The following is an 87,692-nucleotide window of genomic DNA, read 5'->3' as shown; positions in this document are numbered from 1 at the left end:
TAATTTATAAAAAATAATTGAAATTAAAAAAAAAATATGTTATTATTTTTTTAAAAATTTCTTAATCGAAAATAAAAACCTTCTAATTATTGAATTTAATAAATATGACAAATAATATACTTGCAAAATTTAAAACTTATTTTCAAAAAAATATATATATAACATTATTATTGATTTTATTATCATTATCTGGTTGTGTCATTTTAATTGCCCGAAATTATACGACTAGTAATGTTACTGTTACAGAATTTAATAGAATTATTGATAATTTTGCATATAGAGCAAAAAATACTATTAAAAATAAAATTGGTTTTTTAAATAAAAAAAATAATATTTATACTACATTAATACAAATGAACTTATCTAAACATTTTTTTTTAAAAAAAGAATATAAAAAATCTATTTTAATGTTAAGAAAATTAATATCTTTAAAATTAGAAGAAAATTTAATGTTTTTAATAAAATTAAATTTGGTAAAACTATATATACAACAAAGACAATTTTATAATGCTATAGAAATAGTAAATAATGTTAGAAATCATACATGGCGTAAAATATTTTCAAAATATAGACTAAATATTCTTTTAAAACGAGAAATATTTTAGAATGGTACCCATAATTACTTTAATAGGTCAGTCTAATGTTGGAAAGTCCAGTTTATTTAACTTATTAATAAAATCAAATAATTCATTAATTAGTAAATTTCATCAAACTACTCGTGATATGAATTCTGGATATTTTTCAATAAAAAATCATCAATTTTGTATTATTGATACTGCAGGTATTGATTTTTTTAAAAAAAAAGAAACCAATAATATTATTAAATTAGAATCATATAAACAAACAAAAATCGCAATAAAAAGATCAAATTTAATAATTTTTGTTGTTGATGCATATATTGGAATAACTAAATTAGATGATTTTATCTTAAAGAAAATAAGAAAATTCAATAAACCAATTATTTTATTAATAAATAAAATTGATAAAATTAATTTAAATGATAAAATAATTGATTTTTATGATTTTGGGATTAAAAATATATGTAAAATATCTGTACTTCATCGTATTGGAATTGTTAATTTTTTAAAAAAAATATATGTTCTGTATAAAGAACTAAATCTTAATAAATTATTTGATAATAATCAAAAAAATGTTAGTATTAGTACTAAAATAAAAGTTTGTTTTGTTGGAAAACCAAATTCTGGTAAATCTACCATAGTAAATAAATTACTTAATTATAATCGAATAATTACTAGCTCTATACCTGGAACTACTAGGGATATTATTACAGAATCTTTAATTGTAAATAATATTGAATATATATTAACAGATACAGCTGGTATTAATAAAAAAAATAAAAAACGTACTTTTTTAGAATATATATCTGAAAAAAAATCTTTTGATATAATGAAATTCAATCAAATTATTATCATTGTAATTGATGTATATGCTGGTATTTGTGCTCAAGATTTATCTATTATTAATAGAATAATAAATTCTGGTTTTTCTTTTTTTATACTGTTAAATAAATGGGATTTAATTACATCAGATAAAAAAAAAATAATTACCAGTATTGTTTTAAATCGTTTAAAATTCATTAAAAATATTGCCATTATTAAAATATCTGCTTTATATAAAATAGGTTTAAAAAAAATTTTTAAACAAATTAACATTATTTATAAAGAATCTTTACTAACTTTTAGTTCTTCTTATTTAACTAATATAGTGCAGCAGGCTGTCATACAACATCCTTTATCAACGGGTGCAACAGGAAAAATAATACGTTTAAAATATGCACATTTTGTTAAACAAAATCCAATATTAATTATTATTCATGGAACACAAACACAATATATATCACAAACATATAAAAAATATTTAGTGCATTTTTTACAAAAAGAATTACATATCCCGAATACACCCATTAAAATTTTTTTTAAAAATAATATTAATCCATATATTCATAAAATATAATAAACATAAAAATATAAAAATAATATTATTTTTATATTTTATTGTTCATTTACGTGATTTACATGATATAGAGGAATTTCTACTTCAATATCTTCATTTCCTAAACGAGCCTGACATCCTAACCGACTATATTTTTCTAAACCCCACGCTTTATCTAATAAATCTTCTTCTTTTTCTTGGCAAGGAGATAAAGAAAAAAACCCTTTCCTAATAATACAATGACATGTACAACAAGCACATGATTTTTCACATGCATGTTCCATATTTATTTTATTTGATAATGCAATATCAAGAATAGTTTTTCCTGATTTTCCTTGTACGGTTAAACCATGAGGCAATATAAATTTTTGTGGATAAAAAATTATATTTGGCATAATATGTTTCCAAAAAATGTTTTTATTAAACAATAATCATCTTTACGTTAGAATTAATAAATTTTATTTATGTAAATAAAATTTATTTTTAATGAAATATTTTTATTTTGTAATCAATATAATTACATTAATTATAATTATTACTGGTATAGTGGATCTATTTTTATAGAATAATTAATTTTAGATAATTTTTCTTGAATTATTATAGATAATTGTCCATCTACATTTATACGAAATATAGTAATAATTTTTATTTGACCAGCTAGTTTTGATGGTAATCCTTGAATTTTAAATTTTTTTAATAATTTACAATTTCGTACATATTTATCTTCTCCCTGAAAAATATTGATACAAAATCCTGTTTGATAATCTTTAAAGGTAGTAAATATTTTCATAACTTCAGTGGGGATTTTTGTATTTTTTTCAATCATTTTTTCCATTAAACCTCCTAATAATTCAATTCCAATAGAAATTGGTATTACATCCAATAATAGCATTGATTGGTTTTTTTCTTGTTTTTTATAAAATAAAAAGCTTGCATGTAATCCAGCACCTTGAGCTACTGCTTCGATTGGATTAATTGAAATTAAAGGTTCTTGTTTAAATAATGAAAAAATCTGTTGACGAATTAATGGAATATATGTAGAACCTCCTACTAAAATTATGTCATCAATATCAGATATTTTTATATCAGCATATTGTAAAGCTGAATTTAAAATTTTCAATGTTTTTTGAATGTATGGATGAATTAATGTATTAAATTCTAATACCGAACAATTTATTTTTTCATTTGATAATTTAATTTTAATTTGTGATTTTTGACTTAATTGGATTTTAACTTTTTCCGCAATAATAAGCAACTTTTTAAATAAATTATGGTTTAATTTTGGTTGATTTTTTAATTTAGAATATAAAAAATAAGCCAATAAATAATCAAAGTCATCGCCGCCTAATTTATTATCTCCCTCTGTAGAGAGTACTTCGAAAATTCCTTTATAAACTTTTAAAATAGATACATCAAATGTTCCGCCTCCTAGATCATAGATACACATCAATCCTTTTCTTTTTTTTTCTAATCCATATGCAATAGCGGCTGCTGTTGGCTCATTTAGTAAACGTAATACTTTTAATTGACTTGCTTGTGCAGATTTTCTTATGATATTTTTTTGTATATTATTAAAATATGCCGGAATTGTTATTACTGTTCCATAAATATTTTTTTTTAATTTTTTTTCTATTTTTTTTTTAATATATTTAAAAATTTTTTGAATAATTAAAGAAACTGGAATTTTTCCTATATTAGTTTTAAAAATTAATTCTTTTTTGGAACTTTTTGAAATAATATTTAAAATATTTAATTTTTTTTTCTTTAATTCAGAATAAGATATTCCGATAAATCTTTTTATTGATGTAACGGTATTTTTTGTATCTGTTTTTAAAAATTTTTGAGCTTTCCATCCTATACTAGTTTTCTTTTTTCCAAAATGTATAATTGTTGGAAAAAAATTTTTTTTATTAAATGCTTCAATAGTTTGTATTTTTTTATTTTTTTTGGTAGATACTAAACAATATGTTGTTCCAAAATCAATACCTATAACAATTTTTTTTTTTTCATTTTTATTATTCATTAGTTAAAGTGTTTTTTAAATTTTGAGCTTTTTTTAAAATTTTATATATAAAACATATATGACCATATACCTGATCTGCAGAATTAATTTTTTTTTCTTTAATTTTTTTATTAAATTCTAAAAAATATAAATTTAATTTAATTTTTATATTTTTTATAAAAATATTAATTTTAGTAAATGAATTTGATTGATTTTTTATTTTTTGTATTTCTTCGTATAATTGAAATTTTTCAATTAATGTTTTTTTTTTATTAAAAATATATTTTTCTTTTATTTTATATTTTTTTTTATTTATTTCCAATAAATGATTTGCTCTAGTAAATTTATTTTTTAATATGTTAAATCCTTTGTTAATTTGAATAGATATTAATATTTTTTTATTTTCGTTTAAATGATTTTTATCACAATTATCTGGATGATATTTTTTTTGTAATTCATAAAAATTGTTAATTAATTTATTTTTATCAATATTAAATTTTTGGGGTATTTGAAATAAATTAAAATAATTCATTATAAGCCTATAATAATTTTTTTTTATTTTTAATAAATAGATAGTTATTTAAGGTGTATATGTTGTTTTTTATATATATTAATTTTAATAGCGCTGAATAAATTATATTTAAATTCAGCACTACTATATTTAGTGAATAAATATTATTTTTTTTTTTTATATTTTTTTTGATAATTGGCAATTGCTCCTTTAATTGCATCTTCTGCTAAAATTGAGCAGTGAATTTTTACAGGAGGTAAATCTAATTCTTTTGCTATATCTGTATTTTTTATTTTATTTGCTTCTTTCAATGTTTTTCCTTTTACCCATTCTGTCATTAATGAACTAGAAGCAATGGCAGAACCGCATCCGTATGTTTTGAAACAAGCATCTTCTATAATATTTTTTTTATTTACTTTTATTTGTAATTTCATTACATCACCACAAGCAGGAGCGCCTACTAAACTGGTACCTACATTTTTTTCTTGTTCTGAAAATGAACCAACATTTCTTGGGTTTTCGTAATGATCTAATACTTTTTTACTGTAAGCCATAATTTAAAATTTTCCTATATAAAAGTATTAACTCCAAATAATTTTATCCATTTTAATACCAGATTGAAACATTTCCCAAAGAGGAGAAAGTTTTCTTAATTTTTCAATTGCATTTTTAATTGCTATTATAGCATATTTAATATCTTTTGATGTTGTAAACCGTCCAATAGAAAATCTAATAGAACTATGAGCTAATTCATCTTTTACACCTATAGCTCGCAAAACATATGATGGTTCTAGACTTGCTGATGTACATGCAGATCCAGAAGATACAGCTAAATTTTTCAAAGCCATTAATAGTGATTCTCCTTCAATATAATTAAAGCTAATATTAAGTATATTGTTAACTACATAATCAAAGTGACTATTTAAATAAATTTCTTGAATATCGCGCAAACCATTCCATAGTATATTGCGTAAATATCTAGTATGTAAAATATCATCTTTCATTTTCTTTCTTAATATTTTACATGCTTCTCCAAAACCAACAATTTGATGAACCGGTAATGTTCCAGAACGAAATCCTCTTTCATGTCCACCACCATGTATTTGCGGTGACAATCGAATTCTCGGTTTAAGACATACATATAATGCTCCAATTCCTTTTGGTCCGTATATTTTATGAGCAGAAAATGACAGTAAATCTATTGGTGTTTTTTTTATATCTATCTTTATTTTTCCAATACTTTGTGTGGCATCTACATGAAAAAAAATTTTTTTTTCTCTACAAAAATGACTTATTTTTTTAATATTTTGAATAGATCCAATTTCATTATTTACATGCATGATTGAAATCAATAATGTATGTTCATTAATAGCTTCTTTTATTTTTGATATATCAATAATACCGTATTTATTTGGTTTTATATATGTTACGTGACACCCTTTATATTCTAGGTATCGACAACAATCTAGTACTGATTTATGTTCTATTTGGCTTGTAATGATATGATTTTTTTTATTTTTATGAAATTCATATATTCCTTTAATTGCTAAATTATTTGATTCAGTAGCACCAGAAGTAAAAATAATTTCTCTGGAATCAGAATTAATTAATTTGGCTATTTCATTTCTTGCTATATCTACTGATTCTTCTGCTTCCCATCCAAATTTATGAGATCTAGATGCTGCATTTCCGAAAATATCATTTATGGAATAATATTTATTCATTATTTTTTTTACTTTAGGATCTGTAGGAGTAGTAGCAGCATAATCTAAATAAATAGGAAATTTCATTTTTATAAAATCCTTATAATAAATATCAACATATTATTTAAAATAATTTTTTTAATTATCTTTTAAATCTTATTATATATTTTATTTACTTTTTTGTATAAAAAAACAATAAATAATTTATATATATAAATTATTTATTGATACATAAATTAGTTTTTTGTGAAATTTATGAAAATTTTGTATAGTTGTATTTTTTTTATCTCTCATGTATAATATATTTAAAATATATACTTATATGTGTATTATGAAAATATTTTTAGGGGTGTAGTTCAATATGGTAGAGCATCGGTCTCCAAAACCGAAAGTTAGGGGTTCGATTCCCTTCACCCCTGTAATAAATATCACATATATATTATTTTAAATAATATAAAAAAATCAATATTGATTATATTAATCCTTTTGTATATCTTACCAATAAATATCTATTATAAGTATAAAAATTATTAAAAATTTTTATAAACTGACAATCATTAATATTTCTATATAAATATATTATTTAAAGAATATATTGAGTATTAAAATATTATTTATTTTTAAATTTTATATAAACGAGTTTATTTCAATGCCAATTTATCGTTCATCAACAACTATTAACGGCAAAAATATGGCTGGAGCTAGAGCTTTATGGCGTGCTACTGGTGTTCAAGATAAAGATTTTGGTAAACCAATTATTGCAGTAGTTAATTCATTTACTGAATTTGTACCCGGACATATACATTTACGTGAATTAGGTAGATTAGTATCTCAACAAATTGTTAACTTTGGAGGTATTGCTAAAGAATTTAATACAATTGCTATTGACGATGGAATTGCGATGGGACATGCTGGAATGCTTTATTCTCTTCCTTCTCGAGAATTAATAGCAGATTCTATTGAATATATGATTAATGCGCATTGTGTAGATTCTATGGTGTGTATTTCTAATTGCGATAAAATTACACCCGGCATGTTATTGGCGGCATTACGATTAAATATTCCGGCGGTCTTTGTGTCTGGTGGTCCTATGGAATCAGGAAAAATTATATCTAATAAAAAAATTATTAAAATTGATTTAGTAGATGCTATAGCTCATGGAGCTAATCCAAATACTTCATCGGAAACATTATCGGATATTGAACATTCAGCTTGTCCGACCTGTGGTTCTTGTTCAGGCATGTTTACAGCTAATTCTATGAATTGTTTAACGGAAGCTATTGGTTTATCATTACCTGGAAATGGAACAGTGTTAGCCACTCATACTGACAGAAAAAAATTATTTTTAAAAGCAGGCAAAGTTATTGTAAAAAATACTAAAGATTATTATATAGATAATAATCTTGCATTATTACCTAGAAGTATTGTTACAAAAACTACTTTGAAAAATGCTATGATTTTAGATATCGCTATGGGAGGATCTACAAATACAGTATTACATTTATTAGCTATGGCTCATGAGTCTAAGGTTAATTTTACTATGTCAGATATTGATTATTTATCTAGAATAGTACCTCATTTATGCAAACTTTCTCCTAGTACTTCTAAATATCATATGGAAGATTTACATCGTGCTGGAGGGGTGATTGGTATTTTATCTGAATTAAATAAAATTAATTTATTAGATACATCAGTATTTGGTATATTAGGGTTTACATTAAAAGAAATAATTAATAAATACGATATACTTGATGTTCAAAATAAACATGCATTTCATTTTTATTCATCAGGTCCTAAAGGTAAAAAAACTATTATTCCTTTTTCTCAATCATTTCGATGGTCTACTTTAGACCTAGATCGTAAAACAGGTTGTATTCGTTCGCAAAAATATGCATATAATCAAGATGGCGGCTTAGCAATATTAACAGGTAATTTAGCAAAATACGGCAGTATAATAAAAACCGCTGCTATTGATAAAAAAAATATGGTATTTATGGGTCCAGCTAAAGTATATGAAAGCCAAGAAGATGCTGTATATGCTATTTTACACAAAAAAATTAATTTTGGTGATGTAATAGTCATTCGATATGAAGGACCATGTGGTGGTCCGGGTATGCAAGAGATGTTATATCCTACTGCATATTTAAAATCTATGAAATTAGACAAAAAATGCGCTTTAATTACTGACGGGCGATTTTCTGGCGGAACTTCCGGTATTTCAATCGGACATATTTCTCCTGAAGCTGCGAGTCGCGGATTAATTGCGTTGATATATAATGGAGATATTATTAGTATTGATATTTTAAAACGTAGTATTATTTTAAATGTTCCAAAAAAAGAATTATTAAATCGTCAATTAAAAGAAGAAAGTAGAGGTAAGAAGGCATATACACCAAAAAATCGTTTACGTAATATTTCTGATTCTTTGAAAATATATAGTATGTTTGCCACTAGTGCAGACACAGGTGCGGTACGCAAAATATAGAAATATATATTTCTATAAAATATTTTTATATTATATCAACTAATTAATAATTTAATTTTTTATAAAATTTATTGGTTATTTATAATAACTATATTTTTTATTTTAAATCAAACGGAGTTTTTATGAAAAATTTCTTTAATTCTCTTTCCTTTAGAGAAAAATTAATAAATTTAAGTACTGGATTTTTAATGAATCAATCAGAATTTTTGAATTCTAAAGAAATATTAAAGAATAAAAATATTGTTATTGTTGGATGTGGTGCGCAAGGATTAAATCAAGGATTAAATTTAAGAGATTCTGGTTTCAAGGTTTCATTTGCACTTAGAAAAAATTCTATAATTAATAAGTCTACTTCATGGAATAATGCTATTCGAAATAATTTTTGTGTAGATACATATAAAAAATTAGTTCCTGATGCTGATTTAGTTATTAATTTAACTCCAGACAAACAACACTCTAAGGTAGTAAGAAAACTGCAAACGTTAATGAAAAAAAATTCTACTTTAGGGTATTCTCATGGATTTAATATTGTTGAAGAAGGAGAAAAAATTCGTTCAGATATTACGGTTATCATGGTAGCACCTAAATGCCCTGGTACTGAAGTACGACAAGAATTTTTAAATGGATTTGGTGTACCCGCATTAATTGCTGTACATCAAGAAAATGATTTACAGTTAAATGGTTTAAATATTGCAAAATCATGGGCTATTGGTTTAGGATCACATAAGGCTGGAGTATTACGATCTTCTTTTATTGCAGAAGTTAAATCTGATTTAATGGGAGAACAAACTATTTTATGTGGTATGTTACAAGCTTGTTCATTAGTTTGTTATCAACATTTAATTAGTAAAGGGTATAGTTCTGATTATTCTGCTACATTATTGCAATTTGGTTGGGAAAAATTAGCAGAATGTATGAAAGTAGGAGGAATTAAATTATTATTTGATCGTTTATCCGGTCCTACAAAAGTTCGTGCTTATAATTTATCAATAAAGTTAAAAACTATATTAAAACCACTATTTTGTTTACATATGGATAATATTATTTCCGGAAATTTTTCAAAAAAGATGATGTCTGATTGGAAACAAGGAGATTTAAAATTAATCCAATGGAGAAAAAAATTACATAAATCTTCTTTTGAAAATGCTAATTTATATTCCGGTAGAGAAATATTAGATCATGAATATTTTGAAAAATGTACTTTAATGATTGCTATGTTAAAAGCAGGTGTTGAATTATCGTTTGAAACTATGATAGAAACAGGTATTACGCCTGCCTCTGCATATTATGAATCGTTACATGAATTACCATTGATTACTAATACTATTGCTAGAAAAAGATTATACGAAATGAATTTGATTATTTCTGATACCGCAGAATATGGTAGTCATTTATTTTCTGAAAAAGCTATTCCTATTTTAAATAATTTTATAAAAACTATTCGTAGTAGTGATTTAGGTGAATGTATTAAAAATGATTTTATTAGCAATCAAGAATTAATGTCTATTAATAATTTTATTAAAAATCACGCTATTGAAAAAATTGGAGAACAATTACGTTCGTACATGACAGCTATGAAGTCATCAACATGTTTAAATAATTAAAACCATTAATGTTATTATTGTTAAATACATGTACGCTATATAAGTTGTATTTATTTTTAAATAAATTAGATTAATTTAAAAATTTTATGTTTATGATAATATATTTATGATGTTAAATAAAGTTCAAGAAAAAGCTATTCATATTATTGATAATCCGTGTTTAATTTTAGCTGGGGCAGGATCAGGAAAAACTAGTGTTATAATTCATAAAGTGATAACATTAATTACTATTTATCAATATGATCCTAAAAAAATTTTTGCAGTAACGTTTACTAATAAAGCAGCTAAAGAAATTGAATTACGTTTATTGAAAAAGTTAACCCTTCAGCAAATACATGATATAACAATTTCTACATTTCATGCTTTAGGTTTAAAAATTATTAGAAACGAATATCGTTTATTGGGTTTAAAAAAAAATTTTACTTTATTTGATCAAAATGAACAATTACGTTTATTAAAAAATTTGATAAATATTAATAAAAATAGTAATATTTTTTTTTTAAAACAGTTACTTTATCAAATTTCTGTTTGGAAAAATCGATTATTAAATCCTAAACTTGCATATAAATGTATAAATTCTGCTTTAGAAGAGAAATGTGTTTTTTTTTATGAAAAATATGATTGTTTTCTTAAGCAACATAATATATTAGATTTTAATGATTTAATTTTTTTACCTACTGTTTTGTTAAAAAATAATCTTCAGATACGATTGAATTGGCAAAAAAAAATTCAATATTTATTAGTAGATGAGTATCAAGATATTAATATTAGTCAGTATGAGTTAATTAAATTATTATGCGGTTGTAATGCTAATTTTACAGTAGTTGGTGATAATGATCAGTCTATTTATTCATGGAGAGGAGCTCAACAAAAAATTTTTTATTTATTAAAATATGATTTTCCTACTTTAAATGTTATTAAAATGGAACAAAATTATCGTTCTTCTGGTTGTATATTACATGCAGCCAATATTTTAATTTCTAATAATGAGAATTTTTTTAATAAAAAATTATTTTCTACTTTAGATTATGGAAATAAAATTTATGTATTTATGTCAATAAATGAAGCACAAGAAGCTCGACAAATAATTAATTATATTCAATATCATAAGAATCTTCATAATATGCAGTATAAAGATTATGCTATTTTATATCGGAATAATTATCAAGTACAAGCTGTAGAAGCAGAATTAGTATGTCAAGATATTCCGTATTATATTTATTCCGGACAATCTTTTTTTGATTTATTAGAAATTAAAGATTTATTAGCATATTTACGGTTAATTGTTAATCATAAAGATGATTTAGCGTTTCTACGTATTATTAATGTTCCAAATCGAAGAATAGGATTAGTTACTTTAAATAAACTAAAGAAATTTGCTGCATATCATAAAATTAGTTTATTTGCAGCCAGTATGGATTTTCGTATAATTAAAAAATTAAATAAAAATGTTTTTTTAAAATTAAATAATTTTGTTTTATGGATTGTACAATTGTCATCTAATCTATTAAATAAACCGGAAAAAATTTTAAATAATGTTATTAAAGATGTAAATTATTTTTCATGGATTACAAATTATCATAATGATCATAATATTTCAGAAAAACGTATAAAAGATATAATTTGTTTTTCTAATTGGTTAAAAAATATATTAGTAGGTCGAAATGGTAATTTACCAATAAAATTAGAAGATGTATTAATACGGTTTGTATGTGGTGATTTTGAAAATATTATGCAATATGATACTAATAAAAATATTGACAAATTACATTTAATGACCATACACGCATCAAAAGGATTGGAGTTTTCGGTAGTATGTATCATTGGAGTGGAAGAAGGTACATTACCGCATCAGAAAAGTATTATGGACGATAACATTACAGAAGAACGTCGTTTGATGTATGTAGGAATTACTCGTGCAAAAAAACAACTTTTTTTGAGTTTTTGTAGAAATAAAAAAAAATTTGGTATGTTAATTCATGTACAGCCAAGTCGATTTTTATTTGAATTACCGCAACGAGCAATTCATTGGATTAAATACTAAAGTTAAATAAAAATATCAATAACATCTTAATTGTATTGTATAAGTGTACACTAGTCTTAGGTAAATAAAGATTGTTTTATACAATACAGTATTTATAAATAATATAAAAATATTAATTACAATATAAAATACATATAAAGGTTTTTATGAAAATAACTAAAATCATTGAATTAACAGATCAAAATTTTAAAGAACAAGTATTTACTTCAAATAAATATGTATTGGTAGATTTTTGGGCGGATTGGTGTGGTCCGTGTAAAATTTTATCACCAATTTTAGAAGATATTGCTCATGAATATTATAAAAAAATTGTTGTGGGAAAAATTAATATTGATATGAATAAAAAAATACCGATTAAATATTCCATTCGAGGAATTCCGACATTATTATTGTTTAATAAAAATAAAATTATAGGAACAAAAATAGGAGTTATATCAAAAATAGAATTAAAAAATTTTTTAGACAATAAAATATTACTTTAAAGTTTTTAAATTTTATTTTTTTTATTTTTTATATTTATAAAATTAAATTTAACAATATAACAATTTTTTATATATTAAGTATATATGTGTTTTTTTTTACTTAAAATAATTACCTTACATCTACAATAATGTATATATATGTATATATAATGTATTGTTTATATATAAATATATTTTATATTTTTCTCTAAAATGGATTGATATATTCACTATTATGAATCTTACCAAATTAAAAAATACATCAGTATCAAAACTTATTATTTTAGGTAAACAAATAGGTCTTGAAAATTTAGCTCGAATGCGTAAACAAGATATTATTTTTTCTATATTAAAACAACATTCAAAAAGTGGAGAAGATATATTTGGAGATGGGGTTTTAGAGATTTTACAAGATGGATTTGGTTTTTTGCGATCATCAGATAGTTCTTATTTAGCGGGTCCTGATGATATTTATGTATCGCCGAGTCAGATTCGTCGTTTTAATTTAAGGACTGGAGATACTATTTCAGGTAAAATTAGACCGCCTAAAGAAGGAGAGCGTTATTTTGCTTTATTAAAAGTAAATACCGTTAATTATGATAAACCAGAAAATGCGCGTAGTAAAATTTTATTTGAAAATTTAACACCTTTACATGCTAATTCTAGGTTAAAGATGGAACGTGGTAACGGTTCTAAAGAAGATTTAACTGCTAGAGTATTAGACTTATCTTCTCCCATAGGACGCGGGCAAAGAGGGTTAATTGTTGCGCCGCCAAAAGCAGGAAAGACTATATTATTACAAAATATAGCTCAAAGTATTGCATATAATCATCCAGATTGTGTATTAATGGTTTTATTGATTGATGAACGACCAGAAGAAGTTACTGAAATGCAAAGATTAGTTAAAGGAGAAGTAGTAGCATCAACTTTTGATGAGCCAGCTTCTAGACACGTACAAGTAGCAGAAATGGTAATTGAAAGAGCAAAGCGATTAGTTGAACATAAAAAAGATGTTATTATTTTATTGGATTCAATTACTAGATTAGCTCGTGCATATAATACTGTAGTACCCGCATCTGGTAAGGTATTAACGGGTGGTGTTGATGCAAATGCATTACATAGACCTAAGAGATTTTTTGGAGCAGCGCGTAACGTTAAGGAAGGTGGTAGTTTAACAATTATTGCGACTGCATTAATTGATACCGGATCTAAGATGGATGAAGTTATTTATGAAGAATTTAAAGGAACTGGAAATATGGAATTGCCTTTATCTAGAAAAATAGCAGAAAAACGTGTTTTTCCAGCTATTGATTACAATAGATCGGGCACACGTAGAGAAGAACTGTTAACTATGCCTGAAGAATTACAAAAAATGTGGATTTTACGTAAAATTATTCATCCTATGGGTGAAATAGATGCTATGGAATTTTTAATTAATAAATTATCTATGACTAAAACTAATGATGAATTTTTTGATATGATGAAAAGATCAAAATAATATTCTTTTGCTAATAAAAGAATTTTTAATCATAATTTATAAAAAATTAAATAAATAATTTTTTTATTGTTTTATTGTTTAATAATAACAATTATATATATATTTATATATTATATAAATATTTATTTTATTTAATATTAAATATTTATTTAATAAATAAAATAAAATAGTAGATTTTTTTAATCAGTGTATATATAATATTTATCAGATAGTAAAAATTATTTTTAATAATATAATATTTATATTGGCTATAATTAATGATATTAAAATTTTTGCGTCCGTAGCTCAATATGGATAGAGCATTACTTTCCGAAAGTAAAGGTCTCAGGTTCAAATCCTGTCGGACGCAATTTTATATTATATTATATATATATCTATTTTTGGTGGTCATAGCTTAGTCGGTAGAGCTCTGGATTGTGATTCCAGCGGTCATGGGTTCAAATCCCATTGACCACCCATATATATTTTTATTTTATTAAATGATTTTTTTATTAATAAAATAATAATAAATTTTTATTAAATTATATCGGCGAATAGCGCAGCTTGGTAGCGCAACTGGTTTGGGACCAGTGGGTCAGAGGTTCAAATCCTCTTTCGCCGATAATATATAAAAAATTTATTTTATTTTTTTTAATAAAATAAAATCAATATTACAATTAGTTTGTATAAAAAATTCTTTTTTTAATATATTATCAATATTTTTTTTTGTACGTATACATATCCAAGTAAAATTATTGTATATTAAATGATATCCTTGAGTAGAAGTAGCTATCCATAATTGATGTAAATATACTTGAGAAGTAATAATTATTTTTTTTTCATTATTAAATGTAATATTCATCATATTATCAAATAAAAAATAATCTACATTTATTTTTTTATCATTTTTATTGATAATAGTATCTATTATTGATAGTGTTTTATGGAATCTTCTATAAAATAACAAATCGCGCATATTTAACCTAACATAAAAATATTTTTAAATAATCTATTTTATAGTGTTAATTATAGCATTTATTTTTTATATGAGGAATCATTAATATGTTTTTTAAAAAAAATACTGTATTCTTTTCTAAGATGCATGGTTTAGGAAATGATTTTGTTTTGATTGATTCAATTAAAAATAATTTTTTTTTTCTTCGCAATTAATACAGAAATGGTCACATAGATATTTAGGAATTGGATTTGATCAGTTACTAATACTTCAAAAATCGATTTGTCAGCAAGCTGATTTTCATTATAGAATTTTTAATTCTAATGGTTTAGAAGTTGAGCAATGCGGAAATGGCGCTAGATGTATTGCATATTATTTGTTTATTAAAAAAAAAATTAATAAAAAAAAAGTTTGTGTTAGCACCAAAAATAGATATTTATTTTTAGAACATGTCAATAATAACATTTTTAAAGTAGATATGGGTGAACCAATTTTTACGCCTAAATATATTCCATTTACATACACTACTGCGCAATTATATTATTCTGTTACAATTGATCAAAAAAAATATATATTTAGTGTAGTGTCTATGGGAAATCCTCATTGTGTTATTCAAGTTGATGATATTACAACTGTCAAAGTTAATAAAATAGGTTTACAGTTATCACAACATATTTTATTTCCTGAAGGCGTTAATGTAGGTTTTATGCAAATATTATCAAAAAAAAAAATTTTATTACGTGTATATGAACGTCATGTTGGAGAAACTCAAGCTTGTGGTAGCGGAGCTTGCGCAGCTGTTGCAGCAGGAATACGGAATAAAAATTTAACTAATCATGTGACTGTAATTTTACAGCAAGGTTGTTTAAAAATTGATTGGACTGGATTTTTGGGACATAAGTTATATATGTCAGGAGAAGCACAACATGTATATGATGGAATTATTCATTATTAATTTTAATATTTAGTCTAAATAAATATTTGATTTGTACTTTTGTGTATAATTTTTTGTATTAATAATAATAATTTATTTTTTTATTTTATTTTTTTTGTATAAAAGTACATTTATTATTTGACTTTTTTTAAATTGTGCAGTATATAAGAAATATAAGATTAAATTTCAAGATTAATATTTATATTTTAATTTTTAAAGTAATAAATATATACTTATTTTTATTAAAATAATTTATATAATAAAATTTTTAAATTATTTTTATTATTAATAAGTACATGCATAAAAAAAAATATTTTTAATAATTTATTTGTTAAAAATAAATTTAAATATATACAAATATATTATTGTTTTTATAACAAAAATTTAATGTATGTTAATTTATTTTTTTGTGATTTTTTGATTTTAAAAAACATTTTATAAATTAATTTTATTGATATGTTGTGTTTAATAAATATAAAAGGACAGAAATATTATGTCATCAGTTTCTTCAATAAGATCTAATATACATCTTAACTCAAAAATTATAAAAAAAGTTGATAATGGCAGTGTATTAAACAATAAAAATTTAAAAAATGTTAATGTTGCAATTATTAACGATGCTAATCAAGAATATATAGCGCATATTATTCCAAAAAATAAATATGATAAGGAAAGTTTTATATATTCTGATGAAAATTCTTCTTGTGAATCAAAATGTGATGAGAAATCTTTTAATATTATTGATTCTGTATCTGCAGAAGAATATTGTAATAATTCAATGAGTGAATCTGATTCTAATAATATACTGCAATGTAGCCCAATACATGATCGTGTTAAAGATTTATTTTTAAAAATTTTCAATAATTCTCGTGTAGATTGGCATGTATTGCATTCTGTTAATTTTTCAAATAAAACTGCTCTGTTTTCAAAAAAATTACAACAATCATTTAAAAAATTAACTAAAACTGGTCAACTAGAACAAAAATTTTTAGATAATATCGATAATAAAACTGTTTTTTTAAATGGACAAAAAATTCCTTCTAATCAAGCTCCAGATATAATGAATATATTTCAGACTTCTATTACCGATTATGAATCGCAACAATTAATTTCTACTTATTTACATCCCGAAATACTTGATGCTGCATGGAATAATTTATCTTATCGTTATCCAGAAGTTGAATATCGAACATCTAATAATATACGTTTTGCATATGAAATTGATGAAATTAGCCCCGGTATATATAAAGTAGCGGTTACTAAAACAGCAGATTTACAATCCTCTTATTCTGATAATATTGATGAAATTAATCAATATGGTGTTCGTGCTGCTATGATTATAGCTAAAGATTCTAATCCAGAAGTAAAATATTCATTTTTTGTGCAATAATAGCATTATTGTTTTATTTTTTATTAAGGAAGATTGATTTATATATTTATTGCATGTATTTGGAATTGATTCCTGTATTTACGGGAATCAATTCCGGAGAAAAATTATTTTTATATATTATATTTTTAAATAATATTGAAAATTTTACCAATAATTTTCACTAGTAATATGTCCTGGTTTTCTTCGAAAATGTTTTTTCATGTTTTTTAATGAAAATAATATTTTTTGTGTATCTTGAATCATATTAGGATTTCCACATAACATTACATGTGATGTATCGATGTGTAGCGGTTCATTAATAGATTTTTCTAGCTTTCCTGAACGAATCAAGTCTGGTATTCGTCCATATAAATATTTTTTATTTTTTTCTTGACTTAATATTATTTTTATAATGATTTTATCTTTATATTTGTTTTTTATTTTTTTAAATATATTTAAATAATTTAAATCTATATTGTATTTTACCGCATATACTAAAATGATTTTATTAAATTTATTTAAAATATTTTCATGTTGTAAAATAGAACAGTACGGTCCTAACGCAGTTCCAGTAGCAATCATCCAGATATTTTCTTTACTTGGTAATTCTGTTATAGTAAAAAAACCAAATGAATTTTTTGCAATATAAATTTTATGATGATAAATATCATATAATCGCGGTGTTAATTGACCTGTTTTAATTAATAGAATATAAAATTCTAAATTTTTATCATGTGGTGGATTTATAAATGAATAGGCTCGTTGTATTCTTTTTTTATCCGAATTTACATATGACAATTTTGTAAATTGACCAGCAACAAATGAATTAATAGGAGCTTGTATTACTAGTGTAAATAAATTATTTTTCCACTTTTTTAATTTTATTACGTTTGCTTTTAACCATTGACTCATATAATAATATTCCAAATAATAGTGTTGTAAAAAATTATTTTAATATTTAGTAAGATTAAATTTATAAAATATAAAAAATATTTATTGATTTTCTTAATTTATTTTATTAAAATAATAATATTTTTATTTTACTGATTATTTATATTTTTTGGAACAATTTTTAAAATTTATTAAATATATTAATATTAATATTTTTAATATTTGACATATATATATTTAAAATATAAATATATTAATATAGTAATCATTAATGACGATATATTTTTAGTTTATAAGTATTTTATAGCAATGTAAATTTTTACAAATTATTACACATTGTATTAATAATTTTTTTATATTTTAATGGTATTGTTATGGTTTTAGAAGTATTCTCTAATTTAGAAATACAAGTGCAAAAATCTGTAGATTATATTTCATTATTAAAATTAGAAATAAATAATTTGAAATTGAAAAATAATAGTTTAAAAGAAAAATTAAAAAATATTTATTCTTTAAAAGAACGTATAGAAGAAAAAAATATTTTAATACAAGAAGAAAGAATGAAATGGAAGCGTAAAATAAAATCTTTATTAGAACAAATTAATAATTTAGAATAATGATTCTACGTACTATATTCATTTTATGAAAAATTAATTTTTTATTGAATTATTTTAATATAATATAAATTATTATCAAATAATTGCCTATCATAAAGCATTTATTTTAAAGATAGGCAATTAATTTAATTAAAATATTTTTTTTTAAAAAATAGTAAATAGTATTTTTATAAAATGAATCGACTTAAATCCTGATTTTCCATTAATTTATCTAAATGTAAACTTACATAATTTTCGTTAATATAAATTTTCTGTCCATATTTTTCATTAGAATCAAATGAAATATCTTCCATTAATTTTTCTAGTACTGTATATAATCTTCGAGCTCCAATATTTTCCATAGATTCATTGATTTTCCAAGCTGCTTCAGCTATTTTACGAATTCCTTTTTTTGTAAAGATAATATCTACTCCTTCAGTTTTTATTAAAGATGTATACTGAGTAGTAATAGATGTATTTGGTTCAATTAAAATTCTTTCAAAATCATCTATTGTCAAGGCATTTAGTTCTACTCGTATAGGTAATCTTCCTTGTAATTCAGGGATTAAATCAGAAGGCGTAGATGTTTGAAATGCACCGGATGCTATAAATAAGATATGATCTGTTTTAACGGTCCCGTGTTTTGTAGAGACAGTACAGCCCTCAATTAATGGCAATAAATCTCTTTGTACGCCTTCTCGAGATACGTCAGAATTTGATGTAGATGAATTATGTTTACAAATTTTATCGATTTCGTCAATAAATACAATACTATTTTGTTCTACTGAATATATTGCTTGTTTTTTTAATTCTTCTAAATTTATTAATTTAGCTGCTTCTTCTTCAATTATTAGTTTCATTGCATCTTTAATCTTAAGTTTACGTAAATTTTTTTTTCTTCCTCCTAAATTTTGAAATAAAGATTGTAATTGGCTTGTCAACTCTTCCATGCCTGGCGGAGACATGATTTCTATTCCAAGAGGCGCAGCAGTGATTTGTATTTCAATTTCTTTATTATCGAGTTTTCCTTCGCGTAATTTTTGTTTAAAAATTTGAATTGTATTATCTGGTTTTTTTACTGAACTATCCGTTTCCCATTTATTATCACTAGGTGTGGGGATTAGTATTTTTAAAATTTTTTTTTCGGCACGTTTTTTTGCATATTTTTTATTTTTTTTTATATTTTCTGTACGAATCATTTTAATTGCTAATTCTGTTAAATCACGGATTATAGAATCTACTTCTTTTCCTACATAACCTACTTCAGTAAATTTTGTTGCTTCTACTTTAATAAAAGGAGCATTTGCTAATTTAGCTAATCGACGTGCAATTTCTGTTTTTCCAACTCCGGTTGGTCCGATCATTAGAATATTTTTAGGAGTTATTTCGTTACGTAATTCTGAACTTAATTGCATTCTTCTCCAGCGGTTTCTCAATGCAATAGCAACAGCACGTTTAGCGTTTTCTTGTCCAATTATATGTTTGTTAAGTTCTTGTACAATCTTTCTAGGAGTCATATCTGACATATATGTTTCCTTTTTATTTGTCTGAAGATATTTCGTGTATTGTAAATGATTGGTTTGTATATATACAGATATTTGCTGCAATTTTTAATGCTTTTTGTACTATTTTATATGCTGTTAAATTGGTATTTTTAATTAAAGCATAAGCTGCAGATTGTGCAAACGGACCACCTGATCCAATTGCAATAACATCATTTTCTGGTTGTATTACATCTCCTGTGCCAGTAATAATAAGAGAATTTTTTCTGTCAGCTACCGCTAGTAAAGCTTCTAGTTTTCTCAATAATCGATCGGTTCTCCAATCTTTAGCTAATTCAATTGCAGATCTTTGTAATTGTCCTTGATATTTTTCTAGTTTTTTTTCAAATAATTCAAATAATGTAAATGCATCAGCTGTTCCTCCAGCAAATCCCGCAATTACTTGGTCTTTGTAAATAGAACGAACTTTTTTTACATTATTTTTCATGATAGTATGTCCAAAAGTAGCTTGTCCGTCTCCTCCGATTACTACCTTTCCTTGTACACGAACACTTAATATTGTAGTCATAAATAACATGATCTCTTATAGTATATAATGATATATATATTATATTTAAAATTTTTTGATAAAATTTTTTTATATATATTTAATGTAATTAAATATTGATTTTAAAAAATAATACATATAATATATGTATTATTAATAATAATTAATATTTAAAAAAATTTAATTGTATTAATAATACAAATTGAGATTTATTTAAATAAAATATGTATCAGTGCAGATACTACACTTTACTTTGAGAATATGTGATGAAAAAAAACATTCATCCAGCATATAAACAAATTTTTGCGATTTGTTCTTGCGGATATAAAATTCCAGTTTTTTCTACTATAAATCATGATATGATGCTTGACTTATGTTCACAATGCCATCCTTTTTATACAGGTAAGCAAAGAAATATGAACACTAAAGGACGAATACAAAGATTTCAGAAACGTTTTAATTTATCTGAAATTTAAAAAAAAGAATTGTATTTTTTTAAAATATGTAATTTTTTAAAAAAATTTGGATATTTGTTAAAAAATTAATATTTATTAAAAATAAATATTAATTTTTTACATTTTAATTATGTATAAAATATATTCATCTTTGTGAATAATGAATTTTTTAATTTTCATTATTTTTATTTATAATCTTTAGCGGGAAACGAGATTTGAACTCGCGACCGCAACCTTGGCAAGGTTGTGCTCTACCAACTGAGCTATTCCCGCAATATATGATTATCTTTTAATTATATAAAGATTATTTTTTTTTGCAAGAATTATTTAACTAATATAGTTATGATGTAATTATTAATGAACTTTTAATGAAAATATTTTTAAATACAAAATATTTTTTTTTTATATATTATTAATTCTTGTATTGATTCAATTAAGTCTGTTTGCGCACGATGTTCATTTTTTTTTTTTATTTTATTTAAGATGTTTGGAGTCCATCTTTTTACTAATTCATTGATTGAACTAACATCTAAGTTTCTATAATGAAAATATGATTCTAGTTTTGGCATATAATGTAATAAAAAACTTCTGTCAGTAGATATTGTATTTCCACACATAGGGGATATTTTTTCATTAATTTGTTTTTTTAAAAATAATAAAGTTTTTTCTTCGGCACTATGTTCATTTTCTTGGCTAATTTTTACATTTTTTATTAATCCATTTTTTTTATGTATATTATATATTTTGTGATTCATTATTTTTAATGTTTTTTGGTTTTGAAAAATAACAATATTTGGTCCTATTTTAATAATATTTAAATATTTGTCTGTAATTATAGTAGAAATTTCTATAATTTTATGAATTTTAGGATTTAATCCAGTCATTTCTAAATCAATCCAAATTAATCTTTCGTTTTTTTTTTTCATTTTTATATAAATTTTTTAATTTTATAGATTATTAATTAATAAATATATTAATTGATGAATTATAGTAATAGGTTTACAACGATTATTCTTAATAATGATATAATAATATTATTATTATAATATTATTAACATTTATTTTCAAAAATAACTTAAATATAATAAGAGATTATATGAAAAATATAAATCCAACTAAAACATTTGCGTGGCAGCAATTAAAAAATCATTTTATTGATATTAAAAATATTCAAATGAAAGATTTTTTTAATATAGATAAAGAGAGATTTTCTAATTATTCTCTTTTTTTTGAAGATGAAATTTTTTTAGATTTTTCGAAAAATCGTATAAATTATGAAACTTTACGATTATTATTTATGCTGGCTCGAGAATGTTATTTAAGTAATGCAATACAAAGTATGTTTTTAGGTGATAAAATAAATAAAACAGAAAATAGATCGGTTTTACATACAGCATTACGTAATCAATTAAATAATAATATTGTTGTAGATAATATTAATATTATGGCTATGATTAAGGAAGAATTAAAAAAAATAAAAAAATTTTCTAATTCTATTATTAATGGTGATTGGAAGGGGTATACTGGAAAAAGTATATCTGATGTTGTTAATATAGGAATCGGTGGTTCGCATTTAGGTCCATATATGGTTACTGAATCTTTAAAATATTATAAAAATCATTTAAATATTCATTATGTTTCTAATATTGATGGAACTGAAGTTGTGGAAGTGTTAAAAAGAATTAACTTAGAAACTACAATCTTTCTTATTAACTCTAAATCTTTTTCTACAATAGAAACTATTAGTAATGCTGATTACTTAAAAAATTGGTGTTTTTTGCGCACAAAATGTAAGGAATATTTTACCAGACATTTTTTTGCATTGTGTGAAAATATTACTGCAGCTTTAAATTTTGGTATTCATGATAAAAATATTTTTAAATTTTGGAAATGGGTAGGAGGCCGTTATTCTTTATGGTCTGCTTCTGGTTTATCTATTGTTTTATCAATTGGTTTTAAAAATTTTGAATCATTATTATATGGATCGTATATGATGGATCAACATTTTTTGCATCAAGAATTATCGCATAATATTCCTGTTGTTTTAGCTTTAATTAGTATTTGGTATACAAATTTTTTTAATATAGAAACTGAAGCTATCTTTCCTTATGATACGTATATGCATGCATTTCCTGAATATTTACAGCAAAGTTATATGGAATCTAACGGAAAATCAATAGATCGTAATGGCAAATTAGTTACTTGGAAAACTAGTCCGATTATATGGGGTCATTCCGGTACCAATAGTCAACATTCTTTTTTTCAATTGTTGCATCAAGGAACAATGTTTGTTCCGTGTGATTTTATCATTCCAGCTATTAGCCATAATTCTGTTAATGATCATCATGAAAAGTTATTATCAAATTTTTTAGCACAAACTCAATCCTTAGCGTTTGGTAATAATATCGATATTAATTCAAAAACAATTTTCAATAGTATTATAAGTAATAATAAAATTTCATATAAATACTGTCCAGGTAATAAACCGACTAACTCTATTATGTTGAAAAAAATTACCCCTTATTCTTTAGGAGCTTTAGTAGCTTTATATGAGCATAAAATATTTGTACAAGGAATTATATTAAATATTTTTAGTTTTGATCAATGGGGTGTTGAGTTAGGTAAATTAGTAGCGAATAGTATATTTAATGATTTTTTTAAGAAAAATATTAACAATTCGTATGACAGTTCTACTGAAGGACTAGTGCGTATATATAAAAAATGGAGTAATATTTAATTTTTCATTAACGTAAAAACTATTATTATAAATAGCTGATTCATCTATTATATATATGATTAGTTTATTAAATATTTAAATATAAATATATTTATATTATAGATTAAGATAAAATTAAAAATGAATAATCAATCAATTGTATTATTTTTGATGGGCCCTACCGCAATTGGTAAAAGTAAATTATCGTTACAGATAAAAAAAAAATTTTCTCAAATTGAATTATTAAGTGTAGATTCTAAATTAATATATAAAGGATTAGATATCGGAACAGATAAACCGCTTGAAAAAGATTTACGGGAAAACTTTTACCGATTAGTTAATATTATAAAACCACAGGATATTTATTCTGCTATAGATTTTTATAAAGATGCTACTCAGGAAATAAAAAATATTTTAAAATTTGGTAAAATTCCTTTATTAGTAGGTGGAACTATGTTGTATTTTAAAATATTATTAAATGGATTTGCGTATTTACCTCCATCTAATGCTTTAATAAGAAATTATATATATAAAAATATTTGTCTAGAAAAAAAAGCAAGATTATTTGATATTTTAAAAAAAATAGACCCAGTTTCTAGTAAAAAAATTCATATAAATGATGTACAAAGAGTTTTGCGTGCTATTGAAATATTTTTTGTTTCGGGAGGTCAACCGAGAAGTCAATTAATTCAGTCAGTTCATCAAAAATTACCATATCGAATATTTCAATTTGGTTTGATTCCTCATAATAAAAATATTTTATATACTAAAATAGTACGACGATTCTATAACATGTTGGATTGTGGTTTTGAAAAAGAAGTTTTTAATTTATATAAAAAAAAAGACTTAAATCTTTCTTTTCCTTCTATAAATAGTATAGGTTATAAGCAAATGTGGTTGTATATACAAAATAAATGTTCATATCAAGAAATGATAGATAATACAATTAAATCTACTTTTCATTTAGTTAAACATCAATTGACTTGGTTAAATAGATGGAAAAATATTACATTAATATATGATAATCAGAAAGATCTATTAATAGAAAAAATTCAAAAAATATTACAAAATAAAAATTAGATTAATTTTGTTTAATTCAATAATTTTAAATAAATAAAATATTTTAATTTTATTTTTTATAAAATTATTGTATATAATAATTTTTATATAAAGAGTAAATCGTATATATTTTTATATATAGCTAGAGTCGCTAATATAACAACTATTATTAATAGTAAATTATTGATTGGTATACTGATACAGTTTTATGTTGCGTAGAATATGTATAGATTAAAAATAATTATTTTTATTTTGTAAAAACTATTATTTTTCATGAATATAATTATGTTAAAATATACTATATTTATATTAAATTTTAAAAATATAAGTTTTATATATGAAATTTATTTTTAAATTTTTTCTATTAATATATGTTTTGCGATATTAAATACTGTGAAAATAACTATTTTCAACAATTCATTTTATATATTTTAAAGGAGTTTTATTTGTGCGTCATTATGAAATAATATTAATGGTTCATCCTGATAAAAGTGAAAAAATTTCACATATTATTGAATTTTATTCAAATATAATACGAACTAAAAAAGGCATAATACACCGTTTAGAAGATTGGGGACAACGTCCTTTATCATATATGATTAATAAATTAAAAAAAGCTCATTACGTTCTTATGAATATTGAAGTTTCTATTAATTGTATGCAATATTTAGAAAATAATTTTAAATTTAATTTAAATATTATTCGTCACTTTATTCTTTTGTGCTGTGAAGCTTTTAAAAAAAAATCACCTATGCTACAAACACAGGAACATATTAAAAAAGAATTAACATCTGTTAAAAATACTCAAAATAAAGTTATTATTAAATAATTTCAAATTTAAAAATATTTATATTTTTAAATATTAATATCTCATTAATACATTCATGAAATATAATTAAGAGGTGTAATTTATGGTGCGTTATTTTCGACGTAGAAAATTCTGTCGTTTTACAGCAGAAGGAGTTAAATATATAGATTATAAAGATATAGTAATGTTAAAGAATTATGTTACTGAAAATGGAAAAATTGTTCCTAGTCGTATTACAGGAACGAAAGCAAAATATCAAAGACAATTAGCTCGTGCAATTAAAAGAGCTCGTTTTATTGCTTTAATGCCATACACTGATCAACATCAGTAGAGATAATATTAACTATTTTTTCTATAACATTTTAGATAATTTTTAAGGTATTTATATTGTATGAAAGTGATTTTAATAAATTCTACAGAGAAATTAGGTAAAAAAGGTCAATTAATTTCTGTTAAAAATGGATATGCTAGAAATTATTTAATACCTATGAAAAAAGCATTATTAGCAACTTCTAAAAATATTAAAATTTTTAAACAAACGAGAATAATTGCTGAAAAACAAAAATCTGAAAAAATAAATCAAGCAAAGAATAGAATTAATTCTATTAAATTAATTGGTGCTATGATTTTTTTTGTAAAATCTAGTAAAAAAAATAAAATTTTTGGTTCTATTGGTATTAGAGATATTGTAAAAAATTTATTGTTAATGGGTATTATAGTAGAAAAACATGAAATTAAATTACCTCAAGGATTATTACGATATTTAGGTACTCATACAGTTTTTTTTACTCCATATAAGAATATGGATACTGAAATTCAAGTTTCAATTTTGTCAAAATAATATATAATTATATTAATAGGAATTAATGTTATGTATATGGATTTATTAGAAATTAAAATTGAGATTATTGATCCGCGTCTTAAAACAGATTTTTTTTTTCCTGAATATCTATCTAATGGATTTTTTGGTTTTTTTTTAATAGCGTGTCTTAAAAAACCCATATATATTTTATCTGAAAAAACATTATTAATTTCTACAGGAATTTTGATAAATTTGTTGGATAGTACTACTCGTATAGTTATTGAGCCGCTTGTTTCTATAAAAAAAAAATATAATATTATAATTGGTAACCCGTTTGGCATTATTGATATCTGTAAAGATGAACTAAAAATATCTTTATGGAATCGTAGTAATAAAAGTTTTTATATTAATCCTGGTGATAAAGTTGCGCAATTATTATTTATTTCAAATAAAAGAATTAAACTGATATATATATAGATTTTTAAAAATATTTATATCAATAAAATAAATTATATATGCAATAATATGGCCCTTGCTGGATTTGAACCAGCGACCAAACGATTATGAGTCGTGTGCTCTAACCACTGAGCTAAAGGGCCTAACAAAATTATTATATTTTAAATAATATTAATTTTAATAACATTATTATAAATCAATTTTAAATACTAATCTATATTTTTTTATCAAATTTTATGTTTAAATGATAAATTAATTTTAATACAAACAAAATATATTTTTAATTATTAATTGACATAGAAATTTTCATATGATATATACTTAATATATTCCTCTGTAGTTCAGTTGGTAGAACGGCGGACTGTTAATCCGTATGTCACTGGTTCGAGTCCAGTCAGGGGAGATAATGTTTTATATATTATAAAAATTTTTATAACTAATATTATACAAGAATCATATTTCATACTAAAATAGTTTAGTAATTTAATTTTATGTTTATTAAAAATAACAATACTAATATCGATACTAAAAAATCTTTTATTTTTTATGATTATGAAACTTTCGGATTAAATATATCTTTGGATAAAGTTGCTCAATTTTGTAGTATAGAAACAGATCATGAATTCAAAGTTATTCGCAAAAAAACAGTTTTATTTTGCTATCCTCCTATAGATTATTTGCCAGATCCTAATGCTGTTTTAATCACTAAAATATTACCTCAATATACGCAAAAGTATGGTCTAAATGAATATTTTTTTGCTAAAAGAATTTATGATATTTTTTCTCAAAAAAATTCCTGTATTGTAGGATTTAATAATATTAATTTTGATAACTTAATAACACGTAATATTTTTTATAGAAATTTATTAGATCCGTATGAATGGAGTTGGAAAAATGGTAATTTTAGTTGGGATATTTTAAATATTTTACGTGCTTTTTATATTTTTTATCCAAATACTATGATTTGGTATCGTAAGGTTAACGGTTCTGTTAGCTTTAAATTATCTGATATAACATTTATTAATAATATTGTACATATCGATGCTCATGACGCATATTCTGATGTTATAGCTACTTTTACAGTAGCGCGGTATTTATATAAAAAAAATAAAAAATTTTTTTTATATTTGTATAAAATATCTCATAAAAAACATATAATATATTTTATTTCTCAAAATTATAATAGACCTTTTTTCTATTTATCTAGTTTTTTTGGATCACAAAATAATAATTTGGGTTGTATATTAATTATAGGTACACATCCAAAATATACTAATAACTTAATTGTTATTAATTTATCAATCAATATTAAAAAAATATTTCATTTATATTCACTTTCTAACAATATAATGTTGACCGTTCGTCAATTATTTGATTGCGGAATACACATTATATATATCAATAAATCTCCATTATTTTTTTCATATAATTCATTATCTCTGCAGGATTGTCAAAGATTAAATATAAATTATAAAAGATGTCAAAAAAATTTTTTTTTATTAAAAAATAATATTTTGTTAAAAAATTGGATCTTATCAATTTTTTTACTAAATAAAAAAAATGAAGTGTGTAATGATGTAGATTTATTGTTATATAAAAACTTTTTTAATTCTTTAGATAAATTATCATTTTCTTTTATTCATACTCATATACCGGTACAATGGATACACTGGTGTCCAAAATTTATTGATACTAGAATTGAAGAAATTTTTTTTCGTTTAAAAGCAAGAAATTTTATAAGTTTATTAAATTTTGATGAAATGAAACGATGGCAGTTACATTGCCAAAATAAAATTAATAATACTTATATTAAAGAATATGTCAGACAAATAAAATGCTTACAAAATAAATATTATTTAAATAAAAAAAAATTTTTTTTATTAGAAAAACTAATAATTTATATGAATCAGATAATCTATAATATTAATAATTTAATTTAAAATTTTTATTTTTTATTTAAAAAATTAAATTTTTTTATTTACTCTGTTTATTTTTTAGTAAATAAAAATTTTTTCATTTTAATTTTTATGTATGTTCTATCTTTTTCTATAAACATATTTAATTTTTTTTCATTAATAATTTTTGTTTGTTTTTGTAACCAATAACACCATGCCTCTTTAGAAATTTCTTGATAAATTTTTTTTCCTGTTTTACCTGTGAAAAACGGATAATCTAATCCTTCTGCTTTTTTTTTTAAAAAAGAACAAAAAATTATACGTATATTGGTTTTTTTCATATTTTTTTTAATTAATTGTTTATGTATTAAATTTAATATTTTATGTACTGGAGTAGGAATACCGATCTTTTTACCTATAAAAATATCATACCATATTTTTTTTTGATTTATATCTTTTAGTATATTTTTTTTTTGAGTTGTTATGGTGTGTGAATAAATATATAGTTTTATGTTACTGACGTAATGGATAAATGGATTAATTACTATATTAAAATTATTCATTTTTTTTTTAAAACTTTCATGTTTTTTTTTAGATATTGAAAAAAAAGTTATGGGAAAATAAAATAGACTTTTCCAAATAGAAATTTGTTTTTGTTGTTTTAAAAAATACATGTTTTTGTAATTGATAATAGAAAATAGAAGACCTATTGTATTTTTTTTTTTATATTTAATTTTATTAATAATTGTTTTATTAATGCAGAAATTACATGTATTATTTAAAGGACATATAATACAACGAGGATTATGATTAGTGCAAATCAATGAACCAATATCCATCATAGCTTGATTAAATTTATTAGAGTGATGAATCGGAAGATATTGGTTAATTAATTTCCATAATATTTTATCTAATTGATTTTTTGTTTGGTTATTTGTACAGACTGCATGAAATCGTATTAATATGCGTTTTACATTACTATCTAAAATAGCATATACAAAATTATAGGCAAACGATAAAATCGCTCCTGCCGTTGATTGGCCTATTCCGGGTAATTTTTTTATTTCATTGATATTTTTTGGAAAAATTCCATTATATATGTTTTGAATAATGATAGCGGTTTTATGTATGTTATGAGCTCGTTGGTAATATCCCAAACCACTCCATAAATACAAAATTTCATTTATATTGGCTTGTGCTAATGATTTAAGAGTAGGAAAACGTTTTTTAAATTTTTTAAAATACGGGATTACTGTTTGCACTTGTGTTCTTTGTAACATAATTTCAGATATCCAAATAAAGTATATATTTTTTTTTTGCCAAGGCAAATTTTTTCTTCCGTGAATATGATACCAATTTAGTATTTTTTGTGAGAATAACATATTAATCCTAAATTTGTTATTAAAAATAATTAGTATTTTGCATATCAATTTTATACGTTTGTATTATTTAAAAAAAAATATTTTTAAATAATATATTTTGAGTTACATATATTATAAATAGATTTTATGGGTAATATAAAATGATTATTTCAACAAATGATTTATTTTGTAAAAAAAATATAACTTGTGCAACATCAATTAAAAGTTATGTAACTCGACAAAGAAATGTCAAGATACAAAAAATAGAACATATTACAATATGCTGGAAAATATATGGAATTAATTTTAATAGTGTCCAGTTAAATTTTCTTGATTTATTTCCTATAAAACAACCAATTATTATAGAAATTGGGTTTGGTGATGGAAAATTATTTATAGAAAAGGCTATAAATAATCCTCATGTAAATTTTATTGGTATAGAGGTATATTTAAAGGGTGTATTAACAGCTATTCAGTATGCTTATATAAATAATATTACTAATATTAAATTAATATGTTATGATGCTGTAGAAATACTTAAATACATGATTCCTAATAGGGCGGTTAATATTTTTCAAATTTTTTTTCCAGATCCTTGGTTTAAAACTAAACATCGTAAAAGAAGATTAATAAATGATTGTTTTATAGATTTGATATTAAATAAAATTATTAATAAAGGTTTTTTACATATTATTACAGATTGTCCATTATATTCAAAACAAATATATAATACAATTTCATTGTATTCTAGTTTTAAACGTATTTTTTCTGGAACAGTTATGTTTCCACTAGTAAAAATACAAAAGGATACTAAATTTAAAAAGAAAGCTTTATTTTTAAAAAAAAATATTTTTGATTATAAATATCAATTTAATTTAAAATAATTTTTTTTATAAAAATATTGATAGCAATGAATTTAATTTTTCTCTTCCATTATCAGTAACGAACCACGAATCCGTTGTTTTTCTTAAATAACCTTTTTTTATAGCTATAGTCATTTTTTTATAAATTTTATTTTTTTTGATATAAGTTTGATTTTCGAAATCTTGATAGTAAATTGGTTGAAATAACCTGAATTTATTTAAGAAAAATTCGAATGGAATATCTTTGTTTAAAACAATGTATTTTTTTTCTATATATTTTTTACTTATATATGTTGTATCATGTTTAGCTTTTATAGTTCGAATAATTGTTTTATTGGGTTGTGTTATTTTACCGTGAGCTCCACATCCAACACCTATATAGTCACCAAAATTCCAATAATTTAAATTATGCCTACATTGATACTTCTCTTTTAGGGAGTAAGAAGAGATTTCATATTGTATATATCCATATTTTTTTAATAATTTATTTCCTTTTAAGCGCATATTTTTTGTAATTTGAAGAGAAGGTAGATTAATATTCTGTGTATAAAATTTAGTATTTGGCTCAATATTTAATTGATACCATGATATATGTTCTGGTTTTAATGTAATAGCTTGATATAAATCTTCTAAAACATTTTGAATAGTTTGTTCAGGAAGTCCGTACATTAAATCTATGTTTAAGTTTTTATGTGGTATGTGGTTTATAGAATTAATTAATTGTATAGTTTTTTTTGCATTATATTTTCGTTCAATTTTTTTTAGTATAATTTCGTTAAATGTTTGCACCCCGATTGAAAATCTATTAATACCTGCTTCATAATATTCTATTAATTTGTTTTTTTTATTGATATCGGGGTTAATCTCTATAGATATTTCTGTTTTTTTTGAGATAGATATAATTTTTTTTATTTTTTTTAGTAAATATAAGAAAGTTTTACTTTTTAGTAAACTTGGTGTACCACCTCCAATGAAAATTGATTCAATAGATCTATTAGATATCATTTTTTTATCATTTTTTAAATCTTTTATGATATGTTTTATATATTTTTTTTCTGATATTTTTTGTGAATATTTATATGAATGAAAGTCACAATATGGACATTTTTTAATACACCACGGTATATGAATATATAAACTAATTGGCGGTAATATATGTAATTTTTTATTAGGCATAAGGTTTAATGAGAATTAAATTGATATCATCGTTATGATAATTATTTTTGATTTGTATATAAAAATATATTTTTTGAATAAATAAAATTTATATATTAATGATATTTGGATTTTAACCAACTATCAAGTATTATTTTTGCAGCAATAGAGTGTATACAATATGAATTGTTTTTTTTTTTTTTATAATCATTTAAAAAAAATTTCGCTTCTTTAGTGGAATAATTTTCATTGTATAAGAAAATATTTTTATTGTATTTTTCTTTTAATATATAGCTAAACTTTTTAATTTTTTTATTTATTTTTTTTTTTATTTTATAGGGATAACCAATAATTATATATTTTGGATTCCAATAATTTATTGTTTCTTTGATTTTTTTAAAAAAAATATTTTTTTTATCGTAAATAATGGATTTTATTGGAACTGAGTAATTTAGTTCTGTTTCAGCTACAGCTAGACCAATATTTTTGGTACCATAATCGAAAGATAAAATAATCATATAATTTTTATTATAATGAATTTAAATATTTTTATTTTCTCTATATTTTAATACTTTTAAATCATAACTACGTATGTTATATATATCATATTTATAATATATTTTCTAGTAATTATAAATAATATATTTTATACTATAAAATAGTCATAATTTTTATTTAATAAATCTTGTTATAGATATACATTATATATAATGAAAATATTAATTATAACATTGTATAAAATATATAACATTTATAATAAATAATAAATCAAGATATTAATAAATATATTTTCACAACAATATATTAATAATATTTGTATACATGAATATTTGTTACATTAAATAATTGTTATTGATTTTTATGTAAAATTTAAAATATAAAATTTTTTTTATTGATGATAAATACTAATTTATTATTATTTTTAAAATTTAAAAATGATATTTTTGATTAGTGTAATTATCAAATCTAGACCACTGTCCATTAAATGTTAATCGTATAGTTCCTGTAGGTCCATTTCTCTGTTTTCCAATTATAATTTCCGCAATACCTTTAAATTCACTATTTTCATGATATAATTCATCTCTATAAATAAATAGGATTAAATCCGCATCTTGTTCTAATGAACCCGATTCTCTGAGATCTGAATTTACAGGTCTTTTATCAGATCTTTGTTCTAGAGATCGGTTTAATTGTGATAAAGCAATAATAGGGATGTTTAATTCTTTAGCTAATGATTTTAATGTTCTAGAAATTTCAGCTATTTCCAAAGTTCTATTTCCTGATAATGCCGGTATTTTTATTAATTGAAGATAATCAATCATAATTAAGCTTAATCCATTATTTTCTCTATATATTTTGCGTGAACGAGAACGGACTTCGTTCGGAGTTAATCCGGATGAATCATCTATATAGATATTTTTTTTTTTCAATAAAATATTTATTGTACTAGATATTCTGCTCCATTCTTCATCATTCAATTGTCCGGTACGAATTTTAGACTGGTTAACTCTTGATAGTGAAGCTAACATACGAATCATAATTTGCTCTCCCGGCATCTCTAAACTAAAAATTAAAATTGGTTTTTCATATAACATAGCTGTATTTTCACATAAATTCATCGCAAATGTAGTTTTACCCATGGATGGTCGAGCCGCAATAATTATTAATTCTGATTTTTGTAACCCAAATGTTTTTTTATTTAAATCATGATATCCTGTATTTAGCCCTGTTATTCCAGTATGAGGTTTTTTTAATAGTTTTTCAATAGATTGAATAGTTGTATCTAAGATTTTTTCTATATTTTTTGGACCGCTATTATCAGCTGTACGTGTTTCTGAAATTTTAAATACGCTGGATTCAGCGTAATCCAGTAATTCTATACTTGTTCGTCCTTTTGGATGATATCCTGCATATGCAATATTATGAGCTGTTAAAATAATTTCGCGTATAATTGCTCGTTCACGTATAATTTCTGCATAAGAGATTATATTATTAATACTTGGTGTATTTTTAGAAATTTCTGCTAGATAAGAAAATCTTCCTACATTATTTAATTCTCCTTTTTGTTCCAATGATTCCGATAAAGTGATTAAGTCTATAGGAGACCCTTTTTCAATTAAATATTTCATTTCATAAAAAATTAATTGATGTTGCCGACTATAAAAATCTTTTGCAACAATATATTCAGAAATTATATCCCACTGTTGATTATCTAACATCAATCCTCCTAATACAGATTGTTCTGCTTCTAGTGAATGTGGAGGTATTTTGAACATTGGTTTGTTTTTTTTTAAATCTATCATAAATAATTAATTCTCTTGCATAAATTTTTAAATATATGTATGAATATTTTATATAAATAAAATTTATATAAAATATTAATATTTAAAATAAAATTTTTATTAATATTTATTAAATAATTATATTTAAGGTTATTTAATTTCATTAGGATTTAAAATAAAATTATGTATACAATATATTTTTAAATATATCGATTATTTTATTTTTAATTCTTGGTTAAATATTTTGTATATACTGTGAAATAAATGATGTATATTTTTTTTATGATGTATGTATTGTATTATGTGTAATTTCCATTTTTTTGAATATGGTTGATTATAAAAAATATTTAACATATGTTTTATAATATGAATTATTTTTGTTCCTTTTTTTTGTTCTTTAGTGATATATGCCGACATTTTTTTAAAAAATTGCTTTATTTTAATATTTTTTTGTTTAAAAAAAATTTTTTCATCTATTTGCCGTAATAAAAATGGATTTTTATATATTTCTCTACCTATCATAATACCATCTACATGTTTTAAATGTTGCTGAATTTCTTGGATAGATTTAATACCTCCGTTTAGAATGATAATTAGATTTGGAAAATCTTTTTTAATCTGATAAACATATTGATAATTTAATTCAGGTATATTGCGATTTTTTTTAGGACTAGTAATTCTTAAATCTGCAATTCTGGCATGTATAATAAATTTATTACAATATTTATTTTTAGATACCTGTTGAATAAATTTTTTTAGAAATTTATACTGAGAATCTTTATGTGTTCCTATTCTAATTTTTACGCTAATAGGAATTGATACAGTAAAATATATAGATTTTATTAATTGGTATACTAGTTTAGGTTTATACATTAAAAATATACCGAAATTACCATTTTGAGCGTGTTGAGAAGGGCATCCAATGTTTAAGTTTATTTCACTAAATCCTAATAAATGTGCTATTTTTGCACATTCTTGAAAATGGATTGGATTATTTCCCGCTAATTGAATGGCCAATGGGTTAATATTTTTAATTTGTTTTTTTTTAAATATTTTTTTATTGAAAAGCATTTCATGGGTAGTGATCATTTCAGTATATAACAAAGTATGTTTTGTAAGTTGTCTATAAAAAAATAGACAGTGTCTATCAGTATATTTTAACATCGGTGCAACAGAAAATTTATTTGAATATTTTTTTTGCATGTTTATGTTGTAAACTTATATAATAAGAGTTATGAGGTTATTAAAAAATATGATTTTAAAATATTTTATAATAATTTTATTAATTATTATAAAATATATTATTTTGTTTTTATTAATTTTTTATTTAATTAAAATATATATTATATCGATTTTATTTCATAAAAGTATTTAGTATGATTAAATTATTTTTTATTTTGTGGTATAATTTAAAAATTATTATATATCTATATCAATTATATTTAGGTTAAAGTGTATGGCAAGTAGAGGCGTAAACAAAGTAATTTTAATTGGTTACTTAGGACAAAATCCAGATGTACGATACATGCCCAATGGAGGCGCGGTAGTAAACATTAATATAGCAACTTCTGATGTGTGGAAAGATAAAAATACTGGTGAAACAAAAGAAAAAACCGAATGGCATCGTGTTGTTTTATTTGGAAAAATTGCTGAAATTTCTGGTCAATATTTAAAAAAAGGATCACAAGTTTATATTGAAGGATCTTTACATACTCGTAAATGGAAAGACCAAAACGGGCTTGATCGTTATACTACGGAAATAGTAGTGAGTGTAACTGGTTCTATGCAAATGTTGGGATCGCGTAATACGAATAGTACATCATCATTGTCTGATTCGGAGATGCAACAAGATATATCTCATGAAAATTCTTTATCTAAATTAATACCTTCAGAACAAGTATCTCACAATATTTCTGATGAATTTCAGAATAAATCTCATTTAATAGATACTACTTCTAAGATTGATTTTGATGATGAAGATATTCCTTTTTAATGTTTAACTTTAAGAATTATTAAATATCTAGTTATACATATGATTGCCTATCATGTATATTTTATTTTTAATCATATTAAATATAAATCTTTTATAAATTTTTGTAATATATTACAAAAAATATTAGGGTGTGATAAAAATGGTGCATGTTTAGCGCCATCTATAACAATAGAATTATAATTTTTCCGTAAAGATTGTATTATTTGGCATGTTTGTATAGGTACTAGATTATCTAATTCTCCATATATTTGTAATATTGGAATATTTTTAGATAATTGTATTGTTCTATAATCGATTTTTTTTAACCATTGATATCCTATTTCAATTGCTTGTTTTCTTGGATTAGGATATTTTTGAAAAAAATTTTTTTTTATTGTAAAATTATATTTACTATTTTGTGTTACGTTAATAACGTGTATTAAATTAAATTGCATTAAAAATTCTGTATAATTTATTAAAATTTTTTTTTTTATAGATTTTAATAAATTAATTGGTATACCCGGCCATATTTTAGTTTGTATAAAAAACGGCGATGATGTTATATAAATTACTGCAAGTATATTATGCGGATAATTTAATCCTAAATAGTGTACAATTAATCCGCTCATTGACCACCCTATCCAAATAGCTTTGTTTTTTACTGTATTTATTAAATAAATAGATATTTGATCTAAGTTCATAATTGGGCAATTAATATTTTTACCGAATCCAGGTAGATCAATAATATGTAAAGTAAAATACGGTTTTAATATAGGGATTATTTTATTCCAAACCATGGAATATAGACCCCATCCATGTAAAAATACTAGATGTATTTTTCCTTTTCCAAATATAGATTGATGTATTATTTTTTTCATTTTATTGATATAATTATATATATGATTATAAATGAATTGATGGTATTTATAAAGACTACTATTTTAGTAGTAATTTTATTTATTAATGATATTTAAATATTTATTTTTAATATTATACAATAATATATTATGTAGAACAATTCTATGATTACAATTTCTGATTTGGCTGAACAATATATAGCTAGTTTACTATCTAAACAAAGCAAAGGAACAAATATTAGAATTTTTATAAACTCTCCTGGTACTATGTATGCTGAATGTGGAATGTCGTATTGTGATTACCAAGATATTGACACCACTAAAGATAAAAAAATTTCTTATGTTAAGTTTAAGATTTATTTTCGTAAATATTTAAAACCATTTTTAAAAAATTCTAAAATAGATCTTATTAAAAATAATTTAAATTCGCAAATTACTTTAAATGCTCCAAATGCAAAGTTATTAAAAAAATCAAAAAAATTTTCTCAATTAGAGTGTAAGATAAAAAATTTTTTGTATACTCACATTAACCCGAAATTATCATTACATGGCGGTTCTGTTACTTTAATTAAAGTAAATAAATTAGGAGTAGTATTTTTAAAATTTTTAGGAGGTTGTAATGGATGTTCTATGATAAATACTACTGTACAAGTTGGTATAGAGAAAGAATTAATTAAATATTTTCCTGAAATTTCTAGAATAGAAGATGTAACTAATCATATTTCGGGTCAACATTCGTATTATTAATGATAATATTTTTATTAAAATAAATAATAGACTAAAAGATATAATTTAGTAGATTTTGTATGGTGAGAAAGGGATTCGAACCCTTGATACGTTTTACCATATACATGCTTTCCAAGCATGCTCCTTAAACCTCTCGGACACCTCACCTTTTAGGATATCATAGTAATAATTTTATTATTTTACTTATGATATAAAAAAGTATTTCGTAAATCAAGTTTTTTTGTTAATTTAAGAATATGTCATGACATATATTATATATTTTATACTTCTATATTATCATTGATTTTATTTTTATATATAAGTTTATAATATTATAAATAATTTGTTTGATAATTAAATCCTATTTTAGGAGTTTGTATGGATGAATATAAGAAAAAAAATATTTTTTTAGTTGGTCCTATGGGAGCAGGTAAAAGTACTATTGGTCGTCATTTATCTCGTGTTTTGAATATGAAATTTTATGATTCTGATGTTGAAATTGAAAGAAGAACAGGAGTAGACATAGCTTGGGTTTTTGATGTAGAAGGTGAATCCGAATTTCGTATACGAGAAGAAAAAATTATTAATGAATTAACTAATAAAACAGGTATAATATTGTCTACAGGCGGTGGATCAATAATTTCTATAAAATCAAGAAATTGTTTAATTTCTAGAGGAATTGTTATATATCTTCGAACAACAGTGGAAGAGCAATTAATTAGAACACGTTTAGATAAAAAAAGACCATTGTTATCGCATGTTCATAGTAAAAATGAAAAAATATTGAGATTATTATCAAAAATACGAGATCCAATATATCAGAATATTTCTGATTTTATAGTTGACACACAAAATCAAAGTATATCGTTAATTACATCTAGCATTATACGATATTTTTATCATATTAGTAATAATGTTAATTAATATTTTAGTTAAATTGTATTTTAATAACATGCGAGTTAAACAATTATGGTATACAAAATTAGTGTTAGTTTAGATCATAGTAGCTATGATATACATATTTATAATAAATTTTCATCAAATTTATCTATACCTACTATTATTTTAAATAATAAGAATAGCGTTATCATTACAAATGATACAGTTAGAAGTATTATTGCAAAAAAAAAATATACTTATATTAACAAAATTATAAAAAATATACCGTTTTTTACTATTAAGGATGGAGAATCTTATAAAAATTTACAAGTAGTAGAAAGTATAATACATTTTTTATTAGAAAAATCATATGGTCGTGATGTTACATTAATTGCATTAGGAGGAGGTGTTATTGGAGATATAACCGGTTTTGTTGCTTCAATATATCAGCGAGGCGTTAATTTTTTTCAGATTCCAACTACTTTATTGGCACAAGTAGACGCGTCTATAGGTGGAAAAACAGGTGTAAATCACAAATTAGGAAAAAACATGATAGGTTCTTTTTGGCAACCTAATGGTGTTTTTATTGATATAAATTTTTTATTCACATTACCGCGAGAACATATTATTTCTGGAATGGCTGAAATTATTAAATATGCTATTATTTTTGATAAAAAATTTTTTATTTGGTTAGAAGAAAATTTACTAAAAATATTAAGTTTACAGGAAAAGGAATTACTATTTTGTATAAAAAAATGTTGTGAACTTAAGGCTCGTGTCATTCAAAATGATGAAAAAGAAAATAATATACGAATTTTTTTAAATTTAGGACATAGCTTTGCTCATGCTATTGAAACGTACACCGGATATGGAAAGTGGTTACATGGTTATGCGGTATCTGTTGGCATTATTATGGCTTCTTATTTGTCTGTTCAATTAAATTTATTGCATGAGTGTAATTTTTTTAGAATAGTAAAAATTTTATATAATATCGGATTACCAATTAAAGGGCCTAAAAAAATGTTGCCAGATGATTATATTTTATTAATGTTACGTGATAAAAAAGTTTTAAATAAAATAATGAGATTAGTTGTCCCGGTAGATATTGGAAAAGTGAAATTGGTTTCATCTGTAAAGGAGTCTGTTTTGTTAAATTCTATTCGTAATTGTCAGGAACAAATATATAAATTTTAATTTAATTAATTTTATAGATGTATATGGTATTGAGAATTAAATTAATTTAATAGTATTTATAAAAAATAATTATTTTATTATATAAAATATATTTATTGTAGTTGAGGAAATTCATGAAAAAGTTTTTAATTGTTCCGTCTATTTTATCTGCAAATTTTTGTCATTTAGGGCGTGAAATAAAGACTATGATGCATGCTGGATGTAATTTAATTCATTTCGATGTGATGGATAACCATTATGTTCCTAATTTAACTATGGGTCCTATGATATTAGAGTCAATTAAAAAGAATAAAATTCAAGTTTTATTTGATGTACATTTAATGGCTTCTCCTGTAGACTCTTTAATTCCGTTATTTTATGATTTAAATGTCAAATTTATTACTGTTCATCCAGAATCTACTATTCATTTAGATAAAACGATACAATTAATTAAAAAAATTGGCTGTGGAGTTGGTATAGCTTTAAATCCTGCTACTTCTTTACATTATTTGGATTATATAATGGGTGATGTAGATTTAATTTTAATTATGACAGTAAATCCGGGTTTTGGCGGTCAAACATTTTTACCGTATATTTTAAAAAAAATTCAACAGGTACGATATTTAATTGATAAAAATAAAAAGAGCGTTATATTATCGGTTGATGGAGGTATTAATTTATCAAATATTGTTCAGATAATTCAGTCAGGTGCCGACTATATAGTGATTGGGTCTGCTCTTTTCCATTCTCAGAATTATTTACAGGCTATACAAGATTTTAAAGATATTGTTGTTTAATATAAATTCGTAATAATTTATTTAAGTAAGCATAGTTTGTATATAAAAATATAATTTTTAAGGATTATCAACACATGTTGAATGTTAAAAAGCAAGATGTAATGTTTACAGGAATTCAACCAACAGGATTACTTACTCTTGGTAATTATTGTGGAACTATGTGTAACTGGAAAATTATACAAAAAAAGTATCAATGTTTTTTTTGTATTGCTGATTTGCATGCTTTAACTACCAGGAGCTATGATCATTCAATAAAATATAATTTTTCAGCTAATATACTAGATATGGTAGCGCTCTATTTGGCTTGCGGGGTTAGTCCATACGATAGTATAATTTTTGTACAGTCTCATGTTTATACACATAGTCAGTTATATTGGATTTTAAGTAATTTTGTATATTTTGGTGAATTATCACGTATGACGCAATTTAAAAAAAAAATATCCACGTATAAAAAAAATATTAATTTATCGTTGTTTTGTTATCCTGTACTAATGGCTGCAGATATTTTATTATACCAAACAAATTATGTTTCTGTTGGTTCAGATCAAAAACAGCATGTTGAATTAGTTAAAAAAATTGCTCGTCGTTTTAATTCTATATATGGAGATGTTTTTATTATTCCGGATATTTTAATTACATCACGAGAATGTAAAATTATGGCTTTACAAGAACCAACAAAAAAAATGTCCAAATCAGATAACAATAAAAATAATACAATTTTTTTATTGGATAATCTTGATGTAATACGATTAAAGTTATTACAGTCATTGACTGATTCAGATCCTTTATCTCGTATAAAATATAATATTTATGATAAACCCGGAATTTCTAATTTGTTATCAATTTTATCTTTTTTAACACAACAAAATATTTCTGCACTTGAATATGAATTTAAAAATTATCGATATTTTGATTTTAAAAAACAATTATCGGATATTGTATGTGATACAATTTCAAAAATACAAAAGTTGTATTTTAAGTTTCGAGAAGACGAAAACTATTTAATTGATATTCTTAAATTTGGTGCAAAAAAATCGTTAATTTATAGTAAAAAAAATTTATTTAGTGTTTTACAAGTATTAGATTTATAAATAAAATATTTAAATAAATATATAAAATAATTATAATATTTAGTTATTTTTTAAAGTATAATATACTTTTATATTTAAATATATTGAAAAGTAAAAAATATTATTATTTTCTTTAACATTTATAGACGTTTGATAAAAAATTATAAGATATTTATTCTATTAATATTAATAAATTATTTATTTTAATAATTATTAGAAATAAATATAATATTTATTAGGCTAGAATTTATTTTTTACGGTTAAAATATGAGTTATATTATTCTTGTAACTGGTTTACCTTATGGAACTCAAAATGCTATAACTGCTTTTTTATTTATTAAATCAATTATTTTATTAAATTTTTGTATCAAAAAAGTTTTTTTTTATGCTTCAGGCGTATATAACGCTAATTGTATGATGTATCCTCCAGAACATGAATTTAATATATTACAGGGATGGATAAATTTAAAAAAAAAATATAAAATTCCATTATGTGTATGTCCTAGTTCTGCTTATAGGAGAGGAATTTTACTGAATGAATTTGTTAGTGACGCTGAAAAGATTAAGGAGAATTTTTCTTCTTCGTTTCAATGGATGACTTTAAGTGAATTATCGTACTCAATGCATGATTGTGATCGTATTATACAATTCTAATAACAATATTAAAAATTAATTTTATGAAATCAATTGCTTTTATTTTTTCTCATTCTCCACACGGAGATACTTGTAGTAAAGAAGGACTAGATTTTATTATTTCTTGTTCTTTATTTTATAAGAAAATTTCTCTTTTTTTTATTAATGATGGTGTTTTACAGTTAATGCGACATCAAAAACCAGAGTTAATTTGTTTACATAATTATTCTCTTTCGTTTAAAATTTTATTATTATATGAAATAACAGATTTTTTTTTTGCAAAAAATCAGCGTATCAACGTGGTTTAAAAGATCGTGATAATTTTTTATTACCAGTAAAATTTTTAAATAGTACTCGTATTAAAAGGAAAATTAATCAATTTAATTTTATTTTTAAATGGTAGAAATTATAATTATGTTGCATATTTTATTAAATTCTCCGTACAACATATCTGTATCTTCTTTATTGTCATTTAGTTCAATATTTGATGATTTAATTTGTATTCAAGATGGTGTATTACTAAGTGTAATAAATAATTTTTATTATAAAAAAATATATAATAATTTTAATTTAGTCTATTTTTTAAAAGATGATTTATCGGCAAGAGGATTATTAGAAATAGCTAAAAAAAATCATTTAATTATGTCAAATTATCAAAATTTTGTTTATTTAACTGCCGGTCATAATACAAATATGACTTGGTAATTTATTGATTATTCATAAAATGAATATAAATGTATGTTAAGTAATTTTTGATTTTTAATTTAATATTATACATATAATATTATTATTAACATAAAATATTTTGGAGAACATATGTCTACAATCAATCAATTAGTTCGTCATCCTAGACTAAGAAAATTAGTAAAAACTAATGTACCTGCATTGTCAGGTTGTCCCCAAAAAAGGGGTGTATGTATACGAGTATATACTACAACCCCAAAAAAACCAAATTCTGCTCTAAGAAAAGTATGCCGTGTTCGACTAACTAATGGTTATGAAGTTACAGCATATATTGGAGGAGAAGGTCATAATTTACAAGAACATTCTGTTATTTTAATTCGCGGAGGTAGAGTAAAGGATTTACCCGGTGTTCGATATCATGTTGTAAGAGGATCTTTAGATTGTTCTGGTGTTAAAGACCGAAGAAAAAGTCGATCAAAATATGGTGTTAAAAAATTAAAAGTATAAATAATATAAAGGAACTTAATTATGCCTCGTCGCCGTATAATAGGTCAACGTAAAATTTTACCTGATCCTAAATTTTCTTCAGAATTATTAGCTAAATTTATTAATATATTAATGATTAATGGTAAAAAATCTATTGCAGAAAATATTGTTTATTCTGCTCTATCAGTTTTATCCAAAAAATTAAAAAAAAAAGAATTAGATATTTTTATACTTGCATTAGATAATGTTAAACCTTCTGTAGAAGTAAAATCGCGTCGTGTTGGGGGATCAACTTATCAAGTACCTATAGAAGTTCGTCCGACAAGAAAAAATGCTTTAGCAATGCGCTGGATTGTAGCTGCTGCTCGTAAACGTATAGATAAATCGATGTCAGTTCGATTATCAAATGAATTATTGGATGCTATAGAAAATAAAGGTTTAGCTGTACGAAAACGTGAAGAAGTTCATAAAATGGCTGATGCTAACAAAGCCTTTGCGCACTATCGTTGGTAATTTTATCTTGCATAAATAATTTTTTATCTGTAAATAAATTTTATTTATTTACGGTAGAATTATAATAATACGAGGATTTTTATGGTACGTATAACACCGATTACTCGATATCGAAATATCGGTATCAGTGCACACATTGACGCTGGTAAAACAACCACCACAGAACGTATATTATTCTATACTGGAATTAATCATAAAATTGGTGAAGTTCATGATGGTGCTGCTACAATGGATTGGATGGTACAAGAACAAGAGCGTGGCATTACTATTACTTCAGCAGCAACTACTACTTTTTGGGCAGGTATGGCTAATCAATTTTTAGCGCATAGAATTAATATTATTGATACTCCCGGACATGTTGACTTTACTATTGAAGTAGAAAGATCAATGAGAATATTAGATGGAGTTGTAATGATTTATTGTGCAGTTGGTGGTGTTCAACCTCAATCAGAAACTGTGTGGAGACAAGCTAATAAATATAAGGTACCCAGGATTGCTTTTGTAAATAAAATGGATCGAATGGGTGCTGATTTTTTAAAAGTAGTAGATCAAATTCATATACGATTAAATACTATAGCAGTTCCTATTCAATTGGCTGTTGGTGCAGAAGAAAATTTTCAAGGTGTTGTTGACTTAGTGAAAATGAAAGCAATTAAATGGTCTGAAAAAGATCAAGGTATAACTTTTAAGTATTTAGATATTCCGGAAGAATTAGCGTCTGTTTCTAAAAAATGGCACATGAATTTAATAGAGATTGCAGCTGAAGCGAATGATGAGTTGATGGAAAAATATTTACAAAACGAGTATTTACAAGAAAAAGATATTAAAAAAGGATTAAGAATTAGAGCTTTAAAGAATGAGATTACATTAATAACATGCGGATCAGCTTTTAAAAATAAAGGCGTACAAGCATTATTAGATGCAATTATCGATTATTTACCTTCACCTCAAGATATTGATAATACTGAAGAATTTATAAAAGATAATGACCATGTCAATAGTAGTCGTAGATCTGATGATACACAACCTTTTTCTGCTTTAGCTTTTAAAATTGCGTCTGATGCTTTTGTTGGAAATTTAACTTTTTTTCGTGTCTACTCAGGGGTTGTTCGGTCTGGAGATGTAGTTTTAAATTCTGTAAAAAATCATACTGAACGGTTTGGTCGAATTGTTCAAATGCACGCAAATAAACGTGAGGAAATTAAAGAGGTACGAGCAGGAGATATTGCTGCAGCTATAGGTTTAAAAAATGTTACGACCGGAGATACATTGTGTGATGTAAAGTATCCTACTGTTTTAGAAAAAATGGATTTTCCGGAACCAGTCATTTCAATTGCTGTAGAACCCAAAACAAAAGTAGATCAAGAAAAAATGGGATTAGCGTTAAATAGATTAGCTAAAGAAGATCCTTCTTTTCGCGTATGGACAGATCAAGAATCTAACCAGACTATTGTAGCTGGAATGGGAGAATTGCATCTAGAAATTATTATTGATCGTATGAAACGTGAATTTAAAGTAGATGCTAATATAGGAAAACCACAAGTTGCATATCGTGAAACGATTTTAAAAAAAGTATTTGATGTTGCTGGTAAACATATAAAACAATCAGGAGGAAGAGGTCAGTATGGACATGTTGTAATTGATATTTTTCCTTTACAATCCAATAATTCCGGATATTCTTTTATAAATGATATTAAAGGTGGTGTAATTCCAGGAGAATATATTTCTGCGATTGATAAAGGTATTCAAGAACAGTTAAAATCAGGTCCTTTAGCTGGATATCCTGTTGTAGATATTGGGGTTCGTTTACATGATGGTTCATATCACGATGTTGATTCTTCTGAATTAGCTTTTAAATTAGCGGCTTCTTATGCATTTAAATTAGCGTTTAAGCAAGCTAATCCGATTTTATTAGAGCCCATTATGCAAGTAGAAGTAGAAACTCCGGAAGAATATATGGGTGATGTAATTGGAGATATTAATCGACGACGCGGAATTATTGAAGGAATGGGTGACGATGCTATTGGCGGTAAAAATATTAAGGCGTATATTCCGTTATCAGAAATGTTTGGTTATGCAACTGATTTACGGTCTCAAACACAGGGTAGAGCTTCTTATTCTATGGAATTTATGAAATATACAGAAGCGCCTCATACCATTTGCGATTCAATTATTTCGAATCGACAAATTTAATTTGTATCAATTATACTGATAATTTTTAATATTTTTATAAACATAATTTAAATAATTAAGGATCAAACAATGTCAAAAGAAAAATTTAATCGTTCTAAGCCTCATATTAATGTAGGAACTATTGGACATGTAGACCACGGTAAGACTACTTTAACTGCCGCAATTACTACTGTTTTATCTAATCGATTTGGCGGGACAGCTTGTGCTTTTGATCAGATTGATAATGCTCCTGAAGAAAAAGCTAGAGGAATTACTATTAATACATCACATGTTGAATATGATACTAAAATTCGCCATTATGCTCATGTAGATTGTCCCGGTCACGCAGATTATATAAAAAACATGATTACTGGTGCTGCTCAAATGGATGGAGCAATATTGGTAGTAGCGGCAACTGATGGTCCTATGCCTCAAACTAGAGAACATATTTTGTTAGGTAGACAAGTGGGTGTACCTCACATCATCGTTTTTTTAAATAAATGTGATATGGTAGATGATGAAGAATTATTAGAATTAGTAGAAATGGAAGTTCGTGATTTATTGACACAATATGATTTTCCTGGAGATGATATTCCAATAGTTCGCGGATCAGCGTTAAAAGCTTTAGAGGGTGAAAAGATTTGGGAGGATAAAATTATTGAGTTAGCAAATTATCTAGATACATATATTCCTGTACCAGTTAGAGCAATTGACGAACCTTTTTTGTTACCCATAGAAGATGTTTTTTCTATTTCTGGAAGAGGTACAGTAGTAACTGGACGTATTGAACGAGGTATTATTAAAGTAGGTGAAGAAATTGAAATTGTTGGAATTAAATCTACTACTAAAACAATATGTACAGGAGTTGAGATGTTTCGTAAGTTATTAGACGAAGGTCGTGCTGGAGAAAATGTAGGAATTTTATTAAGAGGTACAAAACGTGATGACATTGAACGCGGCCAAGTTCTTGCAAAACCTGGCACTATTCATCCTCATTTAAAATTTGAATCTGAAGTATATGTTTTATCAAAAGAAGAAGGTGGAAGACATACTCCGTTTTTTAAAGGATATCGTCCTCAATTTTATTTTCGTACCACTGATGTTACAGGTTCTATTGAATTACCTGAAAATGTAGAAATGGTGATGCCTGGAGATAATATAAAAATGGTTGTTAATTTAATACATCCAATTGCAATGGCTGAAGGATTACGTTTTGCTATTAGAGAAGGAGGACGGACAGTTGGGGCTGGTGTAGTTACAAAAGTGATTGCATAATTTTGGTATAAATTTTATTATATATCAATATTTTGACATTTTGTCAAGAATAGAGTTTGATCTCTTTTCTTGACATAATTTATATGTTATAGATTAATTATATTTTATATAACAATATAATTATCAAGATATTAATTTTATTCCATTAAATTAATAAGAGTAGGTTTTATTTAAATAAGGAGTTCTGTATTTATGCAGAATCAAAGAATTCGTATTCGTTTAAAAGCATTTGATTACCGTTTAATTGATCAATCTACTGCAGAAATTGTAGATACAGCAAAACGTACTGGAGCTAAAGTATTAGGCCCAATACCTCTACCTACTCGTAAAGAACGATTTACTGTTTTAATATCACCGCATGTTAATAAAGATGCTCGCGATCAATATGAAATTAGAACTCACAAACGATTGATTGATATTGTGCAACCAACAGAAAAAACCGTTGATGCATTAATGCGTTTAGATCTTGCTGCCGGTGTTGATGTTCAAATTAGTTTAGGTTAAATTAAAATTATTATAAACATTCAGTGTTAATTAATAAGGGCAATTCGGCCATGATAGGTTTAGTAGGTAAAAAATTAGGAATGACACGTATTTTTGCGGATGATAATTCATCTATTCCTGTGACTGTTATTGAGGTACTAGATAATGTTGTAGTACAAATTAAATCATTAAAAACTGATTACTATGAATCTATTCAAGTTACTACGGGAACAAAAAAGAAAAATAGTATTTTAAAACCAGAACGAGGTCATTTTATTAAACATAATGCTCCTGTTGGTAGAGGTTTATGGGAGTTTAGATGTAAAACATTATCACAGTTTAAATGTGGTCAAATAATAACGATTAATTCATTTAATCATATTAAAAAAGTAGATATTACTGGTGTTACTAAAGGAAAAGGTTTTGCTGGTACAGTTAAGCGTTGGAACTTTAGGATGCAAGATGCTACTCACGGTAATTCTTTATCTCATCGTGTACCCGGATCTATTGGTCAAAATCAAACTCCTGGTCATGTTTTTAAAGGTAAAAAAATGTCTGGTCATTTAGGTAATGTACGTATTACTATTCAAAATTTACGAGTTATAAAAATAGATAATATTAAAAAAATAATCTTAATTAAGGGTTCTGTTCCCGGTTCTATTGGTGGAGATGTAGTATTAAATCCTTCTGTTAAAGGACAATAAAGGAGTATGAAAATATGGAAGTAATATTTCATGATACGGGCAAGCGATATATACTACCTGAAAACATTTTTAATGTTGCGTTTAATGAACCGCTTGTTCATCAAATTGCAGTAGCATACTTGGCTCGTCAAAGACAGGGTAGTAAAGCTCAAAAGAGTAGATCAGAAGTATCTGGATCGGGAAAAAAACCGTGGCGACAAAAAGGGACAGGTAGAGCTCGTTCAGGATCATTAAGAAGTCCTATTTGGCGATCAGGAGGTGTATCATTTGCGGCAAAGCCTAAAAAATATATTTTTAAGATAAATAAAAAAATGTATAAAGGAGCTATAAAAAGTATTTTTTCGGAATTAATTCGGCAAAATCGTTTATTTTTATTTAAAGATTTCGATGTTAAGAATCCTAAAACAAAATTATTATTTAAAAAAGTACAATCTATGAATTTTAAACGTGTTTTAATTATTACTGATAATATTAGTCGTAATTTATTTTATGCGTCTAGAAATTTATACCATGTTTGTGTTCTTAGTGTAAATTCTATTAATCCCGTTAGTTTGATATCATATGATAATGTTGTAGTAACGGTATCAGCAATTAAAAAAATTGAGGACATGTTTTAATGATTCTTACGGAAAGATTATTAAAAGTAATATTAGCACCACACGTATCTGATAAAACATCAGATAATATGCAAAAAAATAGCACTGTAGTTGTAAAAGTATTAAAAAACTCTACTAAATTTGAAATTAAATCAGCTATTGAAAAACTCTTTAATGTTCAGGTATATAAAATTAATACGTTAATTGTTAAAGGTAAAAAAAAACGACAAAAAAATAAAATCTTTAAGCGTAGAGATTGGAAAAAAGCATATATAATTTTACGGCCAGGTCAAAATTTGGAGTTTTTAGGTCATTCTAAATAAATATAACAAGGAGTTTTTTGTGGCAATTGTAAAATGCAAACCAACATCGCCTGGTAGGCGTCATGTAATAAAAGTTGTTCATCCTAATTTATACAAAGGAAGACCTTATGCTCCTTTATTACAAAAAAAAAATAAAACAGGAGGTAGAAATAATTACGGTCGTATTACTACACGTCATATAGGTGGCGGGCATAAGAAATTATATCGTTGTATTGATTTTAAACGATGTAAAGATAATGTTAAAGCAGTTGTTCAGAGAATCGAATATGATCCGAATCGATCATCTAATATAGCATTAATATTATATCGTGATGGTAGTAGAAGTTATATTTTAGAACCTAAAGGTATTAAAGTAGGTGATGTAGTAGAATCTGGAAATTCAGCTTTAATTAAAATAGGTAATGTCTTGCCATTAAAAAATATTCCAATCGGAACGATTATACATAATATTGAAATAAAAATTGGTAAAGGAGGTCAGATTGCTAGGTCTGCAGGTAGTTATGCGCAATTGATATCAAAAGAAGATCAATATGTTGTTATTCGTTTACGGTCAGGAGAATTAAGAAAAATTCATGTAGAATGTCGTGCTACTATAGGTGAGGTTGGAAATGCAGAACATATGTTGCGCGTTTTAGGAAAAGCGGGAGCTAATCGTCGACTCGGCATAAGGCCTACAGTACGTGGTACAGCAATGAATCCAGTTGATCATCCGCATGGAGGTGGTGAGGGTAGAAATTTTGGTAAGCATCCTGTTAGTCCGTGGGGTTTAAAAACGAAAGGTAAAAAAACTAGAAAAAATAAAAGAACTGAAAGATTTATTATACGTCACAGAAAAAAATAATTATATGGGGTAATATATGCCGCGTTCTCTTAGAAAAGGGCCTTTTATTGATGTTCACTTACTAAACAAGATTCAAAAAATATTAAGAGAAAAAATAAAAAAACCAGTTCGTACATGGTCTCGAAGATCTACTATTTTTCCAAATATGATTGGTTTAACGATATTAGTTCATAATGGACGCCAGCATGTGCCTGTATTTATCACAGAAGAAATGGTTGGTCATAAATTGGGAGAGTTTTCTATTACGAGAACTTATAGAGGTCATACTGCAGATAAAAAAATTAAAAAACCAATTAAATAAATTATAAAGAATATATATATGAATATATTAGCTAAGTATAATCAAATTCGTTCTTCTGCTCAAAAAATTCGTCTTGTTGCTGATATTATTCGCGGTAAAAATGCATTATCAGCATTACATATTTTGTCAAATTTAAATAAAAAATCAGCATTTTTAATAAAAAAATTATTACAGTCTGCTATTTCTAATGCTGAACATAATTATGGTTGTAACATAAAAATATTAATTATTTCAAAAATTTTTGTTGACAGTGGCAGCAGTTTAAAGCGTATGATGCCTCGAGCAAAAGGTAGGGCAGATCGAATTTTAAAGCGAACAAGTCACATGACAATAATTTTATCTGATATTGCACATTCTGGAGAATCATAATGGGTCAAAAAGTACATCCTAATGGTATGCGTTTAGGTATTATTAGATCTTGGAATTCTATTTGGTTTGCTAGTAAAAAAGAATTTCCTGACTATATAGATAATGATTTTAAAGTTCGTAGTTTTATAATGAAAAAATTAATAACAGCTTCGATATCAAAAATTATTATTGAACGTTTGTCAAAAAGTATTAAATTAACGATATATACAGCCAGGCCTGGTATAGTGATTGGTAAAAAAGGAGAAGATGTTGAAAAATTACGTGTTGAAATTTCTAAATTAACTAGTGTACCAGCTCAAATTAATATTTCGGAAATTAGAAAACCAGAACTAGATGCTAAATTAGTAGCTGATAATATTGCTTCGCAACTAGAAAGACGAATAATGTTTCGTCGAGCTATGAAACGTTCTGTACAAAACGCTATTCGTCAAGGAGCAAAAGGTATTAAGGTTGAAATCAGCGGACGGTTAGGGGGTGTAGAAATTGCACGTAGGGAATGGTATAGAGAGGGAAGAGTGCCTTTACATACGTTAAGAGCGGATATTGAATATAGTACTTCAGAAGCACATACTACGTATGGAGTAATTGGTGTAAAAGTATGGATTTTTAAAGGTGAAATATTGGATGGTATGATTGCAAATCATAAAAAAGATAAAAAACAAATTAGCCCAATAAAAAAATTTTCTCGAAAATATCGTAGATAAATGTTATGGAGATTAGTTTATATGTTGCAACCAAAACGTACAAAATTTCGTAAAATGCATAAAGGAAAAAATAGAGGTTTGTCTGTAGATAATAAAATTAACTTTGGAACGTATGGTTTAAAAGCTATTGATCGAGGTAGATTAACGTCTCGACAAATTGAATCTGCTCGCAGAACAATTACAAGATCTGTAAAACGCCAAGGTAAAATGTGGATTCGTGTTTTTCCAGATAAACCTATTACACAAAAACCTTTAGAAGTACGTATGGGTAAAGGTAAAGGAAATGTTGAATACTGGGTAGCACTAGTGCAGCCTGGTAAAATATTATATGAAATTAAAGGTATATCAGAAGAAGAATCTCGATCTGTGTTTAAACTAGCTTCATCTAAATTACCTATTAAAACTATTTTTGTTGCTAAAACGGTAATATAATTATGCATAATATTACACAATATAATATTAATAAACAAGATTTAAAAAAAAAATTATTGGAATTATTACAAGAACAATTTAATGTTCGTCTTCAGTTATCATCTGGAAAATTAAAAAAGACACATTTGATAAGGAAGATAAGAAGGAAGATTGCGCGTATAAAAACTTTGTTAATGAATTGGACAAATAATTAATTATGAATGAAAAAAAAAATATTTTACAGGGTTATGTTACTAGTAATAAGATGCAAAAATCTGCTATTGTTACTATAGATCGTAGAGTAAAACATATTATGTACGGTAAGTTTATTAATAAAAGAACAAAATTATGTATACATGATGAAAAAGATATTTGTAATATTGGAGATTTAGTTGAAATATGTGAATGTCGACCAATATCCAAAACTAAATCTTGGACTTTATTACGTGTTATAGAAAAATCAATAATTTAAAATTTTTTATTTTTAAAAATAAGGAGGCATGAGAATTGTATACAAATAGTTTCATGTCTTCTATTCTGTTATTTTAACATATGTATTTTTAATTTATTATTAATTTATTTTATAAATTTAACATTATAAGGATATATGTATGATTCAAGTACAGACTATTTTACATGTAGCTGATAATTCTGGTGCACGTTTAGTAATGTGTATAAAGGTATTAGGTGGTTCTCGTCGACGATACGCTAATATCGGAGATACTATAAAAATAGCAATAAAAGAAGCAATTCCTCGTAGTAAAGTAAAAAAAGGTGATGTTATGAAGGCTGTTATTGTTCGTACGAAAAAAGGAATTCGTAGAGTAGATGGATCTATGATTCGTTTTGACAACAATGCATGTGTTATTCTAAATGATACTACCGGACAACCTATTGGAACTCGTATATTTGGTCCGGTTACACGAGAATTAAGAACAGAATCTTTTATGAAAATTATTTCTTTAGCTCCAGAAGTATTATAAAAAGGAAAATAAAATTATGGCTGCAAAAATACATTTAAATGATGTAGTAATAATATTAACCGGACGAGATAAAGGTAAAGTTGGTATAGTAAAAAAAATATATCGTAAGAATAGTATGTTAATTGTACAAGGAATTAATATAGTAAAAAAACATCAAAAGGCAATTCCAGAAAGACAGCAAATGGGCGGAATTATTTTACAGGAATCACCTATTCATATATCTAATGTATCAATTTTTAATAAAAAAACTAATGAAGCAGATAAAGTAGAATTTGTTTGGATTTCAGGTAAAAAAAAACGTAGATATAAATCTACTCAAGAAGAATTATTAAAATAAAAAAGGTGATTTTATGTCTAGATTACATCGTTATTATATTACTTATGTTATTCCTAAGTTAATGAATGAATTTAATTATTCTACTATAATGGCTGTTCCTCAAATAACAAAAATTACTTTAAATATGGGTGTAGGAAAGTCAGTTATAGATAAAAAAATATTGGAATATGCGATAAATGATTTAACTCAAATTTCTGGTCAAAAACCAGTTATTACTGTTGCTAAAAAATCTATTGCAACTTTTAAGATTCGGAAGGGATATCCTATTGGATGTAAAGTTACTTTAAGAGGTAGGAGGAAATGGGATTTTTTCGATAAACTTATTACTATTGCAATACCGCGTATACGTGATTTTAGAGGTATGTCCCGTAAATCATTTGATGGAAGAGGTAATTATAGCCTGGGTATTCGTGAACAAATTATTTTTCCAGAAATTAATTATGAAAAAATTGATTCTGTTCGAGGTATGGATATTACTATTACTACTAATGCTCGATCAGATCAAGAGTGTGAATCTCTTTTAGTTGCGTTTAACTTTCCTTTCCAAAAATAAAATTATAATGGTGAATTATATGGCTAAGCAATCTATGAAAGAACGAGAAATTAAGAGAATTAAATTAGCATTAAAATATCGTACAATACGATCTCAATTAAAAAAAATTATAAAATCTAAAACATCTTTAGATAAAGATCGTTGGAATGCTATGCTAAAATTACAAACTTTACCTCGAGACTCTAGTCCATCTCGACAACGTAATCGTTGTCGACAAACTGGACGTCCACATGCTTTTTTGCGTAAATTTGGATTAAGTCGTATGAAATTACGTGAAGCTGCCATGAGAGGAGAAATTCCGGGTTTAACTAAGGCGAGTTGGTAAACTGTTACAATATTTTTAATTAATTTAATTTTAATATATAAGGTATATTTTATGAGTATGCAGGATCCTATAGCAGATATGTTAACTTGTATTCGTAACGGTCAAAATGCAAATAAAATTTTTGTAGTAGTTCCTTTTTCTAAAATGAAAGAAAATATTATAAAAGTTTTAAAATATGAAGGATATATTGGTAGTTATAAAATTCAAAATATAAAGATTATACAGTTAAAAATTTTTTTAAAATATTTTAATGGTAAATCAGTTATTGAACATATTTCTCGAGTCAGTCGTCCAGGTTTGCGTAAGTATTGTAAAAAGTATAAATTACCTGTTGTTATGAATAATTTAGGTATTGCTATTATTTCTACATCAAGAGGAATTATGACGGATCGAATTGCGCGACAAAAAGGATTAGGTGGAGAAGTTATATGTTATGTGGATTAATATTATTTGTTTTATTAGAATGAAGGAATATAAAAATGTCTCGTATTGCTAAATCATCTATTACAATTCCCGAAAATGTAACGTTTTTTTTATCTAAATTAGAAGTCATTATTAATGGTCCGTTAGGTTCTTTAACACGTAAAATACATAAATGTATTAAAATTACTAGAAAAAATAATTCTTTATTTTTTTCACATGATCATTTATCTGAATCATATGGTTGGATGCAAGCTGGTACTTATCGTTCTTTAGTTTATACTATGATTGTAGGTGTTACAGTTGGATTTAAAAAACAATTAAATTTAATTGGTATTGGTTATCGTGTTATAATGGAAAACACTAATATTTTAAAATTATATTTAGGATTTTCGCATCCTATTATTTATAAAATTCCTAATACAATAAAAGTAATATTATTACCTCAAAATGAGATTGTTTTAACAGGAATAGACAAACAACTTGTTGGACAAGTAGCTGCTAATATACGATCTTATCGTATTCCTGAACCATATAAAGGTAAAGGTATTCGTTATTTAAATGAAGTTGTGCGCATTAAGGAGGCGAAAAAAAAGTAGTATGAAAGGACAATTAAATAAAAAAAATTCTCGTATTCGGCGTTATACCAAAATACGTAAAAATGTTTGTAGTCATCGTATTTTTCGATTAGTTGTACATCGTACATCTAGACATGTTTATGCTCAAATTATTTCTCGTAATACAGCGAAAGTATTAGTATGCGCTTCTACTTTAGAATTTAAAAAATTAAATATTAATGATATTTATACTGGTAATAAATGTTCTGCAAAAATAATCGGCCAATTAATTGCGCAACGAGCGTTAAAAAAAAAAATAACAACTGTTTTTTTTGATCGTTCTGGTTTTAAATATCATGGTCGAATTAAAGAATTAGCTGAATCAGCTCGTATATCTGGTTTAGTTTTTTAAAATGGAGATATATATGAATTCTGATAAAAAATTATCTGTAGAATTACAAGAAAAATTAATTTCCGTAAATCGTGTATCAAAAACAGTTAAAGGTGGAAGAATTTTTTCTTTTACTGCATTAACAGTAGTGGGGGATGGTAATGGAAAAGTTGGATTTGGTTACGGAAAAGCGCGCGAAGTCCCCTCAGCGATTCAAAAAGCTATGGAACAAGCAAGAAAAAATATGATTTTAATTCCGTTATTCCATAAAACTATTCAACATTCTGTACATGGTTCTCATACAGGATCTAATATATTTATGAAACCGGCATCGGAAGGTACTGGAATTATTGCTGGAGGAGCTATGAGATCTGTATTAGAAGTTATTGGTATTCAAAATATTTTAGCTAAAATATATGGATCTACTAATCCAATTAATGTAGTTCGGGCGACTATTAATGGTTTAAAAAAAGTTCGATCGCCAGATATGATTGCCAAAAAACTTGGTAAATCTATTATTAAATTTTAAAATAAATGGTGAATTAATTTATGAAAAAAATTTCTATCAAACAAATAAAAAGTCAAATTGGTCGTTTACCAAAACATATATCTACTATGAAAGGATTAGGTTTACGTCATATCGGTGATATTGTAGAACGAGAAGATACTTCTGCTGTTCGAGGTATGATAAAAAAAGTTTTTTATATGGTAACTTTTAGTTAAAGGAATAAATTATGTATTTAAATTTATTATCAAATTCGGTATGTATAAAAAAAAAAAGAAAACGTGTATGTAGAGGTATTGGATCGGGATTAGGTAAAACAGGAGGAAGAGGTCATAAAGGTCAAAAATCTAGATCTGGAGGAAAAATTCGTAATAGTTTTGAAGGAGGTCAAACGCCGCTATATCGAAGATTACCGAAATTTGGTTTTACTTCTAATAAAAAAAATTTTGTGGATGAAATTCGATTATTTGAATTAAATCAATTATCTCAATTTGATAAGATAAACCTTGCTGTTTTAAAACAAGTAAATTTAATTAAAAAACATATTAAATATGTTAAAATTATTAAAGCAGGAATAATCAATAAACCGATAGTAGTTTCCGGAATTACCGTAACACAAGGAGCTCGTTTTTGTATTGAATCAGTTGGAGGTACTATTCAAAATTAAATATATTATTATTTTATTTAAATAATTGTTTATTAATAGAAAATATATTATGTCTACATTATATAATTTAAAAAAAAGAATATGGTTTGTTTTTATAGCTATTATAATATTTCGTATAGGTTCTTTTATTCCTATTCCTGGTATTAATATAAAAGTTTTAGAACAATTTTTAATTCACCAAAATAGTTCTTTATTAACAATGTTTAATATTTTTTCTGGAGGATCATTAAATCGTGTTTCGGTATTTACGTTAGGGGTTATGCCTTATATTTCTTCTTCTATTATAATACAGCTATTAACATTAATTTTTTCACATTTACGTAATTTAAAAAAAGAAGGAGAAGCAGGAAATAAAAAAATTAATCAATATACCAAATATTTGACTTTATTATTATCAATAATTCAATCTATTAGTGTTATTGTTGGATTACCATTTATTCCCGGTATGCAGAATATTTTTATATTTACAGATTTTTATTTTTATGTAATTGCAGTTATTAGTTTAGTAACTGGAACTATATTTTTAATGTGGTTAGGAGAATTTATTACAGAAAAGGGTTTAGGTAACGGCACTTCTTTAATTATTTTTTTTGGAATAGTAGCTACTTTACCTGTTTCTATCAAACAAACAATTTCAGTTATGCATATTAATCATTTTAGTATTTTATATATGATTTTTATTTCATTAATAATGTTTGTTGCTATTTTTATAGTAGTTTTTTTAGAAAAAAGTCAACGTAAAATTACTGTATGTTATGCTCGTCGTCAACAAGGTCGACGTATATATGCATCACATCATAGTTTTTTACCCTTAAAAATTAATATGGCTGGAGTGGTCCCTGTAATTTTTTCGTCTAGTTTAATTTTATTTGCATCGATTATTGTAACTTATTGTCGTTATATATTTGGTAATTTTATTTACTTAATAAAATTTTTTGATTTTTTTAAATTTAATCATAGTATTTATGTAATAATAAATATTATATTAATAGTATTTTTTTGTTTTTTTTATACTAATATTATGTTCAATGTACGAGATACAGCTACAAATTTAAAAAAATCTGGTGCTTTTTTGCCTGGAATACGGCCAGGTATACGTACAGAACAATATATTAAAAAAATTGTTTTAAAATTAACTACAATTGGTTCTGTGTACACTGTATTTATATGTTTAGTTCCAGATATTATGCGCGAATGGTTTAAGGTGCCATTTTATTTTGGTGGTACTTCTTTATTAATTGTGGTAGTAGTTCTTATGGAATTTATTATACAAATACAAACATTAATGATGTCTACTCAATATAAAAAAATATTAAAAAAAGCAAACTTATATTTAAAAAATTAAAAAAAAAGTATATATTTTTATTTTTTGGAGAATTTATGAAAGTTCGCGCATCAGTTAAAAAATTATGTCGTAGTTGTAAAATTATACGCCGAAAAAATGTGATTCGCGTCATTTGCAGTAATGACCCTAAACATAAACAAAGACAGGGTTAATATCAACAATATTAACAATATTAACATATCATGGATATAAACAATTTCTTTATAAATAAAGAAAATATTTTTATTATTATTAATAATTGAATTGTATTTGATATATATGGAGAAATATTTATGGCGAGAATTGCTGGAATAAATATTCCTGATTATAAACACATATTAATAGCATTGACAGAAATTTATGGTATTGGATTATCTTCGTCTAAAAAAATTTGTAATGATGTAAAGATTCAATATGATATTAAAGTAAATAAATTAAATGAACAACAAATTGAAAAGTTACGTTTGATAATATCAAAATTAATTGTAGAGGGAGATTTGCGTAGAGAAAAAACTATTAATATTAAAAGATTAATGGATATTGGTTGTTATAGAGGATTACGTCACAGAAAACATCTTCCGGTACGTGGACAAAGAACTAAAACTAATGCTCGTACATGCAAAGGACCGAGAAAGTTAATAAAAAGTAGATAATTAGGAAAATAATTGATTATGTTGAAAAAAAAAACAAGTCCTTCTAAGAAACGTATTAAAAAACAAATTTTAGATGGTATTGCGCATATTCATGCGTCATTTAATAATACAATTGTTACAATTACTGATCGTCAAGGTAATACATTGGGTTGGGCAACTTCTGGTGGTTCTGGTTTTAGAGGTTCTAGAAAATCAACTCCTTTTGCAGCACAAGTAGCTGCGGAAAAATGCGCAGATCGTGTTAAGGACTACGGAATAAAAAATTTAGAAATTATGGTAAAGGGTCCGGGTCCAGGTCGTGAATCTACTATTCGAGCGTTAAACGCTTCTGGTTTTCGTATTACTAATATTACTGATGTGACACCAATTCCTCATAATGGATGTCGACCTCCGAAAAAACGTAGAGTTTAGTTGTTTTATATATAATTAACAGGAAAATAATATACATGGCAAAATATTTGGGTCCTAAATTAAAATTAAGTAGACGAGAAGGATCAGATTTATTTTTAAAATCAGGCGTACGTTCTATTGAATCGAAATGTAATATTGACCAAGCTCCTGGACAACATGGATCACGTAAACTACGTTTATCTGAATATGCTAAACAACTACGGGAAAAACAAAAATTACGACGTTTGTATGGAATATTAGAGCGACAGTTTCATAATTATTATAAAAAAGCTTCTAAATTAAAAGGTAACACGGGTCAGAATTTATTATTTTTATTAGAGCATCGTTTAGATAATATTGTCTATCGTATGGGTTTTGGTGCTACTCGTTTAGAATCACGCCAATTAATTAATCATAAATCAATTTGCGTAAATAATCGAATAGTTAATATTCCTTCCTTTCAAGTTTCTGTAAACGATAAAATATCTGTTTGTGAAAAATCTAAGAATCAATTAAGAATTCAGGCTTCTATTGAAATTATGAAACAACGTGAAACTTCTAGTTGGTTAGATACAAATTATAAAATTATGGAAGGTATTTTTATACGTTCTATTGAACGTAATGATTTATCTGCAGATATAAATGAACATTTGATTGTAGAACTGTATTCTAAATAGAACTCTATTAGAGAGGAGACGAATGCAAGAATTTGTAGAAGATTTTTTAAAACCTAGATTAGTTAATATTGAACATATTAGTTCTACACATGCTAAAATTACATTAGAACCATTAGAACGTGGTTTTGGATATACGTTAGGTAATTCATTAAGAAGAATTTTATTATCTTCTATGTCAGGATGTGCTGTTACTGAAGTTGAGATAAATGGTATTTTGCATGAATATATGCATAAAGAGGGTATAAAAGAAGATATATTAGATATATTATTGAATTTAAAGGGTTTATCTGTAAAATTATTTGGAAAAGATGAAATTATATTACATTTAAAAAAAAGTGGTATTGGCCCAGTTATTGCTGCGGATATTGATCGCGATTATTCTATAGAAATTGTAAATTTAAATCATGTAATTTGTCATATTACTTGTCCAAATGTTTATATCGATATGCGTATCAAGATAATGCGAGGCAGAGGTTATGTTACAGCGCAGTCTAGAAAAGATTTGATGCAAACTGATCGTATTGTTGGAAAACTATTTTTAGATGTATCATACAGTCCTATAGAACGTATAGTCTATAACGTCGAAGCTGCTAGGGTAGAACAAAGAACTGATTTAGATAAATTAATTATTGATATGGAAACTAATGGAACGATTGATCCAGAAGAAGCAATTAGAAAAGCAGCTACCATTTTAGCAGAACAACTAGAATCTTTTGTGGATTTAAGAGGGATACGTGAACCGGAAATAAAAGAAGAAAAGCCTGAATTTGAGCCTAGTTTATTACGACCCGTAGACGATTTAGAGTTAACAGTACGATCTGCTAATTGTTTAAAAGCAGAAAGTATTCATTATATTGGTGATTTAGTTCAAAAAACTGAAGTAGAATTATTAAAAACTCCTAATTTAGGAAAAAAATCATTAACTGAAATTAAAGATATATTAGCAGCTCGAGGTTTGTCATTAGGTATGAAGTTAGATAATTGGCCTCCTAAAAATCTTATTGAAGATTAAATATTTTTAACAATATTATTTTATACATAATGTAAAAATTTTTACATATTTTTAGTAAGGTATATAAATTATGAGACATCGAAAAATAGGACGATTATTAAATAGAAAACGTAGTCATTTAGAATCTATGTTAAAAAATATGACATGTTCATTAATTAGATATGAGCATATTAAAACTACTTTACCAAAAGCTAAAGAATTACGTCGTTTTGTTGAACCGATTATTACAATATCGAAATATGATACGATTTCTAATCGTCGATTAATATTTTCTCGTATTCGTGATATTTTTACAGTAAAAAAATTATTTCGTGAGTTAGGACCTCATTTTTATTCTCGACCTGGCGGTTATTTACGTATCTTAAAATGTGGTTTCAGAAAAGGTGATAATGCTGTAATTGCATATATAGAGTTAGTAGACCGAAATTTATAAAAATTATTAAACCAAAATTTAATGTATTTTATATATATATTAGTTTAATAAAAACGGCATTTTTATGCCGTTCTTGTTATTTAAAAAATTTTTTATTTTTATATAAATTAATTTTAATTGTTATTTTAAAATAGTATTTTTAATAAAAAATTTTTTATTTGAATTTAAAATTTGTTTAATATGCAGAGTTTTTTTACCAGGTATTTGTATTTTTTTTATATTTAATACTCCTTTTTGAGTATTAACTGCTATTCCTTCTTTACTAATGTTAATAATTTCTCCATTTTTAAAATTTGTTTTTTCAAAAGATATGATGGATGATTTTTTAATTTTTATACAATAGTTATTAATGAAAAAATAACAACATGGCCATATAATAAATGCTCTGATTAATCGGTCTATTTTTATTACTGGATATGACCAGTTTATTTTAGCATCTATTTTTTTTATTTTTGGAGCAATGGTTTCTATAACATTTTTATTTTTGTGTAAATTTTTTATATTAGATTCTGCAATTATATTTAATGATTGATACATACACTGTAATGAAATAGGAATTAATTTAGCGGATAATGTTATTGCATTATCAGTTATATTAATTGGACAAGATAATTGATAAATGATTTTCCCGCAATCAATTTTAGAATTCATTTTTATTACGCTAATTCCGGTATACTTATCTCCTGATAATATTGCCCATTGAATTGGTGCAGCGCCTTTCCATCGAGGTAATAAAGAAGCATGTATATTAATACCGCCAAAAGTAAATAATTGCAAAATTTTATCTGGAATTATTGATCCGTAAGAAGATACGATTAATATATCTGCATATATTTTTAAAATCGATGAATAAATTTTTTTTTCATATAAATTATTTGTTTGTAAGATTGAGATATTATGCCGAATTGCAAATTTTTTAATAGGAGAAAACCGATTTTCTTTTTTTTTACAATAGATATTATCCAGTTTAATGATTATTGCTGCAATGGTGTGTTTAGAATAAAATAATGAACGAAGGTGTGCTAATGAAAATTCATTGCTACCTGCAAAAATAATTTTTAATTTTTTTTTTAACATATAATAAATACGATAATTTATTTGATAGAAAATACATTAGTGTATATAGTCTATAAATAATTTCCCGATTAGATGGTCCATTTCATGTTGAATACAAATAGATAATAATGATCTCGCTTCTAGTGTGAATAATTTACCAAGATGATTAAAAGCTTGTATTTTTATATAACTAGATCTGTTAATAATGGCTGTTTTGTTAGGTATAGACAAACAACCTTCTTGTGTATTTATATATTCTTGATTTTTTTTTAAAATAACAGGATTAATTAAAATCAATTCTGATTGATTGGATGTAAGCGAACTGATAACTATAATTTTTTTTAATATATTAATTTGTGGTGCCGCTAATCCAATTCCGTTATTAGCATACATGGTATCAAACATATCGTATATAATTTTTATTGTTTTTTTATTGATTTTTTTTATTGGTTTTGATTTTAAACGTAAACGATAATCTGGAAATTTTAAAATTTTATGTATTGACATATATAATATTATATATTAATTAATATATTAATGGATTTTTATATATTTGTATGGATATCACAGTTATTACTTATTTTTTAGGAACAGACATGAACATAGAAAATTTTATAAAAAAAAAAAAATATATTGCTTTATTTGGTAATCCGGTAGATCATTCTTTATCTCCTATAATACATAGTAATTTTTCTAAAGAAATAAATATTAATTACAATTATAACTCTTTTTTATGTACAAAATCAAATTTTTTTACTAAAGTAATAAAATTTTTAAGAAATGGAGGCTTGGGGTGTAATATTACGGTACCGTTTAAAAAAAAATCATTTATAATACCAAATAAATATACAAAAATAGCAAAAATTTCAGGTTCCATTAATACATTGATAAAATTGTCAGATTATAACATTTTAGGTGATAATACTGATGGAATAGGTTTAATTTTTGATTTAAAGCGATTGCAATATATTAAAAAACGATCTCAAATATTATTATTGGGTTCTGGAGGAGCTGCTTATTCTATTATATATCATTTATTACAAGAAAAATGCTCTGTATGTGTGTTAAATAGAACAATTAGCAAAGCAGTTAAATTAGTCAATAGATTTAAAATTTTTGGAAATATTTCTTTATTTTCAACTGATACATGTATAAATAATTTTGACCTTATTATCAATGTCACTTCATGTGGTTTATATAATAAATCTCCTGATTTTCCAAAAAATTTAGTTTTTCCTCATACTAGATGTTATGACGTATCTTACTCAAAAACACGTATATTAACTCCATTTTTATTATTATGTAAATCTTTGGGTAGTAAATATATTTCGGATGGTTTAGGTATGTTAGTGGCTCAAGCAGCCTATTCATGTTTTTCGTGGTTTAATGTATTACCAAATATTAAAAAAAATATTGACCTGTTATATAAATAAATTCTTATGTATTTTTATAAAAATTATTTAATGGATATTTTTATAAAACTTGATAAAAATTTTTTTAATGTAAATAATATTAAATTAATAAATATATTTCTGTTAAATTTATAAAAAACACTTGACACTTTAGATACATTCTGTAACATTGAAATATATAATTATATTAAGTATTTTCTGTCCTCTTCGTCTAGTGGTTAGGACATCGCCCTTTCACGGCGGCAACAGGGGTTCAAATCCCCTAGGGGACAAAAATTAAAATATTTTTGTGTACTAAAAAAAAAATATATGATATAATCTTTTTGTTTAATCTGAAACAGATTAATAGTGAAGTTCTTTAAAAATTTGGATATGATAGAAATTTTAGAAAAACACCTGTGGGTTGTAAGGTTAAGTATAATAAGCGTGTTTGGTGGATGCCTTGGCATTCAGAGGCGATGAAGGACGTACTAATCTGCGATAAGCGTCGGTCAGCTGATATGAAGCGTTATTATCCGACGATTTCCGAATGGGGAAACCCGTTGTTTATACAACATTATTAATCTAATAAATAAGTTAATAAAGCAAACCAAGGGAACTGAAACATCTAAGTACCTTGAGGAAAAGAAATCAATTGAGATTCCCTGAGTAGTGGCGAGCGAAATGGGAACAGCCTAGAATCAAAATAGAGTTAAAGTATAATAGAATAGTTTGGAAAAACTAACGATACAAGGTGATAGTCCTGTATATGAAATATTTTATTTCTTGGATTCAAAAAGTAGAACGGGACACGAGAAATCTTGTTTGAAGATAGGGGGACCATCCTCTAAGGCTAAATACTCCTGAATGACCGATAGTGAACTAGTACCGTAAGGGAAAGGCGAAAAGAACCCCGGTTAGGGGAGTGAAATAGATCCTGAAACCAAATACGTACAATCAGTAGGAGCTTTAGATTTATTTAAAAGTGACTGCGTACCTTTTGTATAATGGGTCAGCGACTTGTATTTTGTAGCAAGGTTAACTGTTAAGGGAGCCGTAGGGAAACCGAGTCTTAAATGGGCGTGATTTTTTTGAGTTGCAAGATACAGACCCGAAACCCGGTGATCTATCCATGAGCAGGTTGAAGGTTGGGTAAAACCAACTGGAGGACCGAACCGACTGATGTTGAAAAATCAGCGGATGACTTGTGGTTAGGGGTGAAAGGCCAATCAAACCGGGAGATAGCTGGTTCTCCCCGAAAGCTATTTAGGTAGCGCCTCGTGAATTCATCTTCGGGGGTAGAGCACTGTTTTGACTAGGGGGCCATCCCGGCCTACCAAATCAACGCAAACTCCGAATACCGAAGAATGTTATCACGGGAGACACACAGCGGGTGCTAACGTTCGTTGTGGAAAGGGAAACAACCCAGACCATCAGCTAAGGTCCCTAAATCATAATTAAGTGGGAAACGATGTGAGAAGGCATAAACAGCCAGGATGTTGGCTTAGAAGCAGCCATCATTTAAAGAAAGCGTAATAGCTCACTGGTCTAGTCGGCTTGCGCGGAAGATATAACGGGGCTAAATTATGTACCGAAGCTATGGCAATAAATATTTTTTATTGGGTAGGGGAGCGTTCTGTAAGCCTGTGAAGATATTTTGAAAAAAATGTTGGAGGTATCAGAAGTGCGAATGCTGACATGAGTAACGATAAAGCAGGTGAAAAACCTGCTCGCCGAAAAACCAAGGGTTCCTGTCCAACGTTAATCGGGGCAGGGTAAGTCGACCCCTAAGGCGAGGCCGACAGGCGTAGTCGATGGGAAACTAGTTAATATTCTGGTACTTATTTTTTATTGCGATGGGGAAACGGAGTAGGTTAGGTTATCCGGGTGTTGGTAGTCTCGGTTTAAGTATGTAGGATGGAAAATTAGGAAAATCCGATTTTCTATATAAAATCTAAGGTACGAATACGAATTATGTAAATAATGAAGTAACTAATACCACACTTCCAAGAAAATCCTCTAAACATTTAGGTAAAATATAAATCGTACCCGAAACCGACACAGGTGGTTAGGTAGAGTATACTAAGGCGCTTGAGAGAACCTGGATGAAGGAACTAGGCAAAATAGTGCCGTAACTTCGGGAGAAGGCACGCTAACATATAAGTGTAAAAATTTACTTTTGAAGCTTAAGTTAGTCGCAGATACCAGCTGGCTGCAACTGTTTATTAAAAACACAGCACTGTGCAAACACGAAAGTGGACGTATACGGTGTGACGCCTGCCCGGTGCCGGAAGGTTAATCGATGAAGTTAAGGGAAACCTAAAGCTTTTGACTGAAGCCCCGGTAAACGGCGGCCGTAACTATAACGGTCCTAAGGTAGCGAAATTCCTTGTCGGGTAAGTTCCGACCTGCACGAATGGCGTAATGATGGCCAGGCTGTCTCCATCCAGGACTCAGTGAAATTGAATTTGCTGTGAAGATGCAGTGTACCCGCGGCAAGACGGAAAGACCCCGTGAACCTTTACTATAGCTTGACATTGACAATTGATTTTTATTGTGTAGGATAGGTGGGAGACAGAGAATTTGATACGCCAGTGTCATTGGAGTCGACCTTGAAATACCACCCTATAAACATGGATTTTCTAATCTAGTGCCGTGATCCGGTACAGAGACAGTGTCTGGTGGGTAGTTTGACTGGGGCGGTCTCCTCCCAAAGAGTAACGGAGGAGTACAAAGATTGGCTAATCACGGTTGGACATCGTGAGGTTAGTGCAAAGGCATAAGCCAGTTTAACTGCAAGCGTGATAATGCGAGCAGATGCGAAAGCAGGTCTTAGTGATCCGGTGGTTTCTGTATGGAAAGGCCATCGCTCAACAAATAAAAGGTACTCCGGGGATAACAGGCTTATACCGCCCAAGAGTTCATATCGACGGCGGTGTTTGGCACCTCGATGTCGGCTCATCACATCCTGGGGCTGAAGCAGGTCCCAAGGGTATGGCTGTTCGCCATTTAAAGTGGTACGCGAGCTGGGTTTAGAACGTCGTGAGACAGTTCGGTCCCTATCTGCCGTGGGCGTTGGAAAATTGAGAGGGGCTGCTTCTAGTACGAGAGGACCGAAGTGGACGTATCCCTGGTGTTCGGGTTGTCATGCCAATGGCATTGCCCGGTAGCTAAATACGGAAGAGATAAGTGCTGAAAGCATCTAAACACGAAACTTGCCTCAAGATTAGTTTTCCCTGAAGTATATGTAAATATACTTACTGAAGGGACGTTGGAGACTACGACGTTGATAGGCTAGGTGTGTACGCATAGTAATATGTTTAGCTAACTAGTACTAATGACCCGAGAGACTTAACCTTACAACACCAGAGGTGTTTTTCTAAAGAATAAAACCTGGCAACAATAGTGTTATGGTACCACCTGAATCCATTTCGAACTCAGAAGTGAAACATTTCAACGCCGATGGTAGTACGAGGTTTCCTCGTGTGAGAGTAGGACATTGCCAGGTATTATTTTTTAACTTTCTATCATATTTTTAAAATTTTTATATTCTTATTTATATCTATTGTTTTTAAATTTTAACTTTAATTGAAATATTTTATTTAACATAAAATATTTATATTTTATATATAATATATTTTTAATATATATAATAGATTTATTATTTATAAATAGTACATTTACTATAGGTATAAGTTTTAGTTTACATTTTTCATTCTAAGGTAATATATAGATGTCCAAGATTAAAGGTAATGTAAAGTGGTTTAATGAATCTAAAGGTTTTGGTTTCATTACACCAGAAGATGGAAGCAAGGATGTTTTTGTTCATTTTTCTGCTATCCAAAGCAACGGGTTTAAAACTTTGGCAGAAGGTCAAAGTGTTGAATTCGAAATTACCGAAGGCGCAAAAGGGCCGTCAGCTGCTAATGTAGTTAGTTTATAATAAAATATTTAAAAATTTTACTTATCTTACATGTTAGCTGTACTTTTGCGGTGCGGATTTTAATAATTTCGCATCGCAAAATTATTTATAATACCATTCTAACTAAATGAATCTTGCTAAGTTCTTTGTATAAATTTTTTATTTGTTTAAAATTTTGTGCGCAAATTGTTATTGATATTGATAGGTATGTTCCTTTGTTGCTTGATTTTATTTGTGGAGCATAATCTCCAGGTATATGTGTTTGTATAATTTTGATTATATTGTTGGTAAGTTCAGGTTGTGCTAGTCCTATTACTTTATAGGTAAATGTACACGGAAATTTTAATAATTTTTCTAGGTTATTTTTCATGATTATTCTCTAATTTTTATTAATTTTTGTATTTTTATATTTTTATTTATTTTTAATTAAAGTTTAATATATATTTATATATTATATTTCATTTTTGTAATTAAATAAAACAATATATATATTTTATACAATTTATTTTAATAATAAATTTATTATATAAATTTTATATTTATATATTAAGAGTATTAGTATGTTAAAAGTTTTTAATACTTTAACAAAAAAAAAAGAGAGATTTACATTTTTACATACAGAAATTATTAATATCTATGTATGTGGTGTTACTGTGTATGATTTATGTCATATTGGTCATGCACGTACTTTTTTAGTATTTGATATTATTATACGTTATTTAGAGCATATTGGTTATAAGGTTTTTTATTTGCGCAATATTACGGATATTGATGATAAAATCATTGATAAAGCAAATCAACACAAAGAACCAGTTAATTTTTTTGTTGAACGTATGATTAAATTCATGAATGAAGATTTTTTATCTTTGAATTTAAAAATTCCGAATTGTCAGCCGCGTGTAACAGAATGTATGGCGGATATTATATCTGCGATAGATATTTTGTTAAAAAATAAATATGCTTATATTAATGATAATAAAGATGTATTATTTTCTATTAATCGATATAAAAACTATGGATCTTTATCTCATAGAATAAAAAATTATTTTTATGATGAATTAATATCTCATTTTTCCTCTAATTTAAATAATTCTGACGATTTTGTTTTATGGAAGCACAATATAAATCGTTCTGATCCATTTTGGACGTCTCCTTGGGGACCTGGTCGCCCTGGTTGGCATATTGAATGTTCTGCTATAATTCATAAATTTTTTAAAAATAGACTGAATATTCATGGCGGTGGCATTGATTTATTATTTCCGCATCATGAAAATGAAATTACACAATTAAAAAGTTTAAATGACTCTTTTTCTGTACCATTTTGGGTCCATATTGGCATGGTGATTATTAATAATCAAAAAATGTCAAAATCATTATCGAACACCATTTTTATACGTAATTTATTAAAAAAATATGATTCTGAAGTTATTAGGTATTATATTTTATTAACGCATTATCGTCATCCCCTATTGTTTTCTAAAAAAAAATTATGTTTATCTAAAAATATATTAAATAAAATATATACTTCTATATTAAATTGTACAGTTATTGATGTTGTGCCAATAGATTATGAAATTAAAATACGAAATGTATTTAAAAATCAATTTTATACTGCTATGAATAATGATTTTAATACACCTCAGGCATGTTCAATATTACAGAAATTATCACAATATATCAATAAAATTAAGAAAAGTAATATTTTTTTAGCAAATGTTTTAGCTTATGATCTTATTTCTCTTGGTAATATATTGGGTTTATTATATCATAAACCTAAAAATTTTTTATTTCCTAATTATCGTAAATCTATGATCGATATTATTATTGTTAAAGAATTAGTAAGCATGCGTAATGTTTATCGATTAGATAAAAAATGGCATTTAGCAGATATTATTAGACAAAAGTTATTAACTTTAGGAGTTATAGTAGAAGATCATTATAGTAATTCTACATATAAATTTATAAATAAATAATTAATATATTGTTGGTTAAGTTTGTATTAAAAAATTTAATATTATTTAAAATAATTAATATTATATATATTTTTATTTTAAATTATTTTAATTCTTAAATTTTTGTTTTTATTAATATGAATTTTATTTTTAAACCAATAAAACATAAATATTAATTTGTATTTTTATTGGTTTAATGTTTTTATTAAATAATTTTAAAATATAAATTTTAATTTATATATCATTGTATGATTGATATTTTATATCATATTATTTATAATATAAATAATATTTCCTTTAGCGCTCTTAGCTCAATTTGGATAGAGCAACAGCCTTCTAAGCTGTAGGTTACAGGTTCGATTCCTGTAGAGCGCAGAAATTTTAATTATTTTTTTGGTTTATATTTAATTTTTTAATTATTTTTTTATGAATATATTGGATAGATGTATTAGCATTTATTTCTAAATATTTAATTGTATTTTTCAACTCTTCTTTTTTGAACCATTTTATTAATGGTTTAGTAAATTTTTCATATTCTTGTAATCTTGTAATAATAATTTTTTTGGTATCATCTTTTCTTTTGGTTAATAATTCTCCGGTTATGTTATCTATATTTTTTTTTTTAGGAGGATTTAATGTTTCATGATATGTTCTTCCGGATGATTCGTGTATTAATCTACCTTCAATTCTATTTATTATATTTTCTAATTTAATTTTTAAATATAGAATAAATTCTATTTTAATGTATTTTTTTAAGGATTCTGCCTGTTTAATGGTTCTTGGAAATCCATCGAGTATAAATCCGTTTAAATAAATTTTTTCTTGAATTTTTTTTTTAATTATTTTTATAATAAAAGAATTTTTTACTAATTTTCCTTTATTTATTATATTTTTTATATAGTTTTTATTTTTTTCATTTTTTCTGATTTCTTGACGTAATATTTCTCCGGCTGAAATAAAAGGTATACAAAAATATTTTGATAATAATTGTGTTTGTGTTCCTTTTCCGCTGCCAGGTGCTCCTAGCATAATAATACGTATCATAATAAGATTTTTCCTTAAAAAATAATTTTATTCTATATAAATAACATTAACTTTTATTTAATATAACTTCTATAATATAAATAGATTATTAATTCTATTAATAAAAATATGAGGATTATCTAAACTACCTTTTTCTGCTAGAATAGATTGCTCTAACAATAATTCAATCCAATCAGAGAATTCTGTTTCATTTTCTACTTTTTTTATTTTTTTTATTAACGGATGTTTTGGATTAATTTCTAATATATATTTTATTTTTGGTATAGGTTGTCCTGCAGCGCTAAATATTTTTGCCATTTGAGTACTCATATCATTAGAATCTGTTAAAACTATTGCGGGTGTATTCTTTAATCGATAAGTTATTCGAACATCTTTAATTTTATCTTTTAATATTTTTTTTATTTTTTCAATAAAATTACTTAATTTGTTATTATTATCATTATTTTTTGTTGAAATTAATTTTTCAAGAGAATCATCTGATTTACTGACTGATTGAAATTTTATATTATTAAATTCAGTTAAATAGTTCATCATCCATTCATCAATTCTATCTGATAATAATAATACATCAATATTTTTATCTTTAAATATTTCTAAATGTGGACTGTTTAAAGCAGATTTATAACTATCAGAAGTGATAAAATATATTTTTTTTTGCTCTGAGATCATGTTATCGGTATAATTTTTTAATGACAAATTTTGTTCTTTATCATGGTTTTGTATTGATGAAAATCTTAATAAATTAGCGATTATTTTTTGATTTTCAGAATCTTCAGCTATACCTTCTTTTATAACTAATCCAAATACGTTCCAAAATTTTTGGTATTTTTTATTATTTTGTATAGATAGATCGTTTAATATTTTTAAAATACGTTTAGTTAATGTTTTACGTAAAATATGAGTTACAGAACTGTCTTGTAATATTTCTCTAGAAATATTTAATGGTAAATCTTGAGAATCTATAATTCCCTTTACAAAACGTAAATAGTTGGGTAAGAATTGCGTTGCTTCGTCCATAATAAACACATGTTTTACATATAATTTTAATCCGTGTTTATTTTCGCGATGCCACATATCCCATGCTGCTTTTCTAGGAATATATAATAAATTGATATATTCTTGTTTACCTTCAACTTTATTGTGGCTCCATATCAATGGTTTTTCAGTATCATTGGTAATATATGTGTAAAATTTTTGATAGGATTCTTTTGTAATATTATTTTTATTTTGAGTCCATATTGCTTGTGCTTCGTTAATTTTTTCCCACGAAATAATTTTAGTTTTTTCGTCATAATTTTCTATCTCAATGGGTATTGAAATATGGTCAGAATATTTTTTTATTATTTGTTTAATTTTCCAATTTTCTAAAAATTCTTGTTCCGATGGTTTAAGCGATAAAATAATTTTTGTACCATGTTCTTTTATGTCAACTGTTTCTACAGAATATTCTCCTTTTCCGTTTGAAATCCATAATGTTCCGGATTTTGTTGTATTTGAAGCATGTTTAGTGTATACAGAAACTATATCAGACACTATAAAAGATGAATAAAATCCAACTCCAAATTGACCAATAAATTCATTTTTTTCTTTTTTTTCTGTATTTTTGATCTGATTTAAAAAAGATTTTGTTCCAGATTTAGCTATTGTGCCTAAATTTTTGATAACTTCTTCATGAGTCATTCCGATTCCATTATCAGAAATGATAATTTTTTTCTCTTGTTTATTAACAGAAATTTGTATTTTAGGAGTATATGAATTTTGAGTATATTTGTCTGGATTATATATTTTTTCAAATCTTATTTTTTCTATTGCATCAGATGAATTAGATATTAATTCCCTTAAAAAAATTTCTTTATTAGAATATAATGAATGAATCATAAGATGTAATAATTCTTTTACTTCTGACTGAAAGATATGAGTTTTTTTGTTATTATCGTTCATTTTTACCCTTATAGTATTTTAGAATATATATTTTATAAAAATAATATTTTATAATATGTATTATAACTGATTTTTTAAAATTAAAGAATTATTTATTTTATTTGTTATTTGATTGTATAAATTCAGGATTTATTAACATTTTTTTTTGTTGTAGTTTTGAAATTTTTTTTACAGCATCATTAATAGCGGCAACAATTAGATCTTGTAATAATAATTTATTATTTTCGTTCCATAATTCATCGTTTATAGTGATAGATTTACAAATATAATTTCCATTCATAACTATGGAGATTAAATCAATTCCTGATTTTCCTACAATATCAGTTGTATTGATATCTTTTTGTATTTTTTCAATCTTTTGTTGTATTTTTTTAGCTTGTTGCATAATTTCGTTGATTTTTTCGTTAGTAAACATATTTTTTCTTTTTATTGAGTTAAATATTATATTAATATTAATTATTTATAAATTTATTTAATTAAACGTGTTTTATCTTGTATATATTGATATATTTGAAATAATATTATTTCAATACCAATTTTAGGGTTAGGAGCATATCTTAAGTACTTTTCTCCTTGAATTAGTATTTTACAATAGATTTGTATATCTTTAAATAAAATTCTTTTAGATAAAACGTAAATAATTTTATCATATTTAGATAAATTATCTATTGAATATTTTTTTTTTAATGTAGTAATTTTTACTATAGACAAATTATGGAAAAAAGTAATCAATGATAAAATAATGTTATTATGTTGTATGCCTTTTTGTTCTGCATCATCTATTATTTTTAATGTATTATCAATATTATTATTAATAATATTGACTGCTAATAATAGTATATTTTTTTTGTTAAATATTCCTAACAATTTAGTAATTTTTTTTATGTTTATTTTATTTTTTGTGGTTGAACAAAGAGCTAATTCGAGAGAATTAATAGCATTTCTAATACTTCCTTGTGCAGAATTAGAAATTATGTTTAATATTTCTTGATTTATTTGAATGTTTTCTTTTTTTAATTTATCTCTTAAGTAATTAGATATATTTTTATTCGTAATAGTGGGTAAATGTATATGAAGACAACGAGAAATAATAGTATTTGGTATTTTTTTTAAATGTGTTGTTGCCAAGATAAATTTTATATATTTTGGCGGTTCTTCTAGTATTTTTAATAATGCATTAAAACTATTTTTGGAAAGCATATGTATTTCATCAATTAAATAAATTTTAAATCTACCTTGAATAGGAGGATATTTTGTTGAATCTAATATTATTTTAATATCTTCTACTTTGGTTTTAGATGCTGCGTCTAGTTCTATAAAATCTAAAAAGTTTCCTTTTTCAATTGAAATACAATTTTTACATACTCGACATGGTTTAGATGTAATTCCGTTTTCACAGTTTAAACTTTTAGCTAATATTCTAGCTATAGTAGTTTTTCCTATTCCATGTATTCCCGAAAATAGCCATGATTGATGAATTCTTTTTAAGTCAAGACTATTTTTTAATATACGGATAATATATTTATGTCCGATGATTTGATCAAAATTTTGTGGTCGCCATTTATTAGATAATATTTGATATTCCATTTTTCTCCGTATAGCTAAATATGTATTTAAAAATTTTCATAATATATTTATATATTTCTTGACTTATTTTGTGAATTGATATTTAATAATTATTAAATTTATATAAATTATATTAATAGTTTTTAAGTTTTTAAAATCTTGTTAGAGGTTATTATAACGCTATTTATTTAAATAACTGGTCAGGTCTGGAAAGAAGCAGCCAAATTAAATAATATAGGTGTTATAAATACCTCTGACAGATTTTATAAAAAATTATATGTGCATATATACATTACTTTATAAAACACGCATATATAGATGTATGTATTTATAAAGAAATATTATTATTTTGATATGTGTACATGGTGTAATACAATCCTTTTTTTTGTAGTAATTGTTTATGATTGCCTTTTTCAATTATTTTTCCGTTATCTAATACTATAATTATATCAGAATCTATTATAGTAGATAATCTGTGCGCTATAATTATTACTGTAGATTTTTTGCGAATAGAAGATAATATTTTCTGTATTTTTTGTTCAGATTCTGAATCTATGCTAGCCGTTGCTTCATCAAAAATTAATATTTTAGGATTTGATACCAATATACGGGCTATACCGATAAGTTGTTTTTGTCCTTGTGAAAGATTGTTACCGTTTTGTCCTAATATTGACATATATCCATCTGGCAAAGTATTAGATAATTCCTTTAATTGACTGTGATGTAGCGCTTGAATGATTTTTTTATGTTTGATATTTCTATTTAATGATATATTTTTAATTAAATTATCATATAATATAGTAGGATCTTGTTGTACAATTGATATATTGTTACGTAATGTAGCGCTAGAAAGTGAATTTATTGGTTTATCATCTATATATATTGATCCTTGAGTAGCAGGATAATATCCCAAAATTAAATTAGATAATGTTGTTTTTCCGCTTCCAGTTTTGCCTACTAATGCTATACAGCTTTTATCTGGTATACTAATATTAATATTTTTTAGAATATTTTTTTCAGCGTTTGAGTATTTAAAGTATACATTTTTTAATTGTATTTTTCCGCTTTTTAAGGAATCAGTATATATCCCATATGCTTGTATTGGTAAATCGATAAATCGAAAAACTCTTTCGGATGAAACAATAGCTTGTTGTAATAAAGATTGTTGATTTGCAATAGTGATAATAGGTTCGTTAAGATGTCGTAAATAATTTATAAAAGTATGTAAAATACTAATTTTTATCATTGCTGCTGGAGTTAATTTTAGTATTAATATAATAGAAGATAAAATTATTGAAGAAATTAAATTTAATAACGGTCGTAACAATAATCCATCTATTTTTAATATTTTCATTTTATTTAAATAATTAGAATTATTAATAGCATTAATTTTTTTCAAAAATTTTTTTTCTTGATTAAATTGTTGAATAATTGTTATTCCGTTAATAATTTCGCTAATAGTGTTATTTAATTTGGACAATGAATACTTTATTTTTTTTATTATCGGTTTACTATAATATTGATGAATAATAATTATTGTTATGACTATTGGAATGATTATAGAGCTAATTAATGCCATACGCCATTCTAAAATAAACATTGTTGTTAAAATTATACTAAAGAGTATAAAATTTTTTAAAAAAGATGACACAATTACTTCATAAAACTCTTTTATTGATTCAGTATCATACGTTATAATAGTTACTATAGAACTTATTGGTTTTTGATCAAATATTCTCATAGGTTGTTTTACTGCAATTTCCATAATATTGATTCTTAATTCTTCAATAATTTCAGTAGAAATTTTGCTAAAATATATACCATAAAAATAGTTTAATAATGACGATAATGTTTGTAACATAATAAAACAAACAGTTAATAATATTACTGATTTTATTTGAATTATTTTATATTTTAAAATATTGTTGGTAAAATTACTTAATATAATTGGACTAGAAATTTCTGTTATTGTAGATAAAAAAATTAATGTGCATGAAAATATTAATAAATATTTTTTTTTTGAATAATAAGATAATAATCTTTTTATTATCTTCCATGAAGAGTACTGCTTTTCTTCCATTATTTTTTCCTATATAGTATAAAATATTATGTAGTGTTTTTTATTTAAATTTTTGATAGTTATACATTTTAGAATACCAATTTTGACTAGATAATAATTTTTTATGTGAACCTTGTTGTACAATAGTACCATTTTTTAAAACAATGATATTATTAAATTTTTCTAAAATTGATAGTCTATGTGTCGCTATTATAGTGGTTATTTTATTTTTTTGTGTGTATTGATGTATATTTTTAATGATTCGATGTTCTGTATCATGATCTACAGATGATAATGGATCATCTAGTATTAGAATTTTGGATGGTGCTAAGAATGCTCTAGCGATTGTAATACGTTGTTTTTGACCACCTGATAATTTAATACCTTTTTCTCCAATTTTAGTATAATATCCGTATGGTAATTTTTTTATATCATCATGTATACAAGCAAGTTTAGCTGCATTTTTAATTTCTTTAAAAGTAGCATTTTTTTTTCCAAATGCGATATTTTTTAATATACTGTCAGAAAATAAAAATGGTATTTGATTTACTACAGAGATAGTTTTGCGCCATTCTTTTATGTAGATATCTTTTATGTTATATTTTTGGTAATGAATATAACCATTATTTAAAATAAAGTGTTGTTGAATTAATCTAATTAATGTAGTTTTTCCGGATCCTGTAGGGCCGCAAATTCCTAAAGTTGTACGTCGAGGTATTAATACTTTTACGTCATGTAATAAACTATTCTTTCTTTTAGGAAAAGAAAACGTTTTTATATTTATAGTCAAATCTTTTAATGAGTTTATACTCATTATGTTTGAAGGAATATTTTTTTTTACATTATAACATAATATTTTTTTTATTCTTTGCCAAGAAACATTTCCACGTTCTAGAATATTAAACATCCAAGCAAATGCAAGTATGGGCCAAATCATAGATCCTAGATATAAAATAAAACTGGTTAACTGTCCAAATGTTAATTGATTTTTAGTAATTAAAAAGCTTCCTCCTAATATTGCAAATAAATTAGATAAAGCTACTGAAATATGAATAATGGGATCTAATTGTGCATCTAATTTAGATACTTGAAAATCCTTTTTTCCGACATTTTTAGCTACGATAGAAAATTTTTTTATTTCTGCTGTTTCTAATCCAAAATTTCGTATCATATTTATATTACTTAAACTATCTTGAGCTTGACTATTCAAATAAGAAAAATATTTTTGTGATTTTTTAAATTTTATATATAGTAATTTGCCATATCTTTTAATCATAATTGCCATTATAGGCATTGGAGTTAAAGAAAAAAAAGATAATTTCCAGTTAGTTTGTATACACATTACTATAATAATAGAGCACCCCAAAACAAATGAATCAATAATCGTTAGTATTCCTTCTCCAGTCGCAAAAACAATTCTATCAATATCATTGGTTGCTCGAGATATAAGATCACCATTGCTATATTTTGAATAAAATTTTGTATCTTGCTGTAGTAAAGCAAAACAAAATTTTTCTCTTAACTGAGAAGTTAATTGGTTAGATGCGCCAAATAATAAAATTCTCCAAAAATATCGTAATAAGTACACTGCAATAGAAATTATAACGATTTGTATTATATTTAATAATACTTCTTGGTTAGATGATTGATGATTTAAAATTAAATCAATGGTATTTCCAATTATCTTAGAAGGTAATAGTTGTAATAATATCATTATAGTAAGTAATACAAATGTTCCTGTATATCTCTTCCATTCTTGTATAAAGTACCATTTTAATTCTTTAAATAATTTCACATATTTACCTTATTTTATATATTAATTAGATTTTGTTTTGATGAATTAAATAATATTTAATTTTATGTGTAACAAAATATATAGATAATTTTTATTTAATTAATTTGAATTAATTTTATATTTTAATATTTAATGTTAATCATATTTTATTAGAATTATATATGATTTTAGATTTTTTGTATAAATTTTGTAAAATAGTATTAATAACTTTTATTTTCATATATTGTTTGATTTGTTTAATAAAAGTTTCTTTTTCAACAGTATTAATTTTTTTAAAAAATTTATTTTGTAATATTATTAATGTGTAGTTTTTTCCTGAATTAGGTAATATAAAATATATAGGATTATTTGTTTTGGATACAGGTAATTTTTCAATAATTTTAACGATTTCTTTATTTTTTTCATAAGATAATGTTTGAGGTTGATTTATATATATAGAGTTTTTTCTTAGAAAATATTTTTTTTTATTATTAATAGTTAATAAAAAATTTTTTATTAGTGAATAATTATTTTTTTTTATTTTTTTTGATATTAAATTTTTTAAAATTTTCTGGTAAATTATTTTTTTTTCTTGTATATTTTTTATTTTTTTTAAATTTATTTGTATTAAATAAATATGATTATCTATATTTTTATACATTTTTATAGATGATTTTTTTTTATGGCTTTTTATATCAGGAAAGTTTTTTTTTATATATTTGTTTAATTGTCTGGAATGAAAATATTTAATTAGATTTTTATATAATAAAGGTTTAGTTATATGTAACTTAGTACAGCTTTTAGACAATAGTTTTTTTAATTTTATATTTTTATTTTTCAACAAAAAATTAATATTATTATTTTTAATAATATTTTCAAAAAATATATTGTTAAATTTTGTTATTTTTTTAACATAATTTTTATTTATCTGTTTTTTTGTTGCATGAAAATTTTTAGTTTTATACAATTGAAATATAAAAAAATTATTTTTATAAGATATTATTTTAGAACAATCACCATTTTTTTTTAATTGAAAATTTTTAATAAAATTAGGTATATTTTTTTTTTGTGCCCATCCTAAATTTATACAATTAAATTTTTTGTTATTTTTTTTAATAATAAAATTATTAATTCCTTTATTAAATTTTTTTTCTTTTATTTTTTGTATAAATGCGTATGCTTGTTTAAACTCATTTGTTTGAACATATCTATAATTATATTTTTTTTTATTTATATATAATAAATATTTATTTTTAAGATTATTGTTAATGATTTTTTTTTTTTTTAAATGCATCATTTTAATCGTATAAAATTTGTGATGACTAATTATATCTTTATTTAAATAAAATGATTTTTTGATTTTGGAAATATTGTTTTTTTCTATAAGTTTTTCAAGATTAATTTCAAAATTAATAATTTGTATATTATTTCTGTTTATTATTTTTTTAAATTTTTCACGTATATCACTTTTTAAAACAATAATTGATTTTAATAAAGTTTTAATTAAATATTGTACCGCAATTTTTTTTTTTAATGAATTAATATACTCTTTATTAGAATATGTTATAAAATTAATAAATTTTAAATATTTTTCGTAATTAAAAGATTTATTTATTTTAAAATATTTAGAAGACTTAATCATTTTTATTGCTTGGTAATCTAACATATTCAAGTTAATTTTATCTACATATTGTTTTAAAAGTGTTTCATTAATTAATTTTATAATAGTTTGTTTAAAAATATATTGAGTATATTCTTGTTTTTGAATAGCGGTAGATAATATATTTTTAATATTTTTTTTATCCTTTTTTTTAGAAATATGATAATTGAGTTGTATTATTTTAGGATAAATTTTTTCTTTATTAATTTGTAAAATAGATGATTGATTATTACGTATAAAAAAATTTGATATACTGCTTAACATAATAGAAGATATTATGGCTATAATAATAGCTATGAAAATATTTTTTTTATAAAAATTTTGTAATAATGACATTGTCATACGGACCTTTTAAGATTATTACTTAATTATTTAGAATAGTTTTATTATATTTCAAATTAATTAATAACTAGCAAGAAAATTAAATTTGCTAGTTATATTGTATATAATAAAATTTGTTCAATTTTTTTTTCACATTTTTTATTTATTTTATATTACTAATATAGGGATTTTTTTCTAATGCTAGTATTAAAATATCTTCTATTTTTTTGATTGGATATATATTTAGATCAGATAGAATATTTTTTGGTATTTTCGATAATTCTCTTTTATTTCCAAAAGGTATTAATACTGTTTTTACTCCTCCGCGATGAGCAGCTATTAATTTTTCTTTTAGTCCGCCGATATTTAATACTTGTCCTCGTAAAGTGATTTCTCCTGTCATTGCAATATTTGATTTTACTGGATTATTAGTTAAACAAGATGCTATAGCTGTACACATTGTAATTCCAGCACTAGGTCCGTCTTTAGGGGTAGCGCCTTCAGGTACATGTATGTGAATATCGTTTTCATTATAAAAATCTTGTTTAATATTTAATTTTTGAGCTTGTGCTCGTACGACTGTTAAAGCGGTTTGTATAGATTCTCTCATTACTTTTCCAAGTGATCCTGTATATATTAGTTTTCCTTTACCGGGAATACTAGTGCATTCAATAGTTAATAGATCACCACCCATTTCTGTCCAAGCTAATCCAGTGACTTGTCCTATCTGATTAGTTTTGTTGATTTTTCCGTATGTATATTTTTTAATACCTAAATAATTTTTTAAATTTTTATTATTTATATTGATACTATTACAATTTTTATTTAGTAAAATTTTTTTTACAGATTTTCTACAGATTTTTGATATTGTTCGTTCAAGCGATCTTACACCTGATTCTCGTGTATAATATCTAATAATATTTATGAGCGCATTATCTTGAATAGATAATTCTGTTTTTTTAAGAGCATTTTCTTTCATTTGTTTAGGTTGTAAATATTTTTTGGCAATATTTATCTTTTCTTCTTCAGTATAACCAGATAGTTTTATGACTTCCATACGATCCAATAAAGGCGCGGGTATGTTCATTGAATTAGAAGTAGCAATAAACATAACTTCTGATAAATCGTAATCTATTTCGAGATAATGATCATTAAAAGAATTATTTTGCTCGGGATCTAATACTTCTAATAATGCAGCAGCTGGATCTATCCGTATATCAAATGCCATTTTATCAATTTCATCTAATAAAAATAAAGGATTTTTTACACCTGATTTAGTTATTTTTTGCATTAATTTTCCAGGCATAGAACCAATATATGTTCTTCTATGTCCCCGAATTTCCGCTTCATCTCTAATACCTCCTAAAGCCATACGAATATATTTTCTTCCTGTTGCTCGAGCAATAGATTTTCCCAATGATGTTTTTCCGATTCCTGGAGGGCCTACTAGACAAAGAATTGGACCTTTTATTTTTCTTGTTCGATTTTGTACAGCTAAATATTCCAAAATATGTTCTTTTACATCATTTAATCCAAAATGATCAATATTTAATATTTTATGGGCAGTTTTTAAGTTTTTTTTAGTTTTACTCTTTTTATTCCATGGTATTTGTATCATCCATTCAACATAGTTTCTGACAACTGTTGCTTCAGCAGACATTGGTGACATCATTTGTAATTTTTTTAATTCTGCTCGTGTTTTTTTATCTGCTTCTTTTGGCATTTTAGCTAAGTTTATTTTATTTTTTAATTTTTCATTTTCATCAATAGAATTTTCAGGATGCCCTAATTCTTTTTGAATTGCTTTCATTTGCTCGGTTAAGAAATATTCTCTTTGGTTTTTTTCTGTTTGTTTTTTTATTCTATTTCTAATTCTTTTTTCTATTTTTAATAAATTAATTTCAGATTCCATAATTCCAATTAAAAATTCTAAACGTTTATTAATATTTGACATTTCTAGCAAAGATTGTTTATCTTTTATTTTTAATGGCATATGATATGATAAAATATCACTGAATTTTTCTATATTATTGATTTTTATTAAAATATCTAATATGTCTGGTGATATTTTTTTGTTTAAGCTAACATATCTTTTAAATTGATGAATTGTTGTATTAATTAATACTTTTTTTTCTTTTTCTTCTATTTTATTAGATTTGATATACTTTATTTTTGCTATATAATAAGTGTCATTTTTTTTAATATTTTTTATTTTTGCTCTTTTTCTTCCTTCAACTAATATTTTGATTGTACCATCCGGTAAATGTAAAATTTGTAAAATTTTTGCTACTGTACCAATATTAAATAAATCATTTTTTTTTGGATTTTCTATGGTTGCTTTTTTTTGCGTTATTAGTAAAATCTTTTTATCATGTTGCATAGAAAATTCTATACATTTGATTGAGTTTTTACGACCTATAAATAAAGGAGTTACCATATATGGATAAATCACAATATCTCGTAAAGGTAATATTGGAATATTAATATTTTTAGAATACCCAGAATTCATATATATTTCTCTCTATCAGTATTTAAATATATACAAAATTTTTATAGTTGTATATTTTAGTCAAGATGTTTGTATATAGTATATATATTTATTTTATATATTTAATAATAGACTACCATATTATTGGTTTATATCTGATTTTTTTTCTAAAAAAAATAATTTAGGTGAATTATTTCCTTGAATCACTGATGCGTCAATACATATACTTTTTATATTTTTTAAAGTAGGTGCTTTATACATTATATGCAATAAACTAGATTCTAGAATAGAACGTAATCCTCTAGCTCCAGTTTTTTTTTCAATTGCTTGTTTTGCAATTTCTATAATAGCGGAATCATCAAATTTAAGTTTAATTTTTTCGAATGAAAATAATTTTTTATATTGTTTAATTAAAGCATTTTTTGGTTTTTTTAATATTTTTATTAAATCTTTTTGTGTTAATTCGTCAAGTGTAACTATTATTGGTAGTCTTCCAATAAATTCAGGTATTAATCCGTATTTCATAAGATCTTTTGTTTGTATAATTTTTTTTTGATTTTTTTTGTTGTTTTTTATAAAAAATTTTTTTTGATTACTCTTATTAAACCCAATATTAGATATATGACGAATACGATTAGATATAATTTTTTTTAAACCAAAAAATGATCCCCCGCAAATAAATAAAATTTTTGAAGTATCGATTTTCCAAGTTTCTTGTTGAGGATGTTTTCTGCCGCCATTTATAGGCACAGAAGCAATAGTCCCTTCAAGTATTTTTAATAAAGCTTGTTGTACTCCTTCTCCAGATACATCACGAGTTATTGAAATATTTGCTGTTTTTTTTGTAATTTTATCAATTTCATCGATATATACGATTCCTTTTTCTGCTGTTTTTATATCGTAATTACTATTTTCTATTAATCTCCTTAGAATATTTTCAACATCTTCCCCCACATAACCAGCTTCTGTTAATGTTGTAGCATCTGATATAGAAAATGGTACTTGTAGATATTTCGCTAATGTTTTTGCGATTAATGTTTTACCGGTTCCTGTTGGGCCGATTAATAAAATATTACTTTTTTCTATTTGGATTGTATTTTCTGTCAATGAAAAATTTAATTTTTTATAATGGTTATATACAGCTACTGAAATTATTTTTTTAGCTTTTTTTTGACCTATTATAAATTTATTTAAGTATTTTTTTATGGTATGTGGTGTAGGTAATGAAATAATTGATTTATTATTATTTGAATCATCTTTATTTAAAACATCATAACACAATAAAACACATTGATTACAAATATGTCCTGATGGCCCGCTAATAATTTTTTTTACTTCATTTTCTTTTTTTTTACAAAATGAACAAAATATATGATTTTGACTATTAATAGTATTATCCATATTTTTCTCTATAATCATTGATTATGTGGTTTTATATAAATTTTATTATCTATTTTTTAAAATAAAGTCAATAAGACCATATTTAATAGCTTCTTGAGGGGAAAAAAAATAATCTCGTTCTATATCTTGTGTTATTTTTTCAATAGATTGTTTTGTATGATATGATAATAAGTTATTTATTATTTTTTTTATTTTTTTTATTTCTTTAGCGTGTATGATAATATCTGATGCTTGTCCTTGAAATCCACCAAGAGGTTGGTGTAACATAATTCTAGCGTGAGGTAAACAAAATCTTTTTCCTTTTTTTCCAGCACTTAAAAGTATAGCGGCCATAGAGCAAGCTTGCCCTAAACATATTGTGTTTATATCCGGTTTAACAAATTGCATAGTATCATAAATTGATAAACCCGATGTAATTATCCCTCCGGGAGAGTTAATATATAAAAAAATATCTTTTTTTTTATTTTCTGATTCTAAAAATAATATTTGTGATATAACAATACTAGCAAGATGATCGTTTATTGTTCCGGTTATAAAAATAATTCTATCTTTTAACAATCGTGAGAAAATATCATAGGAGCGCTCTCCTTGATAGTTTTTATCAATTACAAAAGGTATTAAAGAATTTTCATATCTTATATTTTTATTATTATTAATTAAAGTCATATTTAATTCCTATTTTGAAGATAGTGATTTATTTTGTAAATTTATTAGCATGATATAGTATATATTTTAACGAAGTATTTTTAATGGACAATGATTATTAGTTATGTTAAGTAATTTTTTTATTTTTATTAGTATTTGGCATATATTTTATTTATATATACAAATGCTTAATGATAATTAAATATCTATTATACTTTTAATATATATTTTGTATTAATTATTTGTCATGTAATATGACATTATATTTAATATTTTAAATAAAATTTATTCATGATTATATATTTTAAATTTTTTATTTATATCGATAGTATTAATTTTGATAAATATTTTCTGCTTATATAATTGTAAGTGTATCTTATGTTTTTTTTATTTTGTTAAAATTAAGGATTTTTTTGTTTTTTGCTTATGTATGCACGGAATTAATGATAATGGTTTATTTTTTATTTGATTCCATTGATTTATACTATATGTATGTAATTGTATAGAATATATTTTTTGAGGAATATCGTTATAAAAAATTTTATAAATTATATTATGTTGATGAAATAAAGACAAATTATTAAATTCATATGCAGATATAATAATAGTAAAATGTTTTGATTTTTTTTTATAACTATTATGTAGATAACTAGTGTTATATATTTTTAAAAAATATATCTCTAATGTAGACATTATTTTTTTTTCAATGATTTTTTTCATAATTATCTGATTTTTATAAGTAATATGTTATATTGAAATTATATAAAATAATCATCTTGTATTAATAACATATATATATTTTAAATAAAATAATTTATATATATAAAATATAAATTATGTTAACTTTACAATTATTTTTAATATAAAATTATTTTTATTTTTTATAAAAAAAATTATTTTATATTCACATACAATGTATTATTTTTACATATTATGAATATTAAATTATAAATGAGAGTTTTAAATATATTTAATATATTTTTATTTTTAATATACAATATAATTATGACGGCTGTCAATTTAGAATTATTAAACATTATTATTATTTACTTTAATTAGTTTAATAATTTTAAAATGACAAATTATATGTTTAAATTTTATTTTTAAAAAATTTATTAATATTTTTATATTAAATAAATTTATAATTTTTATAAACTAAATAATAGATTTTATTATCTTATTCTTTAATATATTTATAATATTTTTATAGTAATAATTGTAATATAATACATTTATAATGTTATATGGATATTAAAATAATGAAATTATTTAATCAATACAATATATTTAAATCTTTAACAATTTTTGTTATTTTTTTTATGTCTTTATTTGTTTTTTATTTTAGTAAAAATATACATGTTCATTCTGTTGGATATATTTTAAATACTGAACTTCAGTTAGTATTATTAGTTTTTCGAATTATGTTACTTGTGGTATTACCTGTAATTTTTTTAACGATATTGATTGCATACTATTATCGTCATACAAATATTTTATCGGATTATAGGCCTAATTGGAATCATTCATATTTATTGGAAATAATATGTTGGTTAATTCCTATTGTTATTATAATTTTTTTAGCAAATTTGTCATGGATTACCACTCACAAATTAGATCCTAAGAAATCTTTAAAGTTAAATATTAATAAGCCAATTATTATTGAAGCAGTTTCTTTAAATTGGCGTTGGTTATTTATCTATCCTTATTATAAAATAGCGACTATTAATGAAATATCTTTTCCTAAAGATACTCCGATACATTTAAATATTACATCACATTCTATTATGAATTCTTTTTTCATTCCTAATTTAGGTAGTCAAATTTATACTATGGCTGGAATGAAAACAGAATTAAATTTAATTGCAAATAATAATGGTTTTTATAAAGGTATTTCTTCGAATTATAGTGGTTGTGGTTTTTCTAATATGAAATTTAACGTTTATGTTCATAACAGTATATATGATTTTCATAAATGGATAAAAAATATAAAATTAAAAAATAATTTTTTGTTATTTAAAAATCAATTTTTATGTTTGGCACATAATAATGTACAGTACAATGTACAATATTTTTCATATATTGACCCTTTATTATTTTATAAAATAAAAGGTATGTTTTATCATTCATGTAAGAAATAATTATTTTATTTATATAAATAAAAATTAACTATTTTATTTTATATTTTATTTATTAAAGGCAAATAATAATGTTTGGAAAATTAACTCTTAATGCGGTACCGTTTCATGAACCAATTATTATGATCACATATATTGTGATTTTATTATTTTCATTAACAATTTTTTTATATATAACATATATAAAAAAATGGAATTATTTATGGAGTAATTGGTTTACCTCTGTTGATCATAAAAAAATTGCTATTATGTATT

The 87,692-nt window shown here is 24.5% G+C and carries 94 protein-coding genes, 10 tRNA genes, 2 rRNA genes, 1 other RNA gene and 1 pseudogene (1 of these 108 only partly in view); 75 read left to right on the top strand and 33 right to left on the bottom strand.

Annotated features, from left to right (window positions below):
• Window positions 1-104 precede the first annotated feature (104 nt).
• Both BUCIKOCA2762_RS02035 and der read left to right on the top strand, forming a co-directional pair.
• Window positions 105-605, top strand: coding sequence for a tetratricopeptide repeat protein (locus BUCIKOCA2762_RS02035; protein ID WP_154028924.1), 501 nt, complete (start codon window positions 105-107; stop codon window positions 603-605).
• A gap of 1 nt (window position 606) precedes the next feature.
• Window positions 607-1,974: a ribosome biogenesis GTPase Der gene (gene der / locus BUCIKOCA2762_RS02030; protein WP_154028921.1), complete on the top strand. Its 1,368-nt coding sequence runs from the start codon at window positions 607-609 to the stop codon at window positions 1,972-1,974.
• A 38-nt stretch (window positions 1,975-2,012) separates the two neighbouring features.
• On the opposite strand, the gene fdx is transcribed toward der, so the two are convergent.
• The 5 genes from fdx to BUCIKOCA2762_RS02005 form a co-directional block, all read right to left on the bottom strand.
• Complete coding sequence (gene fdx / locus BUCIKOCA2762_RS02025) at window positions 2,013-2,348, bottom strand: ISC system 2Fe-2S type ferredoxin (RefSeq protein WP_154028919.1); 336 nt, start codon at window positions 2,346-2,348, stop codon at window positions 2,013-2,015.
• Between the two features lie 140 nt (window positions 2,349-2,488).
• Window positions 2,489-3,976 carry an Hsp70 family protein gene (locus BUCIKOCA2762_RS02020; RefSeq protein WP_154028917.1) on the bottom strand — a complete coding sequence of 496 codons (1,488 nt, stop codon included), beginning with the start codon at window positions 3,974-3,976 and terminating at the stop codon, window positions 2,489-2,491.
• A complete protein-coding gene (gene hscB / locus BUCIKOCA2762_RS02015; protein ID WP_154028915.1) occupies window positions 3,969-4,487 on the bottom strand; it encodes a Fe-S protein assembly co-chaperone HscB in 519 nt (172 codons plus the stop codon). Before hscB ends, BUCIKOCA2762_RS02020 begins: the two co-directional genes overlap by 8 nt.
• A 143-nt stretch (window positions 4,488-4,630) precedes the next feature.
• Window positions 4,631-5,020, bottom strand: coding sequence for a Fe-S cluster assembly scaffold IscU (gene iscU / locus BUCIKOCA2762_RS02010; protein ID WP_154028913.1), 390 nt, complete (start codon window positions 5,018-5,020; stop codon window positions 4,631-4,633).
• Between the two features lie 27 nt (window positions 5,021-5,047).
• The gene (locus BUCIKOCA2762_RS02005) at window positions 5,048-6,256 is read right to left on the bottom strand and encodes an IscS subfamily cysteine desulfurase (protein ID WP_154028911.1); all 1,209 of its coding nucleotides are present in this window, start codon (window positions 6,254-6,256) and stop codon (window positions 5,048-5,050) included.
• Between the two features lie 258 nt (window positions 6,257-6,514).
• Between BUCIKOCA2762_RS02005 and BUCIKOCA2762_RS02000 the strand changes: the two genes are divergently transcribed.
• The 9 genes from BUCIKOCA2762_RS02000 to BUCIKOCA2762_RS01960 all read left to right on the top strand — a co-directional run bounded on the left by BUCIKOCA2762_RS02000 (window position 6,515) and on the right by BUCIKOCA2762_RS01960 (window position 14,862).
• Window positions 6,515-6,588, top strand: a tRNA-Trp gene (locus BUCIKOCA2762_RS02000).
• 230 nt (window positions 6,589-6,818) lie between these two features.
• Window positions 6,819-8,654, top strand: a complete 1,836-nt coding sequence (gene ilvD / locus BUCIKOCA2762_RS01995) for a dihydroxy-acid dehydratase (protein WP_154028909.1) — start codon at window positions 6,819-6,821, stop codon at window positions 8,652-8,654.
• A 122-nt stretch (window positions 8,655-8,776) separates the two neighbouring features.
• Entirely contained in the window at window positions 8,777-10,258 is a 1,482-nt protein-coding gene (gene ilvC, locus BUCIKOCA2762_RS01990; protein WP_154028907.1) for a ketol-acid reductoisomerase, read from the top strand.
• A gap of 109 nt (window positions 10,259-10,367) precedes the next feature.
• On the top strand, window positions 10,368-12,302 hold the full coding sequence (locus BUCIKOCA2762_RS01985) for a UvrD-helicase domain-containing protein (protein WP_232036832.1): 1,935 nt from the start codon (window positions 10,368-10,370) through the stop codon (window positions 12,300-12,302).
• Between the two features lie 146 nt (window positions 12,303-12,448).
• Window positions 12,449-12,784: a thioredoxin gene (gene trxA / locus BUCIKOCA2762_RS01980; RefSeq protein WP_154028903.1), complete on the top strand. Its 336-nt coding sequence runs from the start codon at window positions 12,449-12,451 to the stop codon at window positions 12,782-12,784.
• Between the two features lie 214 nt (window positions 12,785-12,998).
• The gene (gene rho / locus BUCIKOCA2762_RS01975) at window positions 12,999-14,261 is read left to right on the top strand and encodes a transcription termination factor Rho (protein ID WP_154028901.1); all 1,263 of its coding nucleotides are present in this window, start codon (window positions 12,999-13,001) and stop codon (window positions 14,259-14,261) included.
• Window positions 14,262-14,535: 274 nt separating this feature from the next.
• A tRNA-Arg gene (locus BUCIKOCA2762_RS01970) sits at window positions 14,536-14,610 on the top strand.
• A gap of 34 nt (window positions 14,611-14,644) precedes the next feature.
• A tRNA-His gene (locus BUCIKOCA2762_RS01965) sits at window positions 14,645-14,717 on the top strand.
• 71 nt (window positions 14,718-14,788) lie between these two features.
• Window positions 14,789-14,862 (top strand) — tRNA-Pro (locus BUCIKOCA2762_RS01960).
• A 15-nt stretch (window positions 14,863-14,877) separates the two neighbouring features.
• Here the strand turns inward: BUCIKOCA2762_RS01960 and cyaY are convergent.
• Entirely contained in the window at window positions 14,878-15,216 is a 339-nt protein-coding gene (gene cyaY / locus BUCIKOCA2762_RS01955) for an iron donor protein CyaY (RefSeq protein ID WP_154028899.1), read from the bottom strand.
• 86 nt (window positions 15,217-15,302) lie between these two features.
• Here cyaY and dapF point away from each other — a divergent pair.
• Window positions 15,303-16,150, top strand: a pseudogene (gene dapF, locus BUCIKOCA2762_RS01950) (diaminopimelate epimerase).
• Between the two features lie 472 nt (window positions 16,151-16,622).
• Complete coding sequence (locus tag BUCIKOCA2762_RS01945; protein WP_154028898.1) at window positions 16,623-17,519, top strand: hypothetical protein; 897 nt, start codon at window positions 16,623-16,625, stop codon at window positions 17,517-17,519.
• Between the two features lie 144 nt (window positions 17,520-17,663).
• Here BUCIKOCA2762_RS01945 and BUCIKOCA2762_RS01940 read toward each other — a convergent pair whose 3' ends face one another.
• On the bottom strand, window positions 17,664-18,410 hold the full coding sequence (locus BUCIKOCA2762_RS01940) for a ferredoxin--NADP reductase (protein WP_154028896.1): 747 nt from the start codon (window positions 18,408-18,410) through the stop codon (window positions 17,664-17,666).
• A 353-nt stretch (window positions 18,411-18,763) separates the two neighbouring features.
• Between BUCIKOCA2762_RS01940 and zapB the strand changes: the two genes are divergently transcribed.
• Complete coding sequence (zapB, locus tag BUCIKOCA2762_RS01935) at window positions 18,764-19,006, top strand: cell division protein ZapB (RefSeq protein WP_154028894.1); 243 nt, start codon at window positions 18,764-18,766, stop codon at window positions 19,004-19,006.
• A 167-nt stretch (window positions 19,007-19,173) separates the two neighbouring features.
• On the opposite strand, the gene hslU is transcribed toward zapB, so the two are convergent.
• On the bottom strand, window positions 19,174-20,511 hold the full coding sequence (gene hslU, locus BUCIKOCA2762_RS01930) for an HslU--HslV peptidase ATPase subunit (protein ID WP_154028892.1): 1,338 nt from the start codon (window positions 20,509-20,511) through the stop codon (window positions 19,174-19,176).
• Between the two features lie 13 nt (window positions 20,512-20,524).
• Window positions 20,525-21,055 carry an ATP-dependent protease subunit HslV gene (hslV, locus tag BUCIKOCA2762_RS01925; protein ID WP_154028890.1) on the bottom strand — a complete coding sequence of 177 codons (531 nt, stop codon included), beginning with the start codon at window positions 21,053-21,055 and terminating at the stop codon, window positions 20,525-20,527.
• A gap of 245 nt (window positions 21,056-21,300) precedes the next feature.
• Between hslV and rpmE the strand changes: the two genes are divergently transcribed.
• Window positions 21,301-21,510, top strand: a complete 210-nt coding sequence (gene rpmE, locus BUCIKOCA2762_RS01920; protein ID WP_154028888.1) for a 50S ribosomal protein L31 — start codon at window positions 21,301-21,303, stop codon at window positions 21,508-21,510.
• A 179-nt stretch (window positions 21,511-21,689) separates the two neighbouring features.
• Here rpmE and BUCIKOCA2762_RS01915 read toward each other — a convergent pair.
• Window positions 21,690-21,762 (bottom strand) — tRNA-Gly (locus tag BUCIKOCA2762_RS01915).
• 107 nt (window positions 21,763-21,869) lie between these two features.
• The gene (orn, locus tag BUCIKOCA2762_RS01910; RefSeq protein ID WP_154028886.1) at window positions 21,870-22,415 is read right to left on the bottom strand and encodes an oligoribonuclease; all 546 of its coding nucleotides are present in this window, start codon (window positions 22,413-22,415) and stop codon (window positions 21,870-21,872) included.
• Between the two features lie 170 nt (window positions 22,416-22,585).
• Here orn and pgi point away from each other — a divergent pair, with 170 nt between their 5' ends.
• The 6 genes from pgi to BUCIKOCA2762_RS01880 all read left to right on the top strand — a co-directional run bounded on the left by pgi (window position 22,586) and on the right by BUCIKOCA2762_RS01880 (window position 27,351).
• Complete coding sequence (gene pgi, locus BUCIKOCA2762_RS01905) at window positions 22,586-24,226, top strand: glucose-6-phosphate isomerase (protein ID WP_154028884.1); 1,641 nt, start codon at window positions 22,586-22,588, stop codon at window positions 24,224-24,226.
• A gap of 120 nt (window positions 24,227-24,346) precedes the next feature.
• Window positions 24,347-25,285, top strand: a complete 939-nt coding sequence (miaA, locus tag BUCIKOCA2762_RS01900) for a tRNA (adenosine(37)-N6)-dimethylallyltransferase MiaA (protein ID WP_154028882.1) — start codon at window positions 24,347-24,349, stop codon at window positions 25,283-25,285.
• Between the two features lie 427 nt (window positions 25,286-25,712).
• Window positions 25,713-26,093 carry a 30S ribosomal protein S6 gene (rpsF, locus tag BUCIKOCA2762_RS01895; protein ID WP_154028880.1) on the top strand — a complete coding sequence of 127 codons (381 nt, stop codon included), beginning with the start codon at window positions 25,713-25,715 and terminating at the stop codon, window positions 26,091-26,093.
• A gap of 82 nt (window positions 26,094-26,175) precedes the next feature.
• Window positions 26,176-26,403 (top strand): 30S ribosomal protein S18, encoded by a 228-nt coding sequence (gene rpsR, locus BUCIKOCA2762_RS01890; protein ID WP_154028878.1) that lies wholly within the window; start codon window positions 26,176-26,178, stop codon window positions 26,401-26,403.
• A 60-nt stretch (window positions 26,404-26,463) separates the two neighbouring features.
• Window positions 26,464-26,913 carry a 50S ribosomal protein L9 gene (rplI, locus tag BUCIKOCA2762_RS01885; protein ID WP_154028876.1) on the top strand — a complete coding sequence of 150 codons (450 nt, stop codon included), beginning with the start codon at window positions 26,464-26,466 and terminating at the stop codon, window positions 26,911-26,913.
• A gap of 36 nt (window positions 26,914-26,949) precedes the next feature.
• Entirely contained in the window at window positions 26,950-27,351 is a 402-nt protein-coding gene (locus tag BUCIKOCA2762_RS01880; RefSeq protein WP_172598362.1) for a dUTP diphosphatase, read from the top strand.
• Between the two features lie 49 nt (window positions 27,352-27,400).
• On the opposite strand, the gene BUCIKOCA2762_RS01875 is transcribed toward BUCIKOCA2762_RS01880, so the two are convergent.
• A tRNA-Ile gene (locus tag BUCIKOCA2762_RS01875) sits at window positions 27,401-27,473 on the bottom strand.
• A gap of 187 nt (window positions 27,474-27,660) precedes the next feature.
• Between BUCIKOCA2762_RS01875 and BUCIKOCA2762_RS01870 the strand changes: the two genes are divergently transcribed.
• Window positions 27,661-27,733, top strand: a tRNA-Asn gene (locus BUCIKOCA2762_RS01870).
• Window positions 27,734-27,821: 88 nt separating this feature from the next.
• Entirely contained in the window at window positions 27,822-29,270 is a 1,449-nt protein-coding gene (gene sbcB, locus BUCIKOCA2762_RS01865) for an exodeoxyribonuclease I (protein ID WP_154028873.1), read from the top strand.
• A gap of 47 nt (window positions 29,271-29,317) precedes the next feature.
• On the opposite strand, the gene mutY is transcribed toward sbcB, so the two are convergent.
• Window positions 29,318-30,607 carry an A/G-specific adenine glycosylase gene (gene mutY / locus BUCIKOCA2762_RS01860; protein ID WP_154028871.1) on the bottom strand — a complete coding sequence of 430 codons (1,290 nt, stop codon included), beginning with the start codon at window positions 30,605-30,607 and terminating at the stop codon, window positions 29,318-29,320.
• Window positions 30,608-30,747: 140 nt separating this feature from the next.
• Here mutY and trmB point away from each other — a divergent pair, with 140 nt between their 5' ends.
• Entirely contained in the window at window positions 30,748-31,470 is a 723-nt protein-coding gene (gene trmB, locus BUCIKOCA2762_RS01855; protein ID WP_154028869.1) for a tRNA (guanosine(46)-N7)-methyltransferase TrmB, read from the top strand.
• A gap of 6 nt (window positions 31,471-31,476) precedes the next feature.
• On the opposite strand, the gene hemW is transcribed toward trmB, so the two are convergent.
• The 4 genes from hemW to dusA form a co-directional block, all read right to left on the bottom strand.
• On the bottom strand, window positions 31,477-32,625 hold the full coding sequence (gene hemW, locus BUCIKOCA2762_RS01850) for a radical SAM family heme chaperone HemW (protein ID WP_154028867.1): 1,149 nt from the start codon (window positions 32,623-32,625) through the stop codon (window positions 31,477-31,479).
• Between the two features lie 95 nt (window positions 32,626-32,720).
• A complete protein-coding gene (ruvX, locus tag BUCIKOCA2762_RS01845) occupies window positions 32,721-33,122 on the bottom strand; it encodes a Holliday junction resolvase RuvX (protein ID WP_154028865.1) in 402 nt (133 codons plus the stop codon).
• A gap of 411 nt (window positions 33,123-33,533) precedes the next feature.
• Window positions 33,534-34,907, bottom strand: coding sequence for a replicative DNA helicase (dnaB, locus tag BUCIKOCA2762_RS01840; protein ID WP_154028863.1), 1,374 nt, complete (start codon window positions 34,905-34,907; stop codon window positions 33,534-33,536).
• 192 nt (window positions 34,908-35,099) lie between these two features.
• Window positions 35,100-36,089 (bottom strand): tRNA dihydrouridine(20/20a) synthase DusA, encoded by a 990-nt coding sequence (gene dusA, locus BUCIKOCA2762_RS01835; RefSeq protein WP_154028861.1) that lies wholly within the window; start codon window positions 36,087-36,089, stop codon window positions 35,100-35,102.
• Between the two features lie 253 nt (window positions 36,090-36,342).
• On the opposite strand from dusA, the gene ssb reads away from it, so the two are divergent.
• On the top strand, window positions 36,343-36,879 hold the full coding sequence (gene ssb, locus BUCIKOCA2762_RS01830; protein WP_154028859.1) for a single-stranded DNA-binding protein: 537 nt from the start codon (window positions 36,343-36,345) through the stop codon (window positions 36,877-36,879).
• Between the two features lie 71 nt (window positions 36,880-36,950).
• Here ssb and BUCIKOCA2762_RS01825 read toward each other — a convergent pair whose 3' ends face one another.
• Entirely contained in the window at window positions 36,951-37,736 is a 786-nt protein-coding gene (locus BUCIKOCA2762_RS01825) for an alpha/beta fold hydrolase (RefSeq protein WP_154028857.1), read from the bottom strand.
• A gap of 144 nt (window positions 37,737-37,880) precedes the next feature.
• Here BUCIKOCA2762_RS01825 and BUCIKOCA2762_RS01820 point away from each other — a divergent pair, with 144 nt between their 5' ends.
• Window positions 37,881-38,462 carry an NfuA family Fe-S biogenesis protein gene (locus tag BUCIKOCA2762_RS01820; RefSeq protein ID WP_154028855.1) on the top strand — a complete coding sequence of 194 codons (582 nt, stop codon included), beginning with the start codon at window positions 37,881-37,883 and terminating at the stop codon, window positions 38,460-38,462.
• 60 nt (window positions 38,463-38,522) lie between these two features.
• Here BUCIKOCA2762_RS01820 and BUCIKOCA2762_RS01815 read toward each other — a convergent pair.
• Window positions 38,523-38,609, bottom strand: a tRNA-Ser gene (locus BUCIKOCA2762_RS01815).
• A gap of 210 nt (window positions 38,610-38,819) precedes the next feature.
• Between BUCIKOCA2762_RS01815 and aroK the strand changes: the two genes are divergently transcribed.
• The 39 genes from aroK to rplQ all read left to right on the top strand — a co-directional run bounded on the left by aroK (window position 38,820) and on the right by rplQ (window position 62,082).
• A complete protein-coding gene (gene aroK / locus BUCIKOCA2762_RS01810) occupies window positions 38,820-39,365 on the top strand; it encodes a shikimate kinase AroK (protein WP_154028853.1) in 546 nt (181 codons plus the stop codon).
• A gap of 45 nt (window positions 39,366-39,410) precedes the next feature.
• Entirely contained in the window at window positions 39,411-40,514 is a 1,104-nt protein-coding gene (aroB, locus tag BUCIKOCA2762_RS01805; protein ID WP_154028851.1) for a 3-dehydroquinate synthase, read from the top strand.
• Between the two features lie 113 nt (window positions 40,515-40,627).
• Entirely contained in the window at window positions 40,628-41,290 is a 663-nt protein-coding gene (gene rpe, locus BUCIKOCA2762_RS01800) for a ribulose-phosphate 3-epimerase (RefSeq protein ID WP_154028849.1), read from the top strand.
• 74 nt (window positions 41,291-41,364) lie between these two features.
• Window positions 41,365-42,381: a tryptophan--tRNA ligase gene (gene trpS, locus BUCIKOCA2762_RS01795; protein ID WP_154028846.1), complete on the top strand. Its 1,017-nt coding sequence runs from the start codon at window positions 41,365-41,367 to the stop codon at window positions 42,379-42,381.
• A 246-nt stretch (window positions 42,382-42,627) separates the two neighbouring features.
• On the top strand, window positions 42,628-43,014 hold the full coding sequence (tusD, locus tag BUCIKOCA2762_RS01790; RefSeq protein ID WP_154028844.1) for a sulfurtransferase complex subunit TusD: 387 nt from the start codon (window positions 42,628-42,630) through the stop codon (window positions 43,012-43,014).
• 23 nt (window positions 43,015-43,037) lie between these two features.
• Window positions 43,038-43,301, top strand: coding sequence for a sulfurtransferase complex subunit TusC (tusC, locus tag BUCIKOCA2762_RS01785; protein ID WP_232036831.1), 264 nt, complete (start codon window positions 43,038-43,040; stop codon window positions 43,299-43,301).
• Between the two features lie 106 nt (window positions 43,302-43,407).
• Window positions 43,408-43,698, top strand: a complete 291-nt coding sequence (tusB, locus tag BUCIKOCA2762_RS01780; RefSeq protein WP_154028842.1) for a sulfurtransferase complex subunit TusB — start codon at window positions 43,408-43,410, stop codon at window positions 43,696-43,698.
• 111 nt (window positions 43,699-43,809) lie between these two features.
• The gene (gene rpsL / locus BUCIKOCA2762_RS01775; protein ID WP_154028840.1) at window positions 43,810-44,184 is read left to right on the top strand and encodes a 30S ribosomal protein S12; all 375 of its coding nucleotides are present in this window, start codon (window positions 43,810-43,812) and stop codon (window positions 44,182-44,184) included.
• Between the two features lie 21 nt (window positions 44,185-44,205).
• Window positions 44,206-44,676, top strand: a complete 471-nt coding sequence (rpsG, locus tag BUCIKOCA2762_RS01770; RefSeq protein ID WP_154028838.1) for a 30S ribosomal protein S7 — start codon at window positions 44,206-44,208, stop codon at window positions 44,674-44,676.
• Between the two features lie 81 nt (window positions 44,677-44,757).
• On the top strand, window positions 44,758-46,869 hold the full coding sequence (gene fusA / locus BUCIKOCA2762_RS01765; protein WP_154028836.1) for an elongation factor G: 2,112 nt from the start codon (window positions 44,758-44,760) through the stop codon (window positions 46,867-46,869).
• A 69-nt stretch (window positions 46,870-46,938) separates the two neighbouring features.
• Window positions 46,939-48,123 carry an elongation factor Tu gene (gene tuf, locus BUCIKOCA2762_RS01760; protein WP_154028834.1) on the top strand — a complete coding sequence of 395 codons (1,185 nt, stop codon included), beginning with the start codon at window positions 46,939-46,941 and terminating at the stop codon, window positions 48,121-48,123.
• A 192-nt stretch (window positions 48,124-48,315) separates the two neighbouring features.
• On the top strand, window positions 48,316-48,627 hold the full coding sequence (gene rpsJ / locus BUCIKOCA2762_RS01755) for a 30S ribosomal protein S10 (protein ID WP_154028832.1): 312 nt from the start codon (window positions 48,316-48,318) through the stop codon (window positions 48,625-48,627).
• Between the two features lie 50 nt (window positions 48,628-48,677).
• Entirely contained in the window at window positions 48,678-49,310 is a 633-nt protein-coding gene (rplC, locus tag BUCIKOCA2762_RS01750; RefSeq protein ID WP_154028830.1) for a 50S ribosomal protein L3, read from the top strand.
• Window positions 49,311-49,324: 14 nt separating this feature from the next.
• Window positions 49,325-49,927, top strand: a complete 603-nt coding sequence (gene rplD / locus BUCIKOCA2762_RS01745; RefSeq protein ID WP_154028828.1) for a 50S ribosomal protein L4 — start codon at window positions 49,325-49,327, stop codon at window positions 49,925-49,927.
• Window positions 49,927-50,229, top strand: coding sequence for a 50S ribosomal protein L23 (gene rplW, locus BUCIKOCA2762_RS01740; protein ID WP_154028826.1), 303 nt, complete (start codon window positions 49,927-49,929; stop codon window positions 50,227-50,229). The genes rplD and rplW overlap by 1 nt, the downstream gene beginning before the upstream one ends.
• A 19-nt stretch (window positions 50,230-50,248) precedes the next feature.
• The gene (rplB, locus tag BUCIKOCA2762_RS01735) at window positions 50,249-51,070 is read left to right on the top strand and encodes a 50S ribosomal protein L2 (RefSeq protein WP_154028824.1); all 822 of its coding nucleotides are present in this window, start codon (window positions 50,249-50,251) and stop codon (window positions 51,068-51,070) included.
• A 16-nt stretch (window positions 51,071-51,086) separates the two neighbouring features.
• Window positions 51,087-51,371, top strand: coding sequence for a 30S ribosomal protein S19 (gene rpsS, locus BUCIKOCA2762_RS01730; RefSeq protein ID WP_154028822.1), 285 nt, complete (start codon window positions 51,087-51,089; stop codon window positions 51,369-51,371).
• A gap of 18 nt (window positions 51,372-51,389) precedes the next feature.
• Window positions 51,390-51,740: a 50S ribosomal protein L22 gene (rplV, locus tag BUCIKOCA2762_RS01725; protein ID WP_154028820.1), complete on the top strand. Its 351-nt coding sequence runs from the start codon at window positions 51,390-51,392 to the stop codon at window positions 51,738-51,740.
• Window positions 51,740-52,444: a 30S ribosomal protein S3 gene (gene rpsC, locus BUCIKOCA2762_RS01720; RefSeq protein ID WP_154028818.1), complete on the top strand. Its 705-nt coding sequence runs from the start codon at window positions 51,740-51,742 to the stop codon at window positions 52,442-52,444. Before rplV ends, rpsC begins: the two co-directional genes overlap by 1 nt.
• 21 nt (window positions 52,445-52,465) lie before the next feature.
• Window positions 52,466-52,876, top strand: coding sequence for a 50S ribosomal protein L16 (gene rplP / locus BUCIKOCA2762_RS01715; RefSeq protein WP_154028816.1), 411 nt, complete (start codon window positions 52,466-52,468; stop codon window positions 52,874-52,876).
• 2 nt (window positions 52,877-52,878) lie between these two features.
• The gene (gene rpmC, locus BUCIKOCA2762_RS01710) at window positions 52,879-53,070 is read left to right on the top strand and encodes a 50S ribosomal protein L29 (protein ID WP_154028814.1); all 192 of its coding nucleotides are present in this window, start codon (window positions 52,879-52,881) and stop codon (window positions 53,068-53,070) included.
• A gap of 2 nt (window positions 53,071-53,072) precedes the next feature.
• On the top strand, window positions 53,073-53,327 hold the full coding sequence (rpsQ, locus tag BUCIKOCA2762_RS01705; RefSeq protein ID WP_154028812.1) for a 30S ribosomal protein S17: 255 nt from the start codon (window positions 53,073-53,075) through the stop codon (window positions 53,325-53,327).
• Window positions 53,328-53,466: 139 nt separating this feature from the next.
• Window positions 53,467-53,838: a 50S ribosomal protein L14 gene (rplN, locus tag BUCIKOCA2762_RS01700; protein ID WP_154028810.1), complete on the top strand. Its 372-nt coding sequence runs from the start codon at window positions 53,467-53,469 to the stop codon at window positions 53,836-53,838.
• 16 nt (window positions 53,839-53,854) lie between these two features.
• Window positions 53,855-54,175: a 50S ribosomal protein L24 gene (gene rplX / locus BUCIKOCA2762_RS01695; RefSeq protein ID WP_154028808.1), complete on the top strand. Its 321-nt coding sequence runs from the start codon at window positions 53,855-53,857 to the stop codon at window positions 54,173-54,175.
• 13 nt (window positions 54,176-54,188) lie between these two features.
• Window positions 54,189-54,728 (top strand): 50S ribosomal protein L5, encoded by a 540-nt coding sequence (gene rplE / locus BUCIKOCA2762_RS01690; RefSeq protein ID WP_154028806.1) that lies wholly within the window; start codon window positions 54,189-54,191, stop codon window positions 54,726-54,728.
• A gap of 19 nt (window positions 54,729-54,747) precedes the next feature.
• On the top strand, window positions 54,748-55,053 hold the full coding sequence (gene rpsN, locus BUCIKOCA2762_RS01685) for a 30S ribosomal protein S14 (RefSeq protein ID WP_154028804.1): 306 nt from the start codon (window positions 54,748-54,750) through the stop codon (window positions 55,051-55,053).
• A 51-nt stretch (window positions 55,054-55,104) separates the two neighbouring features.
• Entirely contained in the window at window positions 55,105-55,497 is a 393-nt protein-coding gene (rpsH, locus tag BUCIKOCA2762_RS01680; RefSeq protein WP_154028802.1) for a 30S ribosomal protein S8, read from the top strand.
• A gap of 35 nt (window positions 55,498-55,532) precedes the next feature.
• Entirely contained in the window at window positions 55,533-56,072 is a 540-nt protein-coding gene (rplF, locus tag BUCIKOCA2762_RS01675) for a 50S ribosomal protein L6 (RefSeq protein WP_154028800.1), read from the top strand.
• Window position 56,073: 1 nt separating this feature from the next.
• The gene (gene rplR / locus BUCIKOCA2762_RS01670; RefSeq protein ID WP_154028798.1) at window positions 56,074-56,442 is read left to right on the top strand and encodes a 50S ribosomal protein L18; all 369 of its coding nucleotides are present in this window, start codon (window positions 56,074-56,076) and stop codon (window positions 56,440-56,442) included.
• Between the two features lie 13 nt (window positions 56,443-56,455).
• A complete protein-coding gene (gene rpsE, locus BUCIKOCA2762_RS01665; protein WP_154028796.1) occupies window positions 56,456-56,950 on the top strand; it encodes a 30S ribosomal protein S5 in 495 nt (164 codons plus the stop codon).
• A 20-nt stretch (window positions 56,951-56,970) separates the two neighbouring features.
• Entirely contained in the window at window positions 56,971-57,144 is a 174-nt protein-coding gene (rpmD, locus tag BUCIKOCA2762_RS01660; RefSeq protein ID WP_154028794.1) for a 50S ribosomal protein L30, read from the top strand.
• A gap of 11 nt (window positions 57,145-57,155) precedes the next feature.
• Entirely contained in the window at window positions 57,156-57,593 is a 438-nt protein-coding gene (rplO, locus tag BUCIKOCA2762_RS01655) for a 50S ribosomal protein L15 (RefSeq protein WP_154028792.1), read from the top strand.
• A 49-nt stretch (window positions 57,594-57,642) separates the two neighbouring features.
• Window positions 57,643-58,938 (top strand): preprotein translocase subunit SecY, encoded by a 1,296-nt coding sequence (secY, locus tag BUCIKOCA2762_RS01650; RefSeq protein WP_154028790.1) that lies wholly within the window; start codon window positions 57,643-57,645, stop codon window positions 58,936-58,938.
• A gap of 35 nt (window positions 58,939-58,973) precedes the next feature.
• Window positions 58,974-59,090: a 50S ribosomal protein L36 gene (gene rpmJ / locus BUCIKOCA2762_RS01645; protein ID WP_154027627.1), complete on the top strand. Its 117-nt coding sequence runs from the start codon at window positions 58,974-58,976 to the stop codon at window positions 59,088-59,090.
• A 120-nt stretch (window positions 59,091-59,210) separates the two neighbouring features.
• Entirely contained in the window at window positions 59,211-59,570 is a 360-nt protein-coding gene (gene rpsM, locus BUCIKOCA2762_RS01640; protein WP_154028788.1) for a 30S ribosomal protein S13, read from the top strand.
• A gap of 18 nt (window positions 59,571-59,588) precedes the next feature.
• Window positions 59,589-59,981, top strand: coding sequence for a 30S ribosomal protein S11 (gene rpsK, locus BUCIKOCA2762_RS01635; RefSeq protein WP_154028786.1), 393 nt, complete (start codon window positions 59,589-59,591; stop codon window positions 59,979-59,981).
• Window positions 59,982-60,016: 35 nt separating this feature from the next.
• Window positions 60,017-60,637 carry a 30S ribosomal protein S4 gene (gene rpsD / locus BUCIKOCA2762_RS01630; protein ID WP_154028784.1) on the top strand — a complete coding sequence of 207 codons (621 nt, stop codon included), beginning with the start codon at window positions 60,017-60,019 and terminating at the stop codon, window positions 60,635-60,637.
• Between the two features lie 22 nt (window positions 60,638-60,659).
• Window positions 60,660-61,649 (top strand): DNA-directed RNA polymerase subunit alpha, encoded by a 990-nt coding sequence (locus BUCIKOCA2762_RS01625; protein WP_154028782.1) that lies wholly within the window; start codon window positions 60,660-60,662, stop codon window positions 61,647-61,649.
• Between the two features lie 70 nt (window positions 61,650-61,719).
• Window positions 61,720-62,082: a 50S ribosomal protein L17 gene (gene rplQ / locus BUCIKOCA2762_RS01620; RefSeq protein WP_154028780.1), complete on the top strand. Its 363-nt coding sequence runs from the start codon at window positions 61,720-61,722 to the stop codon at window positions 62,080-62,082.
• A gap of 120 nt (window positions 62,083-62,202) precedes the next feature.
• Here the strand turns inward: rplQ and fmt are convergent, their stop codons facing one another.
• Together fmt and def are read right to left on the bottom strand one after the other, a co-directional pair.
• Window positions 62,203-63,159 carry a methionyl-tRNA formyltransferase gene (gene fmt / locus BUCIKOCA2762_RS01615; RefSeq protein ID WP_154028778.1) on the bottom strand — a complete coding sequence of 319 codons (957 nt, stop codon included), beginning with the start codon at window positions 63,157-63,159 and terminating at the stop codon, window positions 62,203-62,205.
• Window positions 63,160-63,195: 36 nt separating this feature from the next.
• Window positions 63,196-63,645: a peptide deformylase gene (gene def, locus BUCIKOCA2762_RS01610; protein WP_154028776.1), complete on the bottom strand. Its 450-nt coding sequence runs from the start codon at window positions 63,643-63,645 to the stop codon at window positions 63,196-63,198.
• 50 nt (window positions 63,646-63,695) lie between these two features.
• Between def and aroE the strand changes: the two genes are divergently transcribed.
• From aroE to cspE, 5 genes are all read left to right on the top strand, one after another.
• Window positions 63,696-64,571, top strand: coding sequence for a shikimate dehydrogenase (aroE, locus tag BUCIKOCA2762_RS01605; protein ID WP_154028774.1), 876 nt, complete (start codon window positions 63,696-63,698; stop codon window positions 64,569-64,571).
• A 179-nt stretch (window positions 64,572-64,750) separates the two neighbouring features.
• Window positions 64,751-64,822: transfer RNA gene (locus tag BUCIKOCA2762_RS01600), tRNA-Glu, on the top strand.
• A 137-nt stretch (window positions 64,823-64,959) separates the two neighbouring features.
• Window positions 64,960-67,888: ribosomal RNA gene (locus tag BUCIKOCA2762_RS01595) — 23S ribosomal RNA — on the top strand.
• Between the two features lie 33 nt (window positions 67,889-67,921).
• A 5S ribosomal RNA gene (rrf, locus tag BUCIKOCA2762_RS01590) occupies window positions 67,922-68,037 on the top strand.
• Window positions 68,038-68,262: 225 nt separating this feature from the next.
• Entirely contained in the window at window positions 68,263-68,472 is a 210-nt protein-coding gene (gene cspE, locus BUCIKOCA2762_RS01585) for a transcription antiterminator/RNA stability regulator CspE (RefSeq protein WP_025369112.1), read from the top strand.
• 85 nt (window positions 68,473-68,557) lie between these two features.
• On the opposite strand, the gene ybeD is transcribed toward cspE, so the two are convergent.
• Window positions 68,558-68,821 (bottom strand): DUF493 family protein YbeD, encoded by a 264-nt coding sequence (gene ybeD / locus BUCIKOCA2762_RS01580; RefSeq protein WP_154028772.1) that lies wholly within the window; start codon window positions 68,819-68,821, stop codon window positions 68,558-68,560.
• 190 nt (window positions 68,822-69,011) lie between these two features.
• Here ybeD and cysS point away from each other — a divergent pair, with 190 nt between their 5' ends.
• On the top strand, window positions 69,012-70,424 hold the full coding sequence (cysS, locus tag BUCIKOCA2762_RS01575; protein ID WP_154028770.1) for a cysteine--tRNA ligase: 1,413 nt from the start codon (window positions 69,012-69,014) through the stop codon (window positions 70,422-70,424).
• Window positions 70,425-70,703: 279 nt separating this feature from the next.
• Window positions 70,704-70,778 (top strand) — tRNA-Arg (locus BUCIKOCA2762_RS01570).
• A 6-nt stretch (window positions 70,779-70,784) separates the two neighbouring features.
• Here the strand turns inward: BUCIKOCA2762_RS01570 and BUCIKOCA2762_RS01565 are convergent.
• The 4 genes from BUCIKOCA2762_RS01565 to dnaX form a co-directional block, all read right to left on the bottom strand.
• On the bottom strand, window positions 70,785-71,447 hold the full coding sequence (locus BUCIKOCA2762_RS01565) for an adenylate kinase family protein (RefSeq protein WP_232036830.1): 663 nt from the start codon (window positions 71,445-71,447) through the stop codon (window positions 70,785-70,787).
• Between the two features lie 69 nt (window positions 71,448-71,516).
• A complete protein-coding gene (gene htpG, locus BUCIKOCA2762_RS01560; RefSeq protein ID WP_154028768.1) occupies window positions 71,517-73,388 on the bottom strand; it encodes a molecular chaperone HtpG in 1,872 nt (623 codons plus the stop codon).
• 97 nt (window positions 73,389-73,485) lie between these two features.
• Window positions 73,486-73,803, bottom strand: coding sequence for a YbaB/EbfC family nucleoid-associated protein (locus tag BUCIKOCA2762_RS01555; RefSeq protein WP_154028766.1), 318 nt, complete (start codon window positions 73,801-73,803; stop codon window positions 73,486-73,488).
• Between the two features lie 53 nt (window positions 73,804-73,856).
• Window positions 73,857-74,975, bottom strand: a complete 1,119-nt coding sequence (gene dnaX, locus BUCIKOCA2762_RS01550) for a DNA polymerase III subunit gamma/tau (protein ID WP_154028764.1) — start codon at window positions 74,973-74,975, stop codon at window positions 73,857-73,859.
• Between the two features lie 142 nt (window positions 74,976-75,117).
• On the opposite strand from dnaX, the gene ffs reads away from it, so the two are divergent.
• Window positions 75,118-75,213: signal recognition particle sRNA small type (ffs, locus tag BUCIKOCA2762_RS01545), an RNA gene on the top strand.
• Window positions 75,214-75,282: 69 nt separating this feature from the next.
• On the opposite strand, the gene BUCIKOCA2762_RS01540 is transcribed toward ffs, so the two are convergent.
• The 7 genes from BUCIKOCA2762_RS01540 to BUCIKOCA2762_RS01510 form a co-directional block, all read right to left on the bottom strand.
• The gene (locus BUCIKOCA2762_RS01540; RefSeq protein ID WP_154028762.1) at window positions 75,283-77,034 is read right to left on the bottom strand and encodes an ABC transporter transmembrane domain-containing protein; all 1,752 of its coding nucleotides are present in this window, start codon (window positions 77,032-77,034) and stop codon (window positions 75,283-75,285) included.
• A 40-nt stretch (window positions 77,035-77,074) separates the two neighbouring features.
• Window positions 77,075-78,808 (bottom strand): ABC transporter transmembrane domain-containing protein, encoded by a 1,734-nt coding sequence (locus BUCIKOCA2762_RS01535; protein WP_154028760.1) that lies wholly within the window; start codon window positions 78,806-78,808, stop codon window positions 77,075-77,077.
• A gap of 139 nt (window positions 78,809-78,947) precedes the next feature.
• A complete protein-coding gene (locus BUCIKOCA2762_RS01530) occupies window positions 78,948-80,783 on the bottom strand; it encodes a SurA N-terminal domain-containing protein (protein ID WP_172598361.1) in 1,836 nt (611 codons plus the stop codon).
• A 148-nt stretch (window positions 80,784-80,931) separates the two neighbouring features.
• A complete protein-coding gene (gene lon / locus BUCIKOCA2762_RS01525; RefSeq protein WP_154028756.1) occupies window positions 80,932-83,277 on the bottom strand; it encodes an endopeptidase La in 2,346 nt (781 codons plus the stop codon).
• Between the two features lie 120 nt (window positions 83,278-83,397).
• Window positions 83,398-84,672: an ATP-dependent Clp protease ATP-binding subunit ClpX gene (clpX, locus tag BUCIKOCA2762_RS01520; RefSeq protein WP_420022480.1), complete on the bottom strand. Its 1,275-nt coding sequence runs from the start codon at window positions 84,670-84,672 to the stop codon at window positions 83,398-83,400.
• 30 nt (window positions 84,673-84,702) lie between these two features.
• Window positions 84,703-85,323, bottom strand: coding sequence for an ATP-dependent Clp protease proteolytic subunit (locus BUCIKOCA2762_RS01515; protein WP_154028752.1), 621 nt, complete (start codon window positions 85,321-85,323; stop codon window positions 84,703-84,705).
• 366 nt (window positions 85,324-85,689) lie between these two features.
• Window positions 85,690-86,022: a BolA/IbaG family iron-sulfur metabolism protein gene (locus BUCIKOCA2762_RS01510; protein WP_154028750.1), complete on the bottom strand. Its 333-nt coding sequence runs from the start codon at window positions 86,020-86,022 to the stop codon at window positions 85,690-85,692.
• Window positions 86,023-86,561: 539 nt separating this feature from the next.
• Here BUCIKOCA2762_RS01510 and cyoA point away from each other — a divergent pair.
• Together cyoA and cyoB are read left to right on the top strand one after the other, a co-directional pair.
• Window positions 86,562-87,440, top strand: coding sequence for a ubiquinol oxidase subunit II (cyoA, locus tag BUCIKOCA2762_RS01505; RefSeq protein ID WP_154028748.1), 879 nt, complete (start codon window positions 86,562-86,564; stop codon window positions 87,438-87,440).
• Between the two features lie 68 nt (window positions 87,441-87,508).
• Window positions 87,509-87,692: the 5' end (the start) of a cytochrome o ubiquinol oxidase subunit I gene (cyoB, locus tag BUCIKOCA2762_RS01500; RefSeq protein WP_154028746.1), read on the top strand. Its footprint extends 1,808 nt past the window's final position; the window shows 184 of its 1,992 coding nt (coding positions 1-184); the start codon lies at window positions 87,509-87,511; the stop codon falls past the right edge of the window.

Origin of the sequence: Buchnera aphidicola (Cinara kochiana kochiana) (assembly GCF_900698905.1) — a bacterium.
Classification (GTDB): Bacteria; Pseudomonadota; Gammaproteobacteria; order Enterobacterales; family Enterobacteriaceae; genus Buchnera_F; species Buchnera_F aphidicola_W.
Note: the sequence above shows the minus strand (reverse complement) of the source record. Positions and strands in the feature narration are given on the sequence as shown.

Coding starts and splice junctions, on each gene's coding strand:
- rplP (WP_154028816.1), top strand. CDS start 52,466: ATGTTGCAACCAAAACGTACAAAATTTCGTAAAATGCATAAAGGAAAA.
- rpsH (WP_154028802.1), top strand. CDS start 55,105: ATGAGTATGCAGGATCCTATAGCAGATATGTTAACTTGTATTCGTAAC.
- rplX (WP_154028808.1), top strand. CDS start 53,855: ATGGCTGCAAAAATACATTTAAATGATGTAGTAATAATATTAACCGGA.
- cysS (WP_154028770.1), top strand. CDS start 69,012: ATGTTAAAAGTTTTTAATACTTTAACAAAAAAAAAAGAGAGATTTACA.
- rplC (WP_154028830.1), top strand. CDS start 48,678: ATGATAGGTTTAGTAGGTAAAAAATTAGGAATGACACGTATTTTTGCG.
- dnaX (WP_154028764.1), bottom strand. CDS start 74,975: ATGGAATATCAAATATTATCTAATAAATGGCGACCACAAAATTTTGAT.
- rpsG (WP_154028838.1), top strand. CDS start 44,206: ATGCCTCGTCGCCGTATAATAGGTCAACGTAAAATTTTACCTGATCCT.
- rplE (WP_154028806.1), top strand. CDS start 54,189: ATGTCTAGATTACATCGTTATTATATTACTTATGTTATTCCTAAGTTA.
- rpmJ (WP_154027627.1), top strand. CDS start 58,974: ATGAAAGTTCGCGCATCAGTTAAAAAATTATGTCGTAGTTGTAAAATT.
- BUCIKOCA2762_RS01880 (WP_172598362.1), top strand. CDS start 26,950: ATGGATTTATTAGAAATTAAAATTGAGATTATTGATCCGCGTCTTAAA.
- fusA (WP_154028836.1), top strand. CDS start 44,758: ATGGTACGTATAACACCGATTACTCGATATCGAAATATCGGTATCAGT.
- BUCIKOCA2762_RS01985 (WP_232036832.1), top strand. CDS start 10,368: ATGTTAAATAAAGTTCAAGAAAAAGCTATTCATATTATTGATAATCCG.
- BUCIKOCA2762_RS01565 (WP_232036830.1), bottom strand. CDS start 71,447: ATGATACGTATTATTATGCTAGGAGCACCTGGCAGCGGAAAAGGAACA.
- ruvX (WP_154028865.1), bottom strand. CDS start 33,122: ATGATTATTTTATCTTTCGATTATGGTACCAAAAATATTGGTCTAGCT.
- rpsR (WP_154028878.1), top strand. CDS start 26,176: ATGGTGCGTTATTTTCGACGTAGAAAATTCTGTCGTTTTACAGCAGAA.
- hslV (WP_154028890.1), bottom strand. CDS start 21,055: ATGACTACAATATTAAGTGTTCGTGTACAAGGAAAGGTAGTAATCGGA.
- rpsJ (WP_154028832.1), top strand. CDS start 48,316: ATGCAGAATCAAAGAATTCGTATTCGTTTAAAAGCATTTGATTACCGT.
- aroB (WP_154028851.1), top strand. CDS start 39,411: ATGGTATACAAAATTAGTGTTAGTTTAGATCATAGTAGCTATGATATA.
- mutY (WP_154028871.1), bottom strand. CDS start 30,607: ATGTTATTCTCACAAAAAATACTAAATTGGTATCATATTCACGGAAGA.
- orn (WP_154028886.1), bottom strand. CDS start 22,415: ATGAAAAAAAAAAACGAAAGATTAATTTGGATTGATTTAGAAATGACT.
- rpsD (WP_154028784.1), top strand. CDS start 60,017: ATGGCAAAATATTTGGGTCCTAAATTAAAATTAAGTAGACGAGAAGGA.
- BUCIKOCA2762_RS01555 (WP_154028766.1), bottom strand. CDS start 73,803: ATGTTTACTAACGAAAAAATCAACGAAATTATGCAACAAGCTAAAAAA.
- tusC (WP_232036831.1), top strand. CDS start 43,038: ATGAAATCAATTGCTTTTATTTTTTCTCATTCTCCACACGGAGATACT.
- BUCIKOCA2762_RS01945 (WP_154028898.1), top strand. CDS start 16,623: ATGTCATCAGTTTCTTCAATAAGATCTAATATACATCTTAACTCAAAA.
- der (WP_154028921.1), top strand. CDS start 607: ATGGTACCCATAATTACTTTAATAGGTCAGTCTAATGTTGGAAAGTCC.
- rpsS (WP_154028822.1), top strand. CDS start 51,087: ATGCCGCGTTCTCTTAGAAAAGGGCCTTTTATTGATGTTCACTTACTA.
- rplO (WP_154028792.1), top strand. CDS start 57,156: ATGTATTTAAATTTATTATCAAATTCGGTATGTATAAAAAAAAAAAGA.
- rpmC (WP_154028814.1), top strand. CDS start 52,879: ATGCATAATATTACACAATATAATATTAATAAACAAGATTTAAAAAAA.
- aroE (WP_154028774.1), top strand. CDS start 63,696: ATGGATATCACAGTTATTACTTATTTTTTAGGAACAGACATGAACATA.
- sbcB (WP_154028873.1), top strand. CDS start 27,822: ATGTTTATTAAAAATAACAATACTAATATCGATACTAAAAAATCTTTT.
- trpS (WP_154028846.1), top strand. CDS start 41,365: ATGTTGAATGTTAAAAAGCAAGATGTAATGTTTACAGGAATTCAACCA.
- ssb (WP_154028859.1), top strand. CDS start 36,343: ATGGCAAGTAGAGGCGTAAACAAAGTAATTTTAATTGGTTACTTAGGA.
- ilvD (WP_154028909.1), top strand. CDS start 6,819: ATGCCAATTTATCGTTCATCAACAACTATTAACGGCAAAAATATGGCT.
- rpsN (WP_154028804.1), top strand. CDS start 54,748: ATGGCTAAGCAATCTATGAAAGAACGAGAAATTAAGAGAATTAAATTA.
- BUCIKOCA2762_RS01530 (WP_172598361.1), bottom strand. CDS start 80,783: ATGTCATTATTACAAAATTTTTATAAAAAAAATATTTTCATAGCTATT.
- rpmE (WP_154028888.1), top strand. CDS start 21,301: ATGAAAAAAAACATTCATCCAGCATATAAACAAATTTTTGCGATTTGT.
- rplN (WP_154028810.1), top strand. CDS start 53,467: ATGATTCAAGTACAGACTATTTTACATGTAGCTGATAATTCTGGTGCA.
- rpsQ (WP_154028812.1), top strand. CDS start 53,073: ATGAATGAAAAAAAAAATATTTTACAGGGTTATGTTACTAGTAATAAG.
- BUCIKOCA2762_RS01825 (WP_154028857.1), bottom strand. CDS start 37,736: ATGAAAAAAATAATACATCAATCTATATTTGGAAAAGGAAAAATACAT.
- rplF (WP_154028800.1), top strand. CDS start 55,533: ATGTCTCGTATTGCTAAATCATCTATTACAATTCCCGAAAATGTAACG.
- BUCIKOCA2762_RS01510 (WP_154028750.1), bottom strand. CDS start 86,022: ATGAAAAAAATCATTGAAAAAAAAATAATGTCTACATTAGAGATATAT.
- cyoA (WP_154028748.1), top strand. CDS start 86,562: ATGAAATTATTTAATCAATACAATATATTTAAATCTTTAACAATTTTT.
- secY (WP_154028790.1), top strand. CDS start 57,643: ATGTCTACATTATATAATTTAAAAAAAAGAATATGGTTTGTTTTTATA.
- aroK (WP_154028853.1), top strand. CDS start 38,820: ATGGATGAATATAAGAAAAAAAATATTTTTTTAGTTGGTCCTATGGGA.
- def (WP_154028776.1), bottom strand. CDS start 63,645: ATGTCAATACATAAAATTTTAAAATTTCCAGATTATCGTTTACGTTTA.
- hscB (WP_154028915.1), bottom strand. CDS start 4,487: ATGAATTATTTTAATTTATTTCAAATACCCCAAAAATTTAATATTGAT.
- rpsK (WP_154028786.1), top strand. CDS start 59,589: ATGTTGAAAAAAAAAACAAGTCCTTCTAAGAAACGTATTAAAAAACAA.
- ilvC (WP_154028907.1), top strand. CDS start 8,777: ATGAAAAATTTCTTTAATTCTCTTTCCTTTAGAGAAAAATTAATAAAT.
- BUCIKOCA2762_RS01515 (WP_154028752.1), bottom strand. CDS start 85,323: ATGACTTTAATTAATAATAATAAAAATATAAGATATGAAAATTCTTTA.
- BUCIKOCA2762_RS02035 (WP_154028924.1), top strand. CDS start 105: ATGACAAATAATATACTTGCAAAATTTAAAACTTATTTTCAAAAAAAT.
- hemW (WP_154028867.1), bottom strand. CDS start 32,625: ATGCCTAATAAAAAATTACATATATTACCGCCAATTAGTTTATATATT.
- BUCIKOCA2762_RS01820 (WP_154028855.1), top strand. CDS start 37,881: ATGATTACAATTTCTGATTTGGCTGAACAATATATAGCTAGTTTACTA.
- rho (WP_154028901.1), top strand. CDS start 12,999: ATGAATCTTACCAAATTAAAAAATACATCAGTATCAAAACTTATTATT.
- rpsE (WP_154028796.1), top strand. CDS start 56,456: ATGAATTCTGATAAAAAATTATCTGTAGAATTACAAGAAAAATTAATT.
- miaA (WP_154028882.1), top strand. CDS start 24,347: ATGAATAATCAATCAATTGTATTATTTTTGATGGGCCCTACCGCAATT.
- rplW (WP_154028826.1), top strand. CDS start 49,927: ATGATTCTTACGGAAAGATTATTAAAAGTAATATTAGCACCACACGTA.
- rplI (WP_154028876.1), top strand. CDS start 26,464: ATGAAAGTGATTTTAATAAATTCTACAGAGAAATTAGGTAAAAAAGGT.
- BUCIKOCA2762_RS01540 (WP_154028762.1), bottom strand. CDS start 77,034: ATGGAAGAAAAGCAGTACTCTTCATGGAAGATAATAAAAAGATTATTA.
- tuf (WP_154028834.1), top strand. CDS start 46,939: ATGTCAAAAGAAAAATTTAATCGTTCTAAGCCTCATATTAATGTAGGA.
- tusB (WP_154028842.1), top strand. CDS start 43,408: ATGTTGCATATTTTATTAAATTCTCCGTACAACATATCTGTATCTTCT.
- htpG (WP_154028768.1), bottom strand. CDS start 73,388: ATGAACGATAATAACAAAAAAACTCATATCTTTCAGTCAGAAGTAAAA.
- BUCIKOCA2762_RS02020 (WP_154028917.1), bottom strand. CDS start 3,976: ATGAATAATAAAAATGAAAAAAAAAAAATTGTTATAGGTATTGATTTT.
- cspE (WP_025369112.1), top strand. CDS start 68,263: ATGTCCAAGATTAAAGGTAATGTAAAGTGGTTTAATGAATCTAAAGGT.
- tusD (WP_154028844.1), top strand. CDS start 42,628: ATGAGTTATATTATTCTTGTAACTGGTTTACCTTATGGAACTCAAAAT.
- dnaB (WP_154028863.1), bottom strand. CDS start 34,907: ATGATAGATTTAAAAAAAAACAAACCAATGTTCAAAATACCTCCACAT.
- hslU (WP_154028892.1), bottom strand. CDS start 20,511: ATGTCAGATATGACTCCTAGAAAGATTGTACAAGAACTTAACAAACAT.
- trmB (WP_154028869.1), top strand. CDS start 30,748: ATGATTATTTCAACAAATGATTTATTTTGTAAAAAAAATATAACTTGT.
- rpsM (WP_154028788.1), top strand. CDS start 59,211: ATGGCGAGAATTGCTGGAATAAATATTCCTGATTATAAACACATATTA.
- rplD (WP_154028828.1), top strand. CDS start 49,325: ATGGAAGTAATATTTCATGATACGGGCAAGCGATATATACTACCTGAA.
- BUCIKOCA2762_RS01625 (WP_154028782.1), top strand. CDS start 60,660: ATGCAAGAATTTGTAGAAGATTTTTTAAAACCTAGATTAGTTAATATT.
- rpsL (WP_154028840.1), top strand. CDS start 43,810: ATGTCTACAATCAATCAATTAGTTCGTCATCCTAGACTAAGAAAATTA.
- ybeD (WP_154028772.1), bottom strand. CDS start 68,821: ATGAAAAATAACCTAGAAAAATTATTAAAATTTCCGTGTACATTTACC.
- BUCIKOCA2762_RS02005 (WP_154028911.1), bottom strand. CDS start 6,256: ATGAAATTTCCTATTTATTTAGATTATGCTGCTACTACTCCTACAGAT.
- fdx (WP_154028919.1), bottom strand. CDS start 2,348: ATGCCAAATATAATTTTTTATCCACAAAAATTTATATTGCCTCATGGT.
- zapB (WP_154028894.1), top strand. CDS start 18,764: ATGGTTTTAGAAGTATTCTCTAATTTAGAAATACAAGTGCAAAAATCT.
- rpe (WP_154028849.1), top strand. CDS start 40,628: ATGAAAAAGTTTTTAATTGTTCCGTCTATTTTATCTGCAAATTTTTGT.
- BUCIKOCA2762_RS01940 (WP_154028896.1), bottom strand. CDS start 18,410: ATGAGTCAATGGTTAAAAGCAAACGTAATAAAATTAAAAAAGTGGAAA.
- trxA (WP_154028903.1), top strand. CDS start 12,449: ATGAAAATAACTAAAATCATTGAATTAACAGATCAAAATTTTAAAGAA.
- rplQ (WP_154028780.1), top strand. CDS start 61,720: ATGAGACATCGAAAAATAGGACGATTATTAAATAGAAAACGTAGTCAT.
- cyaY (WP_154028899.1), bottom strand. CDS start 15,216: ATGCGCGATTTGTTATTTTATAGAAGATTCCATAAAACACTATCAATA.
- iscU (WP_154028913.1), bottom strand. CDS start 5,020: ATGGCTTACAGTAAAAAAGTATTAGATCATTACGAAAACCCAAGAAAT.
- pgi (WP_154028884.1), top strand. CDS start 22,586: ATGAAAAATATAAATCCAACTAAAACATTTGCGTGGCAGCAATTAAAA.
- lon (WP_154028756.1), bottom strand. CDS start 83,277: ATGAATTCTGGGTATTCTAAAAATATTAATATTCCAATATTACCTTTA.
- rplR (WP_154028798.1), top strand. CDS start 56,074: ATGAAAGGACAATTAAATAAAAAAAATTCTCGTATTCGGCGTTATACC.
- rplV (WP_154028820.1), top strand. CDS start 51,390: ATGAATATATTAGCTAAGTATAATCAAATTCGTTCTTCTGCTCAAAAA.
- dusA (WP_154028861.1), bottom strand. CDS start 36,089: ATGCAAAAAAAATATTCAAATAAATTTTCTGTTGCACCGATGTTAAAA.
- rpmD (WP_154028794.1), top strand. CDS start 56,971: ATGAAAAAAATTTCTATCAAACAAATAAAAAGTCAAATTGGTCGTTTA.
- rpsC (WP_154028818.1), top strand. CDS start 51,740: ATGGGTCAAAAAGTACATCCTAATGGTATGCGTTTAGGTATTATTAGA.
- fmt (WP_154028778.1), bottom strand. CDS start 63,159: ATGTTAAAAAAAAAATTAAAAATTATTTTTGCAGGTAGCAATGAATTT.